Genomic DNA, 114,119 nt, shown 5'->3' with positions numbered 1-114,119 from the left:
ACGGTGTCCGCGTCGACGGCGGGCCGGCTGGTGGGCCGCCTCGGCCGCCGGGGCGCGCTGTACCTGGCGGGCGGTACGACGACGGCCGGTCTGCTGCTGTCGCTCGCGCCCTCGCTGCCGCTGGTGCTGCTGGGCCTGGTGCTGATCACGGCGGGCTTCTTCGCGGGGCACGCGGTGGCCTCCTCGGCGGTCAGCAAGACGGCCACCCAGGGCCGTGCGCAGGCCTCGGCCCTGTACCAGTCGATGTACTACATCGGCTCCAGTGTCGGCAGCACGGTCGGTGCGACGGCCTTCCACGCGGACGGCTGGGGCGGCACGGTCGCGGTGGGCCTCCTCGCGGTCGTCGGCGTCGTCACGATCACCGTCCTCGGCTCGCGGGCGGCCCGGGTCGCGGCCCGGACGGCGCCCGTCGCCGCACACTGAGTCCCCTCGTACGACGCGTACGGCTCGTACGTCGCTTTCACCGAACCCCCTGCTCAGGGGCGGTTGTCAGTGGGCGCGGATATCGTCCGCCCCCGGTCAACCGGCCCACTGAGCAGGGGGTTTGTCGTATGGAGTTCCGGATCGCGCGCGGGGAGCTGGCCGAGGCGGTCGCCTGGGCGGGGCGGGCGCTGCCCGCGCGGACGACGGTGCCGGTGCTGGGCGGGCTGGTGCTGAGCGCAAAGCCGGGGCGGCTCGCCGTGTCGGGGTCCGACTTCGAGACGGCGGCGCGGGCCGGGGCCGACGCCGAGGTGGCGGTGCCGGGCCGGGTGCTGGTCCTCGGGCGGCGGCTGCTGGACATCTGCCGGGTGCTGCCCGACGGCCCGGTGAGCTGCGCGCTGGAGGGCAACCGGTTCACGGTGGAGGCGGGCGGCACGCGCTTCGGGCTGTCGACACTGCCGTACGAGGAGTACCCGGCGCCGCCGGCGGCGCCCGCGCCGTACGGCGAGGTGGACGCGGCCGCGTTCGCCACGGCCGTCGGCCAGGTGGCGGTGGCGGCGGGCCGCGACGACACCCTGCCGGTGCTCACCGGGGTCCAACTGCGCCTCGAGGGCGGGGAGATGACGCTGTCGGCGTCCGACCGGTACCGGTACGCGGTGCGCGGGCTGCCCTGGCGGCCGGCCGGCGCGGACGCGGAGGCCGTGGAGGTGCTGCTGCCCGCGCGGCGGCTGCTGGAGGTGGCGCGGGCGCTGGGGAAGTGCGGCACGCTGCGGATCCTGCTGGACCCGGCCACGGCGCGGAGCACGGCGGCCGTCGGTTTCGAGGGCGGGGACACGCGCGCGGTGCTGCGGCGGCTGGAGGGGCGGCTGCCGGGGTACGGGGCGCTGTTCGAGGTGGCGGGGGCGGCCGTGGCCGAGGCGGAGTGCGCGGCGCTGGCGGAGGCGGTGCGCCGGGTGGCCGTGGTGGCGGACGGGAACAGTCCGGTGCGGCTGGACTTCTCGGCCGCCGAGGGCTCGCTTCTGGTGCGTGCGGGATACGGGGACGACGTTGCGGCGCAGCGCCTGCCGGTCACCCTGAGCGGAGCGGACGAGGTGACGGTGGCCTTCAACCCGTCGTACCTGCTCGACGCGCTCAACTCCTTCGAGGGCCCCGGGCTGCGGCTGGAGATGCTGGGGGCGGGCCAGCGGGTGCTGCTCGGCGCGGTCGGGCCGCAGTCCGCGCACCGTCATCTGCTCATGTCCGTGAAGCAACTGGTCTGAGCTGGGCTTATTCGGACTCCGGGGGCCATTGTCAGTGGGCTGCGGTAGCTTCCGGAGTGCTGGGGCGCGATGGCGCGCGAACAGGGACGGCCACAGGGGGTGGGGGGACGATGGGTGACAGCACGGCGACGGCGGACCTGGACGTCGCACTGGAGAAGCACCGGACCGAGCTGACCGGATACTGCTACCGCATGCTCGGCTCCTCCTTCGAGGCCGAGGACGCGGTGCAGGACACCCTGGTGCGGGCCTGGCGGAGCTACGAGAAGTTCGAGGGCCGCTCCTCCCTGCGCTCGTGGCTGTACCGGATCGCGACGAACGTGTGCCTGGACATGCTGACGGCGGGCAACAAGCGGGCGAGGCCGATGGACCTGACGGAGTCGACCCCACTGGCGCGGGCGGCGCTCTCCCCCCGCCCGGAGAACACCTGGCTGGAGCCGATGCCGGACGCGCGGGTGCTGCCGCAGGTGCAGGACCCGGCGGAGGCGGCCGTCGCCAAGGAGTCCATCCGGCTCGCGTTCATGGCGGCGCTGCAGCAACTGCCGCCCAAGCAGCGGGCGGTGCTCATCCTGCGCGAGGTGCTGGCCTGGAAGGCGAGCGAGGTCGCCGAGCTGCTGGGCACCTCGGTCGCCTCGGTCAACAGCGCGCTCCAGCGGGCCCGGGCGACACTCGCGGAGCGCGCCGACGGCGGCCCCGAGGGCGCGGTGTCCGACCCGCTGGACGAGGAGCAGCAAAAACTCCTGGAGCGGTACGTCAAGGCCTTCGAGGGCTACGACATGGCGGCGCTCACGGCGCTGCTCCACGAGGACGCCGTCATGACGATGCCGCCGTTCGACCTGTGGCTGCGCGGTACGGCGGACATCACCGGCTTCATGACCACCCTCGGCGCCTCCTGCGCGGGCTCGCGGCTGCGGCCGGTCATGGCCAACGGTCTGCCGGGCTTCGCGCACTACAAGCCGGACGAGGAGAAGGGCGGGTTCAGCCCCTGGGCGGTGCAGATCCTGGAGATCTCAGAGGGCCGGATCACCGGTTTCCACTGCTTCCTCGACACCCAGCGCTGGTTCCCCCTCTTCGGCCTGCCCCTCCACCTGGAAGCGGAGTCCGACGAGGTCGAGAAGGGCGAGTAGCGAGGGGGCGGGATCCCGCAGCCGTATCCGCCCGCCGGCCCGGCGGGCGGTCAACTCCAGCCGCGCCAGCAGATCGACGGCACCGAGCCCCGAGGCCCCGAGCCCGCCCACGTCGCACACGACCACCCGCGCACCGGCCGCCGCCAGCAGCGCCCGCAGGTCGTCACAGAACCCCGGCACCTGATCACGGCTGACGGCGCCGGACAACACGAGCACGGCGGGTGTCTTGTCATTCACGACGGGTAGACCGCCGGGGCGGTCGCAACTCATCGCGCACGCCGAAGGGGACCGGCGCAGGTCCACCGATCCCCTTCACCCGAACGGGAAATCCCCTGGTCAGGCGATCCGCTCCAGCACCACCGGCGACGCCGTGAAGTCCGTGCCGGCCGGGGCGATGTCGTACGAGCCCTCCACGGCCTCCAGCGCGTAGGCGAAGCGCTCGGGGGTGTCCGTGTGGAGGGTCAGCAGGGGCTGGCCCTCCTGGATCTTGGCGCCCGGCTTGGCGTGCATCTCGACGCCCGCCGCCGCCTGCACCGGGTCCTCCTTGCGGGCACGGCCGGCGCCGAGGCGCCAGGCGGCGATGCCGATGTCGTAGGCGTCGAGGCGGGTCAGGACGCCCGAGGACGGTGCCCTGACGACGTGCTGTTCCTTCGACGTGGGCAGCGGGGCGTCCGGGTCGCCGCCCTGGGCCGCGATCATGCGGCGCCAGACGTCCATCGCCGAGCCGTCGGCCAGGGCCTTCGCCGGGTCGGCGTCCTTGACGCCGGCCGCGTCGAGCATCTCGCGGGCCAGGGCCAGCGTCAGTTCCACGACGTCCGCCGGGCCGCCGCCCGCCAGGACCTCGACCGACTCGCGGACCTCCAGGGCGTTGCCCGCCGTCAGGCCCAGCGGGGTCGACATGTCCGTCAGGAGGGCGACCGTCCGCACACCGTGGTCGGTGCCGAGGCCGACCATCGTCGAGGCCAGTTCGCGGGCGTCCGCGAGCGTCTTCATGAAGGCGCCCGAGCCCACCTTCACGTCCAGGACCAGCGAGCCCGTGCCCTCGGCGATCTTCTTCGACATGATGGAGGACGCGATCAGCGGAATCGCCTCCACCGTGCCGGTGACGTCGCGCAGTGCGTAGAGCTTCTTGTCCGCCGGGGCCAGGCCGTCGCCCGCCGCGCAGATGACCGCGCCCACGCCGTCCAGCACGGACAGCATCTCCTCGTTCGAGAGCAGCGCGCGCCAGCCCGGGATCGACTCCAGCTTGTCCAGGGTGCCGCCCGTGTGGCCGAGGCCGCGGCCGGAGAGCTGCGGGACCGCCGCGCCGCAGGCCGCGACCAGCGGGGCCAGCGGGAGCGTGATCTTGTCGCCGACGCCGCCCGTGGAGTGCTTGTCCGCCGTCGGGCGGGACAGCGACGAGAAGTCCATGCGCTCGCCCGACGCGATCATCGCCGCCGTCCAGCGGGCGATCTCGCGGCGGTTCATGCCGTTGAGCAGGATCGCCATCGCCAGCGAGGACATCTGCTCGTCGGCGACCTCGCCCCGCGTGTACGCGTCGATGACCCAGTCGATCTGCTCGTCGGTCAGCTCGCCCCGGTCCCGCTTGGTGCGGATGACGGAGATGGCGTCCATGGCCATGGCGTTCCCTTCGGAAGAAGTGCGAAGTGTGCGGCCCCCCTGCGCGGATGCGGATCAGGGGGGCCGTACACCGGAGTTACTTGGTGAGATGGGCCGGGCCGAAGGCCTGGGGCAGCATCTCGGAGAGGGGCAGGACGCCCTCCGGGGTGTCCAGGAGCAGGTCCGGCCCGCCGAACTCGTAGAGGAGCTGGCGGCAGCGGCCGCAGGGGACCAGCAGGGCCCCCTCGCCGTCCACGCAGGTGAAGTGCGTCAGCCGGCCGCCGCCCGAGCGCTGGAGGTCCGAGACCAGACCGCACTCGGCGCACAGGCTGAGCCCGTACGAGGCGTTCTCCACGTTGCAGCCGGTGACCGTGCGGCCGTCGTCGACCCGGCCCGCCACGCCGACCGGGTAGCCGGAGTAGGGGGCGTACGCGTGGGACATCGCCTCGCGCGCCACCGCCCGCAGCGCCTCCCAGTCGAACCCGGCGGCTGCGCCCGTCACTTGCCCTGGCCCTTCCGGTAGCGCATGCCGTCCGCCTTCGGCATCCGCAGGCGCTGTGCCGACAGGGACAGCACCAGCAGCGTGACGACGTACGGGGTGGCGCCCACGAAGTCGCTCGGGACCGTGTCGGTGAGCAGGTACCAGACCAGGATCACCGCGGCCACGGCGAGGCTGATCACGCCCTGGAGCATCGCCTTGCGGTACAGCTTCCAGGCGGCCAGGGCCACGAGCAGGACCACCAGCAGGAGCAGCAGCGCGTGGACGGTCGTACCGCCGTTGCGCAGCTGGAGCGCGTCGGAGTAGCCGAACAGGCCGGCGCCCATCGCCAGGCCGCCCGGACGCCAGTTGCCGAAGATCATCGCCGCGAGGCCGATGTAGCCGCGGCCGCCGGTCTGGCCCTCGAGGTAGGTGTGCGAGGTGACCAGGGCGAGGAAGGCGCCGCCGAGGCCGGCGAGGCCGCCGGAGACGGCGACGGCCGCGTACTTGTACGAGTACACGTTGACGCCGAGCGACTCCGCGGCGGTCGGGTTCTCACCGCAGGAGCGCAGCCGCAGGCCGAACGGGGTGCGCCACAGCAGCCACCAGGTGCCGGCGAACAGCAGCGCGGCCAGGACCGTGACGACGGACAGGTGAGTGACCAGCCCGCCGAGGATGCCGGCGAGGTCGGAGATCAGGAACCAGTGGTGGTTCTCCAGCGACTGCAGGCTGTCGGAGAGGCCGGGCACGGTGACGTCGGGCAGCGCGGCCACCGGCGGGGACTGCTTGGGGTTGCCGCCCGCGTTGGCCGCCGCGCCGCCGGCGAAGAACAGCTTGGCGAGGTACTGGGTGGCGCCGAGCGCGAGCAGGTTGATCGCGACACCGGAGACGATGTGGTCGACGCCGAAGGTGACGGTGGCGACGGCGTGCAGCAGGCCGCCGAGGACACCGAAGGCGATGCCCATCAGCAGGCCGAGCCAGGGGTTGGTCTGCCAGCCGATCCAGCCGGCCCCGAAGGTGCCGAGGATCATCATGCCTTCGAGGCCGATGTTGACCACACCGGCCCGCTCGGACCACAGACCGGCCAGACCGGCGAGGCCGATCGGCACGGCGAGGCCGAGGGCGGCGCTGACCTGCCCGGCGGAGTCGAGGTCCTGTGAGCCGGTGATCACCCGGACCGCGGCGAGGAGGAGCAGCGCACCCGCGACGAGCAGGAGGATCTGGCCCCAGGAGCGGCCCGAGCGCTGCGGCGCACCCGCCGCCTTGGGCGCCGCCGGCGGCGGCGTGTCGGTCATCGTGGCAGTCATCACGCCACCTCCTGCTTCTTCGTCGCGGCGGCCTGAGCGGCGAGTTCCGCGCCGACCTTCTGCTGCTGGCGTTTGAGGCCGTAGCGGCGTACGACCTCGTAGGCGATCACGACGCACAGGACGATGACGCCCTGGATGACGCCGAGGATCTCCTTGTCGTAGCCCTGGAACTCCAAGTGGTTGGTGGTGCGCTCCAGGAAGCCCCACAGCAGGGCGCCGAGCGCGATACCGATCGGGTTGTTGCGGCCGAGCAGCGCGATGGCGATGCCGGTGAAGCCGATGCCCGTCGGGAAGTCGCTGCTGAACTGGTAGCTGTCGTTGAGCAGGGTCGGCATGCCGATCAGACCGGCCACCGCACCCGAGATGACCATGCTGGTGGCGACCATCTTCTTCACCGACACACCGCTCGCGGCGGCCGCGCTCTCGGACTGGCCGACGGTGCGCAGGTCGTAGCCGAAGCGGGTACGGCCGAGCACGAACCAGTACGCGACGCCGACAGCGGCGGCAAGGAAGATGAAGCCCCACAGCTCGCCGGACGGGCCGGTGTCGATGCTGAAGAAGTGCGAGCCCGACGGCAGCGGCTTGGTGGCGACGACGGTGTTGCCCTGCTGGAGCTGGGCGAGCTTTCCGGGCTGGAGCAGGTAGGCGATGATCGCGGTGGCGATCGAGTTCAGCATGATCGTCGAGATGACCTCGCTGACGCCGCGGGTCACCTTGAGGATGCCGGCGATGGCCGCCCACAGGGCGCCGGTCGCCATGGCGCAGATCAGGATCAGCGGGATGGCCAGCCAGCCGGGCACGGTCAGCGCGCCACCGAGGACGGCGGCGAAGAACGCGGCGAGCCGGTACTGGCCGTCGACACCGATGTTGAACAGGTTCATCCGGAAGCCGATGGCCACCGAGACGCCCGCGAGGTAGTACGTGGTCGCCTTGTTGAGGATGTAGACCTGGCTGTCGCTGGCGAAGCCGTAGGTCAGCATGTCGTTGAAGGCGGGACCGGGGTTCTTGCCGGTCGAGAGGATCACCAGGGCGGTGACGACGAGCGCGGCGACGACCGCCAGCAGCGGCGCGGCGATGCCGAGGAGCAGCCGCTCCTTGTCGATCCGTGAGATCAGCTTGTTCATCGCTCGTCGTCCTCTGTGTGCTCCAGGTGGCCGGAGGCCGCACCCGTCATGGCGGAGCCCAGCTCCTCGGGGGTGATCGTGGCGGGGTCGGCGTCGGCGACCAGGCGGCCGCGGTACATCACCCGCAGGGTGTCGGAGAGCCCGATCAGCTCGTCCAGGTCCGCGGAGATCAGCAGCACGGCCAGGCCCTCGCGGCGGGCCTCGCGGATGTAGTCCCAGATGGCGGCCTGGGCGCCGACGTCCACACCGCGGGTGGGGTGGGCGGCGATGAGCAGCTTGGGGTCGTGGCTCATCTCGCGGCCGACGATCAGCTTCTGCTGGTTTCCGCCGGACAGCGAGGCCGCGGTGACGTCGATACCGGGGGTGCGGACGTCGTACGACTCCACGATCCGCTGGGTGTCGGCGCGGGCGGCCTTGATGTCGATGAGTCCGCCCTTGGAGTTGGGCTTCTCGGTGACGTGGCCGAGGATGCGGTTCTCCCAGAGCGGTGCTTCCAGGAGCAGGCCGTGGCGGTGGCGGTCCTCGGGGATGTAGCCGATGCCGGCCTCGCGGCGGCGGCGGGTGGGGGCGTGCGAGATGTCGGCGTCGTCGAGGGTGACCACGCCCGCGTCGGGGTCGCGCATGCCCATGATCGCCTCGACCAGCTCGGACTGGCCGTTGCCCTCCACACCGGCGATGCCGAGGACCTCGCCCTTGTGGATGGTGAAGGAGACCTGGTCGAGGACGATGCGCTCGATGCCGTCGAGGTCGGTCTGCGCCAGGTGCAGGCCGTCGACGGTGAGCATCGGGACGTCCGTGACGGTGGACTCCGTGGTCTCCGGGGTGGGCAGCTCGCTGCCGACCATCAGCTCGGCGAGCTGCTTGGGGGTGGTCCTGGACGGCTCGGCCGTGCCGACCGTCGTACCGCGCCGGATGACGGTGATCTCGTCGGCGACGGAGAGCACCTCGCCCAGCTTGTGGGAGATGAAGATGACGGTGAGGCCCTCGGCCTTGAGCTCGCGCAGGTTGTCGAAGAGCGCGTCGACCTCCTGCGGCACGAGGACGGCGGTGGGCTCGTCGAGGATGAGGGTCTTGGCGCCGCGGTAGAGGACCTTGAGGATCTCCACGCGCTGGCGGTCGGCGACGCCGAGCTCCTCGACGAGGACGTCCGGACGGACGTTCAGGCCGTACGCGTCGGAGATCTCCTTGATCTTGGCGCGGGCCCTGCCGCCGATGCCGTACAGCTTCTCCGCGCCGAGGGCGACGTTCTCCAGCACGGTGAGGTTGTCGGCGAGCATGAAGTGCTGGTGCACCATGCCGATGCCGCGGGCGATGGCGTCGCCGGGGTTGTGCAGGACGACCTGCTCCCCGTTGACCGTGATGGTGCCCTCGTCCGGCTGCTGCATGCCGTAGAGGATCTTCATCAGGGTGGACTTGCCGGCGCCGTTCTCACCGCACAGGGCATGGACGGTGCCCGTGCGGACGGTGATGTCGATGTCCTTGTTGGCGACGACGCCGGGGAAACGCTTGGTGATGCCGCGCAGTTCGACGGCAGCGGGAGGGCTGGACGCGTTGATGGCGCACTCTCCTCGGGGAAAGGGGCTGCGTAGGGGAGGGCAGGCGTCGGCGACGCTAGCGCGGCAACTCGACGCTACACGCGTAGAGTTGACACATTGTTATGGCTCGGCGAGGGGTCGTGGGGACGACACTCCCTCACCGAGCCGAGTCCGGCGATCCGGCCGGATCCTCAGTGGGAACCGGCCGGATCCGTCAGGTCACGGGGTGGTCTTGACCTTGATCTGACCGGCGATGATCTTCTGCTTCGCGGCGTCCAGCTTGGGCTGGATGTCGCTGATGAAACCGCCGCTCGTGGCGAGCGAGACGCCGCCCTTGGCCAGCGAGTAGACGTTGTTGCCGGTCAGCGGCTTGCCGTCCTTGACGGACTTGATGAAGTCGTAGACACCGACGTCGACGTTCTTGACCATCGAGGTCAGGATCGCGCTCTTGTACTGGGCCAGACCCGGGATGTTGTACTGGTCGGAGTCCACACCGATGGCCCAGGCACCCTTGGCGCCGTGGACGGCCTCGATCGCGCCGTTGCCGGAGGAGCCGGCGGCCGTGTAGATGACGTCGGCGCCGTTGTCGAGCATGCCCTGCGCGGCCTGCTGGCCCTTGTCGGGGCTGGAGAAGCCGGAGTAGTCCTGGCCGTGGGACAGGTACTGGACGTCGACCTTCACCTTCGGGTTGGTGTCGTGCACGCCCTGGGTGTAGCCCGCCTCGAACTTCTTGATCAGCGGGTTGTCGACACCGCCGACAAAGCCGACGTGGTCCTTCTTGGTCTTCAGCGCGGCGGCGACACCGGCCAGGTAGGAGCCCTGCTCCTCGGTGAACGTGATGCTGTTGACGTTCGTGCCGGTCACGACCGAGTCGACGATGCCGAAGTTGGTCTTCGGGTACTTAGGGGCGATCTTGGTCACGGCGGAGGCGTAGGAGAAGCCGACGGCGACGATCGGGTTGTAGCCCGCGTCCGCCAGGTCCTGCAGGCGCTGCTCGCGGTCGGCCTCGGTGTCCGAGGTCTTCGCGGTCAGTTCCTTGATGGAACCGCCGAACTCCTTCTCGGCCTTGTCGGCACCGCGCGCGGCGGAGTCGTTGAAGGAACGGTCGCCACGGCCGCCGACGTCGTAGGCGAGACCGATCTTGATACCGCCCTTGGCACCGCCCGAGGAGGAGGAGCTGGCGTTGTTGTCGGAGGAGGTGCTGCCACACGCGGTGGCAGTCACGGCGAGTGCCGCGGTCGCGAGACACGCAGCGGAAAGCTTGGCTACCCGGCGCACGGGAGGCTCCTTCACCTGACCTGAGCGCCGTGTCGGCGCTTGATGGGAGCACCTTGCCGGTGCTCCAGCCGGGACGCCCCGTCGGCGTCGGCTTCGCGGCATCGTAACGCGCGTAGATGTCGCAAAAAACCCCCTCTCGAAGCCGTTATCGATTCGAGGCAAACAGCGTCTGAACTCACCCTCTTCGCCCTTGATCGGAGGTGTCGCGGTGCGTGCACGAATGGCTTACGGAGATGTTGCGCCGGTCGGTCGAATAAGTAAGAACACGTAAGAAGGAGCCCCGAAGAGGCCCCTTCTTCCTCATTCCTCCTGCCCTGGCTCAGACCTCGGTGCCGTTCGCGTCCAGGAAGGCGGCGGCGGTGAACATCTCCACGCCGACCGTGATCGCGTGCTCGTCGGCGTCGAAATCGCCCTGGTGCAGGTCGCGGACCGTGCGCTCGCCGGGGCGCCGGACGCCGAGCCGGGCCATGGCGCCCGGGACGTGCTCCAGGTACCAGGAGAAGTCCTCGCCGCCGAGGCTCTGCTCGGTGGACTCCACGGACTCCCGGCCCCGGCGCGCGGACATCGCCCGGCGCAGCAGCTCCGCGGACTCCTTGTCGTTGACGACCGGCGGCACCCCGCGCACGTAGGTGATCTCGGACTTGGCCCGGTGCATGGTCGCGACCTCGTCGATGGCCGCGTGGATGATGTCGGGCGCCTCCCGCCAGGCCTCCAGGTCCAGGCAGCGCACGGTGCCGGACAGCTCGGCGTGCTGCGGGATGACGTTCGGCGCGTGTCCCGACTCGATCCGGCCCCAGGTCAGCGCCAGCCCGACCCGGGTGTCGACCCGGCGGGCGACCAGCGCGGGCACGTCGACGGCGACGCGGGCGGCGGCGGTGACGAGGTCGGTGGTCAGATGCGGCCGGGCGGTGTGCCCGCCGGGGCCGTCGAGCGCGATCTCCACCCGGTCGCACGCGCTGGTGATCGGCCCGTGCCGCAGCCCGACCCGCCCGGCGTCGACGCGCGGGTCGCAGTGCACGGCGAGGATCCGGCTCACGCCCGCCAGCACACCGTCCTCGATCGCGTCCATGGCGCCGCCCGGCATCACCTCCTCGGCGGCCTGGAAGATCAGCCGCACGGGCCGGGGCAGCAGGCCCTTGCCGTGCAGTTCGGCGAGGACGAGCCCGGTCCCGAGCACGACGGTCGTGTGCACGTCGTGTCCACAGGCGTGCGCCCGGTCGGGCACCGTGGAGCGGTAGGGGCAGTCGGCCTTCGTGTCCGGGATGGGCAGGGCGTCGATGTCCGCGCGCAGGGCGAGCAGCGGTACGGCCGTCCGCTCCCCCTCGGTGAGCCCGATGTCGCACACGAGTCCCGTTCCCTTGCTGAGCACGCGGGGCTTCAGCCCCGCCTGCTCCAGCCGCTCCTTGATCGCGGCTGTCGTACGGAACTCCTGGTTGCCCAGCTCGGGATGCATGTGCAAGTCGCGGCGGAAGGCGACGAGTTCGGCGTGCAGGGCTTCGCTCAGCGCGCCGGGGAGCACATCCCCCGCGAGGCCGGCCTCGGACTCTAGGGACATCAATTGCTTCACCCTCTGAAGGGTAGGACGCCCGGGCGGTCAACTGCCCCTCGATCAACAAAAGTTCAGCCCGTTAGGGGAGAAAATCTGACCAGCGGACGCATGGCGGCGGACTCTGACGGGTAAAACCACTGTTTCTCCTTCCACGGATACCATGCCTCACTACAGTCCTGCTCGGCCTGTCCAGGAGCCGGACCGGAGCAGCGCCGCCACCCGATAGGGTCCGGACACGTGACCGACGCGGCGGAGACGTTCCTCCATCCCACCCGGACCTCGTACGACGCGATCGCCAAGGACTACGCGGCCCGGTACCCGACCGGGCTCACGCACCCCCTGGACCGCACCCTGCTCACGGCCTTCGCCGAACTGGTCACGGCGAACGGCCCGGACCCGGTCGCGGACCTGGGCAGCGGCCCCGGCGGGGTCACCGCGCTGCTGCACACCCTCGGGGTCCCGGTCTTCGGCGTGGACCTCTCCCCCGCCATGGTGGCCCTGGCCCGCGAAACCCACCCCGGCCTGCGCTTCCATGTGGGTTCGATGACCGCCCTGGACCTCCCGGACGCCACCCTGGGCGGCATCCTCGCCCTCTACTCCACGATCCACGTCCCCGACGAGCACCTGCCGGCCGCCTTCGCCGAATTCCACCGCACCCTGCGCCCCGGCGGCCACGCCCTGCTCGCCTTCCAGACCGGCCACGAGCCCGGCCGTCTCCACCTCCCGGAGCGCTTCGGCCACGAGATCGACCTCGACTACTACTGGCGTACGCCGGAGCAGGTCGCCGCGCTGCTGACGACGGCCGGGCTGGAGCCGGTCGCGACGGTACGGCGGGAACCGTCCGGGCAGGAGCGCCGGGCGCGGGCGTTCGTGCTGGTGGGAAAGGCCGGCTGAGCGCGCCGGTTACCGGCGGTATGCGCTTCGGGCGCCGCCTGGTGGGCCTGTGCGCGGCGACGCGAGAATCACCCTGAGTGACCGACCGCTGCGAGGGGGCTGGACCATGGGCGTTCTCTCACGAGCTGCCGCCGGGGCGACGGCCGCACTCGTGACCGTGCTCCTGGCGTTCCTGTCCTGCGCGCCGCCGGCCTGGGCCGGGCCGGCGGCGCCCTCGTCCCCGGCCTGGGGCGACGACGTGGTGTCCGCGCTGAACCGGCTCCGCGCCGAGGCGGGGTGCGCCGCCGTACGGCCACGGGTCTCGCTGCGCCGGGCCGCCCGGGCGCACACCTCCGACATGGCGGCCCACCGGCACCTGACCCACACCGGAACGGACGGCAGCGCCCCGCAGGACCGGATGCGGACCGCCGGCTACCGCCCCGTCGCCACCGGCGAGACCATCGAGGTCGGCCCGGCCGACGCGGGCGCGGCCGTCGCCGCGTGGATGGCCGGCCCGCCGCACCGCGCCATCCTCCTGACCTGCCGGTACACCGACGCCGGCACCGGTGTGGCGGACGGTCCCGACGGCACCTGGTGGACCCTGGTCCCGGCCTCGCACGGCTGACGCCCACCGTCGGACGACAACGTCCGGACGAGGAAGCGGAGTTGGGTGTGTGTCGCCGACGGCGGTGCGGGCGGACCGCGAGAGCGTCTAGGCCAGCCCCACCGCCTGCAGCCGGTGCACGTCGCGGGCCGTTCCCGTGACGCCCGACAGGAAGCCCTGGGCACGGGGGGAGGCGGTTTCCGTCAGCCAGGCCGGGTCGATGTCGCAGACGGCCACCTTCACGCCCGTGCCCACCAGCGCGAGCGGCAGGGTGTGGACGACCGTCGAGGGGAAGCTGAGGATCGTGCGGCCGATCGGGCCGCGGCGGGCGATCAGTTCGAGGGGGAGGTCAGGGCGGACGATCTCCAGGCCCGTCTCGGTCGCCAGGCGGTGGAGTTTGTCCGTGCTCTCGCGGCGGTGGGCGAAGTAGCGCGTCGCGCCGTGGGTCCTGGAGAGGGTGCGGACCGCTTCCACGTAGTGGTCGGCGTCCACCACGCCCGTCTCCACCAGTGACGTGCCGACCATGTCGGCGCCCTTGGTGATGCGCGGCGGGCCGAAGCGGGCGCGGGTCCATGAGAAGTCGTTGGCCGTGACGGTCACGCCCTCGGGCGTCTCCGTCACCGGCATCGAGGAGAAGACCTCCACCCGGCGCTTCGCGCTCGGCGTGAGCCGGCGGCGGGCCGCGGCGGAGACCGGGGCGAAGAGCAGGTCGCGCGGGCCGCGGCGGCCGCCCTTGCGGTGCCAGCGGACCAGGCGTTCGCCGCGGGCGAGTTGGGCCACGAACTCCATCGTGGCCGTGCCGTCGTCCACCACGACCAGGTCGTGGGCCTTGGTGATCGTCAGCAGCAGTTGGACGTAGCGGGAGAACGGGTCTCCCATCACGATCCGGTCGGCCCGGCGGAGCGCGCCCGCCAGGCCGCCGATCGTCGAGAAGGGCGCGGCCGTACCGCCGCGCGCCTCCTCCCAGCGCACCGTGTGCCCCTCGTCCCGGGCCAGCTCCGCCATGCGGCGCAGCTGGCCCCGGGTCATCGGGTCCGTCGGCGACAGCACGACGAGGGTGAGTTCCGCGCCGGCCGGTGAGAGGTCACCGGCCATCGTCCGCCGCACCTGCGCGGGCACGGACGGCAGCGGGTCCGGGGCCGCGCCCTGCAGTCCGTGCAGGTGTGCCCACTCCAGTACGTTCAGCAGCTGGACCGGGCTCTCCACGAAGGCGAGCGTGCGGGGAGGATGGCCGGGCTGACCGGCGCGGGGGCTCATCGGCGTACGACCGTCCCGTCGTAGGACACGTAAGGGGCTCAACAGGCCGGGGTCAGGGGTCAGACCGTGACCGGCTCGCCCGCCGCCGCGGCGATCTCCGCCTCCGCGACGACACCGGCGACACGGCGCAGCTTCTTCATCGGGCCCAGCTCGGAGTCGTAGACCTTCTTGACGCCGTCGCCGAGGGAGGCCTCGATGGTGCGGATGTCGCGGACGAGGCGCGTGAGGCCCTGCGGCTCGACGGAGGCGGCCTGGTCGGAGCCCCACATCGCGCGGTCGAGGGTGATGTGGCGCTCGACGAAGGCGGCACCGAGGGCGACCGCGGCGAGGGTGGTCTGCAGGCCCGTCTCGTGGCCGGAGTAGCCGATCGGGACGTTCGGGTACTCCTTCTCCAGCGTGTTGATCACGCGGAGGTTCAGCTCGTCGGCCTTCGCCGGGTAGGTCGAAGTGGCGTGGCACATCAGGATGTTGTCGCTGCCGAGGACCTCGACCGCGTGGCGGATCTGCTTCGGGGTCGACATGCCGGTGGAGAGGATGACGGCGCGGCCGGTGGCGCGCAGCGCCTTCAGCAGCTCGTCGTCGGTGAGCGAGGCGGAGGCCACCTTGTGGGCGGGGACGTCGAACTTCTCCAGGAAGGCGACGGCCTCGGTGTCCCACGGGGAGGCGAACCAGGCGATGCCCTTCTCCTTGCAGTACGCGTCGATCTGGCGGTACTCGTCCTCGCCGAACTCCACGCGGTGGCGGTAGTCGATGTAGGTCATCCGGCCCCAGGGGGTGTCGCGCTCGATGTCCCACTGGTCGCGCGGGGTGCAGATCTCCGGGGTGCGCTTCTGGAACTTGACCGCGTCGCAGCCGGCCTCGGCGGCCACGTCGATCAGCTTGAAGGCGTTCTCCAGCTCACCGTTGTGGTTGATGCCGATCTCGCCGCAGATGTAGACGGGCTTGCCGGGGCCGACCTCGCGCGAACCGAACGAACGCAGACGGGAGTTGGTGCTCATGGCAGGAGATGTCCTTACTTGGGGAGGGAGTCGAGAGAGGGGCCGAGGATCCAGCTGGCGATCTCTCGGATGGCGCCGTCACCGCCGGGGAGGGTGGTGACCGCGCGTGCGGCGCCGCGTACGACGTCGTGGGCGCTCGCGACCGCCACGGGCCAGCCGACGAGGGCGAAGCACGGGAGGTCGTTGACGTCGTTGCCGACGTAGAGCACGCGCTCCGGCGCGATGCCCTGTTCCTCGCACCACTGCTTCAGGGCGAGGTCCTTGCGGTCGATGCCGTGCAGCACCGGGAGCTTCAGCTTCCGGGCGCGGGCGGCGACCACAGGGTTCCGTTCCGTGGACAGGATCAGCATCTTCAGGCCGCTCTTGCGCAGGGCCGCGATGCCGAGTCCGTCGCCGCGGTGCACGGAGACGAACTCCCGTCCTTCGGAGTCGATCAGCACCCGGTCGTCGGTCTGGGTGCCGTCGAAGTCGAGTACGACCGCGTCGATGTCGGCGGCGGTCGGCAGCGAACCGGGGCGGCCCGCGTCGAAGAGGGGGGCCAGCGCGCGGGCGCGGGCCATGTCGTGCGGGTCGTCGATCTCCAGCACGCGCGCGGGGTCCGTGCGGACGAGTTCCGTGCGGCCGAAGAAGCGGTGCTGGTGCTTGCGGAAGCCGGCCGCGTCCATCGCGTAGGCGGCGCCGGTCTCCAGGAAGTCCTGGGGGCGGTCCTGACGGCGGGGGCGGAAGGACTTGTCGTGGTTGACGCCGCGGCCTCCGGCGGTCGCCGCGGTAACGGCGCGGGGGTCGGCCGCCGCGCCGGTGGCCGACTGCCCGCCGGGCGCGGCGAGTTCACCGACCGCCTCCCGCCAGACGAATCCGTGGAACGGCGCGACCGTCAGCGCGGTGTCGGCACCGTCCTCGATGACCGCCGACGCTACCCCGTCGATGTCCTCGCGGACGATGAACGGGCTGGTGCACTGCACGAGCAGGACCGTGTCGACGGCCGCCCCGTGCAGCGCCTCGTGGGCGTCCATGGCGTGCAGGACGGCGGCCTCGGAGGTGGCCGTGTCCCCGGCGATGGCGGCGGGCCGCAGCACGACCTCGGCGCCGGCCTGCCGGGCGGCGGCCGCGATGGCCTGGTCGTCGGTGGACACGACGACGTCGGTCACCAGCCGGGTCGCCCGGCACTCGCGCACCGCGCGCGCCACCAGCGGCACACCGCCGACGGGGGCCAGGTTCTTGGCGGGCACGCCCTTGGAGCCGCCGCGCGCGGGGATCACCGCGAGCACCCGGCGCAGCGTCGCGCCCGGTCCCGCCTCGGGGTTGGACATGGAGTCTCCTTGGAAGGTCACAGCTCCCCCATCCGCCGGATCACGGGGGCCACGCGCTGCACGCCGTGGCGGTAGGCCCCGCGCGCGGCGCGGCGCACGATCCGGCGGACCGGGCCGGGCTCCTTGCCGACGGCGGGCGCGCCGGGCAGCGGGGCGCCGTCGGGGCCGAGGTGGTGGCGGGCGAGGATGCCGGGCAGGTATCCGGGCGCCGTCTCGGGTGTGTAGTAGGGGTTCAGCGGGGGCAGCCCGCCGGGCCGCTCCAGCAGGCCGGCGATGCGCTCGCGCGCGGTGTCGAAGGCCGTCTCGTACGAGCCTCCCCCAGAGGGGGTACCCCCAGCCGCGACGCCCTGCCGGGCCACCCACTCCTCGTCGGCCGCCGGCCGGTGCCCGGCGTCGAGCTGGTCCCAGGAGGCGAGGCACCCGGAGCCGGTGAAGTGGTGGTTGCCGAGCACCTCGCGCACGCCCAGATCGGTGAGGACGACCGTGGGGATACGGCGGTGCAGGGCCTCCAGCGCGGCCGTGGAGCTGATGGTGACCAGCAGGTCGGTGCGGTCCAGCACCTCGCCCATGTGGCCGTACACCAGCCGGAAGTTGGCGGGCGCGTCCGCGCCCTGGACCAGCTTCTGGTACGGCAGCTCCTCGATGTGGGTGGTGTGTTCTCCCGGCTTGGAGCGCAGCTTGAGCAGCACCTCGCGCTCGGGGTGCCTGCGGGCGTGCTCGATGAGCCGGTTCAGCAGGTACGTACGGTCCTCGCGGCTGTCCGGGACGGACGGCTGGGCCGCGAACACCACGGTGTACGGCTCGTGTTCACCGGTGTACGGCGCCCCGCCGAGGAAGGGCAGCGCGACCTCGGTGACCGCGGAGGCGTCCGCGCCCACGCCCTCGTACACGGCTCGGAACCGGTCCGCGTCGTGCCGGGAGTTGGCGAGGACGAGGTCGGCGCCGTGCCGCAGCAGCAGGCCGTCGGCGAGCTTCTCGTAGACGACACCGACGTAGCCGGTGACGACCACCGGCCGCTTGCCGAAGGTGTCGGATCCGCCGCCGCCCCAGGCGCTCCGCAGTCCGTGCAGCATGGCCTGGACGCCGCCGCCGACCAGGGCGAGGACGAGGAGGTCGTACGGCTCCTCGGTCGTCGCGCCGGTCATGGCGCGCAGGAACTCGACGCCGGTGACCTCGCGGAGCGAGTCCGCCCGGACGCCCACCTCCCTCAGCTGACGGGCTGTCGGGGTGGCGCGCCCCCGCAGGAGGTAGCCGTCGAGCCGGATCTCGGAGTCGGCGGGGGCGAGGCGCTGCGCGGTGAGGGCCCCCCACTTCCACCGGGTGTCGGAATCGGCGAGGACGGCGACCCGCAGGGACTTCGTAGCACTTGCTGGCACGGCGAAGACGCTAGGAAGCGATTCCGTTGTTCGGCCCAACCTGAATGCAACAAACGGTTAACAGCACATCGCTGAATGGCGAATCGGGTCGTCAACCCGCCCGGAAATAGCCCGGTTCACAGCTTCGCCACGTGTCGTTCACTCAGCATCAAGCAAAGCGTCAAGACGAATCACGGGCTTCCCCCTAACGTCCCTGACGTGGTCAAGCTCTCCGTCATCGTGCCGTTCTACAACGTGCAGCAATACGCGCCCGACACCCTCAGGAGTCTGAAGGCGAATGCCCGGGACGACTTTGAGTTCATTCTCGTCGACGACTGTTCCCGCGACGGGACACCGGACATTCTCGCGCGCGCGGAGCGCGAGCTGCCCGGAGCGGTCCATGTCCGGCACGAACAGAACGGGGGGCTGGCGACCGCCCGCAACACCGGGATCGACCGGGCGCGCGGTGAGTACCTGACGTTCCTGGACGGCGACGACTGGCTCGCCCCCGGCTACTTCCCTCAACTGGTCGCCGCGATAGACGAGTTGGGCTGCGACTTCATCCGTACCGACCATGTGCAGTGCACCGCGCGCTCGCGCCAGGTGCACCGGGTGCCGGTCGGCCGGCGCGGCGTGGTGACGAGCCCGCGCGAGGCGATCCTGCCCGCCGACCGCTCGACGTCCGTCGACTACGCGTACGCGTGGGCCGGCGTCTACCACCGGCGGCTCGTGGACAAGGGCCTGCTGCACTTCACCGACGGGCTGCGCACGGCCGAGGACCGGCCGTGGATCTGGAAGCTGCACCGGGAGGCGGAATCCTTCGCCGCGGTGAGCATGCTCGGCGTGTTCTACCGGCGCGGGGTCGCCTCGTCGCTCACCCAGATCGGCGATGTACGGCAGCTGGATTTCATTCGCGCGTTCGATCAGGTCGTCGCGGAAACCGCCGAGGATCCGCAGGCTGACGAACTGCTGCCGAAGGCCGTCCGTACCTATTGCGCCATCATTTCCCATCATCTGGGAACCATCGAAAGGTTCGAGCCCGCGGTGGCGAAAAAGCTGAAATCCATGAGCGCCGCGGCCCTGCGGCGCATGCCGCAGGACGTGCTGGACGAGGCGCTCGACTCCATGGACCTCCCGCGCGCCTCCAAGCTGCGCCGGCTGCGCCGCCGTCCCGCTCCCGCGGGGGCCGCCGCGTGACGACCCAGATCTTCCAGGCGTCGACGCTGTACGGCACGGCCACGCTCGCCGCCGCCCTGGACTCCGGCTGCTTCGGCCCGGCCGACCGGCGGATCCTGCTGGTCTGCAACAACTCCACCACCCCGGAGACGACGCCCGCCCTCGACCAGGCGCCCGGCTTCGAGAAGCTGCGCGACCGCTTCGACGACGTGATCTCGTACAACGAGACGATCTTCCCGTTCCACCCGGGCGGCTGGGCCCCGCGGGTGGACGACATGCCGCTGTGGGAACGCTTCCTGCGCCACGAGTGGCGACTGGGCGACGACGACGTCGAGCTGGCCGTCGAGTCGATCCAGGTCAACCCGTCGCTGGCGCTCGGCCAGATCTTCACCGGCGCGCCCGTGACGGTCTACGCCGACGGCCTGATGAGCTACGGCCCCACCCGCAACAAGATCGACCCGCTGGTCGGCACCCGGGTGGACCGGGTGCTGCACCTGGACCTCGTCCCCGGCCTGAAGCCGCTGCTGCTCACGGAGTTCGGCGTCGAGGGCGAGGTCGTGCCGACGGCCGCCTTCACCAAGGTGCTCGCCGACCTCGGGCCCACGGACTCCGGGGACGCGGCGCTGCCGGACGTCGAGGAGCCGGCGCTGCTGCTCGGCCAGTACCTCTCGGCGCTGGAGATCCTCACCCCCGAGCAGGAAGACCACCTGCACGTGCGGATGCTGCGGGGCGCGGCCGCGCTCGGGCACACCAAGGTGGTGTTCAAGCCGCACCCGTCCGCGCCGGCGAGCTTCACCCGCTCGCTGGAGCGGGAGGCACAGAAGCTGAAGGTCGAACTGACCGTGCTCGACACCCCGGTCCTCGCCGAGGTGCTGTACCAGCGGATGCGTCCCGCGCTGGTCGTCGGCTGCTTCTCCACCGCCCTGCTCACGGCCCGGGCGCTGTACGGCCTGCCTGTCGCCCGGATCGGCACCGAGGTGCTGCTGGAGCAGGTCACGCCGTACGAGAACAGCAACCGGATCCCGGTCACCATCGTCGACGCGCTGCTGCCCGAACTGGGCGACAGGGCGGCCGTCGAGGAGCAGCGCCGGGGCATGGACGTCGAGGAACTCGGCGCGCTGGTGCGGGCGGTGGGCTTCGCGATGCAGCCGAAGATCCTGCCGCGGCTGCGCTCCGAGGTCGAGGGCTGGCTGGCGCGGCACCAGAACCCGCGGACCCTGCGCTACTTCAAGCGCCGGCGCCTGACCTCCCTGGCCCTCCCCGGCGGGGTACCGGCTCAGCTGGCGTTCATCCCCCGCAACGCCACGGTCCGCCGGGTCGCCCGCAAGGCCCGCAGCCTGCGCCGGGGCGCACGCGACTGAACCGGGCCGCGGGGCAGGGGCGCGCGAGCGGCCGGGCCCGGCGACGGCACAACCCTGAAGACCATCCAGGAAGGACTCGACCTCCATGGCAGCGTCACCGCCACCCCCCGGCCTCGCCGCCGCGCCCGGCCCGCCGATACCCCGCCCGGCCGGCGCCCCGCCCACCGCCGGTGGCGGGCGCACGAGCCGCCTCTTGGCCCTGGACGGTCTGCGGCTCGTGGCCGCGCTGATGGTCTGCCTGTACCACTACACCGGACGCGGCGGCACGGTCTCCGCGTCCTGGCACGGCAGCCCGGCGCACCTCTTCCCGACCCTGTCCCGGGCCGCCGTCTACGGCAACTTCGGGGTCGAGCTCTTCTTCGTCATCAGCGGCTTCGTGATCTGCATGAGCAGTTGGGGCCGCACGCTCGGGGACTTCTTCCGCTCCCGCGTCTCGCGCCTGTACCCGGCCTACTGGGTGGCCCTGTTCCTGATCACCGGGGCCTCCCTCGCCATGCCCGTCGTCGTCCACGCGGTCCGGCCGGACGAGTTCCTGGTCAACCTGACGATGCTCCAGCAGCCGATGGGGGCGAAGCGGGTCCTCGGCGTGTGCTGGACGCTCTGGGTCGAGCTGCGCTTCTACGTGCTGTTCGCGCTGCTCGTCGTGGTGCGCGGGGTGACCCGGCGCCGGGTGGTGCTGTTCGCCTGCGTGTGGACGCTGGCGGCGGTGCTGAGCCACAGCTCCGGGAACGAGCTGCTGAACCAGGTGGTCATGCCCGAGTACGCCCCCTTCTTCATCGGCGGCCTGGCGCTGTACCTGATCCACCGCTTCGGCAGCGACCTGCTCTCGTGGGGCATCGTCGCGATGTCCTGGCTGCTCGCCCAGCGGGAGGCCACCACCGGCCTGTGGGGCCACCACCCGCACCGCGATCCGTACGTCGTCATCCTGATCGTCACCGTCGCGTTCGCGGCCGTCGCCGTCGTGGCGCTCGGCTGGGCGAGCTGGGCCAGGTGGCGCTGGCTGGTGACGGCGGGCGCGCTGACGTACCCGTTCTACCTGGTCCACGAGCACCTGGGCTGGTTCGTCATCCGGGTGCTGCACCGGGGTCTGGGCCTCGGCCCGTGGCCGACACTCGTGGTGACGGTGCTGGGCATGCTGGCGCTGGCCTGGCTGATCCACCGGTTCGTGGAGAGGCCCTTCGGGCCCCGGCTGAAGCGGGCCCTCAAGACGGCGCGGACACCGGCGGGCTGAACCCCGGGTCAGCCGATTCCGTACCGCGCTCCGATCCCCGCGACGACGACCGCCAGTCCTTCCTCGAACTGGCGGTCGTAGTCGTCGAAGAGCAGCCCGCCGGCCGCCGCCGCGAGCGGGAAGTCCGCGAGCCGGCGGGCCCGTTCCGCGACGTCGTACCCCTCCCGGCGCTCGCCCGGCAGGGGCCGTACGCCCTGTTCCTCGGTGACGAAGCCGATCGTGTACGCGTTCGTCGTCCGGCCCGCGTCGACCGCCTGGGCGAGGGTGAACCCGGCGTCCGTCAGCAGCCGCAGGTTCGCCTCCAGGGCGGGGGCGTGCTCGGTGCCCGTGAAGCGTGAGCCGCTGTAGACCTTGGCGCCGTCGCGGTAACCGAGCAGCGCGGCGCGCAGCCCCCGGCCCGTCTTCAGCAGCCGCTCCTGCCAGCCGTCGTCCGGATCGGGCGGCGCGGCGGCGGCCATCCGCCGGTACATCTCCGTCGCCATCTCGTCCAGCAGCGCCTGCTTGTCCTTGAAGTGCCAGTACAGGGCGGGCGCCTTGACGTCCAGCTCGGCGGCGATGGCGCGCAGGGTCAGGCCGTCCAGTCCCGCCTCGTTCAGCAGCCGCAGCGCGGTGTCGGCGACGCGACGGCGGTCCAGGGGGGCGCGGGGGGCGCGTTTCTCGGGGCTCACACTTGACAGCTTAACAGCGTTAAGGGCACGCTTCCGGGCGACGGCACTTAACGACGTTAAGGAGAGGAGTATCGCGATGGACGTTCTGATCGTGGGCGCGGGTCCGACCGGTCTCGCCCTCGGCATCGACCTGGCCCGGCGCGGAGTGGAGGCGCTCGTGCTGGAGCGGGCCGCAGGCCTGTTCCCCGGCTCGCGCGGCAAGGGGATCCAGCCCCGTACCCAGGAGGTCTTCGACGACCTGGGCGTACTGGCCGCGATCCGCGCGGCGGGCGGTCCGTACCCGGACCGGATGATCTGGAAGGACGGCGAGCGCGTCGGCGCAGAGCCGATGTTCGACACGGTCGCGGCGGACGACGGCGCGCCGTACACCGAGCCGCTGATGGTCGCGCAGTGGCGCACGCAGGAGGTGCTGTACGCGCGGCTGCTGGAGCTGGGCGGCCGGGTCGCCTTCGGGTGCGAGGTGACGGGCGCCGGGCAGGACGCGGACGGGGCGGCCGTGGAGTTCGCCGACGGTACGGCACTGCGCGCGCGGTACGTCGTCGCGGCCGACGGCGGACGCTCGGCGATCCGGCGGGCGCTGGGGGTCGGCATGGCCGGCGAGAGCGTGGACCCGGCGCCGTTCATGGTGGCGGACGTCCGGGTGCGGGGCCTGGACCGCGGGTACTGGCACACCTTCCCGAAGGACGACGGCACGGTCGTGGGCCTGTGCCCGCTGGCCGGCACGGACGACTTCCAGCTCCAGGCCCGCCTCCCCGAGGGCACGGCCCCCGACCTGTCCCTGGACGGCATCCGCACGCTGGTCGCCGCGTACACGCACCTGAACCGCGCCGACGTGACGGCGCTGCGCTGGGCCTCCGACTTCCGCCCGCGCGCGGCCCTGGCGGACCGCTTCCGGGTGGGCCGGGTCCTGCTCGCGGGCGACGCGGCCCACGTCCACTCCCCGGCGGGCGGCCAGGGCCTGAACACCAGCGTCCAGGACGCCTACAACCTGGGCTGGAAGCTGGGCGCGGTGCTGCGGGCCGGAGCGCCGGACACCCTGCTCGACACCTACGAGGAGGAGCGCCGGGCGAACGCGGCGGCCATGCTGGACCTGTCCACCGGGGTGCACCGGGGCGAGGTGCGCCGAGGCTCCGCGACGGTCCAACTCGACCTGGGCTACCGGGAGTCGAGCCTCACGGAGGAGACCCGCGCGAACCCGGCCGGGGTGCGGGCCGGCGACCGCGCGCCCGACGGCACGGTGGACGGCGTACGCCTCTTCGACGCGTTCCGAGGGCCGCACTGGACGCTGCTGGGCGCTCCCGGCTCCCCGGTCCCCGGGGTGCGCTCACTCCCGGCGGCCCCGGAGTCGTACGGCCCGGGTGTCTTCCTGGTCCGCCCGGACGGCTATGTGGGCTGGGCGGGTGACTCCTCGGACGGGGCCGGGGCCTACCTGGCCAAGCTCGGCATCTGACCCGCCTGGTGGTCAGTCGTCGCCGTCGAGGAGGGTGTCGACGGAGAGGTCGAGGGTGACGCCGACGGATTCGGGGAGGGGGACGGTCTGGCCGCGCTTGTAGCGGGCGGGGTCGGAGTATTTGCCGTCGACGGGGTCCGTGTAGAGCAGGACTTCATCGTGCCGGCGATCGGCGATGAGGTACACCGGGACACTGGCGCGCGCATAGACATCGACCTTGGTGGCCGTGTCATTGGTCCAGTTGGAGGAGGTCACTTCCAGGACCAGGCGGAAGACATGAGGCGCATAGCAGTTCTTCTCGACAAGCGCATCGTGGAAGTCGTCGTCCACGATCGCCAAGTCGGGTACGGCGTAGTCATACGGCCCCGTCGGCAACCACAGGCCGATGCCCGCCACGGTTCTGAGCCCTGCCTGCCGGTCTCCCGCCTGGTGGCACGCCACGATCAACCAAGAGAGTGTCATTTGATGCGGCCCGTCCGGCGGCGGTGTCACGACGATGCTCCCGTTGAGGATCTCGACCCGGTGCCCGGGCAGTTCCTCCCAGAGCCTGTCGGCGGCATCGGCAAGCGACGACTCATGCAGCATCACAGCCACGGCACCCTCCTTTCAGGAACACTCTTCATGAGCGTAACCGGCACCGGGCCGCATCCGCCCATGATCACCCAAACGGAGTATCCGCCCAGCTCAGAGCACCTCCGACGGCTCGTACCTCCCCCACACCTCCCGCAGCGCGTCGCACACCTCCCCGACCGTCGCCCGGGCCCGCAGCGCCTCCCGCATGGGATACAGCACGTTGTCCTCGCCCCCGGCCGCCTTCTTCAGCGCGGCCAGCGCCGAGTCCACCGCCCCCCGGTCGCGCCGCGTCCGCAGCCGCTCCAGCCGCTCCGCCTGCCGGGCCTCGATCGCCGGGTCCACCCGCAGCGGCGCGTACGGCTCCTCCTCGTCGAGGCGGAAGCGGTTGACGCCCACGACGACCCGCTCGCCGGAGTCGGTCTCCTGGGCGATGCGGTACGCGTTCCGCTCGATCTCGGCCTTCTGGAAGCCCTGCTCGATGGCGGCCACCGCCCCGCCCAGGTCCTCCACCCGGCGCATCAGGTCGACGGCCGCCGCCTCGACGTCGTCCGTCATCCGCTCCACCGCGTACGACCCGGCGAACGGATCCACCGTCGCCGTCACGTCCGTCTCGTACGCCAGCACCTGCTGGGTGCGCAGCGCCAGCCGTGCGCTCTTGTCCGTCGGCAGCGCGATCGCCTCGTCGAAGGAGTTGGTGTGCAGCGACTGGGTCCCGCCGAGCACCGCGCCGAGGGCCTGGACGGCGACCCGGACGAGGTTCACCTCCGGCTGCTGCGCGGTCAGCTGGACCCCGGCGGTCTGGGTGTGGAAGCGCAGCATCAGCGACCTGGGGTCGCGCGCGCCGAACTCGTCCCTCATCACCCGCGCCCAGATCCTGCGCGCCGCACGGAACTTGGCGATCTCCTCCAGCAGCGTCGTACGGGCCACGAAGAAGAACGACAGCCGGGGCGCGAACGCGTCCACGTCCATACCCGCCGCCACCGCCGTACGGACGTACTCGATGCCGTCGGCGAGCGTGAACGCGATCTCCTGCACGGGCGAGGCGCCCGCCTCGGCCATGTGGTAGCCGGAGATCGAGATCGTGTTCCACCGGGGGATCTCGGCGGCGCAGTACTTGAAGATGTCCGCCGTCAGCCGCAGGGACGGCTTCGGCGGGAAGATGTACGTCCCGCGCGCGATGTACTCCTTCAGCACGTCGTTCTGGACCGTGCCGGTCAGCCGGTCCGCCGGGACGCCCTGCTCCTCCGCCACCAGCTGGTACAGGAGCAGCAGCAGGGCCGCCGGGGCGTTGATCGTCATCGACGTGGAGACCTGGTCCAGCGGGATGCCGTCGAACAGCACCCGCATGTCCTCGACCGAGTCGACGGCCACGCCGACCTTGCCCACCTCGCCGTGCGCGAGGGGCGCGTCGGAGTCGTGGCCCATCTGGGTGGGCAGGTCGAAGGCGACGGACAGGCCGGTGGTGCCGTGCGCGATCAGCTGCCGGTAGCGGGCGTTGGACTCGGCGGCCGTGCCGAAGCCGGCGTACTGGCGCATCGTCCAGGGGCGGCCGGTGTACATGGTCGGGTAGACCCCGCGCGTGAACGGGTACCCGCCCGGTTCGCCGAGCTGCCGCGCCGGGTCCCAGCCGGTGAGGTCGGCCGGTCCGTAGACCGGCGCGATAGGCAGTCCCGACTCCGACTCGCGTGCCTCCGGCTCACCTGCCATGAACGCCTCCGCCCGCCGTACCTCTCGTCCCCTCTCACCATGCCCCGTAGTTCGGCGGCGGTCACGCGGGGAAACATCCCCGGCATGAGGATCAGGGGCACCAGGGGCCCGCTCGCCGCCGTCCGCATCTCCTCCGCCGCTCTCGCCGCCCTCACCGCCCTCGTCGGCTGCACCGTGCAGCCGATGGCCGGCGCCGACGGCAAACCCGTCCCGCCGGTGCGCGTCGGGCCGCCGTCGGGCGGCACTCCCCGCACCGCCCGGACGGTCCCGGCCCCGAGCGTCGTACCGGCGTCCCCGGCGCTGTGGTCACCGGGCGACAGCGGGCCCGGCGTGCGGGAACTCCAGGCCCGGCTGCGCCAGCTGGACTGGCTGTTCGACGGGCCGACGGGGTCCTACGACGATCTGACCGAGCACGCCGTCGAGGGGTTCCAGGGCAGGCGCGGGCTGCCCCGGACCGGGCGGACGGACACCGTCACCTGGCAGCGGCTGGTGGCGATGACGCACCCGCCCGGCCAGTGGGAGCTGTACCTGATGGGCGGCCAGCCGGCCGGCCCGCCCGACCCGCGCTGCCTGACCGGGCGCGTGCTGTGCATCGACAAGACCACGCGGACCCTGCGCTGGATGGTCGACGGGCGGACGGTGTCGGCCATGTCGGTGCGCTTCGGGGCGCAGTACTCACCCACCCGCGAGGGCGTCTTCCACGTCTACTGGAAGGCGCGGACCTGGGTCTCCACGCTCTACCACTCGCCGATGCCGTACGCGATGTTCTTCAGCGGCGGGCAGGCGGTGCACTACTCCTACGACTTCGCGGCGCGCGGTTACGCGGGCGGCTCGCACGGCTGCGTGAACGTCCGCGACGAGACGGCGATCCAGCAGCTGTTCGCGCAGGTGCGGGTGGGCGACACGGTCGTCGTCCACTGGTGAGGGATCCGCCGGTGACGGTGCGAGGGAGATAGGGCGCGGGCGGGACCGGGGGAACGTGTCCCGCCCGCGCCGAGGGCACGAGCCGTGGGTACGGGGGGAACCCCGGCTCAGTGCGACGGCCGATGACCAGTCGGCTCACTCTGTACTGCGTCGTGGGCTCCGGAAACGTCACACCCCGCGCCGAAAAAATTTCGCCGATCACAAAACCGCAGGTCAGGAGCTTGACGGTGCGGCGTCGCCCTGGGACCCGCCGCCGCTGCCCTGGTCACCGCCGCCGCTGCCGCCGCTGCCGTTGCCGCCCTGGCCGTGACCGCCGCCGTGACCGGAGCGGTCGCCGCCTCCCGGGTGACCGCCGCCGTCACCCTGCCCCTGGCCGTCGCCGCCCTTGCCCTGGCCGTCGCCGTTCCCCTGGCCCTTGCCCTTGTCCTTGCCCAGGTGCTTTCCCGGGTCGTCGCCGTTGCCGCCGAGAGCGCCGCCGGCCGCGGAGTCGACGGCGTCCAGGACCACCTTGCAGAAGCTGTCTACGCGCGAGGACCCGCCCGCCAGGTCCTCCAGCGTGCGCATCCGGCCGGAGTCGGGCGCCTTGCCGTCGCGGATGGCCCGGCAGACCCCGGCGAAGCCCTGCCAGCTGCCGCCCGGAGCCCCGCTCGGGGCGCCCGGACTCGCGCCGGGGCCCGGTCCGGTGCTCGCGCCCGGGGTGGCACCCGGGCTCGTGCCCGCGCCGCTCGGCACGCCCGGGCCGGGGCTCACGGGGGCGGACGGCGGGACCGAGGCGAGCGGTGAGGCGGAGCTCTGGTCGGCCGAGACGGAGGTGGCGGGGGCGGGCCGCTCGGTCCCGAACGTGGGCAGCACCCCGCTCCCGACGGCCATGGCGACGCCGCCGAGCATGCCCGCGCTCACTCCCGCGGCGAGCGCCAGACGCACCGGGCGGGCCCAGCGGGGGCGACGGGGACGGCCGCCCGGGATTCCGGTACGGGCCGCGGAGGACGGGCGGACCCGGGCGCCGATGCGGATCAGACCGGCGTCGGAGGGCGGGGCGGATTCGCCGGAGCGCTCGCCGACGGCGCCCTCGGCGAGGGCGGCGGCGGTCCGCTCGGCCTCGGCGGCCTCGCGGGCCTTGCGGAACGCGGCCAGGGCGGCCTGTTCGCCGGGGAGTTCACCGGTGGCGGCAGTCCCCTGCGCGGACAGCGCGCCGAGCGCCCGGGAAAGGCGTTCGGCCTGGTCACGTGCGCGAGCGTCGACGGCTTCCAGCGACTCACCGCGCAGCAGACGTTCCGCCGTCTCACGGTTCAGCCACTTGTCGTGCTCGTCGGCCATCACATGTCCTTCTGCGTCCGCGTACGCGTATGCGTCACAGTTGCGGACGACACCGCGCCGCGGCGCGGTTCTCGCTGGGGTGGGAGCGCGTCGAGGGCGCCCGCGGATTCCGGATCCTGGCCGAGCAGCTCCGCGAGCCGCTTCAGGCCTCGGTGCGCCGCGGTGCGTACGGCACCGGCGCGTTTGCCGAGCGTCTCGGCGGCGGTCTTGGCGTCCAGGCCGACCACCACGCGCAGGACGACCGCCTCGGCCTGGTCCTGCGGGAGCCGCGCGATGAGGGAGAGGGTGCTGCCGGTGGCCAGCGCCTCGATGGCCTCGCCGGCCGTGTCGGACTCGGCGGCCCGGCCGGTCAGTTCCGTCTCGTCGCCGCCTATGGCGGGGCGCCGGCCGCGCATCCGTATGTGGTCCAGGGCGCGGTTGCGGGCGATCCGGGCGGCCCAGCCGCGGAACCGGTCGGCGTCCCCGCTGAACCGGTCCAGGTCGCGGGCGATCTGCAACCAGGCCTCCGACGCGACGTCCTCGGCGTCCGGATCCCCGACCAGCGTGCGGACGTAACCGAGCAGGCGCGGTTGCACGGCGCGGTACACCGTACGAAATGCGGCCTCGTCCCCGTCCTGTGCCGCACGCACCGCGGCGGTCAGCTCCGCGTCGTCCCCCAGCACGTGACTCCCTTTACGCCTGTTTCCGGTCCGGCGCGAAAGGCACGTTACGGCGTCAAAGCGGTCCTCGTCCATGTCCGTCGACGACTATGTAGACGATGCAACTAACTCGTGACCGGGTGCGGGAGTGCGCAGGGTGAGCATGCGCGGGGTCGGGGTGTGACAGAAAACGCAGTCATGGCGCTGTAGGAAGTACGGGCCGCGCGCGGCCCGTCCGCGCGACGGCCGGGGCCTCTCCTGTGGGGGGTGGCGGCCCCGGCCGTTGCCCCGGCGGACCGCTGCTCCGTCTCCCGGACCGCTGCTTCCTCTTCTCCCGGACCGCTACTTCTTCTTGCGGGACGGCTTCGAACTCGCGGCGGAATGGCCGGACTTGCCGCTTCTGCCCTTTTCGTCAGCACTTTGGGCTTTATGGGCAGATCTGCCGGTACTGCGCCTGCCGCTGCTCCTACTGCTCTTCTCCGCGAGGGCGCAGTAGGCCGCGACGTGGTCCTTGCCGCCCGCGGCCGTCAGAAGGCGCTGCCAGGCCGTGGCGTCGAGCGCCTTGCCCTCACCCGCGACCTGCTCGTACGCGCGGCAGTGCGCCAGGGTGTCCTTGGCGGTGTCCGGGCGGTCCGGGTGCGCGCCGGGCGCGGCGGACGCGCCTGCACCGGCCCGCCCCGGGGCGCTCGTCACCGGGTGCGCGGGGCGGGCGCCGCCGTGGTCGCCGCCCGACGAGGAGCCGACCGCGCCGATCGCCGCCACGGCGACACCGCCCAGCGTGAGGCTCGCGGCGAACACCGAGAGCGTGGCCTTCACCGACAGCCGCGCACGCCACGGCTGCCGGGGCCGCCAGTCGTCCCGGCGCCGGGTCCGCGCCCGGTGCGGGCCGGCGTCCCGCGCGGCGCGGAACGCGCTCACCGCGTGCAGCTCGGCGCCGGGGTCGAGGGGACCGGTGCACAGGGCGTCGGCGAGGCTCGCTTCCAGCGCGGCGATGCCGGCGCCGGGGACGTCGGCGGTGGACCGGGGGCCGGGGGCGGCGGCCGCGCCGGGGTGTACGTGCCGACGGCCGGGCAGTCCGCCGCCGCTGTGCCGTTCACCCATGTCAGTTCCCGTCCCTGTCCGATCTGTCCGCCACAACCGCCCCACGCATGCCGTCCGCCCGGCCGGTCGCATGCCGCGCCTCGCCGGGGGCGCACACGGCGTCCCGGCTCGGCCTTGTTCCATACGGCCCGTGGCCGCCGGCGTTCATCCGCGCGCTCGCGGGTGCCGGTCCGCCGTGGTTCATGTCGACTCCCCCAGCGCGCCGACGCCGTCATCCGTCACACCCAGCTGGCGGGCGAGACGTTTCAGGCCCCGGTGCGCGGCCGTGCGCACGGCGCCGGGCCGCTTGCCGAGGACGCGTGCGGCGGCCGGTCCGTCCAGGCCGACGACGACGCGCAGCAGCACCGCCTCCGCCTGGTCGGGGGGCAGCCCCCGGACCAGTTCGAGGGCGCGCTCGGTGGACAGGGACTCCAGCGCCTGGTCGTGGGTGCTGTGCGGCCCGGGCAGGTCCAGTACGTCCTGTTCGAGCGTGGTTCCCCGGGGCCTTACCCGCTGCCGGCGCAGATGGTCCAGGGCCCGGTGCCGGGCGATGGTGGCGCTCCAGCCGCGGAACCCGGCGCCGTCGCCCTTGAACCGGCCCAGGTCCCGGGCGATCTCCAGCCAGGCGTCGGAGGCCACGTCCTCCGCGTCGTCGCCGACCAGACCACGCAGATACCCGAGCAGCCCGGGCTGGACGATGCGGTACGCGACCGCGAAGGCGGCCTCGTCCCCCTCCTGGGCACGTGCGACGGCCTCGCCCAGCTCGGCGTCGTACGCCTGTCGGCGCCGACGTTCCCCTCCGTGGCCCAAGAACCGTCCTCGTCCGTACCCAGCGAATCCGCGCGGCGCGACCCGGTCTCCTGCCGCCTCTCGCGTGCCTCCAGCCAGATCAGCGCCGGAGCTCACGGAAACGTCACAGGGCCGGGGCCGCCCGCAGCTCTTCCACACGTCACCGGACGGCGCTCGCGTCCCGGCACAGCAGGCGCAGGGAGCCGTGGCCGCCGTAGGCGCGGCGGGCCTCGTCGATGGGGTCCCAGATACGGCCGTCGGGGGTGCGCACCCAGTACTCTCCGCCGGTCGCCCACCACTCGGCGCCCGTCTGGCGGGCGATCACCTCGCCGGCGTAGGCGCCGAAGCCGCGCAGCGCGCTCTCGACGGCGGCGTACGGCGGGCTCTCGCGGCGGATCTCGTCGATCATGCGGTCCACCCGCCACAGGCTCTGCGCCGAGTAGTCGAGCCGCACCCGGGCGCCCTCGCGCGCCATCGCCACGGCGTCGGCCGCCCACCGCACCGGCTTCGCCGCGGCATGCGGCCGGGTCTCCTGCTGTGCTGTCACGTCCTGGGCTGTCACATAGGGAAGAGCGACCCGCACGGGCGAAGCGTCACCGCGTTTCGCACCGATGCGCCAACCGTTTCAGGACCGCCCCAGGTCCACCCCAGGTCCGCCGCAGGCCGATCACAGGACCGCCCGCGCGCCTACCGTCCGCCGTCCTCACGGAGCGCTCCGTGCCCGCCGCGACACCACCGCCCGCAGCACCCGGCGCCCCTCCACCGAGACCTCCAGGGCGCCGCGCAGCCCATGGGTGCCGTGCTCGGCGAGGAGGTCCAGGACGGTGCGCTGGCGGCGCAGCTCCGCGGCGACCAGCGGCGGCAGGTCCGCCGTGTCGCCCGCGCGCCCGGAGTCGAGGCCCTCGGCGGCCGGGGTGTCGTCGGCGGCGGGGTCCAGCAGCCGGTGGATCCGCAGCGAGGCGACCGAGCAGGCGTCGGCCCAGGGCCGTACCGCCTCGGCCGTGCGCGCGGCCGGGGCCCCCTCCAGCATCCGCCACGCCAGCCGCGCGGCCTCGTCCCCGGCGGGTTCCGCGGCGTCGACGCCGGCCCGGGCCCGCTCCAGGCCCGCGGCCCAGTCGGAGCCGTCGGCGAGGCTCGCCCACAGGGGCCGCAGCAGATCGTCGTCGGCGCCGAGCAACGGCAGGCACCGATCCAAACAAGCCAACCCACTGGCAGCCAGCCCGCGTTCGTCGGCCTGAGCGATCCGCTCCACCAGGCTCATGAATCTCTCCCTCGACGCCAGGGCGCCGACCGGTACGGACCCCGTCCTTCCCCTTACTGCGCCGGGACTCCACCGGGTGTCACAGGGAGCTCACGCGCACCGCCCGTTCACCCCAGCGTGGCCGAAAGTCGCTGGAAGTCCGCCCAGGACAGGGGCGGCTTGCCCGGGTCCCACAGCTTCTGCACCGTCGCCCGCAGCGGCAGCCGGATCCCGGCCGCGACCTGCGCCTCGGTCTGCGCGTTCGGGAAGTCGCACCACACCGCGAACGACCCGCCGAGGATCCGCGCGTCGTACCGCGCCGGTACGGCGGCCGTGCCGCGCAGCACCCGCGGGGTCCACTGCTCGTAGATCCGCCGCCCGGTCGGATAGACGAAGGTCTGCGGCTGGCCGAGAACGTAGTAGAGGAACTCGTCGTTGTAGTTGACGACCTCGCGGCCCGCGCTCAGGTACGCCACCGGCTGCCGGGCGCCCAGTTCCTTGCCGGTCCAGTAGGCGACCTGGAGGTCCTTGGCGGGCTGCACGGAGGTGCCCTCGAGGAAGCCGTCGTTCCAGACCCGGACGGTCCGGTCGTGGGCGCGGACGGTGTCGGCGCGGTCGCCCAGCCAGCCGGTCGCCAGGTCGGCGACCGTGCCGCCGGTGCCGTAGGCCCGGCGCGCGGCGTCCGCGAGCCGCGGGTACGAGACCTGCGGGTTCGTCACGGTCAGCGCCTGGTACTCGTCGCCGCCCAGGTTCCACCGGTTGCCGGTGAACAGGCCCGCGTACTCGTTCAGCAGATCGTCCACGAGCTTCGCGGCGGCGGGCTCGGAGATGTCGATCGCGCCCTTCGCCGGCACCCCGTTCGCGTTGCGCAGCCGCAGGTCGGGGTGGGCGGCGAGGACGGCGCCCAGATGCCCCGGCGAGTCGATCTCGGGTACGACGGTGATGTGCCGGCTGTCCGCCAGCGCCACGATCCTCCTGACCTGTGCCGTGGTCAGGTGGTCCGTGGAGACGATCTCGGGGTGGCCGGCGGACTCGATCCGGAAGGCCTGGTCGTCGGAGAAGTGCAGCCCCAGCTCGTTGAACTTCAGGTCCCCCAGCTCGCGTATCCGGTCCTCGATCCAGGACTCGGAGAACGGCTTGCGCGCGATGTCGAGCATGAACCCGCGCACCGGCTTGGCGGGTTCGTCCCGTACGGCCCCCTCCGGCGCCGTACCGCCGCCGTGGACCTCCTGCTTCAGCGTGCGGGTCCCGTAGAACACCCCCGCCGCGCCGGGTCCGCCGATGTCCACCCGCCCGTCGTGGACGGTCATCGTGTACGACTCCCGGTTCCCGTCCCCGCCGCCGAGCGTGAGCCGGACGTCCCCCGCGCGGACGTCGCCCTGGTCCTTCTGTCCCGCGTAGGCGATGCCCAGCTCCGCGGCGACGAGCCGCCCCGTGTCGGCCAGCACGGGGTCGCCGATCACCACCCGGTCGCCCTTCCGCGGCGTCCAGCCCGGCCCGCGCGCCGCCGTGAAGGCGCGCACCGCGGGTATCGTCCCCGGCGCCCGCGACAGCGGATAGGACCGGGCCGGCGTGGGACTCGCGGGGGACGCGGCCGCCGTGCCACCCGCTTCTCCGCCGCCCGACGAGGCCCACACGCCGACCCCGACGCCGAGGGCGACGGTCCCGACGAACGCGGCCGCCACGACGGCCCGCTTGCGTATCACCTGCTGCGCCGAGTCACGGCGCCTGTGCTGGGTCACGGGGTCAACGTACGGCCGTTCGTGTGTTCACCCGTCATCTCCGCGTCCCGAAACGCTTCCGTACGAGTGAATTCCAGGCATCGCGCAGACACAGAGTGACCACTCTCGATAACCTGACGACACACCTTTCACAGCATCCCCTGCCACACCACATGTGACGCGAGGACCCACGCTGCCCGCCCATCGCCTGCCGTCCCTCCCGAGGCCCCTCGACGCCTTCAACGCGGCCCCCACCGACGAGGCCCGCACCCTGCTCCTGCAGTGCCTGCACAGCCTGCGCTGGTCCCGTCGCGTCACGGACCACCGCCCCTACCCCGACCTGGACGCCCTCCTGGCCGCGGCGGACGAGGCGGCGTACGACCTGTCCCCGGGCGATCTGTCGGAGGCCCTGGCGGGCGAGTCGCTGCCCGAGCTCCCCGAGGGCACGTACTCGGCGGCCCACATGGCACTGAGTGCGGCGCAGGCGGCGTACGAGGCTCGATTCGGTCACACGTTCGTCATCTACCTGGGCGACGTCCACCCGGACGAGACCCTCGACCGCATCCTCGAAGCCATCCGATCACGATTGGCGAACGATCCGGAGGAGGAACGGGTGGTAGCCGCGGAGGAACTCCGCCGCCTTGCAGGGAACCGGCTGGCGGTTTCCCTGGGGGGCGCGGGGCTGCATCCATCAGCGGCTCCGCCGCAGGGCGCGACCAGCCCCAACGCACCCGCGGTCGGCAGATAACCGGACACCCCACCCCCGTGGCCGCCCGGCCGATACCCCATCCGGTGCCAGTTTGATCACACCGGTAGGCCCCCCGTAAGCGCCACCGCACCGCATGGATACGATGCTGGGGGCCGGTGGACCGTACCCGGCCGGGCCCGACCGACAGAGAAGCCGGCGCGGCCCCAATCCCCGCTCCCGGAGGGACTTCCGTGCCGGCTGGAACGCTGTACCGCGGCCGGGAAGGAATGTGGTCCTGGGTGGCTCACCGAGTCACCGGCGTCCTCATCTTCTTCTTCCTGTTCGTCCACGTGCTGGACACCGCTCTCGTGCGTGTCTCCCCTGAGGACTACGACAAGGTCGTAGCCACGTACAAGACGCCGATCGTCGCGTGCCTCGAATACGGCCTCGTCGCCGCCATCCTCTTCCACGCACTCAACGGCCTGCGCGTCATCGCCGTCGACTTCTGGTCGAAGGGCCCGCGCTACCAGAAGCAGATGTTCTGGACCGTGATGGGTGTCTGGATCGTCCTGATGGTCGGCGCGATCTACCCCGTGCTCGGCCACGCCGCTCGTGTTCTGTTCGGGAGCTGAGGCCGCCCATGTCGAATAACACAGCCACGACCGAAACCACCGCGTCCGGTGTCGGCCCCGTCGAGGGCGCCGTCTACGACGTCGACAACCCGGCCCCGCTGATCGAGGCGCCGCGCAAGCGCACGAAGAAGACCCCCAAGTCGACCCGGGGCAACTTCGAGCTGGCCGCCTGGCTGTTCATGCGCCTGTCCGGCATCGTGCTGGTCGTCCTGGTCCTCGGCCACCTGCTGATCCAGCTCGTGCTGGACGGCGGTGTCTCCAAGATCGGCTTCGCCTTCGTGGCCGGCCGCTGGGCCTCCCCGTTCTGGCAGGTCTGGGACCTGCTGATGCTGTGGCTCGCCATGCTGCACGGCGCCAACGGCCTGCGCACGGTCATCAACGACTACGCGGAGCGCGCGAACACCCGGCTGTGGCTCAAGGGCCTGCTCTACACCGCCACGGTGTTCACCATCCTGCTTGGCTCGCTGGTGATCTTCACCTTCGACCCGAACATCCGCTAGGCACGGGGCTGCGAGAATCATGAAGATCCACAAGTACGACACCGTCATCGTCGGCGCCGGCGGCGCGGGCATGCGCGCGGCCATCGAGTCGACGAAGCGCAGCCGCACCGCCGTGCTGACCAAGCTCTACCCCACCCGCTCCCACACGGGCGCCGCGCAGGGCGGCATGGCCGCCGCGCTGGCCAACGTGGAGGAGGACAACTGGGAGTGGCACACCTTCGACACGGTCAAGGGCGGTGACTACCTGGTCGACCAGGACGCCGCCGAGATCCTGGCGAAGGAGGCCATCGACGCCGTCCTCGACCTGGAGAAGATGGGCCTGCCGTTCAACCGGACCCCGAACGGCACCATCGACCAGCGCCGCTTCGGCGGTCACTCCCGCAACCACGGCGAGGCGCCGGTGCGCCGGTCCTGCTACGCCGCGGACCGCACCGGCCACATGATCCTCCAGACGCTGTACCAGAACTGCGTCAAGGAGGGCGTGGAGTTCTTCAACGAGTTCTACGTCCTGGACCAGCTGATCACCGAGGTCGACGGCGTCAGGCACTCCGCCGGTGTCGTGGCGTACGAGCTGGCCACCGGTGAGATCCACGTCTTCCAGGCGAAGTCGGTCATCTACGCGTCCGGCGGCACCGGCAAGTTCTTCAAGGTGACCTCCAACGCGCACACCCTGACCGGTGACGGCCAGGCCGCGTGCTACCGCCGGGGCATCCCGCTGGAGGACATGGAGTTCTTCCAGTTCCACCCGACCGGCATCTGGCGCATGGGCATCCTGCTGACGGAGGGCGCCCGCGGTGAGGGCGGCATCCTCCGCAACAAGGACGGCGAGCGCTTCATGGAGAAGTACGCGCCGGTCATGAAGGACCTCGCGTCCCGTGACGTCGTGTCCCGCTCCATCTACACGGAGATCCGCGAGGGCCGTGGCTGCGGTCCCGAGGGCGACCACGTCTACCTCGACCTCACGCACCTCCCGCCGGAGCAGCTGGACGCCAAGCTGCCGGACATCACCGAGTTCGCGCGGACCTACCTCGGCATCGAGCCGTACACGGACCCGATCCCGATCCAGCCGACCGCGCACTACGCGATGGGCGGCGTCCCGACGAACGTCGAGGGCGAGGTCCTGGCGGACAACACCACGGTCGTCCCGGGTCTGTACGCGGCCGGCGAGGTCGCCTGCGTCTCCGTGCACGGCGCCAACCGGCTCGGCACCAACTCGCTGCTGGACATCAACGTGTTCGGCCGCCGTTCGGGCATCGCCGCCGCCGAGTACGCCCAGAAGGCCGACTTCGTCGAGCTGCCGGAGAACCCGGAGGCGTTCGTCGTCGAGCAGATCGAGCGGCTGCGCGAGTCCACCGGCAACGAGCGGGTGGCCACGCTCCGCAAGGAGCTGCAGGAGACCATGGACGCCAACGTCATGGTGTTCCGCACCGAGCAGACGATCAAGACGGCCGTCGAGAAGATCGCCGAGCTGCGCGAGCGCTACAAGAACGTCTCGATCCAGGACAAGGGCAAGCGGTTCAACACGGACCTGCTGGAGGCCATCGAGCTGGGCAACCTGCTCGAACTGGCCGAGGTCATGGCCGTGTCCGCCCTGGCCCGCAAGGAGTCCCGCGGCGGTCACTACCGCGAGGACTACCCGAACCGCGACGACGTCAACTTCATGCGCCACACCATGGCGTACCGCGAGGTGGGCGACGACGGCACCGAGTCCATCCGTCTCGACTACAAGCCGGTCGTCCAGACCCGCTACCAGCCGATGGAGCGTAAGTACTGATGGCTACCCCCGTTCTGGACAAGGTGGAGGCGGAGGCCGCGGCCTCCTCGCACCTGATCACGGTCACCTTCCGGATCCGCCGGTTCAACCCGGAGGTCTCGGCGGAGTCGACCTGGGAAGACTTCCAGCTGGAGATCGACCCGAAGGAGCGTGTCCTCGACGGCCTCCACAAGATCAAGTGGGACGTCGACGGCACCCTCACCTTCCGCCGCTCGTGCGCGCACGGCATCTGCGGCTCGGACGCGATGCGGATCAACGGCAAGAACCGCCTTGCCTGCAAGACGCTGATCAAGGACATCAACCCCGAGAAGCCGATCACGGTCGAGCCCATCAAGGGCCTGACGGTCCTGAAGGACCTGGTCGTCGACATGGAGCCGTTCTTCCAGGCGTACCGGGACGTCATGCCGTTCCTGGTCACCAAGGACACGAACGAGCCGACGCGCGAGCGTCTGCAGTCGGCCGAGGACCGCGAGCGCTTCGACGACACCACCAAGTGCATCCTGTGCGCCGCGTGCACGTCGTCCTGCCCGGTGTTCTGGAACGACGGCCAGTACTTCGGTCCGGCCGCCATCGTGAACGCCCACCGCTTCATCTTCGACAGCCGTGACGAGGCGGGCGAGCAGCGCCTGGAGATCCTGAACGACCGTGACGGCGTGTGGCGTTGCCGCACGACCTTCAACTGCACCGACGCCTGCCCGCGCGGTATCGAGGTCACGAAGGCGATCCAGGAGGTCAAGCGCGCGCTGATCACGCGCCGCTACTGAGCCTTACGGCCCACCGCACCGAGGGCCCCGCTTCCGACTCCGGAAGCGGGGCCCTCGGGCGTTTTGGTCGGATTTCCCGGCCGGCCGGTTCTAATCTGACGTCATGTCAGACGATGAGTCGTACGAACTGCTCGGGTTCGACAACGTCCTGCTGCCCGTCGGCGACCTCGGCGAGGCCGTGGCCTTCTACGAGCGGGCCGGATTCGGCGTGAGGTTCCGCTTCGACGAGGCCGGGATCGCGCAGCTGGGGGTCGGCGGGGAGACGCCGGGGATCCTGCTGCGGGTCGAGGAGGCCCTGATGCACCGGACCCCGCCGTGGCCGTCCCCGCGGATCTGGCTGGAGGTGCCGGACGCGCGGACGGCGGCGCGGCGGCTGGCCGGGGCCGGGATCGCGCCGCTCGACGAGGCGTTCCGGACGGTCACCGGCTGGACCGTCGAGATCGCCGACCCCTGGGGCAACATCCTCGGCTTCACGGACTACACCAAGCGCCGGGAACTGGGACGCAGGGGCTGACAGCGGGCCCGTCCGCACTGACTAGGCTCTTCTACCGTGCCCGCGATGAACGACGGCCCGGAGCCGGCCGACTCCCCCAGCAGCAAGTCCGAGCAGACCCGCGCGCTGATCCTGGAGACCGCGATGCGGTTGTTCCAGGAGCGCGGGTACGACAAGACCACGATGCGGGCCATCGCGCAGGAGGCCGGGGTCTCCGTCGGCAACGCCTACTACTACTTCGCGGGCAAGGAGCACCTGATCCAGGGCTTCTACGACCGGATCGCCGCCGAGCAGCAGGCCGCGGTGCGGGAGGTCCTGGACCGGGAGACGGGCCTCGAGGAGCGGCTCGCGGGCGTGCTCACGGTGTGGCTCGACATCGCGCGGCCGTACCACGAGTTCGCCGTACAGTTCTTCAAGAACGCCGCCGATCCCGACAGCCCGCTCAGCCCCTTCTCGCCGGAGAGCGCGCCCGCCCGCGCGCAGGCGATCGCCATCCACCGGGAGGTGCTCGCCGGATCCAGGTCCAAGGTGTCGCCCGAACTCCGGGACGTGCTCCCGGAGTTGATGTGGCTCGCCCAGATGGGGCTCGTCCTGTACTGGATCTTCGACCGGACCGAGGGGCGCGAGCGCAGCTACCGGCTGGCCCGGCGCGGCGCCCGGCTGACCGCCCGGGGCGTGGCGCTCGCCCGGTTCCGGGTGCTGCGCCCCCTGGTCCTGGAGGTCCACGAGCTGTTCACGGACTTCCTGCCCGGCATGACCCGCGCCCTGCCGGACCCCCGGACGAGGGACTCCAAGAAGTCCGCGGCGTCCGAGGAGTCCGAGGAGTCCAACGGGCGGGCGCGGCAGGGCGGTTGATCAGATCCAGTTCAGGCGCCACAGGCGGAAGACGCCCGTGCCGTCGTCCAGGTACTGGCCGCCGCCGACGTCCTCGGTGCTGACCACGTACTCCTTGCGCTGCCACAGCGGGATCAGCGGGACGTCCTGGGCGACGTCCGCCTGGATGCCCTTGAAGTCGCCCACGGTCTCGCTGCGGTCGGCGTACTGCCGGCTGTCCTGGATGAGATGGTCGACGACCTTGTTGCTGTAGCCGGTGCTCATCGTGGAGCCGGAGCCGACGAGGGCGGCGCCGAAGGTGTCCGGGTCGGGGTAGTCGGCCACCCAGCCGACCGCCCAGGCGTCCATCTTCCCGGCGGCCCAGCGCTTCTGGAAGTCGGTCCACTCGTAGCCCTTGACGTCCACCTGGAACAGGCCGCCCGCCTCCAGCTGCTTCGTGAGCTGCGCGGCCTCCTCGGCGCCGGCGCCGTGCCCGATGCCGTAGCCGAAGGTGAAGCGCACCGGCAGGCTCACGCCGGCCTGGGTGAGCAGTGCGCGGGCCTTGGCGACGGACTGCGTCGGGTAGTCGTCGAAGAAGGACGTGGCGTGGCCGGTGATGCCGGTCGGGATCAGTGAGTACAGCGGGTCGACGGTGCCCTGGTAGACCGTCGCGGACAGCTGCTCGCGGTTGACCAGCCAGGCCATCGCGCGGCGCACCCGCACATCGTGCAGCGGGGAGCCCGCGCGGGTGTTGAGGTACAGGTTGCGGGTCTCGGAGCTGTCGGACTCGGTGACGCGCTCGTTGGGGTCACTCGGGTTCAGCTGGGCGAGCACCCCCGGCGACAGGGTCCGGGTGGCGACGTCGACCTGCTTGGCCTTCCAGGCGCTGTCGAGCTTCGCCGAGTCGGTGTAGTAGCGCAGCTCGACCGGCCGGCCGGTGCCGCCGAGGTAGCCCACGTAGTGCCCGTTCGGCGCGAGCTCCGCCTTCTCGTCCTTCGTGTACGACGTCAGCGTGTACGGGCCGGTGCCGTCGACCGAGGTGCCGGTGCGCAGGGCGTTCGCCGGATACGTGTCCTTGTCGACGATCGACCCGGCGCCGGTGGCGACCTTGAGCGGCCAGGTGGCGTCCGGGGAGGTCAGATGGAAGGTGACGGTGGTGGCGTCGTCCGCGGTCACCGAGCCGAGCGTGGCGAACAGCGACGCCGGGCCGACATCGGAGTTGATCTTCTTGACCCGGTCGAAGGAGTACTTCACGTCCTCGGCGGTCATCCTCCGGCCGCCCGGGAAGGTGATCCCGGAGCGCAGGACGCACCGGTACGTCTTCAGGTCCGAGCCCTGGAAGGCACAGCTCCTGGCCGCGTCCGGGACCGGGGTGACCCCGCCCGGGTCGAAGGTGAGCAGCGACTGGAAGACGTTGCTGAACAAGGCCCACGAGCCGGCGTCGTAGGCGCCGGCCGGGTCCAGGTCCGTGACGGCGTCCGTCGTACCGACCGTGATCGTCCTGTTCTTGTTCTCCTGCGACGGCAGCAGCTGCCAGCCGCCGATTCCCACGACCGCGAGCACGAGCAGCGTCACGAGAATGCGCATGCGAACAGATCGCATGGATGGTGCCCTCCCCAGGACCCTTGCAGGCCCTACCCCTGGCCAGCACGATTTGGCCACTCCCCCAAGTGACGCGGCTCACCTAATCACAGGAGTTTGATCCGGGGGAAGGGCTTTCTGACCAGATGAGCAAGAACTTACCCAGGAGTTGTTTCTTCCGGGTTTCACAGGTCCTGCACAGGGGTGGGAGCGATTCCAGTCAGGGAGGGCCACCGCGGCGCCGTTCTACAGGACGGCGACCGTCTCCGTGTCGCCGTACCGGAAGCCGTCGTTGTCGAAGTAGAAGACGGTGACCTTGACCTTGTCCCCCTTGTCGAAGTGCGAGCCCGCGGCCGGGCGCATGGTCACCAGCGCGACATGCTGGTCGTAGTCGCAGACCAGCCGGTCCTTCTTGACGGTGCCCGCGGCGATGGACTGGTCGTGCGGACTGTGGTTGAGCGTCGTGGCGTTGGCCACCAGTTCGTGGTCCATGCCGACGTCGCAGGAGTAGGTGACCTTCACCTGCAGGCCGGGGGTGTGCAGGGACACCGTGTCGATGGAGAGCAGGTTGGCCTTGGCCGCCGCCGACGGCGCGGTGGCGAGGGCGCCGGCACCTATCAGAAGAACGGCGGCGGCGGTTCCGGCGACGCGCCGGCGCAGCCTCGATGACGTCATCCTGGTCTTTTCCTTCCCCCTTGCGCAGTCGTCCCCGGTCGAGGCGTGGAGATCCCTCCAGCCAAACGGACAACCACGACAGTTGGTCAATTCGACCAGGATGGTACGTGATCCACGGTCTGGACGGACCCCGTTATGACGTGCGGCGCAGTGTGCGCAGACCACGCAACCCGATGCCCCCGATGACCGTCCCCAATACGAAGGAGACGACGGCCAGCAGCAGGTGTACCCAGAAGTACGCGGTCGGATGACCATGGTCGAAGGCCAGCCCGCTGCCGTCCTTGACGAGGTTCTTGACGAAAGTGATCCAGATGACCCAGCTCCACACCCCGAAGGCGAGCAGGAACCAGGAGAGGCGGCGGCTGAGCGTCATGGGTCCAGTATCGCCGGGCCGTGTCCGGTTCCCCGCCGGGGGTGGGAGCGGACGCGGGACTTCGCCGTCCGTGACAGGTACGTTTCCGACCGTGTCCGCATCGAAGAAGATCGTCCAGCGATCACTGCTGGTCACCTCCGCCACGCTGCTGTCCCTCGCCGGCGCCGTTCCCGCCGCGCTCGCCGCCCCCGCCCCCTCGACGAGCCCGACGGCCACACCCCCGGCCGGGATGTCGGTCGTCGGCGGCACCCGGCTCGGGCAGCCCGGTACGCAGGTGAACCTCGCGCCGGGCGTGCCCGTGCTGCCGAAGGACATCACCGCCCGGTCCTGGATCGTCACCGACGCCGAGTCGGGCGACGTGCTGGCCGCGCACAACGCGCACTGGCGGCTGCCGCCGGCGAGCACGCTGAAGATGCTGTTCGCCGACACCGTGCTGCCCCGCTTCCCCAGGACCACCACGCACAAGGTGGCGCCCTCGGACCTCGCGGGCATGGGCGATGGCTCCAGCGTGGTCGGCATAAAGGAGGGCAACACCTACAGCGTCCACGACCTGTGGCTCGGGGTGTTCCTGCGCTCGGGCAACGACGCCGTGCACGTGCTGGCCGCGATGAACGGCGGGGTCCAGCAGACGGTCAGGGACATGCAGAACCACGCCGACGAGCTGCAGGCCCTCGACACACACGTGGTGACCCCGGACGGCTACGACGAGCCGGGGCAGGTCTCGTCGGCGTACGACCTGACGCTGTTCGCCCGCTCCGGGCTCCAGAAGAAGGACTTCCGGGACTACTGCTCGACGGTGCGGGCGAAGTTCGGCCCGGGCGAGATCAGGAACACCAACCGGCTGCTCAGCGGTGACGCCGACGTCCCCGTCTACCAGGGCATCGCGGGCGTGAAGAACGGCAACACCACGCATGCGGGCGCCACCTTCACCGGAGTCGCCGAGCGGAACGGGCGGGTGCTGCTCGTCACGGTGATGAACCCCGAGAAGCACGAGCACAACGAGGTCTACAAGGAGACGGCGAAGCTGTTCGACTGGGGTTTCCAGGCGGCCGGCAAGGTCAAGCCGGTGGGTGAGCTGGTGCCGCCGAAGAACGCCGTGCCGAGCTCCGGGCCGAGCGCGTCCGGCTCCGGTGCCGGGCACGGGTCCGGGGCGAAGCCCGTCGCGGGTGCCGCCACCGGCTCCGGCGGCGGGATCGGCACCGCCGCGGCCATCACGGGCGGGGTGCTCGTGCTGCTCGCGGGCGGGGCGTTCCTGGTCAACCGGCGCTGGCCGCTGCCGGACCTGCTGCGCCGCCGGAACCGTCCGTGACCTGGGGGGTGTCGTTCGGCTCGGACCGGCCGTTCTGCGTCGCCGTCCAGGCCGCGCAGAACAGGACCAGTTTCGCGGTGAAGTTGATCCACAGCAGCAGCGCCACGGGGACGCCGAACGCGCCGTACATGCTCTTCGCCGCGACCCCTTGGATATAGCCGCTGAGCAGGAGTTTCAGCAGCTCGAAGCCGACCGCGCCGAGCAGGGCGGCCACCAGCAGGCGGCGGCGCGGCGGCTCGACGCCGGGCAGCAGGGTCAGGACGTAGAGCAGGATGAGGAAGTCGGCGAGGACGGCGACGGCGACGGCGGCGGCCCGCAGCAGCGCGCCGCCCCAGCCGTACTCGGCGAGGCCCAGCTGGCGCGAGACCAGGCCGACGGTGGCTGAGGCGAGCGTGGACGCGGCGAAGGTGAGCAGCAGGGCGCCGCCGAGACCGACGAGGATGCCGGTGTCCTTGGCCTTGGCGAGGAACGGGTTGTCCGCCTTGTCCGGCAGCTCCCACACCGCGCGCAGGCAACCGCGCATCTGGCCGACCCAGTTGATGCCCGTGAGCAGCAGTACCGCGCCCGCGATGAGACCGACGGTGCCGGCGTTGTGCACGAGCGTGGTGATGTTCAGCTGGTCCGAGACGACGCCGGGGAACTGCTCGGCGATCTTCTGCTCGACGGTCTTCTGCCGGGACGGGCTGAGCGTGGCGGCGGTGATCGCGGCGGCCACGGTCAGCAGCGGGAACAGCGCGACGAAGCTGATGAACGTCATGGCGGCGGCCAGCCGCGACCACTTCACCCGGTCCAGCCGCTCGTAGCAGTGCCACGCGTGCGTGGTCATCAGGCGGGTGACGATCGGCCCGATGCCGGGGAGTCTCTTCAGCCAGTCCATGATCCGTTCCTGCCCCCGCCCACGCGCTCGTATGACATCCCACTAATCACCCGTTGTGTGCAGTGCGCGAATGTTCCGTAACTAACCTCCCATACAGGGACGATACGGTCCCCGACATGTCAGGAGACACGGTTTCCGTCATCCGTCCGCGGACCCACGAGGAGGCCGCGGTCGCCGTCCGCGCGTGCGGGGCGCGGGGCGTCGTCGCCCGGGGCGGACCGGACCGGGCCCTGGGGGACGCGGCACGGAACGCGGGCGGTGCCGTCCTCGACATGACCGGCCTGGACCGCGTCCATGTCGTCGACGCCGCCGAGGGCATCGTGCTGTGCGACGCGGGCCTCGGCCTGCACCGGCTGGCCGAACTCCTGCTTCCGCTCGGCTGGTCGGTGCCCGCCTTCCCCGCCGCCCGGCACGTCACCGTCGGCGGGGCGATCGGCGCCGACCTGCACGGCTGCGCCCCTGACGCCGCGGGCTCCTTCAGCCGCCACGTGGTGGCCCTGGAACTGCTCACGGCCGACGGCGAGGTGCGCGCGGTCCGCCCGGACAGCGAGCTGTTCGGGGCGACGGCCGGCGGGCTCGGCCTGACCGGGGTGATCCTGACCGCGACGGTCCGGCTGCTGCCGGTGGAGACGGCGTACCTGACCGTCGGTACCGAGCGCGCCGCCGACCTCGACGACCTGCTGGCCCGCCTGGCGGCCCCCGGCACCGGCCGGCCGCACGGCTACGCGGCCGCGCGCATCGACCTGACGGCCCGGGGCGCGGCCACCGGACGGGCGGTCCTCACCCGCGCCGGCCACGCCCCGCGCGCCGCCCTGCGCGGCGCGGTTCCGCGCGCACGGCGGCGCCCGCTCTCCCCGCGCGCCCTCCAACTCCTCCCGCCCGTCGGCCCGTTGGGCTCCCTCGTGCCCGCCGGGATCCGGTATCTCGCCGCGCCCCGCGCGCACCCCGGCCGGCTCCGGCACCTGTCCGTCTTCCGCCACCCGCTGGACACCGTCTCGCTCGGCGGCCGCTGCTACGGCCGTCTCGGCCGCGTGCGCTACCAGTTCGCCGTCGGCCACGGCCAGGAGGAGGCGCTGCACCGCATCGTGCGGCGCGTCGCCGACCGCCGCTGCCCCTCGGCCCGCGCCGTCCTCCAGCGCCTCGGAGCGGCCGGTCCCGGCTGGCTCTCCTGTGCCGTGCCCGGCTGGTCGCTGGCGCTGGACCTGCCGGTCGCGCTGCCCGGGCTCGCCGCCTTCCTGGACGGACTCGACGAGGAGGTGGCCGCGGCCGGCGGCCGGGTCGGGCTCGCCCGCGACTGCCGGCTCCGCCCCGACCTGCTCACCGCCATGTATCCGCGCGCCACCGACTTCCGCGCCCTGCGCGCCCGGCTGGACCCCCGCGGCGTCTTCATCTCCGACCTCGCCCGCCGCCTCGCCCTCTGACTCCTAGGAGCTGACGTGAAGGACGCCTTCGGTCTCCCCCAGTCCCTGCTCGTCCTCGGCGGCACGTCGGAGATCGCGCTGGCCACCGCGCGCCGGCTGATCGCCCGGCGCACCCGCACGGTGTGGCTGGCCGGGCGTTCCTCCCCCGCGCTGGAGGAGGCCGCCGAGGGCCTGCGCCGGCTCGGCGCGGACGTCCGTACGGCCGACTTCGACGCCCTCGACCCCGACTCCCACGAGAGTGCGCTCGGCAAGGTCTTCGCCGAGGGCGACATCGACCTGGTGCTGCTGGCCTTCGGCATCCTCGGCGACCAGGCCGAGGACGAGCGCACACCGGCACGGGCCGTGCGGGTCGCCCAGACCAACTACACCGGGGCGGTCTCGGCCGGCCTGGTCGCCGCGGGCGCCCTCCAGGCGCAGGGCCACGGCTCGCTGGTCGTGCTGTCCTCGGTCGCCGGTGAGCGGGCCCGCCGCGCGGACTTCATCTACGGCTCCAGCAAGGCGGGCCTCGACGCCTTCGCCCAGGGCCTCGGCGACGCCCTGCACGGCACCGGCGTGCACGTCATGGTCGTACGCCCCGGCTCCGTCGAGCGGCCGCAGACCCCGTTCGCCACCACCCCGGAGGCCATCGCCACGGCGATCGAGCTGGGCCTGCGCCGCCGCGCGGAGACGGTGTGGGTACCGGGCGTGCTCAGGGTGGTGATGGCCGCGCTGCGGCACACCCCGAGGGCGCTGTTCAGGCGACTCCCGGCCTAGCGCACCGCTCCACGTCGGCGCCACTGGCCTGGGGCGGGACCACGGAGCCCCCGAACGTGTACTCCCGCAGCTCGCGCCAGACGCCGTCGAGGCCCTGTTCGTAGAGGGCGAAGCCGGTGCACGGCCAGTCGGCCTCGAAGCCGGACAGCTCCGCGAAGGCGCGGTCCATGGCGGCCTCGCAGATGCCGTGCGCGACGGTGACGTGCGGGTGGTACGGGAACTGGAGCTCGCGCGGCACCGGCCCGGAGGCGTCCCGCACCCGCTGCTGGAGCCGGGCGCACTCCTCGGCGCCCTGGACGACCCGGACGTAGACGACGGGTGAGAGCGGGCGGAAGGTGTCCGTGCCCGACAGCCTCATCGGGAAGGGACGGCCGGCCGCGGCGACCTCGGTGAGGTGCGCCTCGACGGCCGGCAGGTCCGCCGCGTCGACCTCGGTCGGCGGCAGCAGCGTGACATGCGTCGGGATGCTGTGAGCCGCGGCGTCGCCGAAGCCCGCGCGCCGCTCCTGGAGCAGGCTGCCGTGAGGCTCCGGGACCGCGATCGACACGCCGATCGTTACGGTCCCCACGTCGTCTCCTGTCGTCCGCGCCCTGTGTTCTTACCGCGTTCTTCCCCGCCCGTGGCTATTGACTGTACGGCCACGGGTGTCCTGTGGGCAGGCGCGAGGGAAGTGATGTGCAGCGCTCTGTCCGGTGCGGCAGCCGGCTCAGTGCTTCGCCGGCAGGAATCCCACGCGGTCGTACGCCTGCGCGAGCGTCTCCGCGGCGACGGCGCGCGCCTTCTCCGCGCCCTTGGCCAGGATCGAGTCGAGCGTCTCGGAGTCGTCCAGGTACTGCTGGGTGCGCTCCTTGAACGGCGTCACGAAGTCGACCATCACCTCGGCGAGGTCGGTCTTCAGGGCGCCGTACATCTTGCCCTCGTACTCCCGCTCCAGCTCGGCGATCGACCTGCCGGTGAGCGTGGAGTAGATGGTGAGCAGGTTCGACACGCCGGGCTTGTGCTCCGCGTCGTAGCGGATCACGGTGTCGGTGTCGGTGACGGCGCTCTTGACCTTCTTGGCGGTCGTCTTCGGCTCGTCGAGGAGGTTGATGAGGCCCTTCGGCGTGGACGCCGACTTGCTCATCTTGATCGTCGGGTCCTGGAGGTCGTAGATCTTCGCCGTCTCCTTGAGGATGTACGGCGACGGGATCACGAAGGTCTCGCCGAAGCGGCCGTTGAAGCGCTCGGCCAGGTCCCGGGTCAGCTCGATGTGCTGGCGCTGGTCCTCGCCGACCGGCACCTCGTTCGCCTGGTAGAGCAGGATGTCGGCGACCTGGAGGACCGGGTACGTGAACAGGCCGACGCTCGCCCGGTCCGCGCCCTGCTTGGCGGACTTGTCCTTGAACTGGGTCATGCGGCTGGCCTCGCCGAAGCCGGTGAGGCAGTTCATCACCCAGGCGAGCTGGGCGTGCTCGGGGACATGGCTCTGCACGAAGAGGGTGCAGCGGTCCGGGTCCAGGCCGGCGGCGAGCAGCTGGGCGGCGGCGAGCCGGGTGTTGGCGCGCAGCTCGGCCGGGTCCTGCGGGACCGTGATCGCGTGCAGGTCGACGACCATGTAGAAGGCGTCGTGGGACTCCTGGAGCGCGACCCACTGGCGGACGGCGCCGAGGTAGTTGCCGAGGTGGAACGAGCCGGCGGTGGGCTGGATTCCGGAGAGCACGCGGGGTCGGTCAGCAGAGGCCATGTTCATCATTCTCTCAGGTGTGGACAGTGGCGACGGCACGCCCGCGACCCCGCGCTCGGCGGCGGGTTCAGCCCAGGTCGACCTCGGGGTACAGCGGGAAGCCCGCCACCAGGTCCGTCGCCCGCCGGGCGATCTCCTCGGCCACCTTCGCGTCCAGGACGTGGGAGGCCTTGCTCGGCGTGCCCGACTTCGTGGTGCCCGGCTGCGTCGTCGCAAGGACGCGGTCGATCAGGCCCGCGACCTCGTCCATCTCCGCCGTGCCCAGGCCGCGGGTGGTGAGCGCCGGGGTGCCGATGCGGATGCCGGAGGTGTACCAGGCGCCGTTCGGGTCGGCCGGGATGGCGTTGCGGTTGGTGACGATGCCGGAGTCGAGGAGGGCCGACTCGGCCTGGCGGCCGGTGAGGCCGTACGACGTGGCCACGTCGATCAGGTTGAGGTGGTTGTCCGTGCCGCCGGTCACGAGCGTGGCGCCGCGGCGCGTCAGGCCCTCGGCCAGCGCGCGGGAGTTGTCGACGATGCGCTGGGCGTAGTCCTGGAAGGCGGGCTGCCGGGCCTCGGCCAGGGCGACGGCCTTCGCGGCCATGACGTGCGGGAGCGGGCCGCCGAGGACCATGGGGCAGCCGCGGTCGACCTGGTCCTTGAGGGAGTCGTCGCACAGGACCATGCCGCCGCGCGGGCCGCGCAGCGACTTGTGAGTGGTCGTGGTGACGATCTGGGCGTGCGGGACCGGGTCGAAGTCGCCGGTCAGGACCTTGCCGGCGACCAGACCGGCGAAGTGCGCCATGTCGACCATCAGCGTCGCGCCGACCTCGTCGGCGATCTCGCGCATGATCCGGAAGTTCACCAGACGGGGGTACGCCGAGTAGCCCGCGACGATGATCAGCGGCTTGAACTCGCGGGCCTGGGCGCGCAGCGCCGCGTAGTCGATCAGGCCGGTCGCCGGGTCGGTGCCGTAGGAGCGCTGGTCGAACATCTTGCCGGAGATGTTCGGGCGGAAGCCGTGGGTGAGGTGGCCGCCCGCGTCCAGGGACATGCCGAGCATGCGCTGGTTGCCGAAGGCCTGGCGCAGCTCGGCCCAGTCGGCCTCGGTGAGGTCGTTGATCTGGCGGGCGCCCGCCTTCTCCAGGAAGGGGACCTCGACGCGGTCGGCGAGGACGGCCCAGAAGGCGACGAGGTTGGCGTCGATGCCGGAGTGCGGCTGGACGTAGGCGTGCCGGGCGCCGAACAGCGCCTTCGCGTGCTCGGCGGCGAGGGACTCCACCGTGTCGACGTTGCGGCAGCCGGCGTAGAAGCGGCGGCCGATCGTGCCCTCGGCGTACTTGTCGCTGAACCAGTTGCCCATCGCGAGGAGCGTGGCCGGGGAGGCGTAGTTCTCGGAGGCGATCAGCTTGAGCATCTCGCGCTGGTCGTGCACCTCCTGGCCGATGGCGTCGGCGACGCGCGGCTCGACGGCGCGGATCACGTCGAGGGCGGCGCGGAAGGCGGTGGACTCGGTGGAGAGGGGCTGCTGCTCAGGCATCGGGGACCTCCGGACGGTGTGCGTACAGCGTTCACGTTCGGCCCAGGCGCACGGCACTGTTTTCCCGCGGGACCCCTACTGTCCCGCAGGGCCGCTCCCTGATGGTCGGTCCCATCCCAGCGCGCCAGTCACGGCCCGTTGATCAGCCTACCGGGCGCGCCGCGCACGACAGGCCGCGCGTCCACCATGCGAGCGAGGATGGGGTGAGGGCATCGAAGGGGGCACCGCCGCACCGGGAGCGATCATGACCACCGCCGAAGATCTCATCGCCGCCGCAGGCAGGCACTGCGCGCCCACGTACGATCCGCTGCCCGTCGTCGTGGCCACGGCCGAGGGGGCGTGGCTGACGGATGTGGCGGGCCGCCGGTATCTGGACCTGCTGGCCGGGTACTCCGCGCTGAACTTCGGGCACGGCAACCGGCGGCTGATCGAGGCGGCGACGGCGCAGCTGGGGCGGGTGACGCTGACGTCGCGCGCGTTTCTGCACGACCGGTTCGCCGCGTTCTGCACCGAGCTGGCCGAGCTGTGCGGGATGGAGATGGTGCTGCCCGTGAACACCGGTGCGGAGGCGGTGGAGAGCGCGGTCAAGACGGCCCGGAAGTGGGGGTACAAGGTCAAGGGCGTGCCGGCCGAGATGGCGAAGATCGTGGTCGCGGGCGGCAACTTCCACGGGCGTACGACGACCGTGATCAGCTTCTCGACCGACCCGGAGGCCCGCGCGGACTTCGGGCCGTACACGCCGGGCTTCCAGATCGTCCCGTACGGCGACCTGACCGCGATGCGGGCGGCGCTGACGGAGAACACCGTCGCGGTGCTGCTGGAGCCGATCCAGGGCGAGTCCGGGGTGATCGTGCCGCCGGCCGGCTATCTGGCGGCGGTGCGGGAGCTGGCCCGTGAGCGGAACGTGCTGTTCGTCGCCGACGAGATCCAGTCGGGGCTCGGGCGGACCGGGCGGACCTTCGCGTGCGAGCACGAGGGGGTCGTGCCGGACATGTACGTGCTGGGCAAGGCGCTGGGCGGCGGGATCCTGCCGGTGTCGGCGGTGGTGTCGAGCGCGGAGGTGCTCGGGGTGTTCCGGCCGGGCGAGCACGGGTCGACGTTCGGCGGGAATCCGCTGGCGTGCGCGGTGGCGCTGGAGGTGATCGCGATGCTGCGCACCGGCGAGTTCCAGGCACGGGCGGCCGAGCTGGGCGCGCGGCTGCACCGGGCGCTGGCCCAGCTGCCGGCCACCGGTGCGGTGACGGCGGTGCGGGGGCGGGGGCTGTGGGCCGGGGTGGACGTCGCCCCGCACGTCGGCAACGGGCGGCAGGTCGCGGAGCGGCTGATGGGGCGCGGGGTGCTGGTGAAGGAGAGCCACGGCGCGACGATCCGGCTCTCGCCGCCGCTGATCGTCTCCGAGGCGGATCTGGACTGGGGGCTGGAGCAGGTGCGGGCGGTTCTCGACGTGGCCTAGAGGTGGCCTGGAGGATCGCCGAGGACGACGTGGTTGCCGTCGAAGGCGGGCAGCGGGGCGAGCCGCTGGTAGCAGCAGGGTGCGTCGCGCGGGACCGGCGCGGCGCCCGGCCGGTGCACGGTGACGCCCGCGCCCTCGCGGCCGAGCAGGGCCCCCACCGTAGGACGTTCGGATCAGACGAGAGATCGGTGAGAACCGCCGCCCGGGCGGCCTGCGGCTTTACCACTCGCCTAGAGTCCCTTTGTGTTGTTCGGAATGGTGTGCGCCTTGGGCGCGGCGGTCTGTTTCGGTACCGCGACGGTGTTGCAGGCGGTGGCCGCGCGGACGGCCGGTACGGGCGAGGGCGGTGAGGCCGCGCTGCTGCTGCGCGCGCTCAGACAGTGGAAGTACATCGCCGGGCTGTCGCTGGACGGGCTCGGCTTCCTGTTCCAGATCGTGGCCCTGCGGTCCCTGCCGATCTACGCCGTCAGCGCCGCCCTGGCGTCGAGTCTGGCGGTGACGGCCGTGGTGGCGGCGCGCCTGCTGCGGGTACGGCTGAACGGCACGGAGTGGGGCGCGGTGGCCGTGGTGTGCGCCGGGCTCGCCATGCTGGCGCTGGCGTCCGGGCCGGAGGGCAGGCAGGACGGGTCGGACACCCTGCGGTACGTGATGCTCGCGGTGGCCGTCGGCATGCTGCTGCTCGCGCTCGCGGGCGGGCGGCTGACCGGGAGGAGCCGGTCGCTGATCCTCGGGCTGGGCGCCGGGTTCGGGTTCGGGGTGGTGGAGGTGTCGGTGCGCCTGATCGACTCGCTGCGGCCGGCGCAGCTGCTCACCAACCCGGCGACGTACGCGCTGATCATCGGCAGCGGCGCCGCGTTCATGCTGCTGACCTCCGCCCTGACCCGCGGTGCGGTGACCACGGCCACGGCCGGCATGGTGATCGGCGAGACGCTCGGACCGGCGGCGGTGGGCGTGGTGTGGTTGGGGGACCGCACGCGCGAGGGGCTGACCTGGCTGGCGGTCCTGGGCTTCCTGGTGGCGGTGGCGGGCGCGATGGCGCTGGCCCGCTTCGGGGAGGCACCGGAGGCCGAGGAGTCCGTCGCCTGAGCGCTCCGCGGCAAGCGCCGAGATACGCGTCGTCCGTCTGCGGCGCCGTCGTGGCCGGTCGCGCGGTTCCCCGCGCCCCTTCAGGGTGCTGCCGAACCGCAGTGGACTTCGCCCGGCCCGCTCACGGGCCGGCGCGGCGCTGCGCCCCGGTCACCGTCACTCCCTCTACGGCAGCACCCTGCACAACGCCTCCAGCGCCCCCGCCCACGCGCTGTCCGGCGGGGTCGCGTATCCCACGACCAGCGCGTCCAGCGGTTCGGCGGCAGCCTCCGGGTGCCGGTGGAAGGAGAGTCCCTGGAGGGCCAGGCCCTGCCAGGCGGCAGCCTGGACCGTCGACTCCTCCAGGCCCGGCGGCAGGCGCAGGAGGGCGTGCAGGCCGGCGGCGATGCCCGTGACCGTGACCTCGGGGGCGCGGGCGGCGACCGCCTCGGCCAGGGCGTCGCGGCGGCGCCGGTAGCGCAGGCGGGCGGAGCGGACGTGGCGGTCGTAGGCGCCGGAGGTGATGAACTCGGCGAGGGTGAGCTGCTCCAGCACCCCCACGGTCTCGGTGCCGCCCTTGGCCGAGGCCGCCTCCCGGGCCAGGGACGGCGGCAGCACCATCCAGCCCAGTCGCAGTCCGGGGGCCAGGGACTTGCTGGCGGTGCCGAAGTAGATCACGCGGTCGGGGTCGAGGCCCTGGAGGGCGCCGACGGGCTGGCGGTCGTAGCGGAACTCGCCGTCGTAGTCGTCCTCCAGGACCAGTCCGCCGGTGCGCCGCGCCCAGTCGATCACCGCGGCCCGTCGTTCCGGGTGCAGGGGCGTGCCCATGGGGAACTGGTGCGCGGGGGTCAGCAGCACCGCGCCCGCGTCGCCCAAGGCGCCGGTGTCCGTGCCGAGTTGGCCGTAGGGGAGGGCGGGTGTGGCGAGGCCGGACTGCCGGAGCAGGTTCCAGTGGGCGTCGAGGCCGTAGGACTCGACCGCCACCGTGCGCACCCCGCGCGCCGCGAGCAGCGTGCCGGCGATCCGCAGGGCGTGGGCGAAGCCGGAGGTGATCAGCACCGAGTCCGGATCGGCGCGGACGCCGCGCACCCGTGCGAGGTATCCGGCGAGGGCGGTGCGCAGTTCGGGCCTGCCCCGCGGGTCGCCGTAGCCGAGGGCGTCGTACGGGGCGGTGGTGAGGGCGCGGCGGGCGGCCCTGAGCCACTCGGTGCGCGGGAAGGCGGCGAGGTCGGGGGCGCCGGGCAGGAGGCTGTACGTCGGACGGACGGGTTCGCGGTGGCGGGGTCCCGCGGCCCTGCCGGAGGGCGCAGTGGCCGCCAGTTCCGCCACCCGGGTGCCCGAGCCCTGCCGTGCGGTGAGCCAGCCCTCCGCCACCAGGTCCGCGTAGGCCTCGGCGACGGTGTTGCGGGCGATGCCGAGGTCGGTGGCGAGGCTGCGGGAGGACGGCAGCCGGGTGCCGGGGGCGAGGCGGCCGGTGCGGACGGCGTCGCGCAGGGCGTCGGTCAGGCCCCGGCGCAGGCCGCCCGCGCCGGTCGGTTCGAGGTGGAGGTCGACGCCCAGAGTGGCCCAAGGTCTCGCCATGGAAATGGACCATACCCCTGGGCTGCCCCGCTCGTAGGGTCGACGGCATGAGCACTGACATCAGCACCGACACCAGCACCGGGAACCAGGACGGGTACGTCGCCGAGCACACGCCCCGGATGCGGTTCACCGAGCACGCGCCCGAGGTCTACAAGGCGATGGTCCGGCTGGACGCCGCCGCCCGGCGGGGGCTGGACCCCACGCTGTACGAGCTGGTCAAGATCCGCGCCTCGCAGCTCAACCACTGCGCGTTCTGCCTCGACATGCATACCAGGGACGCGCTCGCGGCCGGTGAGAGCGTGGAGCGGATCGTGCAGCTCAGCGCGTGGGAGGAGTCGAAGCACTTCTACACCGCGAAGGAGCTGGCGGCGATCGAGCTGACCGAGGCGATCACCGTCCTGACCGACGGCTTCGTGCCGGACGAGGTGTACGAGCACGCCGCGAAGCACTTCGAGGAGCCCGAGCTGGCCCAGCTGATCGCCTCGATCACGGTGATCAACGCCTGGAACCGGATCGGCGTGAGCACCCGGATGGTGCCCGGCCACTACCAGCCGGGACAGCACGCGTGAGGCGCGGCGGCGAGGTCGAGGCGTTCCGCGCGCTGCACCTGGGGCGCGCCCCGGGCGATCCGCTGGTCCTGCCCGGCCCGTGGGACGCGACCAGTGCGCGGGTGTTCGTGGCGGCCGGCTTCCCGGCGCTGGCCACGCCGAGCGCGGGCGTCGCCGCGTCGCTCGGGTACGAGGACGGGGCCGTCCCGGCGGACGAGATGTTCGCCGCGGTCGCCCGGATCACCCGGGCCGTGCACGTGCCGGTGTCGGCGGACATCGAGGCCGGGTACGGGCTCGCGCCGCGGGAGATCGTGGAGCGGCTGCTGGAGGCGGGGGCCGTCGGCTGCAACCTCGAGGACTCGGACGGGGGCGTCCTGAAGGACCCGCACGAGCAGGCCGAGTTCCTCGCCGAGTTCCGCGCGGCCGCGGGCGACCGGCTGTTCCTCAACGCCCGCGTCGACACCTTCCTCCGCGGCGAGAAGGATCCCGAACGGGCCATCGAGCGGGCCGCGTTGTACGTGGCGGCGGGCGCGGACTGCGTCTATCCGATCCTCGCCCCGGCCGACGTGCTGCCCCTGCTGCGCGCCGGGATCCAGGGCCCGATCAACGTCCACGGCCACCTGGACGGCGGCGGCCCCTCGCCCGCCGGACTCGGCGAACTCGGGGCCACGCGCATCACGTTCGGACCGGGGCTGCAGCGCTGGGCGGCGCTGGCGCTGCAGGGGATGGCCGAACAGCTGGTGAAACGGCAGGCGGAGTAGGGCGGTTCAGGACAGCCACTTCCTCCACACGTCGGGGTGGCTGTCCACCCACTTCTTCGCCGCGTCCTGCGGGGACATCTTCTGGTCGGCGATCATCAGGGAGACCTCGTTCTGGTCCTCCGTCGTCCACCGGAACTTCTTCAGGAAGGCCGCCGCCTTGCCGCCGGACTTCGCGAAGTCCGCGTTGAGGTACTTCTGCAGCGGGGTGTGCGGGTAGGCGCAGGCGACCTTCGCCGTGTCCGCGTCGCAGCCGTCCTTGTACGGCGGCAGCTTCACCTCCGTCATGGGGACCTTCTTGAACAGCCACTGCGGCGAGTACCAGTAGGTCAGGAAGGGCTTCTTCTCCTTGGCGGACTGTTTCATCTGGGTGATCTGGGCGGCCTCGGAACCGGCGAAGACCACCTGGTAGTCCAGCTTCAGATTGCCGACCAGGGCCTTGTCGTTGGTGACGTAGGACGGGGAGCCGTCCATCAGCTGGCCCTTGCCGCCGCTCTCCGGGGTGCGGAAGAGGCCGGCGTACTTGTTCAGGTTCTTCCAGTCGGTGATGTCGGGGTGCTGCTTCGCCAGGTAGGTCGGCACGAACCAGCCGATGTGGCCGGTCACCCCGAGGTCGCCCGCGCGGGCGATGGTCTTCTTGTCCTCGACGTACCGCTTCTCCTGGTCCGGGTGGCCCCAGTCCTCGAGGATCGCGTCGACACGGCCCTGGCTGAGCGCGTCCCACGCGGGCACCTCGTCGACCTGGACGGTGTCGACGCGGTAGCCGAGCCGGTGCTCCAGCAGGTACTGGGCGACGGCCACGTTGGACTGCGCGCCCACCCAGGACTGCACGGACAGGGTCACGGACTTCGTGCCCTGGGCGTTGGCGAACGGCGAGGCCTGCTTGGTCATGTCGGCGGCGCCGCAGCCGGTGGCGAGCCCCAGGACGGCGAGGGCGGCCGGGACGGTCGTACGTACGCGCATGTCAGGCTCCCTTCGTCGCGCGGCGTTCGGTCGGCTGGGTCACCCGGTCCAGCATCAGGCCCAGGCAGACGATGGCGGCACCGGCCACCAGGCCGGTGGCGAGGTCGCCCTGGGCGAGGCCGAAGGCGACGTTGTAACCGAGGGCGCCGCCGCCGACCAGGCCGCCGATGATGACGACGGCGAGCACCAGGACGACGCCCTGGTTGACGGCGAGCAGCAACGAGCGGCGGGCGAGCGGGAGCTGGACCTGCCACAGCTGCTGGCGGCCGGTCGCGCCGAGCGAGCGCGCCGACTCCAGCGCGGCCGGGTCGACCTGGCGCAGGCCCTGTGCGGTGATCCGGACGACGGCCGGGAGGGCGTAGACGACGGCGGCGGCCACGGCCGGGGCGCGGCCGACGCCGAACAGCGCGACGACCGGGATCAGGTACACGAACTGCGGCATCGTCTGGAAGACGTCCAGGACCGGGCGCAGGGCGCGGTCGACGCGGTCGCTGCGGGCGGCGGCGATGCCGGTCGCGAAGCCGAGGACCAGGGTGACGGCGACGGCGGCCAGTACCTGCGAGAGGGTGTCGAGGGCCGGGTCCCAGACGCCGAGCACGCCGATCGCGGCCATCGCGAGGACGGCGGTCACGGCGGTGGCCCAGGTGCCGATCAGCCAGGCCAGCGCGGCGACGATCAGCAGCACGGACCACCAGGGCAGCCACTGCAGGCCGCCGCGGACCGGGTCCAGGACCCAGGTGGTGAAGTGGCCGGCCCAGTCGGCGGTGCCGCCGATGACCGGGACGCCGGAGTAGAGGTGGGCGGTCATCCAGTCGACGGCGCTGTTGACCGGCGCGGCGATGCCGAGGGTCCAGCCGGTGGGCCAGTTCAGGCCGTGCAGCAGACGGGCGGCGAGGGCGACGGCCGCGGTGACGGCGAGGGCGTACACCCAGCCGATGGTGCGCGGCGTCCCGGGCGGCGCCGTCAGTGCCGTCTGTGCCCTGCGGTCCTCGCCCGCGGCCGCGGTCACGCGGTCCAGGACGATCGCGAGCAGCACGATCGGGATGCCGGCCGCGAGGGCCTGGCCGACGTCGACGGAGGCGAGGGCCTGGTAGACGCGGTCGCCGAGGCCGCCGGCGCCGATGACCGAGGCGATGACGGCCATGGACAGCGCCATCATGATCGTCTGGTTGAGGCCGAGCAGCAGTTCCCCCCGGGCCAGCGGGATCCGGGCGGTCAGCAGCCGCTGGCGGCGGGTGGCGCCGAGTGACTCCACGGCCTCCAGGACTTCGGGGTCGGCGCCGCGCAGGCCGAGCGAGGTGAGGCGGGCCATCGGCGGGGCGGCGTAGACGACGGTGGCGAGCACGGCCGCGGGGACGCCGATGCCGAAGACCAGGACGACGGGGAGGAGGTAGGCGAAGGCCGGGAGCACCTGCATGGTGTCCAGGACCGGGCGCAGGGCGCGGTCGAGGCGGTCGGAGAGCCCGGCGGCGAGGCCGAGCAGCACGCCCACGAGCACGGACGCGAGCACGGCCGCGACCATCAGCGCGAGGGTCTGCATGGTCGGCACCCACATGCCGAGCGCGCCGCACGCCAGGAAGGCGGCGGCCGTGCCGGCGGCGAGCCGGACCCCGGCGACGCGCCAGGCGACCAGCGCGCCGAGGACCGTGACGCCGGTCCAGCCCAGGGCGAGCAGGGTGAGGTAGACGGCGCGGACGCAGAGGACGACGGCGTTGCTGATGTAGCCGAAGAAGTACAGGAACAGGGGGTGGCTGTCCCGGTTGTCGATGACCCAGTTACTGGCCGACGTGAGCGGCTTGGCCAGACTTACGGTCAGCTCGTGCGGCCAGGCGCCGTTGCCCCAGCGGCCGAGGACGGGCAGCAGGACCGCGGTGAGGAGGGCGAGCAGCAGGAGCTTGCCCGCGGCCCGGCTCCTGAGCATCTTGGGTGTGGCGCCGCGGGCGGCCGACACGGTGAGCGCTGCCATCAGACGGCCTCCGGGGTGCTGCTCGGCAGGTCCGTGACGCCGGCGACCACGTCCAGCAGACGCTCGTGGTCGACGACGCCCAGGCACCTGCCCTCGTCCATCACGCGGGCCGGGGCGCCCGCCCGGGCGACGGCCTCGATGGCCTCGGCGACGGTGGCGTCGGGGCGTACGGCCGGGCCGCCGTCCTCGTCGGAGGCGGCCGGGCGCATGGCGGTGCGGACCGTCATGACCTGCTCGCGCGGGACGTCCCGGACGAACTCGCGCACGTAGTCGTCGGCCGGGGAGCCGACGATCTCCTCCGGGGTGCCCAGCTGGACGACCTTGCCGTCGCGCATCAGGGCGATCCGGTCGCCGAGCTTGAGGGCCTCGGCGAGGTCGTGGGTGATGAAGACCATCGTGCGGCCCTCCTCGCGGTGCAGCCGGGCCACCTCGTCCTGCATGTCGCGGCGGATGAGCGGGTCGAGGGCGCTGAACGGCTCGTCGAAGAGCAGCACCTCGGGGTCGACCGCCAACGCCCGTGCCAGACCCACGCGTTGGCGCTGGCCGCCGGAGAGCTGGCTGGGGCGGCGCTGCTCCATGCCCTCCAGGCCGACCTTCTTGACGACCTCGGCGGCGCGGGCGCGGCGCTCGGCCCTGCCGATGCCCTGGATCTCCAGGCCGTAGGCGACGTTGTCGAGGACGGTGCGGTGCGGGAGCAGGCCGAAGTGCTGGAAGACCATCGCGGCGCGGTGCCGGCGCAGTTCGCGCAGCCGGGTCTTGTCCATGGCGCGGACGTCCTCGCCGTCGATGGCGATCGTGCCGGCGGTCGGCTCGATGAGCCGGGTCAGACAGCGCACCAGGGTGGACTTGCCGGAGCCGGACAGGCCCATGACGACGAAGACCTCGCCCTTGCGGACGTCGAAGGAGACGTCCCGGACGGCGGCCGTGCAGCCGGTGCGGGCGCGCAGGTCGGCGGGGTCCAGTGCGGTGAGCTCGGCGTCGGCGGGGACGCGCTCGGCCTTCGGGCCGAAGACCTTCCACAGACCGGAGACGGAGAAGACGGGCGCGTCGGCGTCGGTGGCGGTGGGCGGCTTGCGCGTGGGGACGGTGGCGCTCATCGGGCATCACCGCCCAGCTCGACGGCCTTCTCCCCGATCAGATCGACGGCCTTCTCCCCGACCATCAGCACCCCGATCATCGGGTTCACGGCGGTCATCGTCGGGAAGACGGACGCGTCGGCGATCCGGATGCCCTGCATGCCCCGGATCTTCAACTCCGGGTCCACCACGGCGAGTTCGTCGTCGGCGGCACCCATCCTGCAGGTGCCGGCCGGGTGGTAGACGGTGTGCGCGACCTTGCGGGCGTACTCGCTCAGCTCCTCGTCGCCGGTGACCTCCGGGCCGGGGGCGACCTCGCGCGCCAGCCACCCGGCCAGCGGCTCGGACTTCGCGATCTCGCGGGCGATGCGGATGCCGTCGACCAGGGTCCGGCCGTCGTAGTCGTCCTCGTCGGTGAAGTACCGGAAGTCCAGCGCGGGCTTGACCTCGGGGTCGGCGCTGGTCAGGTACAGCCGGCCGCGGGACTTCGGCTTGGGGATGTTCGGGGTCATCGAGACGCCGTACGCGGGGCGTTCGTAGCCGAGGCGCTCCGGGTTGTCCGTGAACGGGATCTGGTAGAAGTGGAACATCAGGTCCGGGCCCGCGTGCTCGGGGTCGCGGCGCACGAACAGGCCCGCGTCGGAGTCCATCGCGGAGTTCTCCGGGATCGGCCCGTGGGTCTCCCAGACGATGACCGACTCGGGGTGGTCGAGGAGGTTCTCGCCGACGCCCGGCAGATCGTGGACGACCGGGATGCCGAGGGCCTCCAGGTCCTGGCGCGGGCCGATGCCCGAGTGCATGAGCAGGCGCGGGGAGTCGACGGCGCCGGCGCAGAGCACGACCTCGCTGCGGGCGCGTATCAGCAGTTCCTCGCCGTCCTTGGTGCGCACGTGCACGCCGTCGGCGCGGGTGCCGTCCAGCTCCAGCCGGTACGCCCACGTCTCCAGGAAGAGGTGGAGATTGGGGCGCTCGTCCATCACCGGGTGCAGGTACGCCACCGAGGCGGAGGAGCGCTTGTTGTTCTCGGGGTGGTAGGCGAGGTCGAAGAAGCCGACGCCCTCGGTGAAGGGCTTCTTGTTGAAGCCCTCGACGCGCGGGACGCCGAGCGCCGCCTGGGCGGCGTCGACGAAGTCGCGGGCGATGGCGTTGCGGTCCTTCTCGTCGACCGGGACGATGTTGTTCTTGAGCCGGGCGAAGTACGCCTCCATCGGTACGGCGCCCCAGCCCTTGGCGCCGGCCTCCTCCCACTCGTCCCAGTCGGACGGCAGCGGCTTGAAGGAGATCAGGGTGTTGTGCGAGGAGCAGCCGCCGAGGACGCGGGCGCGGCTGTGCCGGATGCGGGAGTTGCCGCGCGGCTGCTCGACGGTCGGGTAGTCGTAGTCGAGGTCGCCGCCGAGCAGGCCCATCCAGCGGCGCAGGGTGAGCACGTCGTCGCGGTCGACGTCGGTGGGGCCGCCCTCGATGACGGCGACGGTGACGTCGGGGTTCTCGGTGAGGCGGGAGGCGATGACCGAGCCGGCCGTGCCGCCGCCGATGACGACGTAGTCGTAGAGGTGAGAGGGGGTGTGGGACATGGGGGTACTCCGAACGGACTTGCTGCGTGGGGGCGTTGAGGGGGTCAGCCGGCGAACCAGCGCACGGGCCGGGGCGCGAGGTTCTGGTAGACGTGCTTGGCCTCGCGATACTCGGCGAGTCCGGCGGGACCCAGCTCGCGGCCGGTGCCGCTCCTGCCGAAGCCGCCCCACTCCGCCTGCGGGAGGTAGGGGTGGAAGTCGTTGATCCAGACCGTGCCGTGGCGCAGCCGCCCCGCGACCCGGCGGGCCCGGCCCGCGTCGACGGTCCAGACGGCGCCCGCGAGGCCGTACTCGGTGTCGTTGGCGAGCCGGACGGCCTCGTCCTCGGTGCGGAAGGTCTCGACGGTGAGGACGGGTCCGAAGACCTCCTCCCGGACGACCTTCATGTCGCGGTGGCAGGCGTCGAGGATCGTGGGCTCGTAGAAGTACCCGGACTCCGGGCGGACCTCGCTCGGCTCCGGCCGCCTGCCGCCGCAGCGCAGCACCGCGCCCTCGGCGAGCGCGGAGGCCACGTAGCCCTCCACCTTCTCGCGCTGCTGCGCGGAGACGAGCGGGCCGCACTCGACGCCGTCGGCGGTGCCGCGCCCGAGCCTGATCTTCTGGGCCCGTCGGGCGAGTTCGGTGACGAAGCGGTCTCGGACCGACTCCTCGACGATGAGCCGGGAGCCGGCCGAGCAGACCTGGCCGCTGTGGATGAAGGCGGCGTTGAGCGCCTGGTCGACGGCCGTGTCGAAGCCCTCGTCCGTGGCGCAGGCGTCGGCGAAGACGACGTTGGGGTTCTTCCCGCCGAGTTCGAGCGCGACCTTCTTCACGGTGGGCGCGGCGGCCTGGGCCACCTTGACGCCGCTGACCAGGCCGCCGGTGAAGGAGACCAGGTCGACGTCGGGGTGCTCGGCGAGCCGGGCGCCGACAGTGTGGCCGGGGCCGGTGACGAGGTTCGCCACGCCGTCGGGCAGCCCGGCCTCGGCCAGCAGCCCGATCAGCGCGATGGTGGTCATCGGGGTGATCTCGCTGGGCTTGAGCACGAAGGTGTTGCCGGCCGCGAGCGCCGGGGCGACCTTCCAACTGGCCTGGAGCAGCGGGTAGTTCCAGGGCGTGATGAGCGCACAGACGCCGACGGGCTCGTGCACGACGACGCTGTGGACGTCGCTGGAGCCCGCGTCCACGACCCGGCCGGGCGCCTCGGCGGCGACCAGGCCGGCGAAGTAGCGGAAGGCGTCGGCGACGCAGTCGATGTCGACGCGCCCCTCTTCCACGGTCTTGCCCGCGTCCCGGCTCTCCAGCAGGCCGAGCGCCTCGCGGTCGCGCACGAGCAGGTCGGCGACGCGGCGCAGCAGGGCGGCGCGCTCGGCGACGGGGGTGGCGGGCCATGGCCCCTGGTCGAAAGCCTGCCGGGCCGCCGCGACGGCCCTTTCCGCATCCTTCTCGTCACCCTCGGCGACCACGGCGAACGGCCGGGCGTCCGCGGGGTCCAGGATCTCGCGTGTCGCACCCGAGACCGCCGCCAGCCACTCGCCCCCCGCGTGGATGGTCGCCTGGGCCTGTCGTGCCGTTCCGTTCGCCATGATCGGTGTTGCCTTCCGTTCCTGATCCATGCCCCTGCGTCACACAGCTGCCACGCTCGGGGACCGCGTCCGCCTGCCCCGGGCTCACGAAAGGCATGCGTAATCAGTGACCGAAAGTGCGCCGCGTCACTGAAAATGCGGCCGAAAAGGGACAAAAGGCGGGCGGTTGAACCGGACCGGTCAGGGAGACAGCTCGGCCTGGCCGCCGAGGTTGCGGATCATGCGGCGCAGGACGTCCAGCGTGGTGGCGTAGTCCTCCTCCGGAACGCCGGCATGGATCTCGGCGCGTACCCGCTTGAGGACGTCGACGGCACGCCGGGTGGCCGCGCGTCCGGCGTCGGTCGCGCGCACCCGCCCGGCCTCGTCGGCGCTCAGCCACGCCCGTGCGGTCAGGGCGTCGATCGCCCGGCCGATCTCCTCCGGTCCGGCGTCGAGGTGCGCGGCCAGGCGGTTCTGGAGCTCGGCCCGGGTCCGGGGAGCGTGTTCGGCGGCGATGTCCTTCAGGACCCACCACTGCGGCTGCGTGAGATCGATCCCGGCCAGCGCGCCGCGCAGATGGCGCACAACGGCCTGATGGGCGACCCAGGTCCAGTACCCGACGGGCTGAACGGCCGAGGGGGCGGCGGCCGGCGGGGAGGCGGGGGAAGCGGGGGCGGTCGTCATGGGGGCCACGCTAGGAGCGGCGGCGCCGGGGCGCCTCGCACGCGCCGCGAACGGGTGAGGGCCGAAGGCGCGGCCACCCCACGCTTGGAATTCCTTCACCTCGCGTACAACTGTTTCTTACCTTCGCGAGTCTCCGCATCCGAGCCAACAGGCTCCACATCACTGCCGTGCCGCCACGCAACCCCCACTGAGCGTGCGACACGCTGTCCATTTGGGGAACGCAGATGCGCATTCGAGCCAGCCTGGCCACCGCGACCGTGTCCGGTGCCGTGGCGCTCACCTCTCTCGTCGCCCCGGCCGCGCACGCGGCCGACAATCCGGCGGGCACCGCCGCGAAGCTGGCGGCGGCGCCCTCCGTGGCCGCTGTCCCGGCCGACGACGTGCAGGGCGACACCAAGATCACCAAGGTCACCGTCAACGCCGGCACGGACCTCGTCGTGGGCGTCGGCAAGAAGTCCTTCACCATCTACGTGACCGCGAACGACCCGTCCGGCATCTACACCGCCGGCGCCTTCCTGTGGCACGGCACCACCCTCGACGGCGACAACCCCGACGTGGACGGCGTCCTCGCCACGGACCAGGACGCCACGTGCGACAAGTGGAGCGCCACCGCCGCCACGTGCAAGATCACCATTACGGTCGATCCCACCAGCGACCTGTACGACAGCTCCCTGAACGGCAGGTGGAACGTCGCCGCGTGGGCGGTCGGCAACGACTCCGACTACATCCAGAAGAACACGTACAAGAACCACTGGGTGAAGCGCGCCGCCGGCTTCAGCGGCTTCGACGCGAGCCCGGAGCCGGTCTCCAAGGGCAGGACCATCACGGTCACCGGCACGCTGAACCGGGCGAGCTGGACCTACCTGAAGTACTACGGCTACGGCAGCCAGCCCGTCCAGCTGCAGTTCAAGAAGGCGGGCGCGAGCTCCTACAGCACCGTCAAGACGGTCACGTCGTCGTCCAGCGGCTACCTGAAGACCACGGTCACCGCCTCGGCGGACGGCACCTGGCGCTTCCACTACGCGGGCAACAGCACCTCGTCCGTCGCCGACGCCTACGACTACGTCGACGTGCGCTGAGCACACCCGCACAGGGCGCACAGCACGTAGCACGCAGCACATGGCCAGAGGCCCCGGAATGCTCCGGGGCCTCTGGTCGTACGGGGTCGCCGCGGCGAACTCGCCGGGAGCGTCGCTCAGATGAGGCCGAGCGCGCGAACCGCCTCGCGCTCCTCCACCAGCTCCTGCACGGACGCGTCGATGCGGGTGCGGGAGAACTCGCTGATCTCCAGGCCCTGGACGATCTCGTACGCGCCGTTCCTGGTGGTGACCGGGAAGGAGGAGATGAGGCCCTCCGGGACGCCGTAGGAGCCGTCCGACGGGATGCCCATGGAGGTCCAGTCGCCCTCGGCCGTGCCGTTGACCCAGGTGTGCACGTGGTCGATGGCGGCGTTGGCGGCGGACGCGGCGGAGGACGCGCCACGGGCCTCGATGATCGCGGCACCGCGCTTGGCGACGGTCGGGATGAACTCGTCGGCCAGCCACTTCTCGTCGTTCACGGTCTCGGCGGCGTTCTTGCCGGCGACCGTGGCGTGGAAGATGTCCGGGTACTGGGTGGCGGAGTGGTTGCCCCAGATGGTCAGGCGCTTGATGTCGGCGACCGTGGTGCCCGTCTTCTTCGCGAGCTGGGTCAGCGCGCGGTTGTGGTCGAGGCGGGTCATCGCGGTGAAGCGCTCGGCCGGGACGTCCGGCGCGGCGGCCTGCGCGATGAGCGCGTTGGTGTTGGCCGGGTTGCCGACGACGAGGACCTTGATGTCGTCCGCGGCGTGGTCGTTGATGGCCTTGCCCTGCGGCTTGAAGATGCCGCCGTTGGCCTCCAGCAGGTCACCGCGCTCCATGCCCTTGGTGCGGGGGCGGGCGCCGACGAGCAGGGCTACGTTGGCGCCGTCGAAGGCGACGTTCGGGTCGTCGGAGATCTCGATGCCCTGCAGCAGCGGGAAGGCACAGTCGTCCAGCTCCATGGCGGTGCCCTCGGCGGCCTTCAGCGCGGGCGTGATCTCCAGGAGGCGCAGCTTGACCGGCACGTCCGCGCCGAGCAGCTGGCCGGAGGCGATGCGGAAGAGCAGGGCGTAACCGATCTGGCCGGCCGCGCCGGTGACGGTGACGTTCACGGGAGTGCGGGTCATGGCGTTCTCCGTAAGGACAGCTGGCGGTGGGGCTTCCCGGCCCCGGGCGGATGATCGATCTCTTGGCGTCAAGAGATCGATCCAGCGGTCAGGCTATCGCGCATCCGGCATGCGAGACGTACCGGGCCGTGTGGCTCGCCCCACAAGGCGGCCACTCGACGGAAACCCGGCCGTCATCCCGTTCCGGTCCCGCCGCGAACTGCCCTGTACCAGCGCCGACCTGGCCCCGGCCCGGCCGAACGAAGCGGCGGCCGCCGGTCCGGGAGAGGGGGACGGAAGGCGGCCGCCGATGGGGGAGGTACCGGCTCACCGGACTCCCGTGGGGGTACCGTTCGCGTGCCCAGGATTCCCCGGGCCATGCACGCCGTACCGGAATTTCACCCGCAGGATGTCACGCGGGCGCGACTTCCCCCGTTTCGGCACGGTGTGCACCCCGTCGGCCCGTCACCTCGTGCACCCCCTCCGCCCGGAGGCGAGGGTCGCGCACGCCTTCGCCTGGGCCGCGTCCTTCACGGCGACCATCGGGGTGTACGCGATGGCGTCGCCCACGGCGGTGATCTCCCCCGACTGGCGGACCGTGCCGGCCGAGACCTCCACCTTGTCGCCCTGCGTGGCGCCGGTGATCCGGCCCCAGGCGGCGCCGCAGGCCTTGCTGTAGCGGACCTCCAGGGTGGCGGCGCCGACGGCGGCGGTCCTGGCGGTGCTCACCAGGTCGCCGCTGCACCCCATGGCCTCGGCGTCCTTGCCGGTGCACGCGGAGCCGGCGCACTTGACCCCGGGCGGCGGGCTCGTGTTCCGGTCGGCCGTGGGCGACGGCGGCCTGGCCGCGTCCGGGTGCTTGGCGCCGTCGCGGTGGGTGAAGAAGAAGACGCCGCCGATGATGACGAGCACGCCGACCAGCCCCGCGAGGAACATCGTCACCTGCTGTCGCCTGCCGCCCCCCTCGGCGGGCCGGGGCGCCCGGGCGGCGTCGTGCGACGCCGGGCCGCCCGGCGTCGGGGCGGCCCCGCCGGCCACCCCGCTGCCCCGCACCCCGGCCCCGACACCGAAGCCGGCGGCGGGGGCGGAGCTCGAGCCGGAGCCGGCGGCGGAGCCGGCCCCCGGGCCCGTGCCGGGCCGGGCGCTCGTCCTGGACGGGCCCTGATACCCGGCCAGGCCCCAGGAGTTCACGGAGCCGCGGCCCGAAGCCGCTTCGGAGCCGGCGTCCGCGCTCTCGGGCGAACCGCCGCCGCTGCCCGAGCCGTCGGCGAGGCCGCTGCCCGCGCCACCGCCCGCACGGCGTCCCGTCCCGTCCCGGACGTCCGCGTCCGGTCCGGAGGGCTGCACGGGAATCGTCGGCGACACACCGGCCGGTCCGGCGATGCCCGGGGTCGCCGTGGCGCTGCCGTTCTTCCGGCCGGACAGGCCCGGCAGCCCCTGCCCCGACGGCCCCCCGGTGGCCTCCGCCGCGCCGAAGTCGCCCAGTGCCGCGCGGGCCTGGGAGATCCGGATCGCCTCCATGGTGCGGTCGTGCCGCATCTCCGCGCGGCTCCAGGCGCGTTCGGCCAGCTCCCACATCGTGGTCAGATGGACGGGACTGGTGCCGGTCACCTCGGCGAGCGCGACGACCGCGCCCTTCGGCGCGAGGAGCCGGCCGCCCAGGTAACGCTCCCAGGACGTCTTGCTGTAGCCCGTACGGTCGGCCAGCGCGGCGACGCTCAGCCCGCTGCGGTCCACCAACCGCCGTATCTGGCTGGTGAATTCCTTGATCTGCGGGTCCAGATCCTCGGGCAGGTCCTTCCAACGAGGCATCGCTTCCCCCCTTGCTCTCCCCCGGCACGTCCCGTCCTGGCTACCCACAAGGATGCCGTGCCTAAGGATCCCAGTTCCCGCAGTGGGAGCGCGCGGGGGCACGGACGGCGCGCGGCACCGCGGAAGCCGGAGCGACCGGGCGCCGCTACGTGTTGCTGAGCGTGACGTGCAGGAGATCCTTCAGGAACGGGACGTGCAACCACGGATGCGGCTGGACCATCATCGCGAACAGGACGATCGCGAGGCCGAGGACGCCGTAGGTGACGATGTCCGTGAACCGGGAGCGGACGGCGAGCATCCCGACGCTCGGCAGGAACCAGCGCATGCCCGCACCGGCCAGCAGCGCGGCGCCGATCAGCAGGGTGCCGGAGCGGAACGTGCCGAGCGCGGTCAGCAGCAGGCCGAGCGCGACCGTGCCCACCACGACCAGCATCGGCCACTGGCGGGCGGGGGCCGGCGAGGCACCCGACGCGGCCCGGCCACCGCCCTCGGGCCTGGCGGTGTCCCGGGTGATCCGCGGAAAGCGGCGCGTGGTCCTCCCGGGCCGCTCCCCGGAATCCCGGTGCGGCTCGCGGCCGGCGCGGGTGAGGGCCCCCGCGCGGGCGTCATCGGCCGGCACTGCGCTCCGCCGCCTCGACCACGTTGACCAGCAGGAGCGCCCGGGTCATCGGGCCGACACCGCCGGGGTTCGGGGAGATCCAGCCGGCCACCTCGGTCACGTCCGGGTGGACGTCGCCGACGATCTTGCCCTCGGCGTTGCGGGAGACACCGACGTCCAGCACGGCGGCGCCCGGCTTGACGTCCTCGGCGCGGATCAGGTGCGGGGAGCCGGCCGCCGCGATGATGATGTCGGCCCGCTTGAGGTGGGCGGGCAGATCGCGGGTGCCGGTGTGGCACTGGGTCACCGTGGCGTTCTCGCTGCGCCGGGTGAGCAGCAGCGGCATCGGCCGCCCGATGGTCACGCCCCGCCCGACGACGACGACCTCGGCGCCCTTGATCTCGACGCCGTGGCGGCGCAGCAGGGTGAGGATGCCGTTGGGGGTGCAGGGCAGCGGCGCGGGCTCGCCGAGGACGAGGCGGCCGAGGTTCATCGGGTGCAGGCCGTCGGCGTCCTTGGCCGGGTCCATCAGCTCCAGGACGCGGTTCTCGTCGATGCCCCTGGGCAGCGGCAGCTGGACGATGTAGCCGGTGCAGGCCGGGTCCTCGTTGAGCTCGCGGACGACCGCCTCGATCTCCTCCTGCGAGGCGGTGGCGGGCAGTTCGCGCTGGATGGAGGCGATGCCGACCTGCGCGCAGTCGCGGTGCTTGCCGGCGACGTACTTCTGGCTGCCGGGGTCGTCCCCGACCAGGATCGTGCCGAGGCCGGGCGTGACGCCCTTCTCCTTCAGCGCCGCCACGCGGGCGGTCAGATCGGACTTGATCGCGGCTGCGGTGGCCTTGCCATCGAGAATCTGGGCGCTCATACCCCCATCCTCGCGGATGACCCGCCCCCGGTTCCAATCCGGGTGCCCGGTCGACGTACCATCCCGCCCAACTGTTGATCAACTGTGTTGCACTTGCACAACACCTCCACTCCTCGGCTGGACAAGGCCATATCCGGTCAAGAACGATGAGGACACAGTGCAGCGGGCAGCTCATCGGGGGGACGGACCGCATCTGTAGAAACGCTTCCTCCGTGCGAGTGCCGCGCCTCGTCCCCGCACTCGACCAAACGGAGGAACACCGCCATGAGCTACGGCGACCCGAACAACCCGTACGGCCCGCCCCAGCAGCAGGGCTACGGCTACCCGCAGGGCCAGCAGCCGGGGTACGGCTACCCGGCGGCGCCGCCGGTCCAGCAGCCCGGTTTCGGCTACCCCGCCGCCCCCGCCGTGATGCCGGGCGGAGTGAAGGCCGCGCGCGTGTTCCTGTACATCCTGGGCGGCTGCCAGGCGATCGGCGGTGTGGTGATGATGGTGGCCAGCAGTTGGTTCGCCAAGCGGATCAGCGACGTCATGTCGTCGGACAGCAGCGTCTCCTCGTCGGACGCCGACAAGGCCGCCAGCATCGGCGCGGGCGTGATGATCGGCTTCGGCGTCATCGTCCTGGCCTTCGCCTTCTGGGCGGTCTTCACCGCCGTGAAGTTCTCCACCGGCCGCGGCGGCGCCCGTGTCTCGGCGATCGTCTATGCCTCGCTCGTCACGCTGTTCAGCGTGCTCAGCCTGCTCGGCGCCAACATATTCGCCCTGATCAGCCTGGTGCTCGGCATCCTGATCATCGTGTTCTGCGCCAACAAGGGCGGCAGCTACTGGTTCAACCGACCCAGCTACTGACCCACGCGACCGTACAGTTCGCGCCATTCACCACGAGGGCCGCGTCTCACCCGTCAAGGGGGAGGCGCGGTCCTCGTGTGTCCGCCTAGGCTGCCCGGGGTAGCCGTACTGTCCGACCCGGCTAACCGTCAGGCACGGGGAGACACACCGTGTACAGCATCATCGTCGTACCTCCGCCGACCACGGAGGACGACCGCCAGCAGATCCGGCTCGCCCCCGGCGAGCGCCTCAGTTTCGGGCGCGCCCCCGGCAGCGGTCTGCCGATCCCGCACGACGGGGTCTCGCGCCGGGCGGGCGAGATCGTCGCGCAGGGCACGTTCTGGATACTGAGCAACCTGTCCGCGCGGCAGACGTACGTCGTGGAGAACCCCGAGGGCGCCGGCGAGCACATCAAGGTCGGCCCGGGCCGCCTCGACGCGCCCGTCCCCTTCGAGTTCTCCCGGATCGTCCTGCCCGCCGCCGGCGATCTGCTGCCCGTCGAGGTGTGGGCGCCGCGCCACGACTATCTGGACGACGACGCGGAGCCGGACGGCGAGGCCACCGCGGCCGCGTTCTCCGTCGACCGTACGAAGCGCTACTTCGCCGTCCTGGCCGCCCTGTGCGAATCGCGGCTGCGCGGCGACCCGCACGCCCCGCTGCCCACGGTCGACCAGGTCGTGGACCGGCTGCGCCCCGCCTGGCCGGCCGCCTCGCGCACCTCGGTGCAGTGGAACATCGACTACCTGGCCGTGAAGCTGCGCCTCAAACCCGGTCCGGAGAGCGCCGATCCGGGACCCCGCCTCAACGGCAAGAAGGAGTCCCTGGTCTCGCTGGCGCTCCGCTTCGACGTGGTGCGGGAGGACGACCTCGTCGTCCTGTCCGGCTCCGCGAGCCGGGCGGCCCGGTGACCGAGCCGTACGCCGTCCCCGTCCCCAAGGGCTACCGGGTCGGCGTCTGGGAGGTGCGCGAGCCGATCGCGACGGGCGCCTTCGGCAGCGTCTACACGGCCCGCCGCACCGAGCGGTCGCCGGACCTCCCCGACTCCGCCGCGCTGAAGTTCCTGCCGACCGGCACCAACACCCCGCGCCAACTGTCCCATCTGCGCGAGCTCGTGGAGCGCGAGGTCACGCTGTACCGACGCCTGGAGCGGCCGCGTCTGCTCCGTATGTACGACACGCTCGTCGTGGACGACCCCGGCCGCCCCGTCCTCGACGGCGCCACGGTCCTCGTCCTGGAGAAGGCCGAGGGGTCCCTGTCCGTCCTGCTCTCCGCCGCCCCGCGCCCGGACGCCGGCCCCGCCCTGCTCGCCCAGATCTGCGAGGGTCTGGCCCAGCTGCACGCGGCGGGCTGGGTCCACGGAGACCTGAAACCGGCCAACGTCCTGCTCATGGCGGACGGTTCGGCCCGGCTGGGCGACTTCAACATGGCCGCCGAGCTGGAGGGCACCCACGCCTACACCCCCGCCTTCTCCACCCCCGACTACACCCCGCCCGAGCTGCTGTGGGCGGAGATCGGCGACCGCGGCCGGCGCATCCGCCCCTCGGCCGACGTCTGGGCCTTCGGCGTGCTCGCCCACCTCGTCCTCACCGGCGCCTTCCCGCTGCCCGGCGCGACCGCGACGGCCCGCCGCGACGCGGCGACGAGCTACGCGCGCGGCACCGACGAGCTGCGCCTGTCGCCCGAACTCCCCGACGCCTGGCGGGAGATCGTCCGCGACTGCCTGGCCCGTACGCACGCGGACCGCATCACGACGGAGCCGTTGCTGCGCCGGGTCGAGGCGGCGGCGGGCACGGGCGATCCGTCGCGCCTGCCCCGCCTGCCGCGCCTGCTCCGGCGCCGCAGGCGCCTGCCGGCGGCGGTCGCGGGCGTCGTCGCCGCCGCGGCCCTCGCCTACGGCGTCAGTGTCCTGACCGACGACGGGAGCACGCACGCAGGCTCGGACGGGAGCGGCGTCAGTGCCGCGCGGGCCGCCGCCCAGGCGCGTTACGGCGCCTCCGAACTCCGTACCGACCAAGGCGTTCCGGTGCAGTACCGCCGTCTGATCGTGGACTCCGCCCACGCCTGTTCCGAGCCCGATGTGACGCCCGCGCTCATCGCGGCGATGCTGAAGTCCGAGAGCGACTTCGACCCGAACCTCTCCGACCCCGGCAAGCAGGAGTTCGGCATCGCCCGCTGGACCCCCGCCATCCTGCGCTGGTGGATGCGGGACGACGGCGTCCCCGCGTCCGCGACCCCCACGCCACCGCTGTCTCCTTCCGTCTCCGTCCCGGCCATGGGCCGCTACCTGTGCTACATCGACAACCATCTGAAGTCCGGCCTGCCCGGGGACAAACGGGTGCTGGTCTCCGCCGGCTACCGCACGTCGGTGGAGAAGGTGAACGACACGGGCGGAGTTCCCCCGAAGTACCGCGACTACTGCGCCCGTGTCGCCCACTACCTCAAGGAATACGCGCCCTCCGGCAAGAAGTGACCCTGAGACTTCACAGGTACCGGCGGGCGGCGGGCGCTGCGACGGTGAGGACCACTCCGCCACGGCGGAGTGACCACACCGTTCGTGCAGCACCGTTCACATGGGGGAACACGTGAACATCGTCAAGCCCGCCGCGCTTCTCGTCGCGGCCACCGCCCTCGTCGCCGGCTCCACGGTCGCGGCCGTCGCCGACAGCGGCCCGGACGGCACCCGGGTCACCAGCGTCCAGCAGGTCGCCGACCACGTCCTCGCCGGGCACCCGAAGGTGCTCTCGTCCTCCGCCGACCGGGTCCGCTACGACGGACTGACCGTCCGGAAGGCCCCGCGGGGCACGAGGGGCGCCAAGGACCTGAACTGCGCCTACGGTCACCTCTGCATGACCGTCAACGGCACCGACTTCGACTTCTACAAGTGCCAGACCTGGACCGTCTCGAACTGGACCGGCGACGGCCCGTTCGTCAACAACCAGACGCCGGGCACGGTCGCGAAGTTCTTCAACCAGGACGGCAGCGTCCGCTGGACGTCCACGGCCTACCAGTCCGGCACGGCGACGTGGGACCCGATCTACTCCCTGCGTCCCTGCTGATCTGAGGGACCGGCGGTCTCCGGCCCCCACGGGGGAGGGCCGGAGGCCGCCTCGCATGTCAGTGGAAGAAGTGACGCGTACCCGTGAAGTACATCGTCACGCCCGCCTTCTTCGCGGCCTCGACCACCTGCTCGTCGCGGATCGAGCCGCCCGGCTGGACGATCGCCCGGACGCCCGCGCCGATCAGGATCTCGGGGCCGTCGGGGAAGGGGAAGAAGGCGTCGGAGGCGGCGTAGGAGCCCCGCGCGCGCTCCGCACCGGCCCGCTCGACGGCGAGCTTGCAGGAGTCCACGCGGTTGACCTGCCCCATGCCGACGCCGACCGAGGCGCCGTCCTTGGCGAGCAGGATGGCGTTGGACTTGACGGCCCGGCAGGCCTTCCAGGCGAAGGCGAGGTCCGCCAGCTCCTCGGGGGACAGTGCCTCGCCGGACGCCAGCGTCCAGTTGGCGGGGTCGTCGCCGTCGGCCTGGAGGCGGTCGGTGACCTGGAGCAGGACACCGCCGTCGATCTGCCTGGCCTCGACCCGGTTGCAGGGCGCGCTCGGGGCCTTCAGGACGCGGATGTTCTTCTTCTTGGTGAGGGCTTCGAGGGCCCCCTCCTCGTAGTCCGGGGCGACGATGACCTCGGTGAAGATGTCCGCGACCTGCTCGGCCATCTCCTTGCTGACCGGACGGTTCACGGCGATCACACCGCCGTAGGCCGAGACCGGGTCGCAGGCGTGCGCCTTCCGGTGCGCCTCGGCGACGTCCGAACCGACCGCGATGCCGCAGGGGTTGGCGTGCTTGATGATCGCGACGCAGGGCTCGTCGTGGTCGTACGCGGCACGGCGCGCGGCGTCCGTGTCCGTGTAGTTGTTGTACGACATCTCCTTGCCGTGCAGCTGCTCGGCGGCGGCGAGGCCTCCCCTGCCGTCGACGTAGAGGGCGGCCGGCTGGTGCGGGTTCTCGCCGTAGCGCAGGGTGTTCTCGCGCGCGAAGGTCGCGCCCAGGAAGTCGGGGAACGACGACTCGTCGACGGGGGCGTAGCCGCGCGCGAACCACGAGGCGACGGCCACGTCGTAGGACGCGGTGTGCTGGAAGGCCTCGGCGGCGAGCCGCTTGCGGGCGGTGAGGTCGAAGCCGCCGTCCTTGACGGCCGCGAGGACGTCGGCGTACCGCCCGGGGCTGGTGACCACGGTGACGGAGGGGTGGTTCTTGGCGGCGGCGCGGACCATCGACGGGCCGCCGATGTCGATCTGCTCCACGCACTCGTCGTCGCTCGCGCCCGAGGCGACGGTCTCGCGGAACGGGTAGAGGTTGACGACGACGAGGTCGAACGGCTCCACACCCAGCTCGGCGAGCTGCTCGCGGTGGCTGTCCAGCCGCAGGTCGGCGAGGATGCCCGCGTGCACCTTCGGGTGCAGGGTCTTGACCCGGCCGTCCAGGCACTCGGGGAAGCCGGTCAGCTCCTCGACCTTGGTGACGGGGACGCCGGCGGCGGCGATCCGGGAGGCCGTCGACCCGGTGGAGACGAGCTGGACGCCGGCCTCGTGCAGCCCCCGCGCAAGCTCTTCCAGCCCGGTCTTGTCGTAGACGCTGACGAGCGCGCGACGGATGGCCCGCTTGCTGCTGCTGTCGCTGGTCTGGGCGGTCACTGGATAACTACCTTTCGTCCCTCAATGCGATAGCCGTTGCGGGCGAGGCGCCCCACGACCTCGACGAGCAGCCTTCGCTCGACTTCCTTGATGCGCTCGTGCAGCGCGCTCTCGTCGTCCTCGTCCCGGATCTCGACCACGCCCTGGGCGATGATCGGGCCGGTGTCGACGCCGTCGTCGACGAAGTGGACGGTGCAGCCGGTGACCCTGGCGCCGTAGGCGAGCGCGTCGCGCACGCCGTGGGCCCCGGGGAAACTGGGCAGCAGGGCGGGGTGCGTGTTGACGAACCGCCCGCCGAACCGCGCCAGGAACTCCTTCCCGACGATCTTCATGAACCCGGCGGAGACGACGAGGTCGGGCTCGTGGGCGGCGACGGCCTCGGCGAGCGCCGCGTCCCACTCGTCCCGGGTGCCGTAGTCCTTGACCTTCCGCACGAAGGTCGGCAGCCCGGCACGCTCGGCCCGGGCGAGCCCCTCGATGCCGTCACGGTCGGCCCCCACGGCGACGATCTCGGCGCCGTACCGATCGGCTCCGGTGCGCGCGATCTCGTCGAGGAGCGCCTGAAGATTGGTGCCGGATCCGGAGACCAGCACGACGAGGCGCTTGACCGCGGGGGCAGCGGGGGTGGCGGCCACGGTGAGGCCCTTTCTCGGTTCTGTTCGGCTTTTCCCGGTCTTGTACATTCGTACGAATGCTTCGCGCCCCTGGATACGGGGAACCCTACGAAGCAGCCGACCGCCAGCAACGATACCGGCACACTGGACGGCCCCCTCGGGACGGGGGCGTGGCCGGAAGGTAGCGTTCGGGAGGAACCTGCTCGGGAACGCGCACGCTGTGCCATGCGTTTCCGGGGTGGAAGCTCACGTCGGACAGCCGAATTCACCCAGGGGAAGACGCTCTCTTGATGCCCCATCGCAGCCTGCGACTCCGCACGTTCACTCCGCGCCCGGCCCGGGGAGGCGAGAGCGGGCGCGGCGCCGCGCTGCTGCGGGAGCGGCCGTCCTCGCCGCCGCAGGCCCCGCGCGAAGGCCGGGACGGCGACGGGCACGGCGAGGGCCACGGCACGGGGCAGCAGGACGACAACCCCTTCGCCCCTCCCCCGGAGGGCACCCCGGACAACCCCTGGCGGCCCCGGCACCACGCCGGCTCCCCGGGTTCGGGCCCGGGCGACTCCGGCCGCGGCTCCGGCAGCGGCGGCCCCGAGGGCGGCTCCCCGTGGGGCAACCAGTGGAGCGACCGGCAGCCCGGCCGTTCCTCCGGCGGCGGCTTCGGTGAGCGGCCCGGTCCCGGCCGCGGCCCCCAGGGCCCCGGCGGCGGCCAGACCGGCGGCGGCATGCGCTGGGACCCGACGGACCCGGCCCAGCGCCGCGCTCGCTACGCCCTCCTGTCGGGGATGTGGGCGGTCTTCTTCGCCCTGTTCAGCTGGCCTTACGTGGCCCTGCTCCTGGGTGTGCTGGCCCTGTACTGGGGCGTCAGCGCCCTGCGCGCCAAGCCCCGCACGCCGGGCCCGGACACCCCGCCGGCCCCCGGTGCCGGCCGCCCCCAGGTGACGGCGGCGGTGGGCGGCCTGGTCACGGCGTCCCTGGCCCTGATGCTCGTCGCCTCGACCTTCACCGTCCAGTTCGTCTACCGCGACTACTACACGTGCGTGAACGACGCCCTGACCCACGAGGCCAAGCAGTCCTGCGACACCCTGCTGCCGCAGCAGCTGCGCGGGGTGCTGGGGGTCGGGAACAGCTGAAGTACCCCCTGCGGGGCGCGAGTTGGGTCAGGGCGCTTCGGCGGGGGGAGGCGGGGGCACGTCCTCCGGATCCGGTGCGGGGCCGTCGGGCCCGGCGGTCGCCTCGGGCCCGGTGGTCTCGTCTGCCGTTTCCCGCCGGACGGCCGTCTCGTCTCCCGTTTCCCGCCGGGCAGCCGTCTCGTCTCCCGTTTCCCGCCGGACGGCCGTCTCGCGCAGGGCCGCCCAGCGGGAGGTGCGCGCGAGATCGTCGTGCCAGCCCGGAGGATACGGGTCGTCGGCCGGGAGGAAGTCGTACAACTCCTCCTCGGGGACGCCGGGCCCGACCGACCCGGACTCGGCCTCCTTGCCCTTGGCGGCGCCCTTGGTCCTGCCTCTGCCCCCGGCGTCGTCCTTGGTCTCGGGCGCCCCCTGCTGCCCGGCTCCGGACGCGGCCTCCCCCTCGGCCCGACCCTGCCGGCCCTGCTCCTCGGCCTCCGTCTGCTCCCCCTCCCTGTCCTGCGCCGGCATCGCCCCGCCCCGCACCCACCACGTCCGCAGCCGCCACGCCCGGACCACCAGCGCCACCGGCATCCCGAACACCGCCGTCCAGACCGCCGCCGCGCCCCCGGTCCGCCAGCCCACCGGCCCGAAGCGGGCCAGCGCCGCCACGCCCAGCGGGCCACCGGACAGCTCGGCGAGGAGCATGCAGCCCGCCCCGCAGACCAGCGCCGTCAGCAGGACCACCCCGGCGGTGCGAGCCGCCGACCAGCGGGCCGCCGCCCGCTCCCCCTGCCGCGCCGGCCGCTCCAGCGCGCCCCGCGCCACGAACCACCCCGCCGTCAGCCCGGCCGCCACCGGCACCGCCCCCGCCGCCCAGTTCAGCTGCGACCCGGCCCCCGCGTCGGGCACCGCCGCCAGCAGCGGGAACGGCGGCAGCAGCGGGGCCGGATGCGAGGCGAAGGGATGCACCAGGTGCCCGGCGCCGAGGAGGAAGCCGGGGCCGAGGGCGTACGACGCCGCCCACATCGCCGCGTTGGGGACCAGCGCGACCCCGAGCAGCAGCACGGCGCACCGCCCGGTCCAGCCCTCCGTCAGCTGGAGGAAGGACGCCCGCGCCGCCCCGCCGTGCCACACCGTCGACGCCCCGACCAGGGCCGCCCCGCCGCCGAGCAGCACGGCCGTCGCCGCACCGGCGGCCCGTACGGCCGTGCCCAGCCGCCGCCACCCGTCGGTGCCGGACACCGGCCGCCGCACCTGCCCCGGCAGCATCCGCCACACCTTCAGCACGGGCTCACGCGGACGGCCGTACGCCGTCCACACCCCCACCGCCGCGGTGACCGCCACGACGAGCGGCAGACACATCGCCACCCACGGCCACGACGGCCGCAGTTCCGCGCCCGCGCAGTACAGGGCGGCCGGGAAGCCGACGGCGAGATAGCCGAGGACCACCCCCGTCCACACCGTGCGCGCGGGCACCAGCGGCGGCGCGTCGGCGTCGCAGCGGAGGTCGAAGTCGCAGTCGGAGTCGGCGGGCGCGTCCACGCCGTCCCGGGCCGCCCGGTAGACCAGCCACACCGGCAGCGCGAGCAGCAGCAGCGGGGTCACCCCCACGGGCAGGTGCGCGCCGGAGAGCGTGTCCGTACGGACCAGTTCGACACCGTGCGCCAGCAGCCACAGCGCGGCGGCGACGTGCAGCGCGCCGCCCGGACCGCTGTCGGGATACGGCGACAGGACCCACAGCCCCATCACGAGCACGGCGAGCGAGCCGAGCCCCAGCCCTGCGGCGACGGCACCGCCCAGAAGGCTCGCGGCCAGTCCGGGCGAGCGGTCGCGCAGCCGGGTCAGCAGGGTCGACAGCGACGGTCGGCGGCGAGCGGTCATCAGGGTCACGCCCGCCATGCTGCCAACGACACGCGCTTCCCCGTCGTAACAGGCGAACCCTCGTAGTGTCGCTCAATATACTTTTATGTTCCTTTTCGTACGGAAAGGTGCACGATGACGACGCTTCCCCGGGTCCCCTCCCCCGCCTCCCCGCCCGAGTCCCTGACCCCCGCTCAGGCCTTCGACGAGCTGTACGGGTTCTGCGCCCCCGCCCTCGTACGCCAGACCTACCTGCTCACCGGACGCCGGGAGCTGGCCCGTGAGGCGGTGGAGCGGGCGTTCCAACTGGCCTGGCAGCGTTGGCCCGAGGTGGCCCGGGACCGCGATCCGGCGGGCTGGGTACGGGCGGTGGCGTACGACTGCGCCCTCTCCCCCTGGCACCGCTTCCGCCCCCGCCACCGGCACCCGGAGCCGCCGCCCGCCGACCCGGCCGACCGCGCGCTGCTGCACGCCCTGCTGCGGCTGCCGTCGTCGTACCGGCGCACCCTCCTGCTCTACGACGGTGTGGGGCTCGACCTGCCGGAGACGGCGGCGGAGACGGAGGCCAGCACCCCGGCGGCCGCCAGCCGGCTGACCCACGCCCGGCAGGCCGTGGCGGACCGCGTCCCGGAACTGGCCGACCCCCGCACCCTCCACCGCCGACTGCTCGAACTGGCCTCGGCCGAACGGCTGCGGGCCGCGAAGCCGGCCACGGTACGGACCGTGAGCGAACGCCGGAACGCCTTCTGGACCCGGGCGGCGATCACCGTCACCGTGGCGATCATCGGCGCGACGGCGCTCACGCTGCGGACGGCCCCGACGCACTACGAGGCGCCGATCGCTCCCGCGCAGGCCGTGGACGGCGTGCCGCCCCGGGTGGCGCCGGGTCCGCTGTCCCCGGCGCAGCAGGCCCTGCGGACGAAGCTGCTGCGCACGTCGGAGCGCAGCGGGCCGGAGCGGGTGGTACCGCTGGCCGGATGAACCCGGTCGAGCGGGAACACCAGGAACAGCGGGGACGGTGGGGACGGTGGGGACGGTGGGAGAAACACCGGTAGGCCCGCCCCCGGCACGGGGACGGGCCTACCGGTGTTGCGCCGAGAAGGTCAGCCGCCCAGGATCTCGCGGGCGAGCCTGGCCGTCTCGGTCGGGGTCTTGCCGACCTTGACGCCCGCGGCCTCCAGGGCCTCCTTCTTGGCCTGCGCGGTGCCGGAGGAGCCGGAGACGATGGCGCCGGCGTGGCCCATGGTCTTGCCCTCGGGCGCCGTGAAGCCCGCGACGTAGCCGACGACCGGCTTGGTCACGTTCTCCTTGATGAACGCGGCCGCGCGCTCCTCGGCGTCGCCGCCGATCTCACCGATCATCACGATCAGCTCGGTCTCGGGGTCGTCCTGGAACGCGGCCAGGGCGTCGATGTGGGTGGTGCCGATGATCGGGTCACCGCCGATGCCCACGGCCGTCGAGAAGCCGATGTCACGCAGCTCGTACATCATCTGGTACGTCAGCGTGCCGGACTTGGAGACCAGGCCGATGCGGCCCGGCTTCGTGATGTCGCCCGGGATGATGCCGACGTTCGACTGGCCCGGGGTGATGATGCCGGGGCAGTTCGGGCCGATGATGCGGGTCTTGTTGCCCTTCTTGCCGGCGTACGCCCAGAAGGCGGCCGTGTCGTGCACGGCGATGCCCTCGGTGATCACGACGGCGAGCGGGATCTCGGCGTCGATGGCCTCGACGACCGCGTCCTTGGTGAACTTCTCCGGCACGAAGATCACGGAGACGTTCGCGCCGGTCTCCTTGATCGCCTCGGCGACCGTACCGAAGACCGGTACCTCGGTGCCGTCGAAGTCGACCTTCTGACCGGCCTTGCGCGGGTTCACGCCGCCCACGACGTTGGTGCCGTCACCGAGCATGAGCTTGGTGTGCTTCATGCCCGTGGCGCCGGTCATGCCCTGGACGATGACCTTGCTGTCCTTGTTGAGCCAGATAGCCATGGTGTGTTGGTGTCCTCGTCCTGAGTGCTTACTTGGCGGCGTGGGCCAGCTCGGCGGCCTTGTCGGCCGCGCCGTCCATGGTGTCGACGCGCTGCACCAGCGGGTGGTTGGCGTCCGTGAGGATCTTGCGGCCCAGCTCGGCGTTGTTGCCGTCGAGGCGGACGACGAGCGGCTTCGAGACGTTCTCGCCGCGGTCCTCCAGGAGCTTCAGGGCCTGGACGATGCCGTTGGCGACCTCGTCACAGGCGGTGATGCCACCGAAGACGTTGACGAACACGGACTTGACGTCCGGGTCGCCGAGGATGATCTCCAGGCCGTTCGCCATGACCTGGGCGGAGGCGCCACCGCCGATGTCCAGGAAGTTGGCGGGCTTCACGTTGCCGTGGTTCTCACCGGCGTACGCGACGACGTCCAGGGTGCTCATGACGAGACCCGCGCCGTTGCCGATGATGCCGACCTCGCCGTCGAGCTTGACGTAGTTGAGGTTCTTCTCCTTGGCAGCGGCCTCGAGCGGGTTGGCCGCGGCCTTGTCGTGGAGCTCCTCGAAGTCGGGGTGACGGAACTCGGCGTTGTCGTCGAGCGACACCTTGCCGTCGAGGGCGATGACGTCGCCGGAGGCGACCTTCGCCAGCGGGTTGACCTCGACCAGGAGGGCGTCCTCCTTGATGAAGGTGTCCCACAGCTTGACGAGGACGTCCGCGACCTTGTCCGCGACCTCGGCCGGGAACTTGGCGGCCTCGACGATCTCGCGGGCCTTCTCCGGGGTCACACCGTCGATCGGGTTGATCGGCGTCTGGGCCACGGCCTCCGGGGTGTCCTTCGCCACCTCCTCGATCTCCATGCCGCCCTGGACGGAGGCGATGGAGAGGAAGGTGCGGTTGGCACGGTCCAGGAGGAAGGAGACGTAGTACTCCTCGACGATCTCCGGGGCGGTCTCGGCGATCATGACCTTGTGGACCGTGTGGCCCTTGATGTCCATGCCGAGGATGTTGCCCGCGTGCTCGACGGCCTCGTCCACGGAGGCGGCCAGCTTGACGCCGCCGGCCTTGCCGCGGCCGCCGACCTTCACCTGAGCCTTGACGACGGACTTGCCACCCAGGCGCTCAGTGGCTGCGCGGGCCGCCTCAGGCGTGTCGATGACTTCACCGGCCAGCACCGGTACATCGTGCTTGGCGAAGAGGTCCCTCGCCTGGTACTCGAACAGGTCCACGCGCTTCCGTCCCTATCAGTGATCTCGCGGTTCGTTGGATGCGTGGGCGTGCCGCGAAGGGCAACGTGACGTCCGCTTGTCACAAGGGAGGCGCACACGGTGTCCGAGCGCGCGGCATGTCCGTCTCGCAGGTTATCCCCGCTCGCGGGGGCTCCCTAAATCGAGGGTCACACACGAGCGGTGATACCTGTCACATGATGCCGGGATCCGTGGCACGGCGTGCCGCACCAGGGCGCGATGTGCGAGGCCTCACCGGGCTGGGGTTGGCCCGGTGAGGCCTCTGGGCCGGCCCCGGTGGTTCCGGGACCGTGGCGACCGGCCTCCACCCCATATGGGGACCGGCCGCCTCACCCGTGGGGCCCCGCCCGAACGGTCCGACGGCATTCGGCCGTCCGGGTCCGGACACCTCACGGAAGCGGGTCGGGCCCCTGCGCGTCCCGGTCGGTGACGGATCAGAGACGGATCGGCAATGGATCAGTGACGCGTCAGCGACCGAGCGGCGACGGATCACCGGTGATCGGAGGCGACCAGGTGGCGGTGATCGGTCATCGGCGACCGGTGAGGCCCGGAGGAGGAGCGGACGGATCTAGCCGGGAAAGACGGGGATGTCCCGGTGCCGTTCCCGGGTGCGGGGCGCGTCGGTGCGCACGGCGGTGCCGGACACGAGCCGCAGAGAGGCATGGTGACCGAGGGTGACGGCATACGCGTCGGCGTGACGGGACGCGGTCCCGTCGGTCGCCTGCTTGCCCGGTACGCCGTTCGGGGTACCGGCGGGCGCGGGACGGCCGGGGCCGGCGACGGCGACGGTGGAACCGGCGGTACGCGCGGGGTGCAGGGCGTACGCAGGCCGGGGGGCGGCCTCCGGACCGTACGAGGTGAACGGCGCCGGCACGGGGGCCGCGCCACGGGCGTCGGTGCGGGTGTGGTGCGGGTGCGGGTGCGCCGGGGCCGGCGTACCGACGGGGCTCGCGGGCCGGCTCGCCGTACCCGCGCCCTGCCCCTGCGGGCTCGGCGCCGGGTGCGCCGGGTCCGGCAGCGGGAGGGAGGGCGGCAGGACGCGTCCGGTCGCGCCCTCGACGGTCCGGACGACCGTGGACGCCGTTCCGATGACCGTGGACACCGTCCGGTTCACCGTGGACACCGTCCCCGTCACCGTGGACAGCACGCCTTGCACGCCCGGTGCGCCTTGCCCGTTGTGCACGTCATGCGCAGAGGTGACGGTGTTCTTTCCGGCCGTGCGCGCCGGATGCTGCTGCGCGGCCGTCCCGGAGTCCGACGGCGTCAGGGGCGATACGGACGTCACGTAGGTCACGGATGTCGTCGCCGTTCCCCGCGCCGCCGTCCCGTCGGCCGCGTGCGCCTGCTCGCCGAAGAGGAACCCCAGCACGAACAACCCGCCGACCAGCAGCGCCAGTTGGAGCGCGCGTCGCCCGGCCGCCGTGCGCAGCACACGCACGGTGGTTCCAAGGAGGGCGGCGGAGAAGGTCAAGGAGACTAACGTCCTCGGGTCGGCACGGCAGGGACTCCACCGATCCTTCACGGCACCCCCAAGTCCGCGCAAGCCCTGTGTTACCGATGGGTAGCCATATCCCCTTTCGCTCTTCCTGTCACGCGGTGTCCGGTATCGGCAGCGGTCGCTTCTCCAGGGCCGCCGCCATCACCTCGGGGAACAGGTCGGGCGTGCAGGCGAAGGCCGGTGCGCCGAGCGCGGCGAGCGCCGCCGCGTGCTCCCGGTCGTACGCCGGTGCGCCCTCGTCGGAGAGCGCGAGCAGCGCCACGAACTGCACCCCGGACCTCTTCATCGCCGCGACCCGCTTGAGCATCTCGTCGCGGATGCCGCCCTCGTAGAGGTCGCTGATCAGCACGACCACCGTCTCGGCGGGACGGGTGATCTGCGACTGGCAGTAGGCGAGCGCCCGGTTGATGTCCGTGCCGCCGCCGAGCTGGGTGCCGAAGAGGACGTCGACCGGATCGTCCAGCCGGTCGGTGAGATCGACCACCGCCGTGTCGAAGACGACCAGCCGGGTGCTGATCGACCGCATGGAGGCCAGCACCGCTCCGAACACCGACGCGTAGACCACGGACGCCGCCATCGAACCGGACTGGTCGATGCAGAGCACGACCTCCTTCTTCACCGACCGCGCGGCCCGCCCGTATCCGATGAGCCGTTCCGGCACGACCGTGCGGTACTCGGGCAGGTAGTGCTTGAGGTTGGCCGCGATGGTGCGGTTCCAGTCGATGTCGCGGTGACGCGGGCGACTGACCCGGGCGCTGCGGTCCAGGGCACCGGTGAGGGTGGCCCGGGTGCGGGTCGCGAGCCGCTTCTCCAGGTCCTCGACGACCTTGCGGACGACAGCCCGCGCCGTCTCCTTCGTCGTCTCCGGCATCGCCTTGTTGAGCGACAGCAGCGTGCCGACCAGATGCACGTCGGCCTCCACCGCCTCCAGCATCTCCGGCTCCAGCAGCAGGGCGGAGAGCCCGAGCCGCTCGATGGCGTCGCGCTGCATGACCTGGACGACGGAGGACGGGAAGTAGCGACGGATGTCGCCGAGCCAGCGCGCCACCGACGGCGCCGAGGCCCCGAGCCCGGCCGAACGGTCGCGCCCCGCCTGCGGTTTGCTCCCCTTGCCGTAGAGCGCGGCGAGCGCGCCGTCCATCGCCGCGTCCCGCCCGGACAGCGCGCATCCGGTCCCGTCTGCCTGCTCCCCGCCGAGCACCAACCGCCATCGCCGCAGCCTCTCCTGCGCCGGGTCGCCGATGCCGGCAGCGGCACTCGTGCCGACGCCGGGGCCGGTCGTCGTCATGATCGGTTCGGTCGTCATGTGCCCACCCCCGCGAGGCTGTTGTCGTCGGTCTTCGTCCTCGGCCGCCCCTGCAGATCCCGGCCCGGACCCTGGCCCGGGTCCTCGTCCTGCTCCTCGTCCTGGTCCTCCTCCAGGCCGAGCAGCAGTCGCAGCACCGGGAGCACGGCGTCGGCGCGCTCGGTGTCCGGCTCGGGCGCGAAACCCGGTGCCGTCCCCGGGCCTGCCGCCCGGCCGGTGGTCCGCTCGCTCGGTCCACGCCGGAGCAGCTCGCCGAGGGTTCTGCGCACTCCCGGCTCGTACGCCGCGAACGTGCGCCGCAGCAGCGGCAGTACGTCCGTGAACGCCCCCGCCGGCACCCCCGCCAGCCAGCCGTCGACCAGGCCGAGCAACCGCTCGTCGTACACCAGCAGCAGCCCGCCCCCGCCGCCGACGAAACCCTCGATCCAGGCGGCCGCGTCGGCGGGCGGTGTCCCCGGCGACAGGGCGAACCCCATCAGCCGCGCCGCCTCCTCGGGCCCCAGCACGCCGTCGTCCAGCAGCAGCCGCACCGCCCGGCCCCGCAGCACACCGGCCACGGTGTCGCGCAGCGCCAACGCCCGCAGCACGGCCCGCCACCGGTCCCGCAGCCCGCCGGGTCCGGCACCCCCTCCGTCCTCTGCGCCGCCGCTCCCCGCACCGGTGCTCCCCGTGCCGGTGCTCCTGGCGGCCGGTGTCTCCGCCAGCAGCCCCACCGCCGCGTGCACGGCGTCCACATGCCCGCGCATCTCCTCCGCCGCGTCCGTGTCGAGCGCGGCACAGGCCGGGGGCAGGCCGACGAAGATCCGCTCGGCGAGGCCCGCCGCGACCCCGGCCAGCGCGCCGGTGTCGGTGCCCCGCACATCGCCGTAACGCAGCGAGCGGACGAGCGCGGGCAGGGCCTCGGCGAGCCGGCCGACGTCGGTGTCGAGCGCGGCCCGGTCGGCCAGCACCCGCATGACCACCGGCAGGGCCTCCGGCAGCCCCGCGAGGAGGCACTGCTCGGCGAGCGCGGTGACCTCGGCGAGGCCGCGTGCGGCCTCCGCGTCCGCCTCCGCCCTGGCCCGCGCGGCGCCCTGCACCGTCGTCCCCCACACGCCCGCCTCGGCGACCCGCACCGACAGCTCCGGCTCCCAGCGCAGCCGCCAGGTCTCCCGGAAGGTGCCCGTGCTCCCCCGCGACCGGACGGGCTCGCCCCAGCCGACGCCGAGCAGCCGCAGCCGGTGCAGGAGTCTGCTGCGGGCGGCGTCCGTCTCCCCGCGCAGGTCCAGCTCCGACTCCCGCTCCAGCGCCTCCGGTTTGAGCCGGAGGGAGCGCTGCTGCCGGGCCAGGTCGCGCTGGAGCGGCACCGCCGGGGCCGCCTCCGGCACCTCCCCCAGCGCGTCCCCGACGACCAGCCGGTCGTGCACCAGCGCCAGCGGCACCTCGGAGCCGTCGCCCAGCACCGCGCGCACGGCGTCGGTGGTCTCGCTCAGCCCGGGCAGCGGGCGGCCGCGCAGCGCGGCCAGGGTCTCGGCGAGCCGGACGGCCTCGATGACATGGGCGGAGGAGACGATCCGGTCCTCCTCACGCAGCAGCCTCGCCACCTTGGTCAGCCACCGCTCGACCGGCCGGTCGGGGGCGTGGAACAGATGGCCGTACCAGCCCGGCGCGTCGATGCCCGCGCCGTAGCCGCCGGCCCGGGCGAGCCTGCGGTGCGTCCACGGCACCCAGGTCAGGTCCGTCCTGACCTTGGGCAGCCCCTTCAGCAAGGCGCGGTCGGCGGCGACGGTGGTCTTCGCGCGCAGCGCGGGCACGTGCCAGGCCCCGCAGACCACCGCCACGTCGTCCCCGAACTCCTTGCGCGCGGCGCGCAGTCGGAGCCGCATGTGCGCCTCGCGCACGAGGTCACGCGCGTGTCCGCCCGCGCCGTACCGCTCGCGCAGCGCGCCCATGGCGTCCTCCAGCGCGGCGAACGGCGCGAAGGGATCCCGCCCGCCCGGGCCGCGGTGCTCAACGACGTCCTCCCACCAGCGCTCGGGATCGTCATACCCGGCGGCCCCGGCGAGCACGGCGAGCGGATCGACCCGGACCCGGCGGGCCGGATCACCGGCTCCGGGAGCGTCGCCGACGCCCTGCGAGTCGCTCCTGTCGCCCGCGGCGCCCGCGTTCTCCTCGCTGTCCGCGGCGCCCGTGCTCTCCCCGCCGCCCGCCTCGGCCGGGTCCTCCCCCTCCCCGGTCCCATCGGCAGACGCGTCCCGCCCCTGCCACGCGAGCGTGTGCGTGGCCGGCAGGTCGATGAAGCGGGCCGCGGCGCCCTGCTCCAGGGCCCAGCGGATCGCCACCCACTCGGGGCTGAACTCGGCGAACGGCCAGAACGCCGAGCGGCCGGGCTCGTCCACGGCGTGGGCGAGCAGGGCGACCGGGGGCCGCAGGCCGGGGCCGGCGACCAGCGGGATCAGCGCGTCGGCCTCGGGCGGGCCCTCGACGAGGACGACCCGGGGGCGGGCTGCGGCCAGCGCGGCCCGCACCGCACGCGCGGAGCCGGGCCCGTGGTGCCGCACGCCGAGCAGGAGGGGGCCGGGGTCGTGGGCCCCGGGCCGGCGTGTGTCGTTCATGCGCTCACCTCCCGGCACGCGCGGTAGAAGTCCGTCCAGCCCTCGCGCTCGCGGACGACCGTCTCCAGGTACTCCTGCCAGACGACCCGGTCGGCCGCCGGATCGCGGACGACCGCGCCGAGGATGCCGGCGGCGACGTCGCCCGGGCGCAGCACGCCGTCGCCGAAGTGGGCGGACAGGGCGAGGCCGCTCGTGACGACGGAGATCGCCTCGGCCGTGGACAGCGTGCCGCTCGGTGACTTCAGCTTCGTGCGGCCGTCGGCGCTCACGCCGTCGCGCAGCTCGCGGAAGACCGTCACGACACGGCGGATCTCCTCGATGCCGTCGGGCGCGGCCGGCAAATCGAGGGAGCGGCCGATCTGCCCGACCCTGCGGGTGACGATGTCGACCTCCGCCTCGGCGCTCTCCGGCAGCGGCAGCACCACGGTGTTGAAGCGGCGGCGCAGGGCGCTGGAGAGGTCGTTGACGCCTCTGTCACGGTCGTTGGCGGTGGCGATGAGATTGAAGCCGCGGACCGCCTGGACCTCCTCGCCCAACTCGGGGACGGGCAGCGTCTTCTCGGACAGGATCGTGATCAGCGTGTCCTGCACGTCGGCCGGGATGCGGGTCAGCTCCTCGACGCGCGCCGTCATGCCCTCGGCCATGGCGCGCATGACGGGGCTGGGCACGAGGGCGTCACGGCTCGGGCCGTGCGCGAGCAGACGGGCGTAGTTCCAGCCGTACCGGATCGCCTCCTCCGGGGTGCCCGCCGTGCCCTGGACCAGCAGGGTGGAGTCTCCGCTGACCGCGGCCGCGAGATGCTCGGAGACCCAGGTCTTGGCGGTGCCGGGGACGCCGAGCAGGAGCAGGGCACGGTCGGTGGCGAGCGTGGTGACGGCGACCTCGACGATGCGGCGCGGGCCCACGTACTTCGGTGTGATCGCCGTGCCGTCCGGCAGGGTGCCGCCGAGCAGGTACGTCGCCACCGCCCACGGCGAGAGCTTCCAGCGGGCCGGGCGCGGGCGGTCGTCCTGCCGGGCGAGCGCGGCGAGTTCGGCCGCGAAGGCGTGCTCGGCGTGCGGTCGCAGCGCCTGCGGATCCCTGCTTCCGCTCGCCGTCGCCTTGTCCACGCTCGCCGTCCCCTCGCTCCCGCTCGCTTCGCCGGACGCCACTTCGACGGACGTCGCTTCCACGGACACAGACATGGCTGAGGCCCCCTCCAGCTCGGCCGGTTCGGATCTGGCATCCACCGTGCACCACGCCACTGACAATCGCTCTGACCTGCACGGACTCCCGGGCAGGGCCGATTGTCAGTGGCGGGACCTACCGTCGAGGACATGACTGAGCAGCGGGTGCGCTGGACCGCGGAGCAGGTGCTGGCACTGGCGCCTGACGCCGCGTCACGCACAGCGGGGAGCAAGCTCGGCACGGCCGGTCCGTGGTCCGAGACGGGCAGTGGAGAGGGGACGGTGTGGGGACGGTGCAGGGGCAGTGGCAGCAGGCCGTACCAGACGGTGGTGGACCTGGCCGGACCGGCGTACACGTGCAGTTGCCCGAGCCGTAAGTTCCCGTGCAAGCACGCGCTCGGGTTGCTTCTGCTGTGGGCGGGCGGCGACGGCGCGGCGCCGGTGTCCGCCGAGCCGCCGGGGTGGGCCGGGGAGTGGCTCGCCGCCAGACGCGGGCGGGTCGAGGCCACAGCGGCCCGAACCGAGGGGGGTTCCGCGTCGGGGCCCGCCGATCCCGAGGCGGCACGGCGGCGGGCCGAGCGCCGGGCCGAGCGGGTCACCGCGGGCGCGACGGAGCTGGAGCAGCGCCTCGCCGACCTGCTGCGCGGCGGCCTGGCCTCGGCCGAGCAGGCGGGGTACGGGGCGTGGGACGAGACGGCGGCCCGCATGGTCGACGCGCAGGCGCCCGGACTCGCCGCACGGGCACGGGAGTTGGGGGCGATACCGGCGTCGGGGCCCGGCTGGCCGGCCCGGCTGCTGGAGGAGTGCGCGCTGCTGCATCTGCTCGACCAGGGCTGGCTGCGCCGCGACACGCTGCCGGACGCCCTCGCGGCCACGGTCCGCTCCCGGCTCGGCCTGCCCGCACCGGCGGACGGCCCGCCGGTACGCGACCACTGGCTGGTCCTCGCCCAGTACGACACGGTGGACGCGAAGCTGACGACCCGCCGGATCTGGCTGCACGGCGCCGGCTCGGGCGACACCCGGCTGCTGCTGTCGTACGGTGCCGCGGGCCGGGCCCCGGAGCTGTCCCTGCCGGTCGGACTGGCGCTGGACGCGGAGCTGTCCGGCCACCCGGGAGCCGGCCGGGCCCGGGCGAGCCTGGGCGAGCGCCACGCCCCGCCGGCACCGGCCGCGTTCCGCCCGCCGGGCGTGTCGACGGCGGACGCGGCGGACCGGTACGGCGCGGCGCTGCGCGACGATCCCTGGCTGGAGTCCGTCCCCGTGACGCTGGAGCGGGTGATCCCGGTCCCCGACGGCGAGACGTGGCAGCTGGCCGACGCCGACACGGACACGGCCCTGCCCCTGACCAGGACCGCCCGCTCCCGCCCCGGCCTGTGGCGCCTGACCGCCCTGTCCGGCGGCGCCCCGGTGACGGTCTTCGGCGAGTGCGGCCACCGCGGCTTCACCCCGCTCACCGCCTGGGCGGCAGGGACGGACGAGGCGGTGCCGCTGTGCTGAGCGGGTCCGAGACGAAACGGAACGCCCTGAGCCATCAGGAGGGGGACGACATGAACGCGACCTCGGCCGCCCGGACCGGCGCGGATCCCGCGGTTTCCTGGGACGACCTGCTCACCGCCGCCCTGCTCGGCACCGACCGGCGCCCCTGGGCGGGTGCCGCGCCCGGCCGGGCGGCTCCGACGGCGCTGCTGGACGCGGCCGCCGTCGCGACCGTACGGCGGCGGGCCGGGCTGCGCCCCGCGCGCGCGGCCCGGCGGCCGGAGCCGGCGCCCGAGGACCCGCGCCCGGTCCTGCCCGCCGCGGCGGCCCGCCGCCTCGCCACTCTGCTGGCCGACCGCTCCGGCGCGGCGGGCGGCGGGCGCCGGGGCAGCGCCCCGGACCTCATGGAACTGCTCCCGCAGTGGCTCGCGGCGGCCGTCGGGCACGGGTACGCGGCGCCTCCGCAGGCGTTGCCCGCCCTGCTGGACGCGGCCCGGGGGCGTACGGACCTGCGCCCGGCGGCGCTGGCGTTCGCCGGCCCGCGCGCGCTGTGGCTGGCGCGGTTGAACACGGACTGGCGCTTCGCCCTGCGCGCGGCCCCCGGCGGCGGTGCCGCACTGCCCGGCCCCGACGACGCCGAGGCGGTGGAGCGGCTGTGGCAGGAGGGGCTGTTCGCCGAGCGGGTGGCACTGCTGGGCGCACTACGCGCGCGTGAACCCGCGCTCGCGCGCGAACTGCTGGCGTCGACCTGGCCGAAGGAGCGGGCGGAGGACCGGCTGATGTTCCTCGACACGCTGCGCGCGGGCCTCGCCGCCGAGGACGAGCCGTTCCTGGAGCAGGCGCTGGGCGACCGCAGCCGCAATGTCCGTGCGACGGCCGCGGAGCTGCTGTCGGCGCTGCCGCACTCGGCGCTGGCCGCGCGCATGGCCGTACGGGCGGCGGCCTGTGTGGCCCTCGACCGTACGGGACCCGTGCCGGCGATCGCGGTCGAGCCGCCACTCGAGTGCGATGCGAGCATGGAGCGCGACGGTGTGGTGGCCATACCTCCCGCAGGCAGAGGAGAACGCTCATGGTGGCTGGGGCAGTTGGTGGAGGCCGCCCCGCTCGGCAGCTGGCCGGAGCGGCTCGGCGGACGCACCGCGCGGGACATCGTGGCGTTGCCCGTGGCGGACGGCTGGCAGGGCGAACTGCACGCGGCCTGGTGCCGGGCGGCGGTGCGGCAGCGGGACGCCGGCTGGTCGAGGGCCCTGCTCGGCGCGCCGTCGGCGCCGGAGGCGGGCGGGCCGGGGGCGGTGTCCCTGGCGGAGCGCGCCAAGCTGCTGGCGGCCCTGGAGCCGGCGGAACGGGCCGCGTGGGTGGCCGGCTTCATCGCGACACACGGTCTGTCGGAGGCGTTCCAGCTGCTCGGGGTGTGCGCCGTGCCCTGGGCGCCGCCGCTGGGCCGTTCGGTCGTGGACGCGCTCAACATCGCGCGCGACGCGGGCAGTTACCCGTGGAGCTTCAGCGGGGTGATGGGACTGGCCGAGCGCTGCCTGGACCCGGCGGAGGCCGCACGGCTGGAAGGGCTGCTGGCGGTACCCGACGAGCGGGAGGACGCGGCGCCGGGAGCCGGGGGCTACTGGGCGGAGGCCTTCCAGCGGCTGGTCTCGACGCTGCGGCTGCGGGCGGCGATGGCGGAGGAGCTGGCGCCGGCCGGCGCCCCCCGCGCACCCCGCCCGGAGGGGCCGTCGGTTCAGCCGCCGGACGCGGTCGGCTGATGCGCGTTCTCGCGCACCCACTCCACGATCGACGCCGTGGTCGCCCCGGGGGTGAAGATCTCCGCGACGCCCTTCTCCTTCAGCGGCGCGATGTCCTCCTCCGGGATGATGCCGCCGCCGAAGACCAGGATGTCCTCGGCGTCGCGCTCCTTGAGCAGGTCAATCACCGCGGCGAACAGCGTGTTGTGGGCGCCGGAGAGGATGGACAGGCCGATCGCGTCGGCGTCCTCCTGGATGGCGGTGTCGACGATCTGCTCCGGCGTCTGGTGAAGGCCGGTGTAGATGACCTCCATACCGGCGTCGCGCAGGGCACGCGCGATGACCTTGGCACCGCGATCGTGGCCGTCGAGCCCCGGCTTGGCGACCACCACGCGGATCGGACCGGCTGCCACACCCATCACTGCCTCCATCAGACGATCCCGGAAGCGATCGCTTCCGGCCCACAACGACAAGTACCGCACTTTTGGCGCGTCCCGCCACCCGTCGCGAAGTGAACGAACGTTATCCCCAGCATCCCGCAACCGGCAGTTTTACGGTGCGCAGCGAGGGGGAAATCACACGGTGGGACATGAGGGCACACGGGGGATGGAGCCGTCCTCCGGCGTGCCGACAGGAGGTCGGCCCATGAAGGTCACCGGATTACTGCCACTCTCTCTTGCGATCTACCGGCGCCTGTGGCCGGGAAGACTCGCCGGACTGTCCATGGCGCTGCTCAAGGCGACCGCCCTCGAAGCCGCGATCCTGGCCGGCCACCTCCTGCTGTATCCGACCGGGTTGGTCCAGGAGCGCCGCCTCCCGGCGCTGCCCGCGCAGGACGGCACCGCCCGGCTGCCCGTCCGCTCCGGCCCGCCGGTCGTGCTCCTGCACGGCTTCATCGACAACCGCTCGGTGTTCGTGCTGCTGCGCCGCAGCCTCGCCCAGCACGGCCGGCCACGCGTCGAGTCGCTCAACTACTCGCCGCTGACCTGTGACATCCGCACCGCGGCCGAGCTGCTCGGACGGCATGTCGAGGAGATCTGCGAGCGCACCGGCAGCGCCCGCGTCGACATCGTGGGCCACAGCCTCGGCGGGCTGATCGCGCGGTACTACGTGCAGTGTCTCGGCGGCGATCTGCGGGTGCGCACGCTCGTCACCCTCGGCACCCCGCACGCGGGGACCCGGGTGGCACCGCTCGCCGACGCCCATCCGATCGTGCGCCAGATGCGGCCCGGTTCCGGGGTGATCGAGGAGCTGACCCGGCCCGCGCCCGGCTGCCGTACGCGGTTCGTCAGCTTCTGGAGCGATCTGGACACCGTCATGGATCCGGTGGAGTCGGCCTGCCTCGACCACCCCGACCTCGATGTGCAGAACGTCCAGGTGACCGGCATCGGCCATCTCGCCCTGCCCGTGCACCCCGCCGTCGCGGCCGGGATACGCGAGGCTCTCGACACGGCGCACCCCGGTGACGCGCTCGCCGACGGTCTGACGGTGGCGTGACCTACAGATGGCCTTGAGGTGACCGACAGTCACCTCACGTCGAACGCTCATCGAACTCTCGGCCAAACTCGTCTCCGGCGTCCCCCGAAAGACCGCCGATCGCCCGTTTCCGGCCCACGCGAAACCGGCTGAAGATTGTCGCGCCCAGGTACCGGCGGGTACAGTCGCCGCACTGCTCTGGCAGCCCCTGTTGTCGAGGCGAAAGAGAAGTTGGTGAACGAACGTCACCCGTCGGGGACCATGACCACCCCGGCCCCGGCTTCCGACGCCTCCTTCGCGCACTACGGCCACGCGGCGTACGGGACGCACGAAGCCCCCTACGGCGACTTCACCACGTACGGCGGCTACGACGCCACCGGTTTTGCTCACTCCCACGACACCACCGGCACCTTCCACGCCGACCCGCTCTTCGGCAGCCTGCCCGGCCGGCAGACCACCGGCGCCTACGACACGACGCAGTGGCAGACCAGCCCGACGCCGCACTACGACGCGTACGCTGCCCAGCATCACGCCGCCTACGACTCCGGCGTGCACGACGCCACCGCCTGGACCGTTCCCCCGCAGGCCACGAGCCATGACGCCGGCGGACAGTGGGACACGAGCGGCTGGCTGCAGCCCGAGCAGCCCGGCGGCATGACCCAGCAGTGGGAGTGGGGCACCCAGAGCTTCGAGACCGGCGCGTACGACGCCACCCAGTGGAACTCCCCCGGCCAGGCCGGGCCCGAGCAGGCCGGCGAGCCGTTCGATCAGCAGCCCACTGCCACGTTCGAGCAGGTCGACGACCTGACCGCGGCTTTCCCTCAGACGGGGTACGTCGCCGACGACCCGGTGGGCACCGGAACGGATGAACGACCCGCCGTGAACGGCCTGTTGGAGGGCCAGGAAGAGACCCCGCCGACGACCCGCGAGGGCGCGCGCAACGCCGCGCGCTCCCGGCGCCGCACGCCCGCCAAGCGCTCCGCGCTGCTGACCGTCGCCGTGCCCTCGGCCTGTGTGATGGGCGTCGCCGGGATCGCCGTCGCCTCGGTCGGCGCGTTCAGCGACGACGGCAAGGACACCGCCGCCACCGCCGCGGACGCGCACGCGGTCAAGCCGGCGATCGCCAACAGCAAGCTGGACGCCCAGCTCAAGACGCTCTCCGCCGACGCCCACGACTTCGCCGACCGGGCCAGCCGGACACAGGAGCGGATCGACCTCAAGAACCAGCAGGAGCAGGACCGCAAGAAGGCCCTCGCGGAGGCCGCGCTCAAGGAGCGGCTGCGCCCCAAGTTCGTCCTGCCGGTCACGCAGAAGGGCCTCAGCGCCTACTTCGGCCAGGCCGGCGTGAACTGGATGTCGGTGCACACGGGCATCGACTTCCCCGTCTCCTACGGCACCACGGTGATGGCCGCCACCGACGGCACCGTCACCACCAAGTGGAACAGCGCCTACGGCAACATGCTGATACTGACGGCGAAGGACGGCACGGAGACCTGGTACTGCCACCTGTCCAGCTACCAGGTCCCCGCGGGCACGTCCGTCAAGGCCGGCCAGCCGATCGCCTACTCCGGCAACTCCGGCAACTCCACCGGGCCGCACCTGCACTTCGAGGTGCACCCGGCGGGCGGGGCGGCCGTGGACCCGCTGCCGTGGCTGCGCAGCCATGACCTGGACCCGACCTGAGCCGCGTATCCCGACGTGAGCCTTGACGGTGTGGGCCCCGCCGATCCGGCGGGGCCCACACCGTCCACTGCGTCTACAGCTTCTCGACCGGCGCGTACCGCAGCAGCAGCCGCTTCGGCTTGCCGTCGCCGAAGTCGATCGTCGCCTGGGCCTTGTCGTCGGCGCCCGCCACCGCGACGACCGTGCCGAGCCCGAACTGGTCGTGGGTGACCCGGTCGCCGACCGCCAGCGACACCGCCGGCTTGTCCGTCGTACGCCGGGTGGCGAATCCGGACGCGCCCGCGGCCGACGAGCGCGAGCGGGACGAGGACAGCGAGGCGGCGATCCCGGAGGCCGGTCCGGAGGAGACCGGCGCCGTCGCGCCTGTCCGCTTCCACTCCAGGTGTGCGGTCGGGATCTCCTCCAGGAAGCGTGAGGGCGGGTTGTACGACGGCTGGCCCCAGGCGCTGCGCATGGACGACCGGGTGAGGTACAGCCGCTCACGCGCGCGCGTGATGCCGACGTACGCCAGGCGCCGCTCCTCCTCCAGCTCCTTGGTCTGGCCGAGGGCGCGCATGTGCGGGAAGACGCCGTCCTCCATGCCGGTCAGGAAGACGACCGGGAACTCCAGGCCCTTGGCGGTGTGCAGGGTCATCAGGGTGATGACGCCGGCGCCTTCCTCGTCCTCGTCGGGGATCTGGTCGGAGTCGGCGACGAGCGCCACCTTCTCCAGGAAGTCGGCCAGCGTGCCCTGCTCCCCCTCGGCGCGCTCCTGTTCGAACTCCAGGGCCACGGCGGCGAGTTCCTGGAGGTTCTCGATGCGGGTCTCGTCCTGCGGGTCGGTGGAGGACTGCAACTCGGCCAGATATCCGGTGCGTTCGAGTATGGCCTCCAGGACCGTGGCCGGTCCGGCGCCGGACTCCACGATGGTGCGCAGGTCCTCCATCAGCGTGTTGAACCGCTTGACCGCGTTGGTGGAGCGCGCGGCCATGCCGTAGGCCTCGTCCACGCGCTTGAGCGCCTGCGGGAAGCTGATCTTCTCGCGCTGGGAGAGGGCGTCGATCATCGCCTCGGCGCGCTCGCCGATGCCCCGCTTGGGGACATTGAGGATGCGGCGCAGCGGCACCGAGTCCTCGGGGTTGGCGAGAACGCGCAGGTAGGCCAGGACGTCCCGGACCTCCTTGCGCTCGTAGAAGCGGACGCCGCCGACGACCTTGTAGGGCAGGCCGACGCGGATGAAGACCTCTTCGAAGACACGGGACTGGGCGTTGGTGCGGTAGAAGACGGCCATATCGCCCGCCTTGGCGTCACCCGCGTCGACCAGGCGGTCTATCTCGTCGGCGACGAACTGGGCCTCGTCGTGCTCGGTGTCGGCGACGTAACCGGTGATCTGGGCTCCGGCGCCCGCGTTGGTCCACAGGTTCTTCGGGCGGCGGGACTCGTTGCGCTCGATGACCGCGTTGGCGGCGCTCAGGATCGTCTGCGTGGAGCGGTAGTTCTGCTCCAGCAGGATCGTCGTCGCGTTCGGGTAGTCCTCCTCGAACTGGAGGATGTTGCGGATCGTCGCGCCCCGGAAGGCGTAGATCGACTGGTCCGCGTCACCGACGACGCACAGCTCGGCGGGCGGGAGGTCGTGCTCGTCCGGCGGGGTGGCGACGTCCTCGTCGGCGCGCTCGACGGTGCCGACCAGCTCGCGGACCAGTGCGTACTGGGCGTGGTTGGTGTCCTGGTACTCGTCGACCAGCACGTGCCGGAAGCGGCGGCGGTAGTGCTCGGCGACGTCCGGGAAGGCGCGCAGCAGATTGACCGTCGTCATGATCAGGTCGTCGAAGTCGAGCGCGTTGGCCTCGCGGAGGCGGGACTGGTAGAGCGCGTAGGCCTGGGCGAGGGTCTTCTCGAAGCCGTCGGCGGCCTGGGCGGCGAAGTCCTCCTCGTCGATCAGCTCGTTCTTCAGATTGCTGATCTTGGCGCTGAAGGACTTGGGCGGGAAGCGCTTGGGGTCGAGGTCCAGGTCGCGGCAGACCAGGGCCATCAGGCGCTTGCTGTCGGCGGCGTCGTAGATCGAGAACGACGACGTGAAACCGAGCCTCTTCGACTCGCGGCGCAGGATGCGCACGCACGCGCTGTGGAAGGTCATCACCCACATCGCGTGCGCGCGGGGGCCGACGAGCTGCTCGACGCGCTCCTTCATCTCGCCCGCGGCCTTGTTGGTGAAGGTGATCGCGAGGATCTGGCCCGGGTGCACGCTCCGCTCGGCGAGCAGGTGGGCGATGCGGTGGGTGAGCACACGGGTCTTGCCGGAGCCGGCGCCGGCGACGATGAGCAGCGGGGAACCGGCGTGCACGACCGCGGCGCGCTGGTTGTCGTTCAGCCCCTCCAGCAGCGTCGCCGCGTCGAGCGCGGGGCGGGGGGCGCCGTCGCGGTAGTAGGAGTCCCGGTCCGGCGGCGCGTCGAACTTCCCGCCGAACAGATCGTCCGGAAGCGGCTCCGGAGCGTGATCGTCCTCGGGCGGCGGCGGAGGCTCCTCCTCGCGCCCGCTCGGGGGCTGGAGGTCCGCCAGGAAGCTGTCGTCAAAGAGGCTGCTCATCGCTCTCCGAGTCTAGGGCGCCCCACCGACAACCGGTCGCCGTCCCGGGAAGAAGACCTCACGCACGGAGGGGCGAACACCCCTTACTCAGCGGAATCACCCGATGACCCGGACATGATTCCGGCCTCGGATCACGAAAATGTATCGGACATATCACGCACCAACCTTCACACTAGCCACACGAGTTGGCTAGGTTGCCGTCGGGCCGCGTGCGCGGCCCCCGCCGAGTCCGGCCCGTCCCGTACGGGGCGCCCGGAGCCGGGGACCCACCGAACCTGGGGTGAATCGGCCGACTCCCGTCCGGGACGACGCCGTAGGGCAACCCTTCCGAACCACCGCCCGAACCCGACAGCTAACCCGGTAGGCGGACCATTGGAAGGAGTCGCCTCCCTTGGCGTCGCACCGCAAGCCGCGCCCCGGCGGGACCACCGCGGCGGGTATACGCACCCCCGCTCTCGCCACCGCCGCCCTCACCTCCATAGCCATGCTGTCCCAGACCGCCGAGGCCGCCCCGAGCACCGACCACACCCGGCCGAGCCTGGAGGAGGTGGAGAAGAAGGTCGACGACCTCTACCGGCAGGCGGAGTCGGCGACCGAGAAGTACGACGCGGCCAAGGAGCGCACCGGCAAGGAGCGCGGCCACGTCGACGCCCTCCGCCAGGAGGTCGCCCGCCGCACCGACAGCCTCAACAAGGCCCGCGAGGAGCTGGGTTCGTTCGCCGCGGCCCAGTACCGCACCGGCGCCGCCGCGCCGAGCACGGCCACCTTCCTGCTGGCGAACGACCCGCAGGACTACTTCGACCAGACCCAGCTGATGAACCGGCTGACCACGCGCCAGAAGAGCGCGGTCGACGCCTACATCGGCGATCAGGCCGCCACGATGAAGAAGCGGCGGGAGGCCGCCGAGAGCCTCCAGACGCTGACCACCTCGCAGCAGGACCTCCAGACGGCCAAGGCGACCGTCCAGAGGAAACTCGCCTCCGCGCGCGAGCTGCTCTCGCAGCTGACGGCGCAGGAGAAGGCGCGACTCGCGCAGATCGAGCAGGCCAAGCAGCAGGAGGCGGCGCGCAAGGCGGCCGAGCTGGCGAAGCAGCAGGCCGCGGCGCAGGCCAGGCAGCAGAGCGGTTCGTCCGGCTCGTCGTCGGGCTCCGGCGGGTCCACGTCCACCGGCTCGACGGGCTCCACCTCTTCGGGGTCCTCGGGATCTTCCGGGTCGACCAGTTCGTACGACACGAAGGCCGAGAAGGCCCTCGCCTTCGCCCGCGCCCAGATCGGCAAGCCGTACGTGTGGGGCGCCACCGGACCGGGCTCCTACGACTGCTCGGGCCTGACCCAGGCCGCCTGGAAGGCGGCCGGCGTCGCGCTCCCGCGCACCACGTACGACCAGGTGAACGCCGGCACCACGGTTTCCCTGGCGGACGCGCGCCCGGGCGACCTGATCTTCTTCTACGACGACATCAGCCACGTCGGCCTCTACATCGGCAACGGCATGATGATCCACGCCCCCAAGCCGGGCGCGTACGTCCGCGAGGAATCGGTGTACTACGGCGGAGAATCGATCATCCACAGCGTGGTCCGCCCGGGCTGAGCTCCGCTCCGGTACCCACGTACGCGTAGCCGGTGCCGCCCCGGCCACGCGCGCGTACCGGTAGTTTTGGCGCCCACGCGCGCGTGCCCTTTCCGGCCGGGCCGGAGCGGCTGCCTGGCATCGGCGCGTGTCCGGTATCTCGGCTCTGCGTGCGTGGTGGGCGGCGCGGCCGGCCGCGGCCGGGTCCGCCGTGATGGCGACGGGCATCGTGTCGGTGGGGCTGTCCCTGGCCGACGCCGAGGCGGTGTCCCGGGTGGTGCTGGTCGTTGCCGGTGTCGCCTGGGCTGGGCCTGCCGCTCTACGGCCTGGCCCTGGCGCGCTTCAATGCGCGGCAGGTGCTGGAGGGGGCCGGCGCCCACTGGATCGCGGGCGGGGCGGCGGCGATCTCGGCGCTGGCGGGGGCGAAGCTGCTCACCGCGGGTGACGCGGGGCGGTACCTGTGGAACGAGGACGACCGGCATGCGCTGCGCGCGGTGACGGTCGCGCTGCTCGGTCCTGGCCCTGGCCTGGTACGTCGTCCTGCTGGCGGCCGAGGCGGCGCGGCCCCGGCCCGGCTACGACGTACGGCGGTGGTCGACGGTGTTCCCGATCGGGATGACGGCGGCGGCGACGCTGTCCGTCGCGGCCGCCGTGGGCGTCCCGTGGCTCCGGTGGCCGGGGCGGGTGCTGGTGTGGGTGGCGGTGGCGGTGGCGGCGTGGCTCGCGGTCGGCACCGCCGAGGTCCGCACGGCCCGTACGGCGGGGCGGGCGGCCGTCAGGTCCACAGGACGGCGACGAAGATGTTCGTCACGGTCAGCAGGCCGACGACCCCGAAGGCGCCCTTCTCGACCTTCTCCTCGTCGCGCTTGACGTAGACCAGGCCGAGAATCACGATCAGCAGCGCCAGCTTCAGACCGATCTTGATGGTGTTGATGTGATGGTCACCGGCCTGGTTGAGGCCGACCAGCACCACTCCGGTGACGAGCATGGTGAGCGCGCCGTGCAGCATCCCGGGGACGAAGCGGGCCGTGCCCTGGCCCATCGCCTTCATCTGGGTGAGGAAACCGCCGAGCAGCGCGGCGATACCGATGATGTGCAGGCCGACGAAGAGATGGATGAGTACGTCCATGAGGCCGGAGCCTAATCCGGGCGATTCGGTCGCCTGTCACCGGGCCCGGGCACAGCCGTCCGCGCCCGGCCGCCACCTACTGCGGACCTTGCATATATGCGGCCCATAGCACCTCACTCCTCGTACCTGCCCCGCTTTCCGCGCATCGGTCATCACGCTGCGTGAAGGGAACGACTTCGGATCGGCCGCACGATCACATACGGTCACTTACTGATCCGTCGAGGCCAGTTCCGCACACTGCGTTACCCGCTCGTCACACTCCGGCCTAGCGTCCTCCCCCAGGTGACCGGCTCCCCATCACCGCCCGGGCCAGGGGCGGCGGCCGGGCACCACCGCCGAGAAGGGTCCGGCGGCGGCCCGTTCCCCCCGTGCGGGCCGCCGCCGGACGCAGGCACCGCTCGGCCGGACCGCGCGGCGCACGGACCGCTCGGCCGTCGAGTCGTGTCGAGTCGCACGGAAGGACGTGACAGTCCAGGTGGCAGCGCACCGCAAGCCCCGGCAACGCCCGATCGGCCCCACGGCCCGGACCGCTGCCACGCTCGCCCTGACGGGCGCGGCCACGGCTACGGGGTTCGGCGGTTCTGCGCACGCCGAGCCCCCGCCGACACCGGCGCAGGTGAAGGCCAGGGTGGACGCGCTGTACCGGCAGGCCGAGGCCGCGACCGAGAAGTACGACGGCGCCAAGGAGACGGCGGACGCCACCCTGCACAGGCTCAACGCCCTGCGCGACGAGACCGCCCGCAAGCAGGACGGGCTCAACTCGGCCCGGGAGGCGCTCGGTTCGTTCGCCACGGCGCAGTACCGCGCCGGCGGCTTCTCGCCCGCCTGGCAACTGGCCCTCTCCGACAACCCCGACCGGTACCTGACCGACGCCTCGTTCGCCGAGCGGGCCGGCGACCGGCAGACCGCCGCCGTGTCCCGGGTGCGCGAACAGCTGCGGGAGATCGAGCAGTTGCGCGGCGCGGCGCGGGTCCAGCTGACGTCGTTGCGCTCCCGGCAGGCCGAGCTGCGGCGGCAGAAGGCGACCGTCACCGGCAAACTGGGCGAGGCGCGGCGGCTGCTGGCGCGGCTCACGCCGCAGCAGCGGTCCGAGGTCACCGGCGACGACGGCACCCGGAAGCGCGCCTCCCGGTCCGCCGCGCACGTCCGGGACGCCCTGGCACAGGCCGGGGCCGTCACGGCCCCCGACACGCGTGCGGCAGCGGCCGTCGCCTACGCCTACGCCAAGCTCGGCAGCCCCTACGTGTGGGGCGCGACCGGTCCGCACGCCTTCGACTGCTCGGGCCTGGTCCAGGCCGCCTACCGCTCCGCCGGCATCGCCCTGCCCCGCACCACCTACACCCAGATCGACGCGGGCCGACGCGTCTCCCGCTCCGAACTGCGCCCCGGGGACCTGGTGTTCTTCTACTCCGGCGTCAGTCACGTCGGCATCTACGTGGGAGGCGGGCAGATGATCCACGCCCCCAACTCCTCGGCGCCGGTCCGGCTGGCCCCGATCGACCTGATGCCGTTCGCGGGGGCCACCCGGGTGGTGTGAGGGCGAGCCCGCAGGGGACCGCCGGAGCCGGTCGGGGTCAGACCAGTCGTCGTGCCGTCGCCCAGCGGGTCAGTTCGTGGCGGTTGGACAGCTGGAGCTTGCGCAGGACCGCCGAGACATGGGACTCGACCGTCTTCACCGAGATGAACAGCTGCTTGGCGATCTCCTTGTAGGCGTAGCCGCGGGCGATCAGCCGCAGCACCTCGCGCTCGCGCTGGGTAAGGCGGTCCAGGTCCTCGTCCACGGGCGGGGCGTCGGTGGAGGCGAAGGCGTCCAGGACGAACCCGGCCAGCCGCGGTGAGAAGACCGCGTCGCCCTCCTGGACCCGGAAGATCGAGGCGACCAGGTCGGTGCCGGTGATGGTCTTGGTGACATAGCCGCGGGCGCCGCCGCGGATCACACCGATCACGTCCTCCGCCGCGTCCGACACGGACAGTGCGAGGAAGCGGACGGGCTGCTCGGCGTCCCCCATCAACGCCGCGCACCGGCGCAGCACTTCGACGCCGCCGCCGCCCGGCAGGTGGACGTCGAGGAGGACCACCTCGGGACGGGTCGCGGTGATGACCGTGACCGCCTGGTCGACGTCCGCGGCCTCGCCGACCACCTCGACCCCGGTCTCCGCCGTCTGCCCGATCTCCGCCTGGACACCGGCGCGGAACATCCGGTGGTCGTCCACGAGCACGACCCGTACGTGCCGTCCTGCCGCGCCGGCCCCCGTCGTGCCGCTCGTCTCGGTCGCGTCGCTCATGACGTCTTCTCCGCCCTCTCCATCTCCAGTTCGACCTCCGTGCCGCCGCCGGGCACCGCCCGCAGCCGGGCCGTGCCGCCGTTGCGCTCCATGCGGCCGATGATCGATTCTCTGACGCCCATCCGGTCGGCGGGTATCGCGTCGAGGTCGAAGCCCGGGCCACGGTCGCGCACGGACACGAAGACCGTCCTCCCCTCGACCTCGGCATAGACCTGTACGGCACCGCCCTCGCCACCGTACTTGGCAGCGTTCACCATCGCCTCGCGCGCGGCCTGCATCTGCGCACGGGTCCTGTCGTCCAGCGGGCAGTCGCCGACGACGACGACCTCGATGGGCACACCGTGCTTGTCCTCCACCTCGGCCGCGCTGCGCCGCACCGCCTCGGCGACCGTGTCCGGCTCGTCGGCCTCGTCCTTGCCGGTGCCCTCCGGCTTGTACAGCCAGGTACGCAGGTCGCGCTCCTGGGCGCGGGCGAGCCGGCGCACCTCGCCCGCGTTGTCCGCGTTGCGCTGGATCAGGGTGAGGGTGTGCAGCACGGAGTCGTGGACGTGCGCGGCGACCTCGGCGCGCTCCTGGGCGCGGATGCGCATCAGACGCTCCTCCGACAGGTCCTGGGTCATGCGGACCAGATAGGGACCGGCGAGCAGCGTGATGCCGACGAGGACGGCGAGCGCCGCCTGGAGGACCGCGCCGAGGTGGGCGGCCGATCCCTGGAGTACGAACACGGCGGAGACACCGGCCGTGACGAGCAGGACGCCGCCGGCCGCGCGCAGCAGCGTCAGCGTGCGACGCCGGCGGCCGACCTCGACCCAGCGGGCCCGGCGGGCGTTGTCCGCCTGTCTCCACACCAGGGCGACACCGGCCGCGACGAGCACGGCAGGCACCAGATACGCCTTGGCGGCGCTGGTCAGATTGACGCTGCCCACGAACACCATGGACACGGCGACCATGAGGAGCAGCGCGACGATCTGCCCCTTGTCCGGCCTGCGGGCCACGAGTCTGCGGCGGCCGCCCGGCGCGGTCTCCGCGGCGGCCGGCGGCTTGTGCCCACCGACGCCGAGGGGGACGAAGAACCAGAAGGCCGCGTACAGCAGCGCGCCGAGGCCGTTGGCCATGAACAGGCCGACGAAGACGAGCCGCACCCAGATGACGGGCAGCCCGAGATGCCCGGCGAGACCCCGCGCCACTCCACCGAGCCAGCGTCCGTCGCTGCTGCGGTAGAGCTTGCGCGGCGGCCGCGGGTCGTCGACTGGCAGGCTTGCGGCTTCCGGCATGCCAACGATGGTCACATGACCGGCGGGGCCAGGCATCAGGGTCGGCCCCCGAGACGCCCCTGATCTTCGGCGCAGCCGGGTCGGGGAGCGCCGGGCGACGACGGTCCGGCGCCGGTCGAACGGTTCCCCGCCCCCTCTCAGGGCCGAATTCAGGGTTCGCCCAGGGTCGTCCCGACTGCCGCCGCGACGACCGGGCCGTCACCATGGACGCATGACGGATCACGAGCACGCCGCGACGGGTCCGGGACCCGGCCCCGGCCCGCGCCCGGCCCCGGGCACCGGACCGACGGATGCCGGGCCCGCCGCGACACGGAGGACGGGAGCGGCCGGCCCCGGCAGCGACACCCCCGCCGGGGAAGAGGAGCAGAAGCAGCAGGCCGGCACGGCCTTCGACCGGTTCCGGCGAGACCGCCGGCACAAGATGATCGCGGGCGTGTGCGCGGGCCTGGGCCGGCAGACGGACATGGACCCGGTGATCTTCCGGATCACCCTGGCCGTGCTGTCCGCGACCGGCGGCATCGGCCTGATCTTCTACGGCTTCGTCTGGCTCCTCGTGCCGTTCGAAGACGAGGAGGAGAACGAACTGCGCAAGCTCCTGACCGGCCGGGTCGACGGGCAGGCGCTCGCCGCCGTGCTGTTCGCCCTGGTCGGCTGCGGGATCTTCCTGACCCTGCTGCGCAACGGCGGGGTGCTGGCCTTCGCCGCGGTGCTCTCGCTCCTGCTGGCGGGCGCCGGGTACTGGTCGCGGCGCCGTGGCGGCACCGACCCCGATCCCCTCGCCGCGCAGGCCGCCGCCGACGCCCCGCCGGAGGCCCAGGCGCCGCCGGTCGTCACCACCTATCCGTCCTGGTGGCGTGACCCGATCGTCAAGGACGGCACCCATGTCGGCGGCACGGGCTATCTGTGGGGGCCCGGCGACGCCCGCGACCGTGACCTGACCTCGGTCGTCGACGTCCGCATCCAAACGCCGTGGCCGCACACCGGATCCATACAGCCGCGGCCGGCCGCGCCCCCGAGACCGCGCGGACCGCGCTGGATCGGCGGCTGGCTGTTCCTGCTCGCCCTGGTGGCGGGCGGCCTCGGCACGGGCCTCACCTGGGACACACGCCCGCTGGGCACCAGCCTCCAGACCGGTCTTGCCTGCGCGCTGGCGGTCTTCGGCCTGGGGCTCGCGCTCAGCTCCTTCCTGGGGCGCACGGGCGCCGGGACGGTGTTCCTGGCGCTGGTCACGGCGGCGCTGCTCGCCGGGGCGACGGCCATGCCGAAGGACATCACGACCCACTGGAGGGACGCCTCCTGGACGCCTGCGGCGACGGCGCAGGTCCAGCCGCGCTACGACCTCGGCACCGGCCGGGGCACCCTCGACCTGAGCCGGGTACGTCCGGCCAAGGGAGAGACGGTCACGACGAACGCCCATGTGGGCGCCGGGCAGCTGCGGGTGATCCTGCCGGCGGGCGGGACCGTGCGGATGGACATCGAGGTGGGAGTCGGCGACATCCGGTTGCCGGGGGACTACAGGAAGGACGTGGACGTGCGGCCACGCAGGCTCGAGAACGTGACACTGGCGCCGGCCAAGGGCGCCGAGAGCGCCGGCACGCTGGACCTCGAGCTCGGGGTCGGTGCGGGACAGGTGGAGGTCAGCCGTGCTGCGTCATGAGTTCCAGCCCGGGAGGCTGATCGCCGGGCTCTTCCTCACCGCCGCGGGCGCGGTCTACGCGGGAGCCGCGGGCGGGCTGTGGGAGACACCGTGGTTCGCGATCGCACCAGTGGTCGTGTCCGGCCTGTTCCTGGCCACTGTGGCAGGGGGCGTGGCCCGGGCGATACGCAGACGGAGCGGTACGGAGCGCGACTGACGGCCGCCGACCCGCCTAGCGGTACCCGCCCTGCCGTCGTCGGGATCGCCAGAGCGCGTCCAGGGAGAGGTAGGGCGCACCGGCCAGGACCAGGGGGAGCCAGGCCATCAGGTAGGCGAGGTCGTTGCCGTAGTAGTAGGGGGTGGTCGCCCAGCTCACGGTCAGCCATAGGCTGAGCGAGATCAGTGCGCCGCCGAGCGCGGCCAGCCGGGCGAGCAGCCCGAGCAGGGTGCCGATGCCGACGGCCAGTTCACCGAGGGCGATGGCGTAGCCGAAGCCGACCGGGCTCTTCAGGGCCATGTCGACCAGGGCCGGGATGGCGGCGGAGTCGCGGGCCGCACGCATGGTGTCGCCGACCGAGCCGGTGCCGCCGGACTTCATGAAGGCGCTGTCGGTGAGCTTGTCCAGGCCGGCGTAGATGAAGGTGACGCCGAGGAAGACGCGCAGCGGGAGCAGGGCGTAGTGGGCGGCCGTGTCCCGCCAGCCGCGGGGGCCGTTCAGCCGGTTCATGTGCGTGTCCGTCCGAATGCCGTGAGTCATCGTCGCCAGCCGCCCTCTCGCCCGCCGTCCCACCCCTCACTCGACGATACGTACGACGGACGGGGCCGGTTCAATCCCCTGCCCCGGAGGTTTTTCCGGAATTCGGCTGTGCGTGCGAAGCCCGACATGCGAAGGCGCGAAAGAACGCGAACGAAGAGGAAGGAAGGGAGGCAGACATGACGGTGCTGCGGCAGCGGGCCGGGTTACTCCGTCACCTGGACCGTGTACCGGTTGGTCGCCACCCCGGCCGCCGTGACCACCTGGACCTCCACCGAGCCCGGCTCGACCTCGACGGGTACGGGGACGGTCAGGACGGTGTCGGTGGGGTTGCGGAAACCACCCGTGACGGGGATCAGAGGGACGTGCACGTCGACGGTGCCGATACGGACCACCACGCGGGAGAGCCGGTCCGCGGTCCGGGCCCCGGGCGGGACGAAGCCCGCGCCGCGGATCTCGATGTCGTCGCCGGTGCGGATCGGCCCGTCCAGGTCGCCCGGTTCGCGGGCGCGGACCACGGAGAGGACGACCGGCCGGCCGCCCTCGGCGTACTTGCCGGCCAGGTAGGTGGCGGCCGAGATCAGCACGATCACGCCCAGCCCCCAGGGCAGATCGGGCAGTTGGTCGGGGCGGCGGGCGAGCCGTACGGCGGCGAACACCAGGGCGACGGCGCTGATGACGGCGTACTGGATGTCGCTGAACGCGCCCCGGCCGGAGTCGTCGCTGAACAGGTCGGCGGCGCGCGGCCGGTGGGCCGGCACCTTCTGGAGCCGCTGGGCGAGGATGCGCAGCGTCACCACCCGGCGGACCAGGACGGCGATGCCGCACACCACGCCGAGGACGGTCACCACGCCGGTGCCGCGCGCGAGGTCCAGGCCCGAGATCAGCTCGTCGCGTTCGGCGTGGTCGGATGCGGCGGCGAGCCGGGCGGCCAGCAGCAGCACGGCGTAGCCGACGAACAGCACCCAGCCGGCGGCCACCGTGCGGGAGGTGGACATCCGGTTGTCCTCGCCGATCACCGGGGCGAGCGCTCCGCCGCGGGCGCGGTGGAGCCGGCCGGCGGTGGTCAGGGCGGCGGCGACGACGAGCGCGGCGAGCAGGGCCGCGGTGCGGGCGGTGGTCCAGCCCGGGCCGATCGCGGTGAGCGCCTCGCCGAGCAGCAGGACGACGACCGCGCCCCACACCGCGGCCACCGTGCGCGGCCACAGCCGGGCGACCCACGCCTCACCCTCGGCGCGGCCGCGCTCCGCGACGGACTCCGCGCGCTGGGTCAGTTCCTCCGACACCCACTGGCGGGACGCCGAGGCCGAGTGCGCCACGGCCGCCGGCAGCCCCTGCCCGGCGGCGAACTCGTCCCGTCGGCGCAGAAACGCGGCGACGGCCCGCCGGTGCCCCTCGCGGGCGCCGTGCGGACAGTCCTCGCAGGTGCAACCGCCCTCGTGGGTTCCGTCGGCACCCGTGTCCTGTCTCGCCTCCTGCACCGCCACGCCGGACGCCCGCCTTCCCCACGACTCGTCGACACGGCCGACGGCCCCTCGGCAGGCCGTCCCGTCGCCGCACAACTCCCCCGCTTCGTCAGCGAATTGTGCCTTACGGCAGGCCGTCCGGGCTCGTCGGGCCGGGTCAGGGCGGGTGAAGTGAGGGCCTGTGTGTTGACCCTGCCGGGAGAATTCCCGCTGTGCCGGCTGAGGGCGCCGGGCGAGCCGTTCCGTGACGGGTTGCTCACGGACGAGGAGTCCGCGTCGACGAAGGCGGCCGTGCTCGGGGATTCAGCTGAGCAGGTCCGGTTCGCTGCGGCTGATGTCCTGCCACAGCGGCTGGTAGTTGATCCAGGCCACGAGGTCGCCGCCGAGCTGTTCGCGGGTGGCGACGGCCAGTTTGTGGTCGATGAGGACCGGGCGGCCGGCCGCCTTCGCCATCAGCTGCACCTGGCAGGAGCGTTCCATGGACAGGAACCACCAGGCGGCGGCGTCCACCGAGTCACCGACGGTGAGCAGTCCGTGGTTGCGCAGGACGAGCGCCTTGCGGGAGCCGAGGGCGGTGGCGATGCGGCGGCCCTCCTCGGCGTCGACGGTGACGCCGCTGTAGGCGTCGTAGAGCGCCACGTCCTCATAGAAGGCGCAGCTTTCCTGAGTGATCGGGTCGACCAGCTCGCCGAGCGCGGCGAGGGCGCGGCCGTGCACGGAGTGACAGTGGGCGACGGCGACGACGTCGGGGCGTGCGGCGTGGACCTGGGCGTGGACGGTGAACGCGGCCTGGTTGACGTGGTAGCGGCCCTCGACGACCTGGCCGTCCTGGTTGGCGAGGACGAGGTCGCTGACGGTGACGTGCCGGAACGGCATGCCGAAGGGGTTCACCCAGAAGCAGTCCGTGAACTCCGGGTCGCGTGCAGTGATGTGGCCCGAGACCCCGTCCTCGAAACCGCTGCGCCCGAAGACCCGCAGGGCCCCGGCGAGTCGCTCCTTGCGGTGCCGGCGTTCGTCCTCCGCCGAGTCGTGCATCGGCGGCATGGCGAAGCGGAGCTGGTCGGTGGGCAGCGGCAAGGGCGAGGTCGGCCCGTGCATAGGTCCTCCAGCGCTGGAATTGCGGTCTGGGCCGGAAGTTACCCTCGGTCAGCGCAAAAGGGCAGAGCCGTTTTGTAAAGATGACGTACGCAGCGAATACACGACAGAGGTTGTCCGGTTTGCCGGTGAGACTGTCGCGTATGACGTCTGTGAACTGGGAGGCCTTCGCCTCCGCCGAACCCGAACTGGCCCGGATCACCGAGGAGCGCTTCCGCGCCCACCGGCATCATGTGCTCGCCACCCTCCGCAAGGACGGTTCGCCGCGCACCTGCGGTCTGGAGGCCGACTTCCGCGGCGGCGAGCTGTGGCTCGGCATGATGGACGTTTCGCTGAAGGCCCTCGACCTGCGGCGCGATCCGCGCTTCGCGCTGCAGGCGAACCCGGGCGAGGGCACGGAGATGGGCGGCGGGGACGTACGGATCGCGGGGCGGGCGTACGAGGTCGAGGGCGGGCGGAAGTCCGGATACGCGAAAGAGGCGGAACCGCCGGAGCCGTTCCACCTCTTCCGTACCGAGCTGACGGAGGTCGTGCGGACCTACGTCGAGGACGAGCGGTATCTCGTCGTCCAGGTCTGGAAGCCCGGTGCGCCCCTGCGCACGGTCAGGCGCGCGTAGGGGCCGTGGGAGTCAGCCGGTCACTCCCACTCGATGGTGCCCGGGGGCTTCGAGGTCACGTCGAGGACGACGCGGTTGACGTCCCGGACCTCGTTGGTGATGCGGGTCGAGATACGGGCGAGGACGTCGTAGGGCAGCCGGGACCAGTCGGCGGTCATGGCGTCCTCGGAGGAGACCGGGCGCAGCACGATCGGGTGACCGTAGGTGCGGCCGTCGCCCTGGACGCCCACGCTGCGGACGTCGGCGAGCAGGACCACCGGGCACTGCCAGATGTCGCGGTCCAGGCCGGCCGCGGTCAGCTCCTCGCGGGCGATCGCGTCGGCGTCGCGGAGCAGGTCCAGACGCTCCTTCGTCACCTCGCCGACGATGCGGATGCCGAGACCCGGGCCCGGGAAGGGCTGGCGCTGGACGATCTCGTCCGGCAGGCCCAGCTCCTGGCCGACCATCCGGACCTCGTCCTTGAACAGCTTGCGCAGCGGCTCGACGAGCTGGAACTCGAGGTCCTCGGGGAGGCCGCCGACGTTGTGGTGCGACTTGATGTTGGCGGTGCCGGTGCCGCCGCCGGACTCGACCACGTCCGGGTACAGGGTGCCCTGGACCAGGAACTCCACGGCCGGACCCGCGTCGGCGATGATTTCGGCCTGCGCCTGCTCGAAGACGCGGATGAACTCACGGCCGATGATCTTGCGCTTCTCCTCGGGCTCCGAGACGCCCTTGAGCGCGGTCAGGAAGCGCTCCTCGGCGTCGACGACGACCAGCTTGACGCCGGTCGCGGCCACGAAGTCCTTCTCGACCTGCTCGGTCTCGCCCTTGCGCATCAGACCGTGGTCGACGTAGACGCAGGTCAGCTGGTCGCCGATGGCGCGCGCGACGAGGGCTGCGGCGACGGCGGAGTCCACGCCGCCGGACAGACCGCAGATCGCGCGCTTGTCGCCGACCTGCTCGCGGATCGCCGCGACCTGCTCCTCGATCACGTTGCCCGTGGTCCAGGACGGGGTCAGGCCCGCGCCCCGGTACAGGAAGTGCTCCAGTACCTGCTGGCCGTGCGTGGAGTGCATGACCTCGGGGTGGTACTGGACGCCGTAGAGCTTCTTCTCGTCGTTCTCGAAGGCGGCGACCGGGACGACGTCCGTGGACGCGGTGACGGAGAAGCCCTCGGGGGCGGCGGAGCAGGCGTCGCCGTGCGACATCCACACGTGCTGCTCGGCCGGGGTGCCCTCGAAGAGAGTGGAGGACGTCCTGGAGACGTGCAGGTCGGTGCGGCCGTACTCGCGGGCGCCGGTGTTGTCCACCGTGCCGCCGAGGACCTGCGCCATCAGCTGGAAGCCGTAGCACATGCCGAAGACGGGAACGCCGGCCTCGAAGAGCGCGCGGTCGAGGCGGGGGGCGCCCGTCTCGTAGACCGACGAGGGGCCGCCGGAGAGGATGATCGCCGCGGGGTTCTTGGCGAGCATCTCCTCGACCGGCATGGTGCTCGGCACGATCTCGCTGTAGACCCGCGCCTCGCGGACGCGACGGGCGATGAGCTGGGCGTACTGCGCACCGAAGTCGACGACCAGGACGGTGTCGGGGGTGGCGGCAGCGGTGTTCGCTGATGACACGGGGTGCCTTCTGGTGGTCGGGCGGGGGTCTGTGGTTCCGATTCTAACGGGGCGGGGGTGGGACCTCTCCGCTCAGGCGCCGTGGCATACTGACCGCATGCTCGCGCACTCGACCTTCCTCTTTACCTATGGCAACCGGCCCGCTGGCTGCCATGGTCGTGCTGCTTGAGCTGAGCGAAAGCCAAGCGACTTCCCAGGCGCCCCGGGCCGACAAGGCCCGGGGCGCCTGACGTTTTCCGGGTTCTGTCGTTCCGGGGTTCCTTCCCCGACAGGAGCCACGAACATGACCACCACCTCCCCGGCAGCCACGGCAGCCCCCGAAACCCCGGAAGCCACGGCAGCCACAGCAGCCCCGGAAGAGACCATCGCCGGCGCCCGTGAGCGCATCGACGTGCTCGACGACCGGATCATCGGCCTCATCCAGGAGCGGATGGCCGTCTCCGCCGTCGTGCAGCAGACCCGCATCGCCTCCGGCGGGCGGCGCGTGCACCTCTCCCGCGAGATGGAGATCCTCGGCCGCTACCGCGAGGCCCTCGGCAGGCCCGGCACCCCCCTCGCCATGACCCTGCTCGAACTGTGCCGGGGTCGCATCTGAATTCGACCGCCGTCTCACCCGTACGGCGCGTGACCGGCCCGCACACCGCTTCGTTGAGGGGGTGTCCGTGCCAGCCAGGGGCGGGCCCGACAGAACCACGCGTGGCTCGCTGGAGCGATGAGGCGTACGGGTCGTGCCGTGCGCCGTGGGACCTCGCTCCGGAAGGTGACCGGACGGCAGGGGACAGCAGCCCGGTCACCCAAGAGAACGGTCGGCTCCGGGGACGCCCGGGGCCGGTCGGCGGACAACTGCAGAGAGTGCGCCCGTGCCGGGACGCGTCGACGGCCGCGGGGAAGAGTTCGACATCGGCCGGAAGCCCCACGTCCTCGGCGGTGCCGTCCTCGATCACTCCATCGCGGAGCACGGGCGCACATGAAATTCGTCGCAGCAGCAGTGAGTTGCTGGTTTCGGGCGCCGTAGGTGGACGTGGCCGTGCCCGGCACCGCCCCTCGTCCAGGCGGACCATGGCGGTGTCGATGGGATGTCAGCTGGCGTCCCCGGCATGGAAGTCGACCGGCTGGTCGTGGCAGCGGATGTGTGGGTGCCGTCCGCGTCCCGGAAGGCGCGTCGACGTTCGGCGCGCCGCCCCTCGATCCCCTTGCCGCGCTCAGGGTCAGCACCCTTGACGGCGGCCGACTCGCCGCGCCCGGTGCGGGGTCCGGTGTGACCGCCCGTCGCCGACGCCTCGGTGGCGTTCGCGGAAGCGGTGCGCCGACGACCGGCCGCCGATCCCCGATGCCGCCCGGGACCCCTCGACCGTTGCTCCGCACAGAAACGAGGGGGACTTCCTGCGACGACGCCAAGGCTCGACGCGTTCCAAAACATGATCCATGTCACACATGAAGGGGACAGGGTGAGCACAACCGTTCACCCCGGCCGCAGGTCTCCCTTACGCACACCAACGGCCACGCCCGCGCCCCACACGCGGAGGCCTCCCGACACGTGCTGCCCCGCCGCGGCACGCTTGCCCTGCAGAGGTCTTCATGAAGCTTCGCCGCGCCATGGTCGCCATGGCCGCGACGGCGGTCATAGCTCCGATCGCCCTGCTCTCCGCCCCCGCCGCGTTCGCGGACGAGCCGCCGAGCGCGTCGTCCGCGAGCAGCCCGGCCGCCGACGAGAGCGCGTCCACCGGAGCGACGGACGGGGCGAGCGGCTCGCCCTCCGGCCAGAGCAGCCCGACGGCCGGAACGAGCAGCTCGCCCTCCGACTCGGCCTCTCCCACGGCGTCCGCCTCCGCGTCCGCCTCCGCGTCCGCTCCCGCCACGCCGAGCAACAGCTCCGGCTCGTCGGCATCCGCCTCGCCGAGCCGGAGCGCCGAGCCCACCGCCATCCCCAGCGACTGCCCGGTCGACGACAACATGGTCGACCCCGACTCCCAGCTGAGCATCGACGTCTCCGGCCTGCCCGGCAAGATCGTCGCGGGCAGCGGCTGGCACGACTTCACGATGACGGCCGCCAACCACAGCGACCAGTCGCTCGGCACGGTGCAGTGGCTCGCGACCGTCGACAACGACACGGCGAGCGACAACGAGAAGGACTGGCTGAGCACCTACGCCAAGCTCGAGTTCTTCAACCCCAGGACCAAGTCCTGGCAGTCCATGGCCGACACGGTCGGCAACGGTCTGTACTTCGGCACGACCTCCCTGGGCCCCAAGCAGACGGTCGGCATCAAGCTGCGCGTCGACATCACCGCACAGGCCCCCGCCGGCGACGGCTTCAGCATGGGCTTCGGCGGTTACGTCGACACGCAGAAGAACTGCGTGCACAGCGCGTTCGGCTTCTACGACTTCACCGTGCTCAAGCCGGGCAGCAGCAACCCGAGCCCCGGCCAGGCCAAGCCAGGCAAGGGCACGACGCCGACCAGCGGCAAGGAGCCGCAGGGCGGTGCCACCGAGATCGTGCCCACCGGCACCCTCGCGCACACCGGTGCCAGCTCCATGCTGCCGACGATCGCCCTCGTCAGCGGGGTCGCCGTCGTCGTCGGTGCCGGAGCGCTGTTCTCCGTCCGCCGCCGCAAGGGCGCCGGTTCTCACACCGCCGCCTGAGCACGGCGGACACACCGGGCGGAGGCGTCCTTCGCTCCGCCCTGCCGAAGGGGCCTGCGCCAGGAGGGGGGTGCAGGCCCCTTCGGTATGCGGCGCGCTACTTCTTCGGCGGCACCGCCGGCATGCCCAGGAACGGCAGCCGCAGTGCGCCGAAGGCGTCCTGCGGGACCACCGGGGACTGCGGTTCGACCGGCTTCAGGCGCTCGTACGCCGCTCCCGGTGCCGGGCGCGGGTCGTCCTCGCCCTTGTTCGGCCAGAACGACATCGCGCGCTCGGCCTGCGCGGTGATCGTCAGCGAGGGGTTCACACCCAGGTTCGCCGAGACCGCGGCGCCGTCCACGACCGAGATGCCGGGGTGGCCGTAGAGGCGGTGGTACGGGTCGATCACCCCGGTCCCCGCCGAGTCGCCGATGGGGCAGCCGCCGAGGAAGTGCGCGGTCAGCGGGGTGCCCATCAGTTCGCCGACGTTGCTGCCGGCGAAGCCGTTGATCTCGGCGGCGAGCACGCTCGCGGCCTCGGTGGCGGCCTTGATCTGCCTGGGGTTGGGGGCACCGTGGCCCTGGCGGGCGGTGAGCAGGCCCTTGCCGACGCCGTCCGGCTTCAGATAGGTCGTCAGCGAGTTGTCCAGGGACTGCATGACCAGGCCGATGATGGTCCGCTCCGACCAGCGCCGGTTGGACAGCGACCGCAGCACCAGGAGCGGGTGCCTGGCCGCGTTCGCCAGCCAGGCCAGCGCGCGCGAGGAGCCTTCCGCGTAGGGCACCTGGAGGATCGACAGGCCGCCCATCGCGTTGGAGCCCTTGCCGTAGCGGACCGGCTCGATGTGCGTGTTCTCGTCCGGGTGGATCGAGGACGTGATCGCGACGCCCTGGGTGAAGTCGGCCCGGACCGTGCCGTGTGCCCTGCGGTAGCGGCGGTTGTCGGTCTGCGCGCCGACCAGCGCCTCGGAGTTGGTCCGGGTCAGGTGGCCGAGGCGCTCGGACAGGTACGGCAGCTGGCCGCCGGCCCGCATCCGGTGCAGCAGGGTCTGTGTGCCGTAGGTGCCGGCCGCGAGGACGACCCTCCGGGCGGTGAACAGCCGGCCCTCGCCCTTCTTCTTCCGGTCCGTCGGCAGGGTCGCCACCGCGTACCCGCCGCGCGAGTCGTCCGTGACGGACACGACCGTCGTCATGGGGTGCACCACCGCGCCCGCCTGCTGGGCGAGGTGGAGGTAGTTCTCGTTGAGGGTGTTCTTCGCGCCGTGGCGGCAGCCGGTCATGCACTCGCCGCACTCGGTGCAGGCGTTGCGGGACGGGCCGGCCCCGCCGAAGTACGGGTCGGCGACCTCCTGCCCGGGGCTCGCCTTCGTCGTCCCGTCGGCGTCCTTGCCGTCGCCGAAGAACACGCCGACCGGGGCCAGGTGGAAGGTGTCGCCGACGCCCATCTGCTCGGCCGCCGCCTTCAGGTGCACGTCGGACGGCGTCATCGTCGGGTTCAGGCGGACGCCGAGCATGCGCCGGGCCTGGTCGTAGTACGGCTGCAGCTCCTCCTGCCAGTCGGTGATGTCCTTCCACTGCGGGTCCTCGAAGAAGGGCTTCGGCGGGACGTAGAGGGTGTTGGCGTAGTTGAGCGAGCCGCCGCCCACGCCCGCGCCGGCCAGCACCATCACGTTGCCCAGCAGGTGGATGCGCTGGATGCCGTACAGGCCGAGCTTCGGGGCCCAGAGGTAGTTCCTCAGGTCCCAGGAGTTCTTCGGGAGGGCCTCGCGGGT

Annotated in this window: 102 protein-coding genes, 1 pseudogene and 2 riboswitches (2 of these 105 cut by a window edge); of the genes and pseudogenes, 43 read left to right on the top strand and 60 right to left on the bottom strand. The window is 72.4% G+C overall.

The genetic code is table 11. The features are described from left to right. From BIV23_RS14460 to BIV23_RS14450, 3 genes are all read left to right on the top strand, one after another. Positions 1-423, top strand: partial view of an MFS transporter gene (locus tag BIV23_RS14460; protein WP_071381219.1) — the end only. 888 nt of this gene lie to the left of the window's left edge; the window shows 423 of its 1,311 coding nt (coding positions 889-1,311); the start codon falls outside the window, past its left edge; it ends in the stop codon at positions 421-423. Between the two features lie 128 nt (positions 424-551). Then, on the top strand, positions 552-1,679 hold the full coding sequence (dnaN, locus tag BIV23_RS14455) for a DNA polymerase III subunit beta (protein WP_071381218.1): 1,128 nt from the start codon (positions 552-554) through the stop codon (positions 1,677-1,679). Positions 1,680-1,789: 110 nt separating this feature from the next. Next, positions 1,790-2,803, top strand: coding sequence for a sigma-70 family RNA polymerase sigma factor (locus BIV23_RS14450; RefSeq protein ID WP_071381217.1), 1,014 nt, complete (start codon positions 1,790-1,792; stop codon positions 2,801-2,803). Here BIV23_RS14450 and BIV23_RS46205 read toward each other — a convergent pair. From BIV23_RS46205 to BIV23_RS14415, 8 genes are all read right to left on the bottom strand, one after another. Further along, positions 2,687-3,073, bottom strand: a complete 387-nt coding sequence (locus tag BIV23_RS46205) for an STAS domain-containing protein (protein WP_143079081.1) — start codon at positions 3,071-3,073, stop codon at positions 2,687-2,689. The genes BIV23_RS14450 and BIV23_RS46205 overlap by 117 nt on opposite strands. A gap of 66 nt (positions 3,074-3,139) precedes the next feature. Beyond that, entirely contained in the window at positions 3,140-4,423 is a 1,284-nt protein-coding gene (locus BIV23_RS14445; RefSeq protein WP_071381216.1) for a thymidine phosphorylase, read from the bottom strand. A 76-nt stretch (positions 4,424-4,499) separates the two neighbouring features. Then, entirely contained in the window at positions 4,500-4,904 is a 405-nt protein-coding gene (locus tag BIV23_RS14440; protein WP_071381215.1) for a cytidine deaminase, read from the bottom strand. After that, entirely contained in the window at positions 4,901-6,187 is a 1,287-nt protein-coding gene (locus BIV23_RS14435; RefSeq protein WP_071381214.1) for an ABC transporter permease, read from the bottom strand. The genes BIV23_RS14440 and BIV23_RS14435 overlap by 4 nt, the downstream gene beginning before the upstream one ends. Further along, entirely contained in the window at positions 6,187-7,311 is a 1,125-nt protein-coding gene (locus tag BIV23_RS14430; protein WP_071381213.1) for an ABC transporter permease, read from the bottom strand. Before BIV23_RS14430 ends, BIV23_RS14435 begins: the two co-directional genes overlap by 1 nt. Beyond that, positions 7,308-8,834 carry an ABC transporter ATP-binding protein gene (locus tag BIV23_RS14425; RefSeq protein WP_107471163.1) on the bottom strand — a complete coding sequence of 509 codons (1,527 nt, stop codon included), beginning with the start codon at positions 8,832-8,834 and terminating at the stop codon, positions 7,308-7,310. Before BIV23_RS14425 ends, BIV23_RS14430 begins: the two co-directional genes overlap by 4 nt. A gap of 231 nt (positions 8,835-9,065) precedes the next feature. Continuing rightward, entirely contained in the window at positions 9,066-10,124 is a 1,059-nt protein-coding gene (locus BIV23_RS14420) for a BMP family lipoprotein (protein WP_071381211.1), read from the bottom strand. A 319-nt stretch (positions 10,125-10,443) separates the two neighbouring features. Beyond that, complete coding sequence (locus BIV23_RS14415; RefSeq protein WP_071381210.1) at positions 10,444-11,679, bottom strand: amidohydrolase; 1,236 nt, start codon at positions 11,677-11,679, stop codon at positions 10,444-10,446. A 231-nt stretch (positions 11,680-11,910) separates the two neighbouring features. Between BIV23_RS14415 and BIV23_RS14410 the strand changes: the two genes are divergently transcribed. Both BIV23_RS14410 and BIV23_RS14405 read left to right on the top strand, forming a co-directional pair. Then, positions 11,911-12,567, top strand: a complete 657-nt coding sequence (locus BIV23_RS14410) for a class I SAM-dependent DNA methyltransferase (RefSeq protein ID WP_071381209.1) — start codon at positions 11,911-11,913, stop codon at positions 12,565-12,567. A 106-nt stretch (positions 12,568-12,673) separates the two neighbouring features. Beyond that, positions 12,674-13,171, top strand: a complete 498-nt coding sequence (locus BIV23_RS14405; protein WP_079173148.1) for a CAP domain-containing protein — start codon at positions 12,674-12,676, stop codon at positions 13,169-13,171. A gap of 87 nt (positions 13,172-13,258) precedes the next feature. Here the strand turns inward: BIV23_RS14405 and BIV23_RS14400 are convergent, their stop codons facing one another. Genes BIV23_RS14400 through BIV23_RS14385 form a run of 4 tightly spaced genes read right to left on the bottom strand, consistent with a single transcriptional unit; the run spans position 13,259 to position 18,091 of the window. Then, positions 13,259-14,407 (bottom strand): hypothetical protein, encoded by a 1,149-nt coding sequence (locus tag BIV23_RS14400; protein ID WP_071381208.1) that lies wholly within the window; start codon positions 14,405-14,407, stop codon positions 13,259-13,261. Between the two features lie 59 nt (positions 14,408-14,466). Beyond that, positions 14,467-15,405, bottom strand: a complete 939-nt coding sequence (locus tag BIV23_RS14395) for an N-acetylneuraminate synthase family protein (RefSeq protein ID WP_071381207.1) — start codon at positions 15,403-15,405, stop codon at positions 14,467-14,469. 14 nt (positions 15,406-15,419) lie between these two features. Beyond that, positions 15,420-16,715, bottom strand: a complete 1,296-nt coding sequence (locus BIV23_RS14390; protein ID WP_071381206.1) for an N-acylneuraminate cytidylyltransferase — start codon at positions 16,713-16,715, stop codon at positions 15,420-15,422. Positions 16,716-16,732: 17 nt separating this feature from the next. Next, positions 16,733-18,091, bottom strand: coding sequence for a DUF6716 putative glycosyltransferase (locus tag BIV23_RS14385; protein ID WP_071381205.1), 1,359 nt, complete (start codon positions 18,089-18,091; stop codon positions 16,733-16,735). A 198-nt stretch (positions 18,092-18,289) separates the two neighbouring features. On the opposite strand from BIV23_RS14385, the gene BIV23_RS14380 reads away from it, so the two are divergent. From BIV23_RS14380 to BIV23_RS14370, 3 genes are all read left to right on the top strand, one after another. Further along, entirely contained in the window at positions 18,290-19,267 is a 978-nt protein-coding gene (locus tag BIV23_RS14380; protein ID WP_071381204.1) for a glycosyltransferase family 2 protein, read from the top strand. After that, a complete protein-coding gene (locus BIV23_RS14375; RefSeq protein WP_071381203.1) occupies positions 19,264-20,607 on the top strand; it encodes a polysialyltransferase family glycosyltransferase in 1,344 nt (447 codons plus the stop codon). The genes BIV23_RS14380 and BIV23_RS14375 overlap by 4 nt, the downstream gene beginning before the upstream one ends. Before the next feature lie 85 nt (positions 20,608-20,692). Beyond that, entirely contained in the window at positions 20,693-21,838 is a 1,146-nt protein-coding gene (locus BIV23_RS14370) for an acyltransferase family protein (protein WP_177239892.1), read from the top strand. An 8-nt stretch (positions 21,839-21,846) separates the two neighbouring features. Here BIV23_RS14370 and BIV23_RS14365 read toward each other — a convergent pair whose 3' ends face one another. Further along, the gene (locus BIV23_RS14365; RefSeq protein WP_071381202.1) at positions 21,847-22,506 is read right to left on the bottom strand and encodes a TetR/AcrR family transcriptional regulator C-terminal domain-containing protein; all 660 of its coding nucleotides are present in this window, start codon (positions 22,504-22,506) and stop codon (positions 21,847-21,849) included. Between the two features lie 70 nt (positions 22,507-22,576). Between BIV23_RS14365 and BIV23_RS14360 the strand changes: the two genes are divergently transcribed. After that, positions 22,577-23,956 carry an FAD-dependent monooxygenase gene (locus tag BIV23_RS14360; protein WP_245790529.1) on the top strand — a complete coding sequence of 460 codons (1,380 nt, stop codon included), beginning with the start codon at positions 22,577-22,579 and terminating at the stop codon, positions 23,954-23,956. A gap of 12 nt (positions 23,957-23,968) precedes the next feature. Here the strand turns inward: BIV23_RS14360 and BIV23_RS14355 are convergent, their stop codons facing one another. Together BIV23_RS14355 and BIV23_RS14350 are read right to left on the bottom strand one after the other, a co-directional pair. Further along, entirely contained in the window at positions 23,969-24,541 is a 573-nt protein-coding gene (locus BIV23_RS14355) for a Uma2 family endonuclease (protein ID WP_071381363.1), read from the bottom strand. A 99-nt stretch (positions 24,542-24,640) separates the two neighbouring features. Then, positions 24,641-26,236 (bottom strand): acyl-CoA mutase large subunit family protein, encoded by a 1,596-nt coding sequence (locus tag BIV23_RS14350; RefSeq protein ID WP_071381200.1) that lies wholly within the window; start codon positions 26,234-26,236, stop codon positions 24,641-24,643. An 84-nt stretch (positions 26,237-26,320) separates the two neighbouring features. On the opposite strand from BIV23_RS14350, the gene BIV23_RS14345 reads away from it, so the two are divergent. Beyond that, a complete protein-coding gene (locus tag BIV23_RS14345) occupies positions 26,321-27,160 on the top strand; it encodes a L,D-transpeptidase family protein (RefSeq protein WP_071381199.1) in 840 nt (279 codons plus the stop codon). 213 nt (positions 27,161-27,373) lie between these two features. On the opposite strand, the gene BIV23_RS14340 is transcribed toward BIV23_RS14345, so the two are convergent. The 7 genes from BIV23_RS14340 to BIV23_RS14310 form a co-directional block, all read right to left on the bottom strand. Continuing rightward, the gene (locus tag BIV23_RS14340) at positions 27,374-28,477 is read right to left on the bottom strand and encodes a coiled-coil domain-containing protein (protein ID WP_071381198.1); all 1,104 of its coding nucleotides are present in this window, start codon (positions 28,475-28,477) and stop codon (positions 27,374-27,376) included. Continuing rightward, a complete protein-coding gene (locus tag BIV23_RS14335; protein WP_071381197.1) occupies positions 28,477-29,139 on the bottom strand; it encodes an RNA polymerase sigma factor in 663 nt (220 codons plus the stop codon). Before BIV23_RS14335 ends, BIV23_RS14340 begins: the two co-directional genes overlap by 1 nt. 318 nt (positions 29,140-29,457) lie before the next feature. After that, the gene (locus BIV23_RS14330) at positions 29,458-30,216 is read right to left on the bottom strand and encodes a hypothetical protein (protein ID WP_079173147.1); all 759 of its coding nucleotides are present in this window, start codon (positions 30,214-30,216) and stop codon (positions 29,458-29,460) included. A gap of 180 nt (positions 30,217-30,396) precedes the next feature. Then, positions 30,397-31,005 (bottom strand): RNA polymerase sigma factor, encoded by a 609-nt coding sequence (locus BIV23_RS14325; RefSeq protein ID WP_071381195.1) that lies wholly within the window; start codon positions 31,003-31,005, stop codon positions 30,397-30,399. A gap of 139 nt (positions 31,006-31,144) precedes the next feature. Continuing rightward, on the bottom strand, positions 31,145-31,531 hold the full coding sequence (locus BIV23_RS14320; protein ID WP_177239891.1) for a hypothetical protein: 387 nt from the start codon (positions 31,529-31,531) through the stop codon (positions 31,145-31,147). A gap of 156 nt (positions 31,532-31,687) precedes the next feature. Then, positions 31,688-32,245, bottom strand: a complete 558-nt coding sequence (locus tag BIV23_RS14315) for a hypothetical protein (protein WP_071381193.1) — start codon at positions 32,243-32,245, stop codon at positions 31,688-31,690. A 107-nt stretch (positions 32,246-32,352) separates the two neighbouring features. Beyond that, on the bottom strand, positions 32,353-33,966 hold the full coding sequence (locus tag BIV23_RS14310; RefSeq protein ID WP_177239890.1) for a beta-N-acetylhexosaminidase: 1,614 nt from the start codon (positions 33,964-33,966) through the stop codon (positions 32,353-32,355). A 154-nt stretch (positions 33,967-34,120) separates the two neighbouring features. Here BIV23_RS14310 and BIV23_RS14305 point away from each other — a divergent pair, with 154 nt between their 5' ends. From BIV23_RS14305 to BIV23_RS14275, 7 genes are all read left to right on the top strand, one after another. After that, entirely contained in the window at positions 34,121-34,693 is a 573-nt protein-coding gene (locus BIV23_RS14305) for a 2-oxo-4-hydroxy-4-carboxy-5-ureidoimidazoline decarboxylase (protein ID WP_071381192.1), read from the top strand. 191 nt (positions 34,694-34,884) lie between these two features. After that, a complete protein-coding gene (sdhC, locus tag BIV23_RS14300; RefSeq protein ID WP_079173146.1) occupies positions 34,885-35,265 on the top strand; it encodes a succinate dehydrogenase, cytochrome b556 subunit in 381 nt (126 codons plus the stop codon). Positions 35,266-35,273: 8 nt separating this feature from the next. Then, entirely contained in the window at positions 35,274-35,765 is a 492-nt protein-coding gene (locus tag BIV23_RS14295; RefSeq protein ID WP_071381191.1) for a succinate dehydrogenase hydrophobic membrane anchor subunit, read from the top strand. 19 nt (positions 35,766-35,784) lie between these two features. Beyond that, positions 35,785-37,539 (top strand): succinate dehydrogenase flavoprotein subunit, encoded by a 1,755-nt coding sequence (sdhA, locus tag BIV23_RS14290; RefSeq protein WP_071381190.1) that lies wholly within the window; start codon positions 35,785-35,787, stop codon positions 37,537-37,539. Beyond that, a complete protein-coding gene (locus BIV23_RS14285) occupies positions 37,539-38,303 on the top strand; it encodes a succinate dehydrogenase iron-sulfur subunit (protein ID WP_071381189.1) in 765 nt (254 codons plus the stop codon). Before sdhA ends, BIV23_RS14285 begins: the two co-directional genes overlap by 1 nt. Before the next feature lie 103 nt (positions 38,304-38,406). Then, the gene (locus BIV23_RS14280) at positions 38,407-38,817 is read left to right on the top strand and encodes a VOC family protein (RefSeq protein ID WP_071381188.1); all 411 of its coding nucleotides are present in this window, start codon (positions 38,407-38,409) and stop codon (positions 38,815-38,817) included. A 36-nt stretch (positions 38,818-38,853) separates the two neighbouring features. Continuing rightward, positions 38,854-39,651 (top strand): TetR family transcriptional regulator, encoded by a 798-nt coding sequence (locus BIV23_RS14275; protein ID WP_071381187.1) that lies wholly within the window; start codon positions 38,854-38,856, stop codon positions 39,649-39,651. Here the strand turns inward: BIV23_RS14275 and BIV23_RS14270 are convergent, their stop codons facing one another. The 3 genes from BIV23_RS14270 to BIV23_RS14260 form a co-directional block, all read right to left on the bottom strand. Then, on the bottom strand, positions 39,652-41,196 hold the full coding sequence (locus BIV23_RS14270) for an ABC transporter substrate-binding protein (RefSeq protein ID WP_079173145.1): 1,545 nt from the start codon (positions 41,194-41,196) through the stop codon (positions 39,652-39,654). Between the two features lie 240 nt (positions 41,197-41,436). Beyond that, on the bottom strand, positions 41,437-41,865 hold the full coding sequence (locus BIV23_RS14265; RefSeq protein WP_071381185.1) for a hypothetical protein: 429 nt from the start codon (positions 41,863-41,865) through the stop codon (positions 41,437-41,439). 133 nt (positions 41,866-41,998) lie between these two features. Continuing rightward, positions 41,999-42,238, bottom strand: a complete 240-nt coding sequence (locus BIV23_RS14260) for an SCO4848 family membrane protein (RefSeq protein WP_071381184.1) — start codon at positions 42,236-42,238, stop codon at positions 41,999-42,001. Between the two features lie 91 nt (positions 42,239-42,329). Between BIV23_RS14260 and BIV23_RS14255 the strand changes: the two genes are divergently transcribed. Further along, a complete protein-coding gene (locus BIV23_RS14255; RefSeq protein ID WP_071381183.1) occupies positions 42,330-43,547 on the top strand; it encodes a D-alanyl-D-alanine carboxypeptidase family protein in 1,218 nt (405 codons plus the stop codon). Here the strand turns inward: BIV23_RS14255 and BIV23_RS14250 are convergent. Next, positions 43,495-44,424 (bottom strand): YihY/virulence factor BrkB family protein, encoded by a 930-nt coding sequence (locus BIV23_RS14250; RefSeq protein WP_071381182.1) that lies wholly within the window; start codon positions 44,422-44,424, stop codon positions 43,495-43,497. The two genes, BIV23_RS14255 and BIV23_RS14250, sit on opposite strands and share 53 nt — an antisense overlap. 116 nt (positions 44,425-44,540) lie before the next feature. Here BIV23_RS14250 and BIV23_RS14245 point away from each other — a divergent pair, with 116 nt between their 5' ends. Beyond that, complete coding sequence (locus BIV23_RS14245; RefSeq protein WP_071381181.1) at positions 44,541-45,845, top strand: FAD-binding oxidoreductase; 1,305 nt, start codon at positions 44,541-44,543, stop codon at positions 45,843-45,845. A 15-nt stretch (positions 45,846-45,860) separates the two neighbouring features. Next, on the top strand, positions 45,861-46,598 hold the full coding sequence (dprE2, locus tag BIV23_RS14240; RefSeq protein ID WP_071381180.1) for a decaprenylphospho-beta-D-erythro-pentofuranosid-2-ulose 2-reductase: 738 nt from the start codon (positions 45,861-45,863) through the stop codon (positions 46,596-46,598). Here dprE2 and BIV23_RS14235 read toward each other — a convergent pair. The 3 genes from BIV23_RS14235 to BIV23_RS14225 all read right to left on the bottom strand — a co-directional run bounded on the left by BIV23_RS14235 (position 46,579) and on the right by BIV23_RS14225 (position 49,840). Beyond that, the gene (locus BIV23_RS14235) at positions 46,579-47,166 is read right to left on the bottom strand and encodes a 2'-5' RNA ligase family protein (RefSeq protein ID WP_071381179.1); all 588 of its coding nucleotides are present in this window, start codon (positions 47,164-47,166) and stop codon (positions 46,579-46,581) included. The two genes, dprE2 and BIV23_RS14235, sit on opposite strands and share 20 nt — an antisense overlap. 138 nt (positions 47,167-47,304) lie before the next feature. Beyond that, positions 47,305-48,330, bottom strand: a complete 1,026-nt coding sequence (gene trpS, locus BIV23_RS14230) for a tryptophan--tRNA ligase (protein WP_425443488.1) — start codon at positions 48,328-48,330, stop codon at positions 47,305-47,307. A 58-nt stretch (positions 48,331-48,388) separates the two neighbouring features. After that, positions 48,389-49,840: a glycine hydroxymethyltransferase gene (locus tag BIV23_RS14225; RefSeq protein WP_071381178.1), complete on the bottom strand. Its 1,452-nt coding sequence runs from the start codon at positions 49,838-49,840 to the stop codon at positions 48,389-48,391. A 33-nt stretch (positions 49,841-49,873) separates the two neighbouring features. Continuing rightward, a riboswitch (ZMP/ZTP riboswitch) is annotated at positions 49,874-49,982 on the bottom strand. Positions 49,983-50,084: 102 nt separating this feature from the next. Between BIV23_RS14225 and rocD the strand changes: the two genes are divergently transcribed. Next, positions 50,085-51,293: an ornithine--oxo-acid transaminase gene (rocD, locus tag BIV23_RS14220; protein WP_071381177.1), complete on the top strand. Its 1,209-nt coding sequence runs from the start codon at positions 50,085-50,087 to the stop codon at positions 51,291-51,293. 17 nt (positions 51,294-51,310) lie between these two features. On the opposite strand, the pseudogene BIV23_RS48540 reads toward rocD, so the two are convergent. Continuing rightward, positions 51,311-51,442: pseudogene (locus BIV23_RS48540) on the bottom strand (glutathionylspermidine synthase family protein); the annotation flags it as partial. Positions 51,443-51,548: 106 nt separating this feature from the next. On the opposite strand from BIV23_RS48540, the gene BIV23_RS14215 reads away from it, so the two are divergent. Next, complete coding sequence (locus BIV23_RS14215) at positions 51,549-52,379, top strand: DMT family transporter (protein WP_071381176.1); 831 nt, start codon at positions 51,549-51,551, stop codon at positions 52,377-52,379. Between the two features lie 165 nt (positions 52,380-52,544). Here BIV23_RS14215 and pdxR read toward each other — a convergent pair whose 3' ends face one another. After that, positions 52,545-53,939, bottom strand: a complete 1,395-nt coding sequence (pdxR, locus tag BIV23_RS14210) for a MocR-like pyridoxine biosynthesis transcription factor PdxR (protein ID WP_071381175.1) — start codon at positions 53,937-53,939, stop codon at positions 52,545-52,547. A gap of 47 nt (positions 53,940-53,986) precedes the next feature. On the opposite strand from pdxR, the gene BIV23_RS14205 reads away from it, so the two are divergent. Both BIV23_RS14205 and BIV23_RS14200 read left to right on the top strand, forming a co-directional pair. After that, positions 53,987-54,508, top strand: a complete 522-nt coding sequence (locus tag BIV23_RS14205) for a carboxymuconolactone decarboxylase family protein (protein ID WP_071381174.1) — start codon at positions 53,987-53,989, stop codon at positions 54,506-54,508. Continuing rightward, positions 54,505-55,248, top strand: coding sequence for an isocitrate lyase/PEP mutase family protein (locus BIV23_RS14200; RefSeq protein ID WP_071381173.1), 744 nt, complete (start codon positions 54,505-54,507; stop codon positions 55,246-55,248). Before BIV23_RS14205 ends, BIV23_RS14200 begins: the two co-directional genes overlap by 4 nt. A gap of 6 nt (positions 55,249-55,254) precedes the next feature. Here BIV23_RS14200 and BIV23_RS14195 read toward each other — a convergent pair whose 3' ends face one another. The 6 genes from BIV23_RS14195 to BIV23_RS14170 form a co-directional block, all read right to left on the bottom strand. Beyond that, positions 55,255-56,208, bottom strand: coding sequence for an ABC transporter substrate-binding protein (locus BIV23_RS14195; protein ID WP_071381172.1), 954 nt, complete (start codon positions 56,206-56,208; stop codon positions 55,255-55,257). 1 nt (position 56,209) lies between these two features. Further along, complete coding sequence (locus BIV23_RS14190; RefSeq protein ID WP_107471157.1) at positions 56,210-58,174, bottom strand: ABC transporter permease; 1,965 nt, start codon at positions 58,172-58,174, stop codon at positions 56,210-56,212. Next, on the bottom strand, positions 58,174-59,271 hold the full coding sequence (locus tag BIV23_RS14185; RefSeq protein ID WP_071381171.1) for a quaternary amine ABC transporter ATP-binding protein: 1,098 nt from the start codon (positions 59,269-59,271) through the stop codon (positions 58,174-58,176). Before BIV23_RS14185 ends, BIV23_RS14190 begins: the two co-directional genes overlap by 1 nt. Beyond that, positions 59,268-60,824, bottom strand: a complete 1,557-nt coding sequence (locus tag BIV23_RS14180; RefSeq protein WP_071381170.1) for a GMC family oxidoreductase — start codon at positions 60,822-60,824, stop codon at positions 59,268-59,270. The genes BIV23_RS14185 and BIV23_RS14180 overlap by 4 nt, the downstream gene beginning before the upstream one ends. Before the next feature lie 44 nt (positions 60,825-60,868). Next, positions 60,869-62,389 (bottom strand): aldehyde dehydrogenase family protein, encoded by a 1,521-nt coding sequence (locus BIV23_RS14175; protein WP_071381169.1) that lies wholly within the window; start codon positions 62,387-62,389, stop codon positions 60,869-60,871. 180 nt (positions 62,390-62,569) lie between these two features. Then, positions 62,570-63,052, bottom strand: a complete 483-nt coding sequence (locus tag BIV23_RS14170; RefSeq protein ID WP_071381168.1) for a MarR family winged helix-turn-helix transcriptional regulator — start codon at positions 63,050-63,052, stop codon at positions 62,570-62,572. A 224-nt stretch (positions 63,053-63,276) separates the two neighbouring features. Here BIV23_RS14170 and BIV23_RS14165 point away from each other — a divergent pair, with 224 nt between their 5' ends. After that, positions 63,277-64,131 carry a DUF5707 domain-containing protein gene (locus tag BIV23_RS14165; protein WP_071381167.1) on the top strand — a complete coding sequence of 285 codons (855 nt, stop codon included), beginning with the start codon at positions 63,277-63,279 and terminating at the stop codon, positions 64,129-64,131. A gap of 116 nt (positions 64,132-64,247) precedes the next feature. Here BIV23_RS14165 and BIV23_RS14160 read toward each other — a convergent pair whose 3' ends face one another. From BIV23_RS14160 to BIV23_RS14145, 4 genes are all read right to left on the bottom strand, one after another. Beyond that, positions 64,248-65,237 carry a malate dehydrogenase gene (locus BIV23_RS14160; protein ID WP_071381166.1) on the bottom strand — a complete coding sequence of 330 codons (990 nt, stop codon included), beginning with the start codon at positions 65,235-65,237 and terminating at the stop codon, positions 64,248-64,250. 444 nt (positions 65,238-65,681) lie between these two features. After that, positions 65,682-67,028 (bottom strand): helix-turn-helix domain-containing protein, encoded by a 1,347-nt coding sequence (locus tag BIV23_RS14155; RefSeq protein WP_071381165.1) that lies wholly within the window; start codon positions 67,026-67,028, stop codon positions 65,682-65,684. A 145-nt stretch (positions 67,029-67,173) separates the two neighbouring features. Next, a complete protein-coding gene (locus BIV23_RS14150; RefSeq protein WP_071381164.1) occupies positions 67,174-67,647 on the bottom strand; it encodes a DUF3017 domain-containing protein in 474 nt (157 codons plus the stop codon). Then, positions 67,634-68,491: a bifunctional methylenetetrahydrofolate dehydrogenase/methenyltetrahydrofolate cyclohydrolase gene (locus BIV23_RS14145; RefSeq protein ID WP_071381163.1), complete on the bottom strand. Its 858-nt coding sequence runs from the start codon at positions 68,489-68,491 to the stop codon at positions 67,634-67,636. The genes BIV23_RS14150 and BIV23_RS14145 overlap by 14 nt, the downstream gene beginning before the upstream one ends. Positions 68,492-68,755: 264 nt before the next feature. On the opposite strand from BIV23_RS14145, the gene BIV23_RS14140 reads away from it, so the two are divergent. The 4 genes from BIV23_RS14140 to BIV23_RS14125 all read left to right on the top strand — a co-directional run bounded on the left by BIV23_RS14140 (position 68,756) and on the right by BIV23_RS14125 (position 72,375). Further along, entirely contained in the window at positions 68,756-69,340 is a 585-nt protein-coding gene (locus BIV23_RS14140; RefSeq protein WP_071381162.1) for a proline-rich domain-containing protein, read from the top strand. 149 nt (positions 69,341-69,489) lie between these two features. Then, the gene (locus BIV23_RS14135; protein WP_071370064.1) at positions 69,490-70,227 is read left to right on the top strand and encodes an FHA domain-containing protein; all 738 of its coding nucleotides are present in this window, start codon (positions 69,490-69,492) and stop codon (positions 70,225-70,227) included. Then, positions 70,224-71,789 carry a serine/threonine protein kinase gene (locus BIV23_RS14130; protein WP_071381161.1) on the top strand — a complete coding sequence of 522 codons (1,566 nt, stop codon included), beginning with the start codon at positions 70,224-70,226 and terminating at the stop codon, positions 71,787-71,789. The genes BIV23_RS14135 and BIV23_RS14130 overlap by 4 nt, the downstream gene beginning before the upstream one ends. 100 nt (positions 71,790-71,889) lie before the next feature. Next, positions 71,890-72,375 (top strand): hypothetical protein, encoded by a 486-nt coding sequence (locus BIV23_RS14125; protein WP_245790519.1) that lies wholly within the window; start codon positions 71,890-71,892, stop codon positions 72,373-72,375. A 58-nt stretch (positions 72,376-72,433) separates the two neighbouring features. Here the strand turns inward: BIV23_RS14125 and purH are convergent, their stop codons facing one another. Then, positions 72,434-74,008, bottom strand: coding sequence for a bifunctional phosphoribosylaminoimidazolecarboxamide formyltransferase/IMP cyclohydrolase (gene purH / locus BIV23_RS14120; protein ID WP_071381160.1), 1,575 nt, complete (start codon positions 74,006-74,008; stop codon positions 72,434-72,436). After that, positions 74,005-74,643, bottom strand: a complete 639-nt coding sequence (gene purN, locus BIV23_RS14115; protein WP_071381159.1) for a phosphoribosylglycinamide formyltransferase — start codon at positions 74,641-74,643, stop codon at positions 74,005-74,007. Before purN ends, purH begins: the two co-directional genes overlap by 4 nt. Before the next feature lie 269 nt (positions 74,644-74,912). Here purN and BIV23_RS14110 point away from each other — a divergent pair, with 269 nt between their 5' ends. Next, complete coding sequence (locus BIV23_RS14110) at positions 74,913-75,749, top strand: hypothetical protein (RefSeq protein WP_071381158.1); 837 nt, start codon at positions 74,913-74,915, stop codon at positions 75,747-75,749. Positions 75,750-75,776: 27 nt separating this feature from the next. Here the strand turns inward: BIV23_RS14110 and BIV23_RS14105 are convergent, their stop codons facing one another. Then, entirely contained in the window at positions 75,777-77,627 is a 1,851-nt protein-coding gene (locus BIV23_RS14105; RefSeq protein ID WP_071381157.1) for a cell division protein PerM, read from the bottom strand. A 96-nt stretch (positions 77,628-77,723) separates the two neighbouring features. Here BIV23_RS14105 and BIV23_RS14100 point away from each other — a divergent pair, with 96 nt between their 5' ends. Then, a complete protein-coding gene (locus BIV23_RS14100; RefSeq protein ID WP_071381156.1) occupies positions 77,724-78,569 on the top strand; it encodes an RNA polymerase sigma factor in 846 nt (281 codons plus the stop codon). Positions 78,570-78,691: 122 nt separating this feature from the next. Here the strand turns inward: BIV23_RS14100 and sucD are convergent, their stop codons facing one another. From sucD to BIV23_RS14070, 6 genes are all read right to left on the bottom strand, one after another. Further along, a complete protein-coding gene (gene sucD, locus BIV23_RS14095; RefSeq protein ID WP_071381155.1) occupies positions 78,692-79,576 on the bottom strand; it encodes a succinate--CoA ligase subunit alpha in 885 nt (294 codons plus the stop codon). A gap of 28 nt (positions 79,577-79,604) precedes the next feature. Then, the gene (gene sucC / locus BIV23_RS14090; RefSeq protein WP_071381154.1) at positions 79,605-80,786 is read right to left on the bottom strand and encodes an ADP-forming succinate--CoA ligase subunit beta; all 1,182 of its coding nucleotides are present in this window, start codon (positions 80,784-80,786) and stop codon (positions 79,605-79,607) included. A 586-nt stretch (positions 80,787-81,372) separates the two neighbouring features. Next, positions 81,373-82,275, bottom strand: coding sequence for a hypothetical protein (locus BIV23_RS14085; RefSeq protein ID WP_071381153.1), 903 nt, complete (start codon positions 82,273-82,275; stop codon positions 81,373-81,375). 118 nt (positions 82,276-82,393) lie between these two features. Next, positions 82,394-83,590 carry a VWA domain-containing protein gene (locus BIV23_RS14080; RefSeq protein ID WP_071381358.1) on the bottom strand — a complete coding sequence of 399 codons (1,197 nt, stop codon included), beginning with the start codon at positions 83,588-83,590 and terminating at the stop codon, positions 82,394-82,396. Positions 83,591-83,604: 14 nt separating this feature from the next. Beyond that, complete coding sequence (locus tag BIV23_RS14075; RefSeq protein WP_245790518.1) at positions 83,605-86,202, bottom strand: DUF5682 family protein; 2,598 nt, start codon at positions 86,200-86,202, stop codon at positions 83,605-83,607. Then, positions 86,199-87,386, bottom strand: coding sequence for an ATP-binding protein (locus BIV23_RS14070; RefSeq protein ID WP_177239889.1), 1,188 nt, complete (start codon positions 87,384-87,386; stop codon positions 86,199-86,201). Before BIV23_RS14070 ends, BIV23_RS14075 begins: the two co-directional genes overlap by 4 nt. A 132-nt stretch (positions 87,387-87,518) precedes the next feature. Here BIV23_RS14070 and BIV23_RS14065 point away from each other — a divergent pair, with 132 nt between their 5' ends. Next, a complete protein-coding gene (locus BIV23_RS14065) occupies positions 87,519-88,865 on the top strand; it encodes an SWIM zinc finger family protein (RefSeq protein WP_071381152.1) in 1,347 nt (448 codons plus the stop codon). Positions 88,866-88,915: 50 nt separating this feature from the next. Further along, positions 88,916-90,601, top strand: a complete 1,686-nt coding sequence (locus tag BIV23_RS14060; protein ID WP_071381356.1) for a DUF5691 domain-containing protein — start codon at positions 88,916-88,918, stop codon at positions 90,599-90,601. Here BIV23_RS14060 and icmB read toward each other — a convergent pair. Beyond that, entirely contained in the window at positions 90,577-90,999 is a 423-nt protein-coding gene (gene icmB / locus BIV23_RS14055) for a coenzyme B12-dependent isobutyryl CoA mutase small subunit (RefSeq protein WP_071381151.1), read from the bottom strand. The two genes, BIV23_RS14060 and icmB, sit on opposite strands and share 25 nt — an antisense overlap. A gap of 226 nt (positions 91,000-91,225) precedes the next feature. Here icmB and BIV23_RS14050 point away from each other — a divergent pair, with 226 nt between their 5' ends. Next, positions 91,226-92,077: an esterase/lipase family protein gene (locus BIV23_RS14050; protein WP_071381150.1), complete on the top strand. Its 852-nt coding sequence runs from the start codon at positions 91,226-91,228 to the stop codon at positions 92,075-92,077. Between the two features lie 213 nt (positions 92,078-92,290). Then, positions 92,291-93,739 carry a M23 family metallopeptidase gene (locus BIV23_RS14045; RefSeq protein ID WP_071381149.1) on the top strand — a complete coding sequence of 483 codons (1,449 nt, stop codon included), beginning with the start codon at positions 92,291-92,293 and terminating at the stop codon, positions 93,737-93,739. Positions 93,740-93,812: 73 nt separating this feature from the next. Here the strand turns inward: BIV23_RS14045 and pcrA are convergent, their stop codons facing one another. Next, positions 93,813-96,305 carry a DNA helicase PcrA gene (pcrA, locus tag BIV23_RS14040; RefSeq protein WP_071381148.1) on the bottom strand — a complete coding sequence of 831 codons (2,493 nt, stop codon included), beginning with the start codon at positions 96,303-96,305 and terminating at the stop codon, positions 93,813-93,815. A gap of 239 nt (positions 96,306-96,544) precedes the next feature. Further along, positions 96,545-96,689, top strand: a riboswitch (cyclic di-AMP (ydaO/yuaA leader). Between the two features lie 7 nt (positions 96,690-96,696). Here pcrA and BIV23_RS14035 point away from each other — a divergent pair. Then, entirely contained in the window at positions 96,697-97,893 is a 1,197-nt protein-coding gene (locus BIV23_RS14035) for a C40 family peptidase (protein ID WP_071381147.1), read from the top strand. 495 nt (positions 97,894-98,388) lie between these two features. Beyond that, positions 98,389-98,742: an SLAC1 family transporter gene (locus BIV23_RS53555; protein ID WP_342746366.1), complete on the top strand. Its 354-nt coding sequence runs from the start codon at positions 98,389-98,391 to the stop codon at positions 98,740-98,742. Here BIV23_RS53555 and BIV23_RS14025 read toward each other — a convergent pair. Continuing rightward, entirely contained in the window at positions 98,648-99,001 is a 354-nt protein-coding gene (locus BIV23_RS14025; RefSeq protein ID WP_071381145.1) for a hypothetical protein, read from the bottom strand. The two genes, BIV23_RS53555 and BIV23_RS14025, sit on opposite strands and share 95 nt — an antisense overlap. Before the next feature lie 475 nt (positions 99,002-99,476). Here BIV23_RS14025 and BIV23_RS14020 point away from each other — a divergent pair, with 475 nt between their 5' ends. Continuing rightward, positions 99,477-100,538 carry a C40 family peptidase gene (locus BIV23_RS14020; protein WP_071381144.1) on the top strand — a complete coding sequence of 354 codons (1,062 nt, stop codon included), beginning with the start codon at positions 99,477-99,479 and terminating at the stop codon, positions 100,536-100,538. 37 nt (positions 100,539-100,575) lie between these two features. Here BIV23_RS14020 and BIV23_RS14015 read toward each other — a convergent pair whose 3' ends face one another. Then, complete coding sequence (locus BIV23_RS14015) at positions 100,576-101,286, bottom strand: LuxR C-terminal-related transcriptional regulator (protein ID WP_071381143.1); 711 nt, start codon at positions 101,284-101,286, stop codon at positions 100,576-100,578. Then, complete coding sequence (locus BIV23_RS14010) at positions 101,283-102,596, bottom strand: ATP-binding protein (protein WP_425443487.1); 1,314 nt, start codon at positions 102,594-102,596, stop codon at positions 101,283-101,285. Before BIV23_RS14010 ends, BIV23_RS14015 begins: the two co-directional genes overlap by 4 nt. A gap of 175 nt (positions 102,597-102,771) precedes the next feature. Here BIV23_RS14010 and BIV23_RS14005 point away from each other — a divergent pair, with 175 nt between their 5' ends. Further along, positions 102,772-104,217, top strand: a complete 1,446-nt coding sequence (locus BIV23_RS14005; protein WP_071381141.1) for a PspC domain-containing protein — start codon at positions 102,772-102,774, stop codon at positions 104,215-104,217. Next, positions 104,204-104,413, top strand: coding sequence for a hypothetical protein (locus BIV23_RS14000; RefSeq protein ID WP_071381140.1), 210 nt, complete (start codon positions 104,204-104,206; stop codon positions 104,411-104,413). Before BIV23_RS14005 ends, BIV23_RS14000 begins: the two co-directional genes overlap by 14 nt. A gap of 15 nt (positions 104,414-104,428) precedes the next feature. Here BIV23_RS14000 and BIV23_RS13995 read toward each other — a convergent pair whose 3' ends face one another. The 3 genes from BIV23_RS13995 to BIV23_RS13985 all read right to left on the bottom strand — a co-directional run bounded on the left by BIV23_RS13995 (position 104,429) and on the right by BIV23_RS13985 (position 107,514). After that, entirely contained in the window at positions 104,429-104,953 is a 525-nt protein-coding gene (locus tag BIV23_RS13995) for a DoxX family membrane protein (RefSeq protein WP_079173143.1), read from the bottom strand. A gap of 203 nt (positions 104,954-105,156) precedes the next feature. Next, positions 105,157-106,437 carry a hypothetical protein gene (locus BIV23_RS13990; RefSeq protein ID WP_071381138.1) on the bottom strand — a complete coding sequence of 427 codons (1,281 nt, stop codon included), beginning with the start codon at positions 106,435-106,437 and terminating at the stop codon, positions 105,157-105,159. Between the two features lie 282 nt (positions 106,438-106,719). Next, a complete protein-coding gene (locus BIV23_RS13985) occupies positions 106,720-107,514 on the bottom strand; it encodes a class II aldolase/adducin family protein (RefSeq protein ID WP_071370091.1) in 795 nt (264 codons plus the stop codon). A gap of 140 nt (positions 107,515-107,654) precedes the next feature. Between BIV23_RS13985 and BIV23_RS13980 the strand changes: the two genes are divergently transcribed. Next, the gene (locus tag BIV23_RS13980) at positions 107,655-108,128 is read left to right on the top strand and encodes a pyridoxamine 5'-phosphate oxidase family protein (RefSeq protein ID WP_177239888.1); all 474 of its coding nucleotides are present in this window, start codon (positions 107,655-107,657) and stop codon (positions 108,126-108,128) included. A 20-nt stretch (positions 108,129-108,148) separates the two neighbouring features. Here BIV23_RS13980 and guaA read toward each other — a convergent pair whose 3' ends face one another. After that, complete coding sequence (gene guaA / locus BIV23_RS13975; protein WP_071381137.1) at positions 108,149-109,729, bottom strand: glutamine-hydrolyzing GMP synthase; 1,581 nt, start codon at positions 109,727-109,729, stop codon at positions 108,149-108,151. 283 nt (positions 109,730-110,012) lie between these two features. On the opposite strand from guaA, the gene BIV23_RS13970 reads away from it, so the two are divergent. Together BIV23_RS13970 and BIV23_RS13965 are read left to right on the top strand one after the other, a co-directional pair. Next, a complete protein-coding gene (locus tag BIV23_RS13970) occupies positions 110,013-110,324 on the top strand; it encodes a chorismate mutase (protein ID WP_071381136.1) in 312 nt (103 codons plus the stop codon). A 983-nt stretch (positions 110,325-111,307) separates the two neighbouring features. Next, complete coding sequence (locus tag BIV23_RS13965; RefSeq protein ID WP_071381135.1) at positions 111,308-112,369, top strand: hypothetical protein; 1,062 nt, start codon at positions 111,308-111,310, stop codon at positions 112,367-112,369. Between the two features lie 97 nt (positions 112,370-112,466). Here the strand turns inward: BIV23_RS13965 and BIV23_RS13960 are convergent, their stop codons facing one another. Further along, a protein-coding gene (locus BIV23_RS13960; protein ID WP_071381134.1) for a GMC family oxidoreductase N-terminal domain-containing protein crosses the window boundary here: on the bottom strand, positions 112,467-114,119 show its 3' portion. 126 nt of this gene lie beyond the right edge of the window; 1,653 of the gene's 1,779 nt are visible here — the last part of the coding sequence; the start codon falls outside the window, past its right edge; the stop codon is at positions 112,467-112,469.

Origin of the sequence: Streptomyces monashensis (assembly GCF_001866665.1) — a bacterium.
GTDB lineage: Bacteria > Actinomycetota > Actinomycetes > Streptomycetales > Streptomycetaceae > Streptomyces > Streptomyces monashensis.
The sequence above is the reverse complement of the archived record's forward strand: the minus strand, read 5'-3'. Positions and strand labels throughout refer to the sequence as shown.

Coding starts and splice junctions, on each gene's coding strand:
- dnaN (WP_071381218.1), top strand. CDS start 552: ATGGAGTTCCGGATCGCGCGCGGGGAGCTGGCCGAGGCGGTCGCCTGG.
- BIV23_RS14450 (WP_071381217.1), top strand. CDS start 1,790: ATGGGTGACAGCACGGCGACGGCGGACCTGGACGTCGCACTGGAGAAG.
- BIV23_RS46205 (WP_143079081.1), bottom strand. CDS start 3,073: ATGAGTTGCGACCGCCCCGGCGGTCTACCCGTCGTGAATGACAAGACA.
- BIV23_RS14445 (WP_071381216.1), bottom strand. CDS start 4,423: ATGGCCATGGACGCCATCTCCGTCATCCGCACCAAGCGGGACCGGGGC.
- BIV23_RS14435 (WP_071381214.1), bottom strand. CDS start 6,187: ATGACTGCCACGATGACCGACACGCCGCCGCCGGCGGCGCCCAAGGCG.
- BIV23_RS14430 (WP_071381213.1), bottom strand. CDS start 7,311: ATGAACAAGCTGATCTCACGGATCGACAAGGAGCGGCTGCTCCTCGGC.
- BIV23_RS14415 (WP_071381210.1), bottom strand. CDS start 11,679: ATGTCCCTAGAGTCCGAGGCCGGCCTCGCGGGGGATGTGCTCCCCGGC.
- BIV23_RS14405 (WP_079173148.1), top strand. CDS start 12,674: ATGGGCGTTCTCTCACGAGCTGCCGCCGGGGCGACGGCCGCACTCGTG.
- BIV23_RS14400 (WP_071381208.1), bottom strand. CDS start 14,407: ATGAGCCCCCGCGCCGGTCAGCCCGGCCATCCTCCCCGCACGCTCGCC.
- BIV23_RS14395 (WP_071381207.1), bottom strand. CDS start 15,405: ATGAGCACCAACTCCCGTCTGCGTTCGTTCGGTTCGCGCGAGGTCGGC.
- BIV23_RS14390 (WP_071381206.1), bottom strand. CDS start 16,715: ATGTCCAACCCCGAGGCGGGACCGGGCGCGACGCTGCGCCGGGTGCTC.
- BIV23_RS14370 (WP_177239892.1), top strand. CDS start 20,693: ATGGCAGCGTCACCGCCACCCCCCGGCCTCGCCGCCGCGCCCGGCCCG.
- BIV23_RS14355 (WP_071381363.1), bottom strand. CDS start 24,541: ATGCTGCATGAGTCGTCGCTTGCCGATGCCGCCGACAGGCTCTGGGAG.
- BIV23_RS14350 (WP_071381200.1), bottom strand. CDS start 26,236: ATGGCAGGTGAGCCGGAGGCACGCGAGTCGGAGTCGGGACTGCCTATC.
- BIV23_RS14345 (WP_071381199.1), top strand. CDS start 26,321: ATGAGGATCAGGGGCACCAGGGGCCCGCTCGCCGCCGTCCGCATCTCC.
- BIV23_RS14340 (WP_071381198.1), bottom strand. CDS start 28,477: ATGGCCGACGAGCACGACAAGTGGCTGAACCGTGAGACGGCGGAACGT.
- BIV23_RS14330 (WP_079173147.1), bottom strand. CDS start 30,216: ATGGGTGAACGGCACAGCGGCGGCGGACTGCCCGGCCGTCGGCACGTA.
- BIV23_RS14315 (WP_071381193.1), bottom strand. CDS start 32,245: ATGAGCCTGGTGGAGCGGATCGCTCAGGCCGACGAACGCGGGCTGGCT.
- BIV23_RS14295 (WP_071381191.1), top strand. CDS start 35,274: ATGTCGAATAACACAGCCACGACCGAAACCACCGCGTCCGGTGTCGGC.
- sdhA (WP_071381190.1), top strand. CDS start 35,785: ATGAAGATCCACAAGTACGACACCGTCATCGTCGGCGCCGGCGGCGCG.
- BIV23_RS14285 (WP_071381189.1), top strand. CDS start 37,539: ATGGCTACCCCCGTTCTGGACAAGGTGGAGGCGGAGGCCGCGGCCTCC.
- BIV23_RS14280 (WP_071381188.1), top strand. CDS start 38,407: ATGTCAGACGATGAGTCGTACGAACTGCTCGGGTTCGACAACGTCCTG.
- BIV23_RS14270 (WP_079173145.1), bottom strand. CDS start 41,196: ATGCGCATTCTCGTGACGCTGCTCGTGCTCGCGGTCGTGGGAATCGGC.
- BIV23_RS14265 (WP_071381185.1), bottom strand. CDS start 41,865: ATGACGTCATCGAGGCTGCGCCGGCGCGTCGCCGGAACCGCCGCCGCC.
- BIV23_RS14260 (WP_071381184.1), bottom strand. CDS start 42,238: ATGACGCTCAGCCGCCGCCTCTCCTGGTTCCTGCTCGCCTTCGGGGTG.
- BIV23_RS14250 (WP_071381182.1), bottom strand. CDS start 44,424: ATGGACTGGCTGAAGAGACTCCCCGGCATCGGGCCGATCGTCACCCGC.
- BIV23_RS14245 (WP_071381181.1), top strand. CDS start 44,541: ATGTCAGGAGACACGGTTTCCGTCATCCGTCCGCGGACCCACGAGGAG.
- trpS (WP_425443488.1), bottom strand. CDS start 48,330: ATGATGAACATGGCCTCTGCTGACCGACCCCGCGTGCTCTCCGGAATC.
- BIV23_RS14225 (WP_071381178.1), bottom strand. CDS start 49,840: ATGCCTGAGCAGCAGCCCCTCTCCACCGAGTCCACCGCCTTCCGCGCC.
- rocD (WP_071381177.1), top strand. CDS start 50,085: ATGACCACCGCCGAAGATCTCATCGCCGCCGCAGGCAGGCACTGCGCG.
- BIV23_RS14215 (WP_071381176.1), top strand. CDS start 51,549: ATGGTGTGCGCCTTGGGCGCGGCGGTCTGTTTCGGTACCGCGACGGTG.
- pdxR (WP_071381175.1), bottom strand. CDS start 53,939: ATGGCGAGACCTTGGGCCACTCTGGGCGTCGACCTCCACCTCGAACCG.
- BIV23_RS14205 (WP_071381174.1), top strand. CDS start 53,987: ATGAGCACTGACATCAGCACCGACACCAGCACCGGGAACCAGGACGGG.
- BIV23_RS14195 (WP_071381172.1), bottom strand. CDS start 56,208: ATGCGCGTACGTACGACCGTCCCGGCCGCCCTCGCCGTCCTGGGGCTC.
- BIV23_RS14190 (WP_107471157.1), bottom strand. CDS start 58,174: ATGGCAGCGCTCACCGTGTCGGCCGCCCGCGGCGCCACACCCAAGATG.
- BIV23_RS14185 (WP_071381171.1), bottom strand. CDS start 59,271: ATGAGCGCCACCGTCCCCACGCGCAAGCCGCCCACCGCCACCGACGCC.
- BIV23_RS14180 (WP_071381170.1), bottom strand. CDS start 60,824: ATGTCCCACACCCCCTCTCACCTCTACGACTACGTCGTCATCGGCGGC.
- BIV23_RS14175 (WP_071381169.1), bottom strand. CDS start 62,389: ATGGCGAACGGAACGGCACGACAGGCCCAGGCGACCATCCACGCGGGG.
- BIV23_RS14170 (WP_071381168.1), bottom strand. CDS start 63,052: ATGACGACCGCCCCCGCTTCCCCCGCCTCCCCGCCGGCCGCCGCCCCC.
- BIV23_RS14165 (WP_071381167.1), top strand. CDS start 63,277: ATGCGCATTCGAGCCAGCCTGGCCACCGCGACCGTGTCCGGTGCCGTG.
- BIV23_RS14160 (WP_071381166.1), bottom strand. CDS start 65,237: ATGACCCGCACTCCCGTGAACGTCACCGTCACCGGCGCGGCCGGCCAG.
- BIV23_RS14155 (WP_071381165.1), bottom strand. CDS start 67,028: ATGCCTCGTTGGAAGGACCTGCCCGAGGATCTGGACCCGCAGATCAAG.
- BIV23_RS14145 (WP_071381163.1), bottom strand. CDS start 68,491: ATGAGCGCCCAGATTCTCGATGGCAAGGCCACCGCAGCCGCGATCAAG.
- BIV23_RS14140 (WP_071381162.1), top strand. CDS start 68,756: ATGAGCTACGGCGACCCGAACAACCCGTACGGCCCGCCCCAGCAGCAG.
- BIV23_RS14125 (WP_245790519.1), top strand. CDS start 71,890: ATGGGGGAACACGTGAACATCGTCAAGCCCGCCGCGCTTCTCGTCGCG.
- BIV23_RS14110 (WP_071381158.1), top strand. CDS start 74,913: ATGCCCCATCGCAGCCTGCGACTCCGCACGTTCACTCCGCGCCCGGCC.
- BIV23_RS14105 (WP_071381157.1), bottom strand. CDS start 77,627: ATGGCGGGCGTGACCCTGATGACCGCTCGCCGCCGACCGTCGCTGTCG.
- BIV23_RS14100 (WP_071381156.1), top strand. CDS start 77,724: ATGACGACGCTTCCCCGGGTCCCCTCCCCCGCCTCCCCGCCCGAGTCC.
- sucD (WP_071381155.1), bottom strand. CDS start 79,576: ATGGCTATCTGGCTCAACAAGGACAGCAAGGTCATCGTCCAGGGCATG.
- BIV23_RS14080 (WP_071381358.1), bottom strand. CDS start 83,590: ATGACGACGACCGGCCCCGGCGTCGGCACGAGTGCCGCTGCCGGCATC.
- BIV23_RS14075 (WP_245790518.1), bottom strand. CDS start 86,202: ATGAACGACACACGCCGGCCCGGGGCCCACGACCCCGGCCCCCTCCTG.
- BIV23_RS14070 (WP_177239889.1), bottom strand. CDS start 87,386: ATGTCTGTGTCCGTGGAAGCGACGTCCGTCGAAGTGGCGTCCGGCGAA.
- BIV23_RS14065 (WP_071381152.1), top strand. CDS start 87,519: ATGACTGAGCAGCGGGTGCGCTGGACCGCGGAGCAGGTGCTGGCACTG.
- BIV23_RS14060 (WP_071381356.1), top strand. CDS start 88,916: ATGAACGCGACCTCGGCCGCCCGGACCGGCGCGGATCCCGCGGTTTCC.
- icmB (WP_071381151.1), bottom strand. CDS start 90,999: ATGGGTGTGGCAGCCGGTCCGATCCGCGTGGTGGTCGCCAAGCCGGGG.
- BIV23_RS14050 (WP_071381150.1), top strand. CDS start 91,226: ATGAAGGTCACCGGATTACTGCCACTCTCTCTTGCGATCTACCGGCGC.
- pcrA (WP_071381148.1), bottom strand. CDS start 96,305: ATGAGCAGCCTCTTTGACGACAGCTTCCTGGCGGACCTCCAGCCCCCG.
- BIV23_RS14025 (WP_071381145.1), bottom strand. CDS start 99,001: ATGGACGTACTCATCCATCTCTTCGTCGGCCTGCACATCATCGGTATC.
- BIV23_RS14015 (WP_071381143.1), bottom strand. CDS start 101,286: ATGAGCGACGCGACCGAGACGAGCGGCACGACGGGGGCCGGCGCGGCA.
- BIV23_RS14010 (WP_425443487.1), bottom strand. CDS start 102,596: ATGCCTGGCCCCGCCGGTCATGTGACCATCGTTGGCATGCCGGAAGCC.
- BIV23_RS14005 (WP_071381141.1), top strand. CDS start 102,772: ATGACGGATCACGAGCACGCCGCGACGGGTCCGGGACCCGGCCCCGGC.
- BIV23_RS13995 (WP_079173143.1), bottom strand. CDS start 104,953: ATGACTCACGGCATTCGGACGGACACGCACATGAACCGGCTGAACGGC.
- BIV23_RS13985 (WP_071370091.1), bottom strand. CDS start 107,514: ATGCACGGGCCGACCTCGCCCTTGCCGCTGCCCACCGACCAGCTCCGC.
- BIV23_RS13980 (WP_177239888.1), top strand. CDS start 107,655: ATGACGTCTGTGAACTGGGAGGCCTTCGCCTCCGCCGAACCCGAACTG.
- BIV23_RS13970 (WP_071381136.1), top strand. CDS start 110,013: ATGACCACCACCTCCCCGGCAGCCACGGCAGCCCCCGAAACCCCGGAA.
- BIV23_RS13965 (WP_071381135.1), top strand. CDS start 111,308: ATGAAGCTTCGCCGCGCCATGGTCGCCATGGCCGCGACGGCGGTCATA.